At 67.2% G+C, this 110,739-nt stretch carries 107 protein-coding genes, 3 tRNA genes and 1 riboswitch (1 of these 111 only partly in view); of the genes, 39 read left to right on the forward strand and 71 right to left on the reverse strand.

Features of this window, described 5'->3' with window-relative positions:
• Positions 1 to 51: 51 nt before the first annotated feature.
• The 6 genes from istB to QZ709_RS01100 all read right to left on the reverse strand — a co-directional run bounded on the left by istB (position 52) and on the right by QZ709_RS01100 (position 9,529).
• Positions 52 to 894 carry an IS21-like element ISAav1 family helper ATPase IstB gene (gene istB / locus QZ709_RS01075; protein WP_016495557.1) on the reverse strand — a complete coding sequence of 281 codons (843 nt, stop codon included), beginning with the start codon at positions 892 to 894 and terminating at the stop codon, positions 52 to 54.
• A complete protein-coding gene (gene istA, locus QZ709_RS01080; RefSeq protein WP_016495558.1) occupies positions 884 to 2,416 on the reverse strand; it encodes an IS21-like element ISAav1 family transposase in 1,533 nt (510 codons plus the stop codon). Before istA ends, istB begins: the two co-directional genes overlap by 11 nt.
• 85 nt (positions 2,417 to 2,501) lie before the next feature.
• A complete protein-coding gene (locus QZ709_RS01085; protein ID WP_294635521.1) occupies positions 2,502 to 5,126 on the reverse strand; it encodes a hypothetical protein in 2,625 nt (874 codons plus the stop codon).
• A 2-nt stretch (positions 5,127 to 5,128) separates the two neighbouring features.
• A complete protein-coding gene (locus QZ709_RS01090) occupies positions 5,129 to 8,083 on the reverse strand; it encodes a DEAD/DEAH box helicase (RefSeq protein ID WP_294635522.1) in 2,955 nt (984 codons plus the stop codon).
• A 96-nt stretch (positions 8,084 to 8,179) separates the two neighbouring features.
• Positions 8,180 to 9,010, reverse strand: a complete 831-nt coding sequence (locus QZ709_RS01095) for a hypothetical protein (protein WP_294635523.1) — start codon at positions 9,008 to 9,010, stop codon at positions 8,180 to 8,182.
• Between the two features lie 443 nt (positions 9,011 to 9,453).
• Positions 9,454 to 9,529: transfer RNA gene (locus QZ709_RS01100), tRNA-Arg, on the reverse strand.
• Positions 9,530 to 9,672: 143 nt separating this feature from the next.
• Here QZ709_RS01100 and QZ709_RS01105 point away from each other — a divergent pair.
• The gene (locus tag QZ709_RS01105) at positions 9,673 to 10,206 is read left to right on the forward strand and encodes a c-type cytochrome (RefSeq protein WP_294635524.1); all 534 of its coding nucleotides are present in this window, start codon (positions 9,673 to 9,675) and stop codon (positions 10,204 to 10,206) included.
• Between the two features lie 68 nt (positions 10,207 to 10,274).
• On the opposite strand, the gene QZ709_RS01110 is transcribed toward QZ709_RS01105, so the two are convergent.
• Genes QZ709_RS01110 through purU form a run of 4 tightly spaced genes read right to left on the reverse strand, consistent with a single transcriptional unit; the run spans position 10,275 to position 13,260 of the window.
• Entirely contained in the window at positions 10,275 to 10,823 is a 549-nt protein-coding gene (locus tag QZ709_RS01110; protein ID WP_294635525.1) for a DUF2946 family protein, read from the reverse strand.
• A gap of 10 nt (positions 10,824 to 10,833) precedes the next feature.
• Complete coding sequence (locus QZ709_RS01115) at positions 10,834 to 11,892, reverse strand: alpha/beta fold hydrolase (protein WP_294635526.1); 1,059 nt, start codon at positions 11,890 to 11,892, stop codon at positions 10,834 to 10,836.
• Between the two features lie 12 nt (positions 11,893 to 11,904).
• Positions 11,905 to 12,363, reverse strand: a complete 459-nt coding sequence (locus tag QZ709_RS01120) for a nuclear transport factor 2 family protein (protein ID WP_294635527.1) — start codon at positions 12,361 to 12,363, stop codon at positions 11,905 to 11,907.
• Between the two features lie 12 nt (positions 12,364 to 12,375).
• Positions 12,376 to 13,260 carry a formyltetrahydrofolate deformylase gene (purU, locus tag QZ709_RS01125; protein ID WP_294635528.1) on the reverse strand — a complete coding sequence of 295 codons (885 nt, stop codon included), beginning with the start codon at positions 13,258 to 13,260 and terminating at the stop codon, positions 12,376 to 12,378.
• A gap of 86 nt (positions 13,261 to 13,346) precedes the next feature.
• On the opposite strand from purU, the gene QZ709_RS01130 reads away from it, so the two are divergent.
• The 3 genes from QZ709_RS01130 (at position 13,347) to QZ709_RS01140 (ending at position 15,314) form a co-directional block, all read left to right on the forward strand.
• Positions 13,347 to 13,967, forward strand: coding sequence for a sigma-70 family RNA polymerase sigma factor (locus tag QZ709_RS01130; protein WP_294635529.1), 621 nt, complete (start codon positions 13,347 to 13,349; stop codon positions 13,965 to 13,967).
• 1 nt (position 13,968) lies between these two features.
• A complete protein-coding gene (locus tag QZ709_RS01135) occupies positions 13,969 to 14,664 on the forward strand; it encodes an anti-sigma factor (protein ID WP_294635530.1) in 696 nt (231 codons plus the stop codon).
• Positions 14,665 to 14,771: 107 nt separating this feature from the next.
• Positions 14,772 to 15,314 (forward strand): DUF3455 domain-containing protein, encoded by a 543-nt coding sequence (locus QZ709_RS01140; protein ID WP_294635531.1) that lies wholly within the window; start codon positions 14,772 to 14,774, stop codon positions 15,312 to 15,314.
• A 137-nt stretch (positions 15,315 to 15,451) separates the two neighbouring features.
• On the opposite strand, the gene QZ709_RS01145 is transcribed toward QZ709_RS01140, so the two are convergent.
• The 5 genes from QZ709_RS01145 to QZ709_RS01165 form a co-directional block, all read right to left on the reverse strand.
• Positions 15,452 to 15,667, reverse strand: a complete 216-nt coding sequence (locus QZ709_RS01145) for a zinc-finger domain-containing protein (RefSeq protein ID WP_294635532.1) — start codon at positions 15,665 to 15,667, stop codon at positions 15,452 to 15,454.
• Between the two features lie 21 nt (positions 15,668 to 15,688).
• Positions 15,689 to 16,615, reverse strand: a complete 927-nt coding sequence (locus tag QZ709_RS01150; RefSeq protein WP_294635533.1) for a branched-chain amino acid transaminase — start codon at positions 16,613 to 16,615, stop codon at positions 15,689 to 15,691.
• Positions 16,616 to 16,804: 189 nt separating this feature from the next.
• Positions 16,805 to 18,067 carry an acetate/propionate family kinase gene (locus QZ709_RS01155; RefSeq protein ID WP_294635534.1) on the reverse strand — a complete coding sequence of 421 codons (1,263 nt, stop codon included), beginning with the start codon at positions 18,065 to 18,067 and terminating at the stop codon, positions 16,805 to 16,807.
• A 35-nt stretch (positions 18,068 to 18,102) separates the two neighbouring features.
• Positions 18,103 to 19,500, reverse strand: coding sequence for a bifunctional enoyl-CoA hydratase/phosphate acetyltransferase (locus tag QZ709_RS01160; protein WP_294635535.1), 1,398 nt, complete (start codon positions 19,498 to 19,500; stop codon positions 18,103 to 18,105).
• A gap of 114 nt (positions 19,501 to 19,614) precedes the next feature.
• The gene (locus QZ709_RS01165; RefSeq protein ID WP_294635536.1) at positions 19,615 to 20,094 is read right to left on the reverse strand and encodes a hypothetical protein; all 480 of its coding nucleotides are present in this window, start codon (positions 20,092 to 20,094) and stop codon (positions 19,615 to 19,617) included.
• Between the two features lie 316 nt (positions 20,095 to 20,410).
• On the opposite strand from QZ709_RS01165, the gene QZ709_RS01170 reads away from it, so the two are divergent.
• The gene (locus QZ709_RS01170; RefSeq protein ID WP_294635537.1) at positions 20,411 to 21,145 is read left to right on the forward strand and encodes a flagellar basal body L-ring protein FlgH; all 735 of its coding nucleotides are present in this window, start codon (positions 20,411 to 20,413) and stop codon (positions 21,143 to 21,145) included.
• Between the two features lie 7 nt (positions 21,146 to 21,152).
• Here QZ709_RS01170 and QZ709_RS01175 read toward each other — a convergent pair whose 3' ends face one another.
• A complete protein-coding gene (locus QZ709_RS01175) occupies positions 21,153 to 21,659 on the reverse strand; it encodes a cell division protein FtsI (RefSeq protein ID WP_294635538.1) in 507 nt (168 codons plus the stop codon).
• Positions 21,660 to 21,860: 201 nt separating this feature from the next.
• Positions 21,861 to 22,766, reverse strand: a complete 906-nt coding sequence (locus QZ709_RS01180; protein WP_294635539.1) for a LysR family transcriptional regulator — start codon at positions 22,764 to 22,766, stop codon at positions 21,861 to 21,863.
• A 119-nt stretch (positions 22,767 to 22,885) separates the two neighbouring features.
• Between QZ709_RS01180 and QZ709_RS01185 the strand changes: the two genes are divergently transcribed.
• The gene (locus QZ709_RS01185; RefSeq protein ID WP_294635540.1) at positions 22,886 to 24,061 is read left to right on the forward strand and encodes a benzoate/H(+) symporter BenE family transporter; all 1,176 of its coding nucleotides are present in this window, start codon (positions 22,886 to 22,888) and stop codon (positions 24,059 to 24,061) included.
• 23 nt (positions 24,062 to 24,084) lie between these two features.
• On the opposite strand, the gene QZ709_RS01190 is transcribed toward QZ709_RS01185, so the two are convergent.
• Positions 24,085 to 25,050 (reverse strand): LysR family transcriptional regulator, encoded by a 966-nt coding sequence (locus tag QZ709_RS01190; RefSeq protein ID WP_294635541.1) that lies wholly within the window; start codon positions 25,048 to 25,050, stop codon positions 24,085 to 24,087.
• A gap of 140 nt (positions 25,051 to 25,190) precedes the next feature.
• Here QZ709_RS01190 and catA point away from each other — a divergent pair, with 140 nt between their 5' ends.
• The 7 genes from catA to QZ709_RS01225 all read left to right on the forward strand — a co-directional run bounded on the left by catA (position 25,191) and on the right by QZ709_RS01225 (position 32,612).
• Entirely contained in the window at positions 25,191 to 26,105 is a 915-nt protein-coding gene (gene catA / locus QZ709_RS01195; protein ID WP_294635542.1) for a catechol 1,2-dioxygenase, read from the forward strand.
• Between the two features lie 69 nt (positions 26,106 to 26,174).
• Entirely contained in the window at positions 26,175 to 27,497 is a 1,323-nt protein-coding gene (gene benA, locus QZ709_RS01200) for a benzoate 1,2-dioxygenase large subunit (RefSeq protein ID WP_294635700.1), read from the forward strand.
• An 8-nt stretch (positions 27,498 to 27,505) separates the two neighbouring features.
• Positions 27,506 to 27,994, forward strand: coding sequence for a benzoate 1,2-dioxygenase small subunit (gene benB / locus QZ709_RS01205; protein ID WP_294635543.1), 489 nt, complete (start codon positions 27,506 to 27,508; stop codon positions 27,992 to 27,994).
• A gap of 61 nt (positions 27,995 to 28,055) precedes the next feature.
• Complete coding sequence (gene benC, locus QZ709_RS01210) at positions 28,056 to 29,063, forward strand: benzoate 1,2-dioxygenase electron transfer component BenC (protein ID WP_294635544.1); 1,008 nt, start codon at positions 28,056 to 28,058, stop codon at positions 29,061 to 29,063.
• A 13-nt stretch (positions 29,064 to 29,076) separates the two neighbouring features.
• Positions 29,077 to 29,853, forward strand: coding sequence for a 1,6-dihydroxycyclohexa-2,4-diene-1-carboxylate dehydrogenase (locus tag QZ709_RS01215; protein WP_294635545.1), 777 nt, complete (start codon positions 29,077 to 29,079; stop codon positions 29,851 to 29,853).
• Positions 29,854 to 29,986: 133 nt separating this feature from the next.
• Positions 29,987 to 31,327 carry an MFS transporter gene (locus QZ709_RS01220; protein ID WP_294635546.1) on the forward strand — a complete coding sequence of 447 codons (1,341 nt, stop codon included), beginning with the start codon at positions 29,987 to 29,989 and terminating at the stop codon, positions 31,325 to 31,327.
• 142 nt (positions 31,328 to 31,469) lie between these two features.
• The gene (locus QZ709_RS01225; protein WP_294635547.1) at positions 31,470 to 32,612 is read left to right on the forward strand and encodes a porin; all 1,143 of its coding nucleotides are present in this window, start codon (positions 31,470 to 31,472) and stop codon (positions 32,610 to 32,612) included.
• A gap of 72 nt (positions 32,613 to 32,684) precedes the next feature.
• Here QZ709_RS01225 and QZ709_RS01230 read toward each other — a convergent pair whose 3' ends face one another.
• Together QZ709_RS01230 and QZ709_RS01235 are read right to left on the reverse strand one after the other, a co-directional pair.
• Entirely contained in the window at positions 32,685 to 33,071 is a 387-nt protein-coding gene (locus QZ709_RS01230; protein ID WP_294635548.1) for an HU family DNA-binding protein, read from the reverse strand.
• Between the two features lie 175 nt (positions 33,072 to 33,246).
• Positions 33,247 to 34,230: an LLM class flavin-dependent oxidoreductase gene (locus QZ709_RS01235; RefSeq protein ID WP_294635549.1), complete on the reverse strand. Its 984-nt coding sequence runs from the start codon at positions 34,228 to 34,230 to the stop codon at positions 33,247 to 33,249.
• Positions 34,231 to 34,371: 141 nt separating this feature from the next.
• On the opposite strand from QZ709_RS01235, the gene QZ709_RS01240 reads away from it, so the two are divergent.
• The gene (locus QZ709_RS01240; RefSeq protein ID WP_294635550.1) at positions 34,372 to 35,631 is read left to right on the forward strand and encodes a sugar MFS transporter; all 1,260 of its coding nucleotides are present in this window, start codon (positions 34,372 to 34,374) and stop codon (positions 35,629 to 35,631) included.
• Positions 35,632 to 35,778: 147 nt separating this feature from the next.
• On the opposite strand, the gene QZ709_RS01245 is transcribed toward QZ709_RS01240, so the two are convergent.
• A tRNA-Met gene (locus QZ709_RS01245) sits at positions 35,779 to 35,855 on the reverse strand.
• A 170-nt stretch (positions 35,856 to 36,025) separates the two neighbouring features.
• On the opposite strand from QZ709_RS01245, the gene QZ709_RS01250 reads away from it, so the two are divergent.
• Complete coding sequence (locus tag QZ709_RS01250) at positions 36,026 to 36,832, forward strand: IclR family transcriptional regulator C-terminal domain-containing protein (protein WP_294635551.1); 807 nt, start codon at positions 36,026 to 36,028, stop codon at positions 36,830 to 36,832.
• A 119-nt stretch (positions 36,833 to 36,951) separates the two neighbouring features.
• Here the strand turns inward: QZ709_RS01250 and QZ709_RS01255 are convergent.
• From QZ709_RS01255 to QZ709_RS01345, 19 genes are all read right to left on the reverse strand, one after another.
• Positions 36,952 to 37,028: transfer RNA gene (locus QZ709_RS01255), tRNA-Met, on the reverse strand.
• 126 nt (positions 37,029 to 37,154) lie between these two features.
• Positions 37,155 to 37,550 (reverse strand): 50S ribosomal protein L17, encoded by a 396-nt coding sequence (rplQ, locus tag QZ709_RS01260; protein WP_294635552.1) that lies wholly within the window; start codon positions 37,548 to 37,550, stop codon positions 37,155 to 37,157.
• Positions 37,551 to 37,643: 93 nt separating this feature from the next.
• Entirely contained in the window at positions 37,644 to 38,633 is a 990-nt protein-coding gene (gene rpoA, locus QZ709_RS01265) for a DNA-directed RNA polymerase subunit alpha (RefSeq protein ID WP_294635553.1), read from the reverse strand.
• A 142-nt stretch (positions 38,634 to 38,775) separates the two neighbouring features.
• Positions 38,776 to 39,399: a 30S ribosomal protein S4 gene (gene rpsD / locus QZ709_RS01270; RefSeq protein WP_294635554.1), complete on the reverse strand. Its 624-nt coding sequence runs from the start codon at positions 39,397 to 39,399 to the stop codon at positions 38,776 to 38,778.
• Positions 39,400 to 39,695: 296 nt separating this feature from the next.
• Positions 39,696 to 40,100: a 30S ribosomal protein S11 gene (gene rpsK, locus QZ709_RS01275; protein ID WP_035036296.1), complete on the reverse strand. Its 405-nt coding sequence runs from the start codon at positions 40,098 to 40,100 to the stop codon at positions 39,696 to 39,698.
• 29 nt (positions 40,101 to 40,129) lie between these two features.
• Positions 40,130 to 40,492 carry a 30S ribosomal protein S13 gene (rpsM, locus tag QZ709_RS01280; RefSeq protein WP_294635555.1) on the reverse strand — a complete coding sequence of 121 codons (363 nt, stop codon included), beginning with the start codon at positions 40,490 to 40,492 and terminating at the stop codon, positions 40,130 to 40,132.
• A 38-nt stretch (positions 40,493 to 40,530) separates the two neighbouring features.
• A complete protein-coding gene (gene rpmJ, locus QZ709_RS01285) occupies positions 40,531 to 40,644 on the reverse strand; it encodes a 50S ribosomal protein L36 (RefSeq protein WP_035036301.1) in 114 nt (37 codons plus the stop codon).
• A gap of 213 nt (positions 40,645 to 40,857) precedes the next feature.
• A complete protein-coding gene (secY, locus tag QZ709_RS01290; RefSeq protein ID WP_294635556.1) occupies positions 40,858 to 42,168 on the reverse strand; it encodes a preprotein translocase subunit SecY in 1,311 nt (436 codons plus the stop codon).
• Positions 42,169 to 42,228: 60 nt separating this feature from the next.
• Complete coding sequence (gene rplO / locus QZ709_RS01295; RefSeq protein ID WP_294635557.1) at positions 42,229 to 42,663, reverse strand: 50S ribosomal protein L15; 435 nt, start codon at positions 42,661 to 42,663, stop codon at positions 42,229 to 42,231.
• Positions 42,664 to 42,685: 22 nt separating this feature from the next.
• Complete coding sequence (gene rpmD, locus QZ709_RS01300; protein ID WP_109037602.1) at positions 42,686 to 42,868, reverse strand: 50S ribosomal protein L30; 183 nt, start codon at positions 42,866 to 42,868, stop codon at positions 42,686 to 42,688.
• Positions 42,869 to 42,884: 16 nt separating this feature from the next.
• A complete protein-coding gene (gene rpsE / locus QZ709_RS01305) occupies positions 42,885 to 43,403 on the reverse strand; it encodes a 30S ribosomal protein S5 (RefSeq protein ID WP_294635558.1) in 519 nt (172 codons plus the stop codon).
• 29 nt (positions 43,404 to 43,432) lie between these two features.
• Positions 43,433 to 43,792 (reverse strand): 50S ribosomal protein L18, encoded by a 360-nt coding sequence (rplR, locus tag QZ709_RS01310; RefSeq protein WP_294635559.1) that lies wholly within the window; start codon positions 43,790 to 43,792, stop codon positions 43,433 to 43,435.
• Positions 43,793 to 43,806: 14 nt separating this feature from the next.
• Positions 43,807 to 44,340, reverse strand: coding sequence for a 50S ribosomal protein L6 (rplF, locus tag QZ709_RS01315; RefSeq protein ID WP_294635560.1), 534 nt, complete (start codon positions 44,338 to 44,340; stop codon positions 43,807 to 43,809).
• 15 nt (positions 44,341 to 44,355) lie between these two features.
• Positions 44,356 to 44,751, reverse strand: coding sequence for a 30S ribosomal protein S8 (gene rpsH, locus QZ709_RS01320; RefSeq protein ID WP_294635561.1), 396 nt, complete (start codon positions 44,749 to 44,751; stop codon positions 44,356 to 44,358).
• A 30-nt stretch (positions 44,752 to 44,781) separates the two neighbouring features.
• The gene (gene rpsN, locus QZ709_RS01325) at positions 44,782 to 45,087 is read right to left on the reverse strand and encodes a 30S ribosomal protein S14 (protein WP_294635562.1); all 306 of its coding nucleotides are present in this window, start codon (positions 45,085 to 45,087) and stop codon (positions 44,782 to 44,784) included.
• Positions 45,088 to 45,095: 8 nt separating this feature from the next.
• On the reverse strand, positions 45,096 to 45,647 hold the full coding sequence (rplE, locus tag QZ709_RS01330; RefSeq protein ID WP_294635563.1) for a 50S ribosomal protein L5: 552 nt from the start codon (positions 45,645 to 45,647) through the stop codon (positions 45,096 to 45,098).
• A gap of 11 nt (positions 45,648 to 45,658) precedes the next feature.
• Positions 45,659 to 45,976: a 50S ribosomal protein L24 gene (gene rplX / locus QZ709_RS01335; protein ID WP_109037609.1), complete on the reverse strand. Its 318-nt coding sequence runs from the start codon at positions 45,974 to 45,976 to the stop codon at positions 45,659 to 45,661.
• Between the two features lie 30 nt (positions 45,977 to 46,006).
• Entirely contained in the window at positions 46,007 to 46,375 is a 369-nt protein-coding gene (gene rplN / locus QZ709_RS01340; protein ID WP_088286487.1) for a 50S ribosomal protein L14, read from the reverse strand.
• Positions 46,376 to 46,635: 260 nt separating this feature from the next.
• Positions 46,636 to 47,538, reverse strand: coding sequence for a LysR family transcriptional regulator (locus QZ709_RS01345; protein WP_294635564.1), 903 nt, complete (start codon positions 47,536 to 47,538; stop codon positions 46,636 to 46,638).
• A gap of 117 nt (positions 47,539 to 47,655) precedes the next feature.
• On the opposite strand from QZ709_RS01345, the gene nfsB reads away from it, so the two are divergent.
• Positions 47,656 to 48,309, forward strand: coding sequence for an oxygen-insensitive NAD(P)H nitroreductase (gene nfsB, locus QZ709_RS01350; RefSeq protein ID WP_294635565.1), 654 nt, complete (start codon positions 47,656 to 47,658; stop codon positions 48,307 to 48,309).
• Between the two features lie 61 nt (positions 48,310 to 48,370).
• Here the strand turns inward: nfsB and tldD are convergent, their stop codons facing one another.
• From tldD to rsmI, 4 genes are all read right to left on the reverse strand, one after another.
• Positions 48,371 to 49,831: a metalloprotease TldD gene (gene tldD / locus QZ709_RS01355; RefSeq protein WP_294635566.1), complete on the reverse strand. Its 1,461-nt coding sequence runs from the start codon at positions 49,829 to 49,831 to the stop codon at positions 48,371 to 48,373.
• Between the two features lie 89 nt (positions 49,832 to 49,920).
• Entirely contained in the window at positions 49,921 to 50,847 is a 927-nt protein-coding gene (locus QZ709_RS01360) for a lipase secretion chaperone (RefSeq protein ID WP_294635567.1), read from the reverse strand.
• 40 nt (positions 50,848 to 50,887) lie between these two features.
• Entirely contained in the window at positions 50,888 to 51,865 is a 978-nt protein-coding gene (locus QZ709_RS01365; RefSeq protein ID WP_294635568.1) for a triacylglycerol lipase, read from the reverse strand.
• Between the two features lie 121 nt (positions 51,866 to 51,986).
• Positions 51,987 to 52,913, reverse strand: a complete 927-nt coding sequence (gene rsmI / locus QZ709_RS01370; RefSeq protein WP_366937131.1) for a 16S rRNA (cytidine(1402)-2'-O)-methyltransferase — start codon at positions 52,911 to 52,913, stop codon at positions 51,987 to 51,989.
• On the opposite strand from rsmI, the gene QZ709_RS01375 reads away from it, so the two are divergent.
• Genes QZ709_RS01375 through QZ709_RS01385 form a run of 3 tightly spaced genes read left to right on the forward strand, consistent with a single transcriptional unit; the run spans position 52,894 to position 54,572 of the window.
• Positions 52,894 to 53,274, forward strand: a complete 381-nt coding sequence (locus QZ709_RS01375) for a YraN family protein (protein ID WP_294635569.1) — start codon at positions 52,894 to 52,896, stop codon at positions 53,272 to 53,274. The two genes, rsmI and QZ709_RS01375, sit on opposite strands and share 20 nt — an antisense overlap.
• A 60-nt stretch (positions 53,275 to 53,334) precedes the next feature.
• On the forward strand, positions 53,335 to 53,916 hold the full coding sequence (locus QZ709_RS01380) for an SIS domain-containing protein (RefSeq protein WP_294635570.1): 582 nt from the start codon (positions 53,335 to 53,337) through the stop codon (positions 53,914 to 53,916).
• A complete protein-coding gene (locus QZ709_RS01385) occupies positions 53,913 to 54,572 on the forward strand; it encodes a BON domain-containing protein (RefSeq protein ID WP_294635571.1) in 660 nt (219 codons plus the stop codon). Before QZ709_RS01380 ends, QZ709_RS01385 begins: the two co-directional genes overlap by 4 nt.
• A gap of 1 nt (position 54,573) precedes the next feature.
• Here QZ709_RS01385 and QZ709_RS01390 read toward each other — a convergent pair whose 3' ends face one another.
• From QZ709_RS01390 to QZ709_RS01400, 3 genes are all read right to left on the reverse strand, one after another.
• Positions 54,574 to 55,476 carry an NAD(P)-dependent oxidoreductase gene (locus QZ709_RS01390; protein WP_294635572.1) on the reverse strand — a complete coding sequence of 301 codons (903 nt, stop codon included), beginning with the start codon at positions 55,474 to 55,476 and terminating at the stop codon, positions 54,574 to 54,576.
• Between the two features lie 85 nt (positions 55,477 to 55,561).
• Entirely contained in the window at positions 55,562 to 56,698 is a 1,137-nt protein-coding gene (locus tag QZ709_RS01395; RefSeq protein WP_294635573.1) for a PilT/PilU family type 4a pilus ATPase, read from the reverse strand.
• Between the two features lie 35 nt (positions 56,699 to 56,733).
• Complete coding sequence (locus QZ709_RS01400; RefSeq protein ID WP_294635574.1) at positions 56,734 to 57,777, reverse strand: type IV pilus twitching motility protein PilT; 1,044 nt, start codon at positions 57,775 to 57,777, stop codon at positions 56,734 to 56,736.
• Positions 57,778 to 57,814: 37 nt separating this feature from the next.
• Here QZ709_RS01400 and QZ709_RS01405 point away from each other — a divergent pair, with 37 nt between their 5' ends.
• The 5 genes from QZ709_RS01405 to proC all read left to right on the forward strand — a co-directional run bounded on the left by QZ709_RS01405 (position 57,815) and on the right by proC (position 61,933).
• The gene (locus QZ709_RS01405) at positions 57,815 to 58,501 is read left to right on the forward strand and encodes a YggS family pyridoxal phosphate-dependent enzyme (RefSeq protein ID WP_294635702.1); all 687 of its coding nucleotides are present in this window, start codon (positions 57,815 to 57,817) and stop codon (positions 58,499 to 58,501) included.
• A 37-nt stretch (positions 58,502 to 58,538) separates the two neighbouring features.
• Positions 58,539 to 59,279 carry a response regulator transcription factor gene (locus QZ709_RS01410; protein WP_294635575.1) on the forward strand — a complete coding sequence of 247 codons (741 nt, stop codon included), beginning with the start codon at positions 58,539 to 58,541 and terminating at the stop codon, positions 59,277 to 59,279.
• Positions 59,280 to 59,296: 17 nt separating this feature from the next.
• The gene (locus tag QZ709_RS01415) at positions 59,297 to 60,508 is read left to right on the forward strand and encodes a HAMP domain-containing sensor histidine kinase (RefSeq protein ID WP_294635576.1); all 1,212 of its coding nucleotides are present in this window, start codon (positions 59,297 to 59,299) and stop codon (positions 60,506 to 60,508) included.
• Between the two features lie 89 nt (positions 60,509 to 60,597).
• Positions 60,598 to 61,104: a response regulator gene (locus QZ709_RS01420; protein ID WP_294635577.1), complete on the forward strand. Its 507-nt coding sequence runs from the start codon at positions 60,598 to 60,600 to the stop codon at positions 61,102 to 61,104.
• Positions 61,105 to 61,111: 7 nt separating this feature from the next.
• Positions 61,112 to 61,933, forward strand: coding sequence for a pyrroline-5-carboxylate reductase (gene proC, locus QZ709_RS01425; RefSeq protein WP_294635578.1), 822 nt, complete (start codon positions 61,112 to 61,114; stop codon positions 61,931 to 61,933).
• Between the two features lie 37 nt (positions 61,934 to 61,970).
• Here proC and ubiA read toward each other — a convergent pair whose 3' ends face one another.
• From ubiA to QZ709_RS01445, 4 genes are all read right to left on the reverse strand, one after another.
• Positions 61,971 to 62,852, reverse strand: a complete 882-nt coding sequence (ubiA, locus tag QZ709_RS01430; protein ID WP_294635579.1) for a 4-hydroxybenzoate octaprenyltransferase — start codon at positions 62,850 to 62,852, stop codon at positions 61,971 to 61,973.
• Between the two features lie 91 nt (positions 62,853 to 62,943).
• Positions 62,944 to 64,470 (reverse strand): efflux transporter outer membrane subunit, encoded by a 1,527-nt coding sequence (locus QZ709_RS01435; RefSeq protein WP_294635580.1) that lies wholly within the window; start codon positions 64,468 to 64,470, stop codon positions 62,944 to 62,946.
• The gene (locus tag QZ709_RS01440; RefSeq protein WP_294635581.1) at positions 64,463 to 67,588 is read right to left on the reverse strand and encodes an efflux RND transporter permease subunit; all 3,126 of its coding nucleotides are present in this window, start codon (positions 67,586 to 67,588) and stop codon (positions 64,463 to 64,465) included. Before QZ709_RS01440 ends, QZ709_RS01435 begins: the two co-directional genes overlap by 8 nt.
• Positions 67,589 to 67,601: 13 nt before the next feature.
• The gene (locus QZ709_RS01445) at positions 67,602 to 68,858 is read right to left on the reverse strand and encodes an efflux RND transporter periplasmic adaptor subunit (RefSeq protein WP_294635582.1); all 1,257 of its coding nucleotides are present in this window, start codon (positions 68,856 to 68,858) and stop codon (positions 67,602 to 67,604) included.
• A gap of 126 nt (positions 68,859 to 68,984) precedes the next feature.
• Between QZ709_RS01445 and QZ709_RS01450 the strand changes: the two genes are divergently transcribed.
• Positions 68,985 to 69,623: a TetR family transcriptional regulator gene (locus QZ709_RS01450; protein ID WP_294635583.1), complete on the forward strand. Its 639-nt coding sequence runs from the start codon at positions 68,985 to 68,987 to the stop codon at positions 69,621 to 69,623.
• 4 nt (positions 69,624 to 69,627) lie between these two features.
• Here QZ709_RS01450 and QZ709_RS01455 read toward each other — a convergent pair whose 3' ends face one another.
• Positions 69,628 to 70,293, reverse strand: a complete 666-nt coding sequence (locus tag QZ709_RS01455; RefSeq protein ID WP_294635584.1) for a histidine phosphatase family protein — start codon at positions 70,291 to 70,293, stop codon at positions 69,628 to 69,630.
• Between the two features lie 69 nt (positions 70,294 to 70,362).
• Positions 70,363 to 70,686 carry a DUF1840 domain-containing protein gene (locus QZ709_RS01460; protein WP_294635585.1) on the reverse strand — a complete coding sequence of 108 codons (324 nt, stop codon included), beginning with the start codon at positions 70,684 to 70,686 and terminating at the stop codon, positions 70,363 to 70,365.
• Between the two features lie 70 nt (positions 70,687 to 70,756).
• Between QZ709_RS01460 and QZ709_RS01465 the strand changes: the two genes are divergently transcribed.
• Positions 70,757 to 71,371: a YqiA/YcfP family alpha/beta fold hydrolase gene (locus QZ709_RS01465; RefSeq protein WP_294635586.1), complete on the forward strand. Its 615-nt coding sequence runs from the start codon at positions 70,757 to 70,759 to the stop codon at positions 71,369 to 71,371.
• A gap of 9 nt (positions 71,372 to 71,380) precedes the next feature.
• On the opposite strand, the gene QZ709_RS01470 is transcribed toward QZ709_RS01465, so the two are convergent.
• Positions 71,381 to 71,956, reverse strand: coding sequence for a GNAT family N-acetyltransferase (locus QZ709_RS01470; RefSeq protein ID WP_294635587.1), 576 nt, complete (start codon positions 71,954 to 71,956; stop codon positions 71,381 to 71,383).
• A 101-nt stretch (positions 71,957 to 72,057) separates the two neighbouring features.
• On the opposite strand from QZ709_RS01470, the gene QZ709_RS01475 reads away from it, so the two are divergent.
• The 4 genes from QZ709_RS01475 to QZ709_RS01490 are packed head-to-tail and all read left to right on the forward strand — an operon-like array spanning position 72,058 to position 76,783.
• Positions 72,058 to 74,118, forward strand: a complete 2,061-nt coding sequence (locus QZ709_RS01475; protein WP_294635588.1) for a ribonuclease catalytic domain-containing protein — start codon at positions 72,058 to 72,060, stop codon at positions 74,116 to 74,118.
• 29 nt (positions 74,119 to 74,147) lie between these two features.
• Entirely contained in the window at positions 74,148 to 75,035 is an 888-nt protein-coding gene (locus tag QZ709_RS01480) for a TonB family protein (protein WP_294635589.1), read from the forward strand.
• A gap of 32 nt (positions 75,036 to 75,067) precedes the next feature.
• On the forward strand, positions 75,068 to 75,952 hold the full coding sequence (gene aroE / locus QZ709_RS01485; RefSeq protein ID WP_294635590.1) for a shikimate dehydrogenase: 885 nt from the start codon (positions 75,068 to 75,070) through the stop codon (positions 75,950 to 75,952).
• Between the two features lie 33 nt (positions 75,953 to 75,985).
• Positions 75,986 to 76,783 carry a transglycosylase domain-containing protein gene (locus tag QZ709_RS01490; protein ID WP_294635591.1) on the forward strand — a complete coding sequence of 266 codons (798 nt, stop codon included), beginning with the start codon at positions 75,986 to 75,988 and terminating at the stop codon, positions 76,781 to 76,783.
• A 25-nt stretch (positions 76,784 to 76,808) separates the two neighbouring features.
• Here QZ709_RS01490 and QZ709_RS01495 read toward each other — a convergent pair whose 3' ends face one another.
• Both QZ709_RS01495 and QZ709_RS01500 read right to left on the reverse strand, forming a co-directional pair.
• On the reverse strand, positions 76,809 to 78,362 hold the full coding sequence (locus QZ709_RS01495) for a DEAD/DEAH box helicase (RefSeq protein WP_294635592.1): 1,554 nt from the start codon (positions 78,360 to 78,362) through the stop codon (positions 76,809 to 76,811).
• A gap of 71 nt (positions 78,363 to 78,433) precedes the next feature.
• The gene (locus QZ709_RS01500) at positions 78,434 to 79,525 is read right to left on the reverse strand and encodes a phosphotransferase (RefSeq protein ID WP_294635593.1); all 1,092 of its coding nucleotides are present in this window, start codon (positions 79,523 to 79,525) and stop codon (positions 78,434 to 78,436) included.
• Between the two features lie 128 nt (positions 79,526 to 79,653).
• Here QZ709_RS01500 and QZ709_RS01505 point away from each other — a divergent pair, with 128 nt between their 5' ends.
• The 5 genes from QZ709_RS01505 (at position 79,654) to QZ709_RS01525 (ending at position 87,372) form a co-directional block, all read left to right on the forward strand.
• Positions 79,654 to 82,170, forward strand: a complete 2,517-nt coding sequence (locus tag QZ709_RS01505) for an LPS-assembly protein LptD (RefSeq protein WP_294635594.1) — start codon at positions 79,654 to 79,656, stop codon at positions 82,168 to 82,170.
• Positions 82,163 to 83,566: a peptidylprolyl isomerase gene (locus tag QZ709_RS01510; protein WP_294635595.1), complete on the forward strand. Its 1,404-nt coding sequence runs from the start codon at positions 82,163 to 82,165 to the stop codon at positions 83,564 to 83,566. The genes QZ709_RS01505 and QZ709_RS01510 overlap by 8 nt, the downstream gene beginning before the upstream one ends.
• Positions 83,556 to 84,404, forward strand: coding sequence for a 16S rRNA (adenine(1518)-N(6)/adenine(1519)-N(6))-dimethyltransferase RsmA (gene rsmA / locus QZ709_RS01515; protein ID WP_294635596.1), 849 nt, complete (start codon positions 83,556 to 83,558; stop codon positions 84,402 to 84,404). Before QZ709_RS01510 ends, rsmA begins: the two co-directional genes overlap by 11 nt.
• Before the next feature lie 57 nt (positions 84,405 to 84,461).
• Positions 84,462 to 85,703, forward strand: a complete 1,242-nt coding sequence (locus tag QZ709_RS01520; RefSeq protein ID WP_294635597.1) for a multifunctional CCA addition/repair protein — start codon at positions 84,462 to 84,464, stop codon at positions 85,701 to 85,703.
• A 115-nt stretch (positions 85,704 to 85,818) separates the two neighbouring features.
• Positions 85,819 to 87,372 carry a methyl-accepting chemotaxis protein gene (locus tag QZ709_RS01525; RefSeq protein ID WP_294635598.1) on the forward strand — a complete coding sequence of 518 codons (1,554 nt, stop codon included), beginning with the start codon at positions 85,819 to 85,821 and terminating at the stop codon, positions 87,370 to 87,372.
• A gap of 99 nt (positions 87,373 to 87,471) precedes the next feature.
• Here the strand turns inward: QZ709_RS01525 and ftsZ are convergent, their stop codons facing one another.
• The 15 genes from ftsZ to mraZ all read right to left on the reverse strand — a co-directional run bounded on the left by ftsZ (position 87,472) and on the right by mraZ (position 105,362).
• Positions 87,472 to 88,707: a cell division protein FtsZ gene (gene ftsZ / locus QZ709_RS01530; protein ID WP_294635599.1), complete on the reverse strand. Its 1,236-nt coding sequence runs from the start codon at positions 88,705 to 88,707 to the stop codon at positions 87,472 to 87,474.
• Positions 88,708 to 88,769: 62 nt separating this feature from the next.
• Positions 88,770 to 89,999, reverse strand: coding sequence for a cell division protein FtsA (gene ftsA, locus QZ709_RS01535; RefSeq protein ID WP_294635600.1), 1,230 nt, complete (start codon positions 89,997 to 89,999; stop codon positions 88,770 to 88,772).
• A 27-nt stretch (positions 90,000 to 90,026) separates the two neighbouring features.
• Positions 90,027 to 90,887, reverse strand: a complete 861-nt coding sequence (locus QZ709_RS01540; protein WP_294635601.1) for a cell division protein FtsQ/DivIB — start codon at positions 90,885 to 90,887, stop codon at positions 90,027 to 90,029.
• Between the two features lie 28 nt (positions 90,888 to 90,915).
• Positions 90,916 to 91,890 carry a D-alanine--D-alanine ligase gene (locus QZ709_RS01545; protein ID WP_294635602.1) on the reverse strand — a complete coding sequence of 325 codons (975 nt, stop codon included), beginning with the start codon at positions 91,888 to 91,890 and terminating at the stop codon, positions 90,916 to 90,918.
• Complete coding sequence (gene murC, locus QZ709_RS01550; protein ID WP_294635603.1) at positions 91,887 to 93,302, reverse strand: UDP-N-acetylmuramate--L-alanine ligase; 1,416 nt, start codon at positions 93,300 to 93,302, stop codon at positions 91,887 to 91,889. The genes QZ709_RS01545 and murC overlap by 4 nt, the downstream gene beginning before the upstream one ends.
• Positions 93,299 to 94,408: an undecaprenyldiphospho-muramoylpentapeptide beta-N-acetylglucosaminyltransferase gene (gene murG, locus QZ709_RS01555; protein ID WP_294635604.1), complete on the reverse strand. Its 1,110-nt coding sequence runs from the start codon at positions 94,406 to 94,408 to the stop codon at positions 93,299 to 93,301. Before murG ends, murC begins: the two co-directional genes overlap by 4 nt.
• The gene (ftsW, locus tag QZ709_RS01560; RefSeq protein ID WP_294635605.1) at positions 94,405 to 95,685 is read right to left on the reverse strand and encodes a putative lipid II flippase FtsW; all 1,281 of its coding nucleotides are present in this window, start codon (positions 95,683 to 95,685) and stop codon (positions 94,405 to 94,407) included. Before ftsW ends, murG begins: the two co-directional genes overlap by 4 nt.
• Positions 95,682 to 97,469, reverse strand: coding sequence for a UDP-N-acetylmuramoyl-L-alanine--D-glutamate ligase (murD, locus tag QZ709_RS01565; RefSeq protein WP_294635606.1), 1,788 nt, complete (start codon positions 97,467 to 97,469; stop codon positions 95,682 to 95,684). Before murD ends, ftsW begins: the two co-directional genes overlap by 4 nt.
• 14 nt (positions 97,470 to 97,483) lie before the next feature.
• On the reverse strand, positions 97,484 to 98,662 hold the full coding sequence (mraY, locus tag QZ709_RS01570) for a phospho-N-acetylmuramoyl-pentapeptide-transferase (RefSeq protein ID WP_294635607.1): 1,179 nt from the start codon (positions 98,660 to 98,662) through the stop codon (positions 97,484 to 97,486).
• Positions 98,652 to 100,073 carry a UDP-N-acetylmuramoyl-tripeptide--D-alanyl-D-alanine ligase gene (gene murF / locus QZ709_RS01575; RefSeq protein ID WP_294635608.1) on the reverse strand — a complete coding sequence of 474 codons (1,422 nt, stop codon included), beginning with the start codon at positions 100,071 to 100,073 and terminating at the stop codon, positions 98,652 to 98,654. The genes mraY and murF overlap by 11 nt, the downstream gene beginning before the upstream one ends.
• Positions 100,070 to 101,629 (reverse strand): UDP-N-acetylmuramoyl-L-alanyl-D-glutamate--2,6-diaminopimelate ligase, encoded by a 1,560-nt coding sequence (locus tag QZ709_RS01580; RefSeq protein WP_294635609.1) that lies wholly within the window; start codon positions 101,627 to 101,629, stop codon positions 100,070 to 100,072. The genes murF and QZ709_RS01580 overlap by 4 nt, the downstream gene beginning before the upstream one ends.
• Positions 101,629 to 103,497: a penicillin-binding protein 2 gene (locus QZ709_RS01585; protein WP_294635703.1), complete on the reverse strand. Its 1,869-nt coding sequence runs from the start codon at positions 103,495 to 103,497 to the stop codon at positions 101,629 to 101,631. Before QZ709_RS01585 ends, QZ709_RS01580 begins: the two co-directional genes overlap by 1 nt.
• Positions 103,498 to 103,559: 62 nt before the next feature.
• Positions 103,560 to 103,865 (reverse strand): cell division protein FtsL, encoded by a 306-nt coding sequence (gene ftsL, locus QZ709_RS01590; protein WP_294635610.1) that lies wholly within the window; start codon positions 103,863 to 103,865, stop codon positions 103,560 to 103,562.
• Entirely contained in the window at positions 103,865 to 104,911 is a 1,047-nt protein-coding gene (gene rsmH, locus QZ709_RS01595) for a 16S rRNA (cytosine(1402)-N(4))-methyltransferase RsmH (RefSeq protein WP_294635611.1), read from the reverse strand. Before rsmH ends, ftsL begins: the two co-directional genes overlap by 1 nt.
• A gap of 10 nt (positions 104,912 to 104,921) precedes the next feature.
• Positions 104,922 to 105,362, reverse strand: a complete 441-nt coding sequence (mraZ, locus tag QZ709_RS01600; protein WP_294635704.1) for a division/cell wall cluster transcriptional repressor MraZ — start codon at positions 105,360 to 105,362, stop codon at positions 104,922 to 104,924.
• A gap of 324 nt (positions 105,363 to 105,686) precedes the next feature.
• Here mraZ and QZ709_RS01605 point away from each other — a divergent pair, with 324 nt between their 5' ends.
• The 4 genes from QZ709_RS01605 to thiC all read left to right on the forward strand — a co-directional run.
• Positions 105,687 to 105,974: a FeoA family protein gene (locus tag QZ709_RS01605; protein ID WP_294635612.1), complete on the forward strand. Its 288-nt coding sequence runs from the start codon at positions 105,687 to 105,689 to the stop codon at positions 105,972 to 105,974.
• 58 nt (positions 105,975 to 106,032) lie between these two features.
• On the forward strand, positions 106,033 to 107,919 hold the full coding sequence (gene feoB, locus QZ709_RS01610) for a ferrous iron transport protein B (protein ID WP_294635613.1): 1,887 nt from the start codon (positions 106,033 to 106,035) through the stop codon (positions 107,917 to 107,919).
• A 362-nt stretch (positions 107,920 to 108,281) separates the two neighbouring features.
• Complete coding sequence (locus QZ709_RS01615; RefSeq protein ID WP_294635614.1) at positions 108,282 to 108,518, forward strand: hypothetical protein; 237 nt, start codon at positions 108,282 to 108,284, stop codon at positions 108,516 to 108,518.
• 42 nt (positions 108,519 to 108,560) lie between these two features.
• A riboswitch (TPP riboswitch) is annotated at positions 108,561 to 108,676 on the forward strand.
• A 147-nt stretch (positions 108,677 to 108,823) separates the two neighbouring features.
• Positions 108,824 to 110,739: the 5' portion of a phosphomethylpyrimidine synthase ThiC gene (gene thiC, locus QZ709_RS01620; protein ID WP_294635615.1), read on the forward strand. Its footprint extends 1 nt past the window's final position; the window shows 1,916 of its 1,917 coding nt (coding positions 1-1,916); the start codon lies at positions 108,824 to 108,826; the stop codon is cut by the window's right edge — 2 of its three bases fall inside, at positions 110,738 to 110,739.

A 110,739-nucleotide genomic window follows, 5' to 3' on the forward strand; every position in this document is an offset into this window, starting at 1 on the left:
TGTTGAATCACGAGCAAAACTGAGCCAGGCGTCACGTCCAAAACTGAGCCACTAAGTTGACGAAGAAATGGACTGTTCGGATGTGGATAAGTCTACTGCGTGATCTGTCTGGGGTGCTCCTTTGGCCGTTTTGGTTCGTGTGGCTCTGATGATCGAAGACGGTTGTGCAGTCGAGTGCCTGAAGCGCCAGCTCTGGTTGCCGGTTTCGACGATGTGGCAGTGATGGGTGAGTCGGTCGAGTAGCGCGGTGGTCATCTTGGCGTCGCCGAACACGCTGGCCCACTCCGAGAACGACAGGTTGGTGGTGACGACCACGCTGGTGCGCTCGTACAGCTTGGACAGCAGGTGGAACAGCAAGGCCCCACCGGCTTGACTGAAGGGCAAATAGCCCATCTCGTCGAGGATGACGAGATCCACGTACATGAGCCGATGTGCCAGTTGCCCGGCCTTACCTTGAGCTTTCTCGGCCTCCAGCAGATTGACCAGCTCGACGGTCGAGAAGAAGCGCACCCGCTTACCATGTGCACGGATGGCATGAACACCCAGGCTTGTGGCAAGGTGTGTTTTGCCCGTGCCAGGGCCGCCCACGAAGACCACGTTGTGGGCTGAGTCGATGAACTTGAACTCGTGCAGCTGACGCACCAGCGCCTCGTCCACCTGCGCCTGATCAAAGGCAAAGCCAGCCAGGTCGCGGTGGTGCGGGAATCGGGCCGCCCGCATCTGGTAGGCCATGGAGCGCACTTCCCGATGTGCACCCTCGGCCTTGATGAGCTGATGCAGCAGGGCTTCGTGGTCGAGCGATTTGAGCCGGGCGATGCCCAGCAGTTCCGGCCAGGCACTGGCCATGCCGTGCAGGCTCAAGCCCTTGAGGCTTGCTGCGATGTCATTGGACATGGTCATCCTCCTGGGACTGGCGCAGGCTGTCGTAGCGCGACACGTCGGCCTGAGGCGGCTCGTGCAGCGTCAGTGAAGGCAAGGCTGCTTCAGGCAGGCTTTGCACGGCTTGGGGCTCCTTGAGCCTGGCCAGCACGTTGAGCACATGGTCTGCGCTCACGCGGCCCGATTGCAGCGCCAACTCCACGGCCACCAGCACGTCATCGAGCCCGTGCAGGGTGATGGCCATGAGCACCTGGGCCATCACCCGGTCGCCGCCAGGGTGGCGAAGCAGGTGCGCTTGCAGATGCTGCAAGGGCTCGGGCATGGTCTTGAAGGGGGCGCCGTTGCGCAAAGCGCCGGGCTTGCGTTCGAGCAAGCTGACGTAGTGCCGCCAGTCGTACAAGGTCTGGCCACGCTCGAAGCTGCGCGGCAGGCTCACCGGCTGTTCTGGCGATTCCGAGTTGGCACCGACCACCACCAGGCGATCGGGATAAGCCCGCACGCTGACACTGGTGTGGGCCCACTCGCATGGCACGCTGTAGCGATTGCGCTGGTAGTGGATCAGCGAGGTGGCTGTGACCCTGGCCATCTGCTCGACATAGCCATCAAATGGCGCAGGGTTGGGCATCAGGTGCGTCTGCTCTTGCTGCCAGACGTCGGCGATCGTCAGCTCTGGCCACTCGGGGTGAGGCAGCTCATGCCAGGCGTCCAGGCAAGCCTGGTGCAGCCACGCATTGAGGCTCTCCAGGTCGGGCCAGCGGCGTTCCGCTGCCTCCATCCAGATGCCACGACGGCGATCCTGCACGTTCTTCTCGACGATACCCTTCTCCCAGCCAGCGGCGCGGTTGCAGAACTCTGGCTCGAACAGGTAGTGACCCGTCATGGCCTCGAAGCGCGCATTGACGGTGCGGCTCTTGCCCTGACCAACCTTGTCGACGGCGGTCTTCATGTTGTCGTAGATGCCCCGGCGCGGCACGCCACCAAAAGCCGCAAAGGCTCGGGCATGGGCGTCGAACAACATCTCGTGGGCCTGGCTGAAATAGGCGGTGAGCATGAAGGCCCGACTGGCCGCCAGCTTGGTGTGCGAAGCCTCCAGGCGTTTGCGCAGGCCGCCCACGAACAGGTACTCGCAGCTCCAGTCGAACTGGAAGGCCTCGCCCATCTCGAAACTCATGGGTACGAAGGCCATTCGGGTTGGCGCGTCGGACTGTGCCTGCTGCCAGCGCTTGGCGAACTCATAGACCGGGCCTCGGCTGCCAGGGTAGCCCACGGCCTGCAGTGCCCGGAACATGGCCTTGATGCCACGGCGCTCGCGCTTGTTGCGGTGGCTGTCGGCCTTTAGCCAGGTGGCCAGCTGTTCCTTGTAGGGATCGAGAACGCTGGGAAGAGAGGCCCGCTTGGGGTAGCGGGGCTCGACCATCTCGTCGGCCTCGAGCCACTTGGCGGCTGTATTGCGGGAGATGCCCAGCCTTCGGCTGGCTTCGCGCACGCTCAGGTGGTCACGGTGGACCATGCGGCGCAATTTGCTCAATGTGCTCACGTTGATCACTCCTGCACCCCACTGCTGCAAAAAACAGCAGGGTAGGTGGATAACGTGGCTCAAAATTGGGCGTGACGGATGCCCTTTAGTGGCTCAGTTTTGCTCGTGATTCAACATGCTGGGCGGCGGGGGTGTCGGCTGCCGCATCGGCAGGGTGCCTGCCTGCGGTGCGGGGCCACACGTCCAGCGTGTCTTCGGTGCGGGCGCGGTCGCGGGCCAGGGCGGCAGTGTGCTCGGCCCACAGGGCCTCGACCAGCTCACTGAGCTGTTGCAGGCGGGCCAGCTCATGATTCTGCAAGGGGGTGCAAAAGGCCTTGCGCCAGGCTTTGAGGCGCTCGAAGTCTTGGGGGTAGAGCTTCTTGGCGTCTTTGTCGGCGTAGTCGGCCATGCCGGGGTCTGGCAACAAAAAGTGCCAGATCTCGTCGGCCCGGCGCGGGGCGGCGGCGCTCACGCGGCGGGGGGCTTCTTCGTGCCAGGCGGGCTTGGCGCCTTTGAGCAGCGAGGCGGCGTTGAACACCTGGTGCCAGGCGCCGATCAGGCTGTTGCCGGCAAAGAGCTGGTAGCCAAACCAGGGCACTCGGGCGGGCAAGGGCTGGCCTTGTTCGTCTTGCTCGCCATAGATGGCGTTGAGCCAGATGGACACCTCAGCCAGCTCCACGGCCACGGGGTTCAAGTCCACGCCAAACACATTGCGGTCGGCAATGTACATGCGCACCTTTTGCAGCTCTTGCGGGTATATGTCGTGCGGGATGCGTTGCTTGAGCTCGGCCTGCTTGCGCTCCAGATAGGCCTCGGCCAGTTGGTTGACGGCTTCGTTCAAGAAGGCCGCGCTGCCCATGGCGGGCTCGCACACCGTGAGGGTGAGGATGTCATCGGCCCCGCGCACGCGCTCGCTGGCCAGCAGCTCTTTGAGGGCGTATTTCACCAGGCACTGGGTGAGCACCTGGGGGGTGTAGTAGCTGGCGCTTTTCTGGCGGTCGCGGCCGGCCAGGCGGTAGATGAAGCTGCCCTTGGGGTGCATGCGCAGCTTGCGCTTGCCGTCCACCACGTCATGCACTTTTTCGTCGTCTTTGTAGTGCTCGATGCGGCTGCGGGGCACGAACCAGGCGTTGTCCAGCTTGTCGGCGTCGCTGTCGGAGCTTCCGCCTCGTTTGGCGGGGGTGTCGGCGTCCTGGTCGTCGTCATCGTCACCCGCGTCGCCACCCTCGTCGTCACCCGCGCTGCGACCGCCCTTCTTGGGCGCGGGCTTGACTTCGTACAGGTCTTCTTCGGCAAAGAAGCCGCGGTAGCTCAGCAGGGCTTCGTACACGGCGCCCAACTGGTTGATGGACAGCAGTTGGTAGCTGACGCGGCCACTGCGTCGGCCCTTGCCCGAGCCTTTGCTGAGCGACAGCAGCTTGATCACCCGCTGCCACACCTCGTTGGGGAACTTCACCTTGCCCAGCAGGGGCATGGTGGTGTCGTCAAACAGGCGGCTGTCGAGCGGGGCCAGGGCAAAGGTGTCTTTGGCACCTTGGGGCGTGGTTTGGTCTGCGTCGCGCAGACTGTGTTGCTGGGGGTGCAGGCCGCAGCCTTGGGCCACCAGCTTGAAGAGGCGGCGCAGGGTCAGGTCAAAAAACAGGCCTTCGCGGGCCTGGGGCGTGGGCAGGGGTTGTAGTTCCAGATCACGCAAGCTCTCAAGGCTGTAGCCCTTGAGGTAGACCTCGCTTTTCTGGATGGGCACATAGCCCAGCTCGGGCCGCGCCTCGATGTAGAACATGAACAACAGCCGGTACACCATGCGCAGGCATTCCAGGCTGAGCTGGCTGGCATCCAACTTGTACTGGCCGGAGTAGATGCTCTTTTTGCTGCCGCTGGCTTGCTCGTCCAGCTGGCGGGCGGCTTCGTTGCCCAAGATCTCGATGGCCTCGCGCAGGGCGTATTTGAGGTCTTCGCTCACGCCAAAGGCGTGTTTGTGGGCGTTTTCGTCCAGGCTTTCGAGCAGGCTGCTGCCCTCGCCCGGGGCCAGGCTGTCGTGGTGCAGCAGGGCGGCGCAGGCTTTGAGGGTGTCGGCGTCTTTGCGGTCGAGGATGTCGGCCCAGTTGAAGCGCAGGGCACGGTTGTTGGGCCACTTGTAGCGGTCGAGCAGCAGCCATTCGTCCAGGCCCAGCAGCAGCACGTGGCGCGGGGGCTGGTCGCCACCGAACACGGCGTCAGACACGTTGTCGGCCCAGGTTTGCTGGCGCAGCTCGGCAGGCACAGGCTCGCTGCCGTAGTGGAAGGCGGTGAGCTGGTGGTCCAGCAGGTCTTCGTCTTCCTTGCTGGGTTGGTAGGCCGGGATGATGGCCAGGCGCTGGCCGTGCAGCTGCCACACGGGCAGGGGCAGGCCGGGGGCCAGTTCGTGCAGCACCAAGGTGCTGGGGGGCTGAGGGTAGCCCAGGGCTTGCAGCAGGCCAGACTGTATCTGCATGAAGGCTTGCCAGCGTTCGTGCTCGTCGCGGCCACGTTGCACCTGGCCGCGCAGTGAGAACCAGCGCTGGGCCCAGGCTTGCAGGCGTTTGTGCGGGGCGCGGTGGGCTTCATCGCCGGGGTGCTGGGCTTCTCCGCCCTCCCAGGCTTCGAGGCGGGCCTTGATGTCGCCCTTGAAGACTTCAGCCAGGTAGTGGTGGCTGTAGAACTCGTTTTCGTTGGTGATGCCAGCGAAGGTTTGAACGGCGTCGAGTACGGGCATGGTCAGGCTCCCACGGGGATGAGAGCGGCTTGCGGGTGGCAGACACCGGCCAGCACCTGGATCCAGGGTTGGGGCTCGGTGGTGAGGGTGTCTTGCACCCACTGGCGGTAGTCGTCAAACACGCGGTTGATTTGTTGGCTGCGCTGCTCGAAGCGGCCACGCTTGACGGTTTCGAGTTGCTTGTCCAGCTCCAGCGTGAGCTGCTGCATCTGTGCACCTTGCAGGCGTTGCAGCTCGGCCAGGGTGCCTTCCAAGCGTTGGCTGAGTTGGGCTGAGAAGGCTTGCTGTTGTTGCACCATGTGCTGTCGCATGGCCTCGACAGCTTGGGGCAAGGTTTGTTGCATGGTGGCTTGCAGTTGCGCCAGTTCAGGCGTGGCGCCCCGGTTGGGCAGGCCACCGGCCTTGATGCCAGCACGCTGCACAAAGGCATCAAAGGGCTGCAGGGTGAAGGGGCCGTTGCCAATGCAGCAGGCCACTTGCCATTCCACCAGCAAGGGCTGGCCTTTGCGGTTGGGCACCAGGCTCATCATGATGAAGGCCTGTTCATTGGCCGCCAGCTTGTGGCTTTGCAGCAGGGGGGCCTTGTGGCGGCCAAAGTGCGTAAGCACCCGGTCACCAATCCAGTCCATGATGGGGTGCTGGGGCCAGAGGTAGTGCAACTGCGGCCAGGATTCTTCTTCCGCGCGGGCTTGCCGGGCAGTTTCGATGGCGGCCATCATGCGCTGCGGGTTGGCACACAGCGAGTAGTGATCGTTGTCAGCCTGTACTTCGCGGGGCAGTTGCTTGAGTCGCTCTTGCAGGTCGCGCGGCGCAGTGATGGCGATGATCTGCTCGGCATCGTGCGGCACCCATTGGCACAGGGTCTGGCCCTGGTTGAGTTGGGTCAGCGCTGTTTTGGCGTAGTGGTAGTCGCTGTCAAACAGGGAGCTGGGGGCTTCGATCTGGCTCAAGCTGCTGGGCTTGGGCTCTGCTGCCTGCCCCGCTGAGGCGGAGGGCGCGCCGTTGCCAAACAGCTCCATCAACCAGTCACCGTCGTTGTCGGTGTCGTCCGCAGCGGCCTGGTCCATGTTGGCTTCGACCTGCTCCGGCGTCAGGCCGCTGGCCATGAAGTCGGCCACCTTGTCGGCCTCCTTGTCGGGGTCGAACACGTTGAGGAAGGCAGAAGGGTCGCCCAGGTTCAGGTAGGCCTGGTCGTCTTTGCGCTGCAGCACTTCGAGGGTGCGCAGGTCGCCCTTCACCTTGTCAGTGACTGACTCGGTGAACAAGTACACGATCTGGGGCTGGTGCTTCTGGCCATAACGGTCTACCCGGCCGTTGCGCTGCTGGAAGACCATCAGCGACCAGGGCAAATCAAAGTGAACCAGGCGGTGACAGAAGTAGTGCAGGTTCAAGCCTTCGCTGGCCACATCGGAGCACAGCAGCACACGGATCGGGTCTTCCAGGCGGCCGAAGCGATCGACCAGTTCTTGCTGCTCGGTGTCGGCCATCTGGCCGTGCAGCACTGCCACCTGGTTGGGCTTGAGCTTGAGGTCCTGGCTGAGTTGCTTTTCCAACCAGCACAGGGTTTCAATGCGCTCAGAGAAGATCACCAGGCGGTCGCCCGCGTTGTTCACCTGCCAGGCAAAGTCAGCCGAGCGCAGTTGCTCCAACAGGCGCTGGTACTTGCTGAACTGCTTGGCGGTGGGGTCATCCACCAGCGGTTGCAGGGTGGCGGCCAGTTCTTGCAAGGCCTGGGCCTCATTAACCTCTTCAGGCGTGGGGCTGGGTTTGCCTTCGAGCAGTTTGATGCGCTTGAGCGTGCTTTCCAACGCGGCGGCAGGGCTGCTGAACAGGGCCTTTTGCATGCCCACGCGTTGCAGCTCTTGCTGGCGACCGGGTCTGTGTTGACCGCTCTGGGTGAAGGGCACCTCAAGCAAGGCGCGGTAGGCGGCCTCTTCCTGGGCACTGGCGGCGTGGCGCAGGCACAGGGTGTGACGCTCTTGAAAGTCAAACTGAACCTGGTCCTTGATGTCCTTCTTGAAGCGGCGGATGACCAGGCCCTTGCTGCGGAAGTCTTCAGGCGTGTAGTGGTCGGGGTCGGAAATGGCGGTCGGGTCCAGCAGGCTCATGAGCGACGCGAAGCTGCGGGCGGAGCCATCGTGCGGCGTGGCCGACAGCAGCATCAGGGTGTCTGAGCGATTCGACAGCAGTCGGGCCAGGCGGGCACGGCGCGACAGGCCGGATTCACCCGCGCGTGCGGCCACGTTGTGGCATTCGTCGATGACGATGATGTCCCACCAGGCGTTCTCAAGGTAGTTCCGGTATTCCAGGTTGTTCTTGAGCGTGTCGATGGAAATGATGCTGCGATCGAAGTAGTTGAACGGGTTGTGGTTGGCGGGGATGCGGTTGCGCACGCGCGCCAAGCCAACCGAGTCCAGACGCACCAGGGGGATGGAGAAGCGGCTCCACCATTCTTTCTGAAACTGGGTGAGCATGGCCTTTTGCGTGACCACGAGGATGCGCTTGCCGCGTCCGCGCTGGATCAACTCGGTGGCCAGGATGCCGGCTTCCAGTGTTTTACCCAAACCCACGGCATCGGCGATCAAGATGCGAGAACGAGGTTGCTTGAGCGCCTGCAAGGCCGGGTCAAGCTGGTAGGGCACGACGTTCATGACCCCACGGTGGCCAAGGTGGATCTTCTCGTCATTGGCCACGCCGCGGCGGCGTAGGCTTTCAAGGTAGAGAACAGTGGCGTTGTAGGTGGGGCTGGTGTCGGGCACCAGTTCGGTCTCGGCCGGGTCCAGCACCTCGATGGCGTCTTCGAGCGAGGTCAGGAACAGGGCCGACTGGCCGCGAACCAGGTCAGAAATGCCGTCGCAGGTGAGCAGGTAGCCGCCATCTGTTGATGGGTCAACGCGGCGGATCAGCCATTCTTCGTCGCGGATGACGGCGCGTGCGCCGGGGGCAAGCGGGGGCATCAAACGTCCCATGGTTATTTGTGAATGCAAAATGTAACCAACGACAACGGCGCGCCGCCGCATCATGCATGGCGCACCTTCATGTACGGGGTGGCATCAGTCCAGGCCTCTGGCCATACGATACTTTTGGTGGATCCCTCGCAACTCCTCGATCGACAGCGTTTGCCCGCGCTTGCGGTGGAGCATCGCGTGGCAATTCGGGCAAACGGGGCGAAGATCTGCGACAGGGTCGACCTCATAGTCGACCCCGATCACGTGCAAGGGCTTGAGATGATGGACATGAATGAAGCCTTTACCCAGTTCTGAGCCGTAATGCAGCTCAAAATGCACGTCGCAAACGGCACAGGCGTACCCGTGGTGCTCAATGCAACGACGACGGGCCTCAGCGCTCCGCTCGTACGCGTTGACCAGAACCGTCTTGGTCGCGCCTTCTTTCAGTGGCGCCTGGTCCGGTTCGATCTCGTCTGCACCCACAAAATCCTTTGCGGGGGATCGCTGCTCAACCAGTTTCTGCAACGCTTGGGCCACTTGGGGCGGGAGCAACTTTCCAGTGCTGCGTGACTGCCACTCACCGCAAACCAGGTCGCCTTGGAGCAGCTCATGGCGAGGCACGAGGGGCGCCTGGGTAGAGCCGCAGATGTGATCGAACCGGAGTTGCACGAAATCGGCGACCGTTCCTTTAGCCTGCTCGGCAGGGTCGAAGTGAGGCGCCTGAAAAGGTGCACTGCCCACGCGCCCGAACCCCACAATGCCCGGGGATGCGGCCCCGCACCTCAAGAGGAAAAAAGCGTCTCCTGCGCCAATGCGCTTGAGGTTGGCTTTACACATCCACCGCACAGATTCACCAGAACGTGCTCGCGCAACGGAATCGTCAAACAAATGCGGGGGCCAGTCTTCGGGGCCCCAGCGAAACAGATAATGCGACATGAAAATTGTGATCCAGCTTTTTAAGGAGCAGTTTGCCTGCGGCAAAGCTCATTGGATGAGCCACAGCTGCCGGCGTTGCCTTAAAGCAGCGAAAACTGAATCGTTGGGGAGCCGGGCACGGGCACCGCTGTTTAAACGCGTGGGATGCCAGCCGGCAACCTCTTGAGCCGGGCGCTCTGACCTGGCGCTTCTCGGCGGCCTCCGCCACGCTGATGTGGCCGGCCTCACGCCGCAAGGCAACCATTTGCTCTTCGGCGAACCCGCTCTTTCTCGTGGGCTCCAGGCGGAGGTCGGAGCCATCTTCCCCGGAATCAGTGGCACAAAGAAACGGGGCAGGTCACAGAGATCCGCCGCAATTGCCAAATCACAAGGGTACGGTCCGTGTAGAAACCGTATCGCAAAGAAAAAAGCACCTGGCCGCGGAGCTAGGTGCCTGATCTGTGTGGCGCGCCCGGCTGGGATCGAACCAGCAACCCCTGCCTTCGGAGGGCAGTACTCTATCCATTGAGCTACGGGCGCAGCGTTTTTGCATTCTAGCAGGTCGCTCGAGGCGCTTCCGGCGAGACTTGCGCTCCAACTATAATCCAACGTTGCCGTGAGCACGGGTACGTTCCCTGCACACGTTGACGCCCCATCAACCCTGCGCCATCGCCTGCACCCCCATGAGCCAGAATCAAGAAAACGGCCACGAAGGCCCGATCCAGACGCCCCAGCAACTCATCGCGGCCGTGGTGGCAGCTTTCGTGGTGCCTGTGGCCATCATCGCCTTGCTGGTGAACTACGTGTCTTCGGGCCACAAGGGCTCTGCTGGCAGCGATGCGCTCACCGCCCAGGCCACGTCCGAGCGGATCATGCCCGTCGGCACGGTCGAGATCAAATTGGCTTCGGCCAACACCGGCCCGCGTTCGGGTGAAGAAGTGTTCAAGGCCCAGTGCGCCAGCTGCCACGGCTCGGGTGCCCTGGGCTCGCCGAAGTTCGGTGACGCGGGCGCCTGGGGCCCCCGCGTGGGCAAGGGCTATGACACCCTGCTGGGCCATGCCCTGAAGGGCTTCAACGCCATGCCGCCTCAGGGCGGCGGCGATTTCAGCGACTATGAAGTCGGCCGCGCCCTGGTCTACATGGTCAACGGCAGTGGCGGCAAGATGGCCGAGCCGGCTGCTCCGGCTGGCGCCGCCAGCGCCCCGGCCGCCCCCTGAGGCTGCTCAGGCGTCGCGTTCGCCCCACAGACAAACCGGCTCCCGCGAGCCGGTTTTTTTGTGCCTGATCAAGAAACCTGTGCGGGCGCCCGCGGCCTCAGGCAGTAGCCATGGCGTGCCGGCAACTCGGCAAAACAGACCTCGGTCAATTCAGGCCACACACCTGCTTCGATGGCGTCGGCTGCTGCATCCATGTCCAGCGAGCGCACAATGCCCAGCCCCATCGGGGTCGACAGGAACAGCCGACCGTGTTCGTCGGTCATCGCGGCCTCGACGGCGCCGGGCGCCACGCCTGTGTGAGTCAGGACGCTGAAGCTGCCGTCCAGCGCCCGCTGCACCCCCAGCACCAGGGGCGCGGCCTCCAGCGTGACGTACACCCGCTGTGGGCCGTTCTGGAAGTACCAGGCGCCCTGCTCGTCGTGCTCGTAGTTGCGGTGGATGAAGTCCTTGAGCTTGTCGTGCGTGATGCGGCTGCCCTTCACCTCGGGAAAGGGCCCGGCAGCCTGGATGCGGTCGTCACGCATGTACCAGTCGCCGCGCGCGTCCAGCGCCAGCCAGTCATAGCAGTGCGGCACGTTGGGCCACTTTTTCAGGGCGGCCTTGACGATGTCGTCCATGGGGTTCTCCTCAAAGATGGCTGCGCAGCCAGCGGCCCACGGCCTGGGGCAGATCGGCCACATGGCCGGGAAAACGCCCCGACGGAAAGCCGACGTGGCCGCCTTCATGGGGCTGCCACAGCGTCACGGCCGGCCCCACCTCACCCGAGGTGGGCAAACAGGATGCCGGCACGAAGGGATCGTTGCGGGCGTTCAGCACCAGTGCCGGCACATCGCGCATGGCCTTGAGGCCGGGCTTGGCCGAGCAGCGCGCCCAGTAGTCCTCGGTGCTGGCAAAGCCGTGCAGGGGAGCCGTGAAGACCTGATCGAAATCGTAGATGTCGCGGGCGCGGCGCATGGCCTCGGCGTCGAACAGACCGGGAAACAGCTTGAGCCGCTCCATGGCCTTGGGCCGCATCGTGCTCAGGAACATGCGCGTGTAGACCACGCGGTTGAAGCCGCGGCCGATGGCCTGCCCACAGGCGGCCAGGTCGATCGGAGACGAAATCGCCACCACGGCACGCACCCGGCGGGCGGCCTCGGCACCCTGCTCCTGGGCCCAGCGCAGCAGCACATTGCCGCCCAGCGACACGCCCACGGCCAGCACCGGTCCGGCGTGGCCGGCACACAGCCGCTGCAGGATCCAGTCCACTTCTTCGTGGTCGCCGGAATGGTAGGCCCGCGGGCGCCGGTTCACTTCACCCGAGCAGCCCCGGAAGTGCGGCACGGCGTAGTCCCAACCCTGTGCATGCGCCCAATGGGCAAAGGCGCGCGCGTAATGGCTTTGCGACGAGCCTTCCAGGCCGTGGAAGAGCACGAGCAGCGGCCTGGCCGCCTGGGCCGCCCCGAGCGACGCGCTCCCGCCCAAGGCCCCAGCCGGCGAGGCGGCGGACACGCGGGGCTCGGCCGGATGAAAGTCGACGTCGACAAAGTCGCCATCGGGCGCATCCCAGCGTTCGCGGCGGTAGTGCACCGGCAGGCGGCTGCCCTCGTGGTGCGTGGCGCTGTAGAGGGCCGGCCAGATGGTCTGCACGTTGCCGGCCACCGGACCATGGCCCGCCAGCCATCGGGGAGCGCGGTATTGCAGCATGGGTGCGCCCGGTCAGTGCAGCACGCCGCGAGGCTCGACGATGTCGGGCAGCTCCTGCGACAGGCCCGGGCTCGCGTGGTGGGCCACCATGCGCCAGCCCTGCTCGGTGCGCACGTACACGTTCGTGGCCATCACATAGGCGGTCTGGGGCCCTTCCGGGGTCACCGCCCGCACCAGCTCGGTCACGTGGTGCACGGCCATGTGGGCCTGCTCCAGGCGGCGCACGTGGTGCACGGAGATGTCGATCGGACCCTGCGTCAGCACGGCCTCGAACGCCGCGCGCACGGCGACCGGGCCGACCACGCGGGGGCCGCCCGGGTGCACGCAGGCGATCTCCTCGTCGTCGGCCCACACCGTCATCAGGCGCACCAGATCGCCCTGTTGCAGCGCCTCGTAGAAGGTCGCCTCGGTGTCATCGGCCGAAGCCATCAGGGCGGCCTGGCTGGCCTTGCGCGCGCGGGGGTCGTTCATGCGGTCAGGGGGTCACTTGAAGACGACGGTCTTGTGGCCATTCATCAGCACGCGGTGCTCGGTGTGCCATTTCACGGCACGGGCCAGCACCACGCACTCGACGTCGCGGCCGACGGCGGTGAAATCCTCGGGGCTCAGGGTGTGGTCCACCCGTTCCACATCCTGCTCGATGATCGGGCCTTCGTCCAGATCCGCGGTCACGTAGTGCGCCGTCGCGCCGATCAGCTTCACACCGCGGTCATGCGCCTGGTAGTAGGGCTTGGCGCCCTTGAAGCTCGGCAGGAAGCTGTGGTGGATGTTGATGGCGCGGCCCTGCAGGAACTGGCAGAACTCGGGGCTGAGGATCTGCATGTAGCGCGCGAGCACGACCAGGTCGATGCCCTCCTGCTCGACCAGGGACTCGACCTGACGCTCCTGCTCGCGCTTGACCTCGGCTGACGAGCCCGTGGGCAGCGGCAGGTGGTGGAAGGGGATGCCGTAGCTGGCGGCCAGTCCGGCGTAATCCGGGTGGTTGGAGACGATGGCCGGGATGTCGACGTTGAGCCAGCCCGAGCGCCAGCGGAACAACAGGTCGTTGAGGCAATGGCCGTGCTTGCTGACCATGACCAGCAGGCGAGGCTTGCGGTTGAGCGCATGGATGCGAGCCGTCATGCCGAACTGCTGGCGCACATTCGCGAAGAAGCGGTCGAGCGTGGCGGTGTCGGCCAGGTGGTCGGGCGCGGCAAAGTGCACGCGCATGAAGAACAGGCCGGTGCTGTCTTCGCTCTGCACATCGCCGAACTGCTGCGAGTCGATGATGTTGCAGCCGGCCTGGTAGAGCAGGCCCGACACGGCGTGGACGATGCCCTTGGTGTCCTGACAGGACAGGGTGAGAACGAATTCGTGCGGCGTCTTCATGATGGACCGGATTGTAGAAGCCCGTTCATGACGCGTTCTGTCACTTGTTCCTAGAATGCGCGCACCGCCCTGCCGTACGAGGAGCCATGCCGTCATCCGAGCCGTCCGCCCGCCAGCAGATGCTGGCCGCCCTGCTCTCGCGCGTCGCGCTGGGCGACCGTGTGGCATTCGACACGCTTTACCGCGAGACCAGCGCGCATCTGCTGGGCGCCATCCTGCGTATCCAACAGGACCGGGCCCAGGCCGAAGACGTGCTCCAGGAGGTGTACGTCAACGTGTGGCGCGCGGCACAGAGCTTCAACGCCTCGCTGAGCCAGCCCTCCACCTGGCTGGGCAGCATCGCCCGCAACCGCGCGATCGACAGCCTGCGCCGCCGCCAGACCGAGCCGCAGACCGTGAGCCGCTACCAGGCGGCCCAGGGCCCGGACGAGGACGACGTCGACATGCTGAACCACCTGCCTTCGGATGAGCCCGGCCCGCTGGACCTGCTGGAACAGGCCAGCGAGGCCCGCGCCTTGAAGGACTGCCTGCAGACTTTGAGCGGCGACCAGCAGCACGCCCTGGCGCTGGCCTACTACGAGGGGTTGACCCATGCTGAGGTGGCCCAGCAGATGGCGCAGCCGCTTGGCACCGTCAAGAGCTGGGTGCGCCGGGGCCTGCAAGGCCTGAAGAACTGCCTGGAGCGGGCCTCGCTGGCCCTGAGCTGAGATGGACTACAGCCGCGAACAACTGGCCGAACGCCTGGCCGCCGAGTACGTGCTGGGCACGCTGCACGGCGGCGCGCGACGCCGCTTCGAGACCCTGCTGCCCGCCCATCCCCGCCTGCGTCAGGCCCGGCTGGACTGGGAGCGCCGGCTGCTGCAACTGGACGACGCCATTCAGCCCGTGACGCCCTCGCCGCGCGTGTGGGCCGGCATCGAGCAGCGTCTGTTCGGTGAGACCCGCGCCATGGTGCGCTGGTGGCAGAAGCTCGTGCTGTGGCAGGGCGCGGCCGGCTTGGCGACCGCCGCTGCGCTCACCCTTGGCGTGCTGCTCAGCCAGCCCGCGCCGGTGCAGCCGCCGATTGTGGTCGTGATGGCAGCCCAACCCGCTGCAGCGGCGCCGGGCGTGCAGCCTGCCTCCTTCGTGGCGAGCGTCAGCGGCGATGGACGCAGCCTGGTGCTCAAGCCGCTGACCGAAGGCCAGCAGGTGGCGCTGAACAAGGCCCTGGAGTTGTGGGCGGTGCCCGCCCAGGGGACACCGCGGTCACTCGGGCTGGTGTCCGCAGAACGGGCCACCACCGTGCTGCGCACACAGTTGCTGAAGGACACGGCCGCCTTCGCCGTCAGCGTGGAGCCGCCTGGCGGTTCGCCCACGGGCGCCCCCACGGGGCCGATCGTCTCGGTGGGACAGCTGCAGCTCTGACCCGCGCAGGGAACAGGGCGCGTCGACTGCATCCGGATCGGCCCGTGGGCCGTAGTGAACACCAAGCGCCGCGAGCGCCGTGTTCAACCTCTTCCGGAGACCGATCCATGACCAAGCTGCCCCTGACCCTCGCCCTCATGTCCACCGCCGCCCTGGCGGCCTGCGGCAGCATGATGGCGCCCAAGGTCGACAACGCCGCGCTGCCTGAAGCGGTGCGCGTGCCGGCTGGCCACACCCAGAGCCTTTACGCCATGGCAAGCGGCGAGATCACCTACGAATGCCGTGAGAAGAAGGACATGGCCGGCAGCTTCGAATGGGCCTTCGTGGGGCCGGTGGCCACGATGGTGGATGCCGGCGGCAAGAACCTCGGCCGCTACCATGCGGGCCCGACCTGGGAGTCGACTGATGGCTCGAAGGTGACGGGCAAGCAGGTGGCCGTGGCGCCCGCTGCGGCCGGTGCCATCCCGCTGCAGCTGGTCAAGGCCAACCCGGCCACGGGCAACGGCGCCATGCAGGGCGTGGCCTACATCCAGCGCTTGAACACCCGCGGCGGCGTGGCGCCGGCCCTGCCCTGCGGCGATGCCCAGAAGGGGCAACGCCAGGTCGTTTCCTACAGCGCGGACTACGTGTTCTACAAGCCCGGCATGTGACGGCTTGAGCCACGCCGGGCTGGCTCCACGGCGCGCACCACACCCGCCACAGGCACAAAAGAAAAGCCCGAGCCGTTGCCGGTTCGGGCCTGGTTCATCTGCATCGGGCCATGCAAGGCCAGCCCGGTGCTGCGACCTCAATGGCCGTGGATGTGCTCGCCGTCCTTGAGCTTGTAGACGGTGCCGCAGTAGGGGCAGCGGCCTTCGCCGGCCTTCACCACGTCGATGAAGACGCGGGGGTGGTTGCTCCACAGCGCCATCTTCGGGTTCGGGCAGAAGACCACGCCAGGGCCCTGCACATCGGAGGCCGTCACTTCGACGACGGCTTTCGGGGTTTGCGGATTGGTGCTCATCACTCAGTTCCTGTCAGCGGATCAGGCCACCTTGGTCAGCCACTCGGCGTACTTGGCGTTGCGGCCGTTGACGATGTCGAAGAACGCGGTCTGGATCTGCTCGGTGATCGGGCCACGGTAGCCACGGCCGATTTCGATGCGGTCCAGTTCGCGGATCGGGGTGACTTCGGCGGCGGTGCCCGTGAAGAAGGCTTCGTCGGCGATGTAGATCTCGTCGCGGGTGATGCGCTTCTGCACGATCTCCAGGCCCAGGTCCTTGGCGATGTGGAAGATCGTGTTGCGGGTGATGCCGTTCAGGGCACCGGCCGACAGGTCGGGCGTGTAGATCACGCCGTTCTTGATCACGAAGATGTTCTCGCCAGCGCCTTCGGACACAAAGCCGGCGCTGTCGAGCAGCAGGGCTTCGTCGTAGCCGTCGTCCGTGGCTTCCATGTTGGCCAGGATCGAGTTGGTGTAGTTGCTCACCGCCTTGGCCTGCGTCATCGTGATGTTGACGTGGTGGCGGGTGTAGCTCGAGGTCTTGACGCGGATGCCGCGCTTCATGCCCTCTTCGCCCAGGTAGGCGCCCCAGGTCCAGGCGGCCACCATCAGGTGCACCTTGGCACCCTTGGGGCTCACGCCCAGCTTCTCGGAGCCCAGCCACACCAGCGGACGGATGTAGCCGCTTTCCAGGTTGTTGGCCTTGACCACATCGATCTGGGCCTGTTCGACCTGCTCGATGGTGAAGGGCATCGGCATGCGCAGGATCTTGGCGCTGTTGAACAGGCGCTCGGTGTGCTCGCGCAGGCGGAAGATGGCCGGACCGTTGACGGTGTTGTAGGCGCGTACGCCTTCGAAGGCGCCGCAACCGTAGTGCAGCGTGTGGGTCAGGACGTGGACCTTGGCATCGCGCCACTCCACCAACTGACCATCCATCCAGATCTTGCCGTCGCGGTCGTCCATCGACATGAAAATGTCCTTTCGGGAATGTCCCGGCGATCCGCGCCGATGCGGACCAGGCCGGACCACCGGCGGCGCGCCCGACCGTTCGGGCCGCAGGCGCTGGTGGAACCGAAGATTGTAGCGCCGCGCCCGCACAGCGTCTGCCCCTGACGCAGGCCGGACGGGCCACGCCGACAGGCTGGTGCGGCCGGTCGATCAGGCCGATGCGGCTGCCGCGGGCTCGAACTGCGGCAGCGCCAGGCGACGCGTGTGCCGCGCGATCATCCCCTCTTCGTCGGTGGGCACGACCCACACCGTGACCGGGCTGCCCGGCACGCTGATGCGGGCCGACTGGCCGTCGGGCAGGCCGCTGGCACGGGCGTTGGCCGCTTCGTCCAGCCGCACGCCCAGCCAGGTCAGCCCCTGGCAGACGGCCTCGCGCACGGGCGCGGCGTGCTCCCCGATGCCGGCGGTGAACACCAGGGCGTCCAGCCCGCCCAGCGCGGCCGCCAGCGAACCCACCTCGCGCTGGATGCGGTAGGTGTAGAGCGCCACGGCCTCGCGGGCCTCGGGGCGGTCGCTGGCCAGCAGGGTGCGCATGTCAGATGAGATGCCGGACACACCGAGCAGGCCCGATTCGCTGTACAGCAGGCGCTCGATCTGGCGCGCGCCCATGCCGCGCTCGTCCATCAGCCACAGCAGCACGCCGGCATCGAGGCTGCCCGTGCGCGTGCCCATCATCAGGCCGTCCAGCGCGGTGAAGCCCATGCTGGACGCCACGGAACGCCCGCCGTGCAGCGCACAGGCACTCGCCCCATTGCCCAGGTGCAGCACGATGGTGCGGCCCTGCGCCGCCCAGGCGTCGACCGCGGGCAGCTGGGTGGCGATGTACTCATAGGACAGGCCGTGGAAGCCATAGCGCCGTACCCCGGCGTCGTGCAGCGCACGGGGCAGCGCAAAGCGCTGGGCCACCGGCGGGTTCGTGGTGTGAAAGGCCGTGTCGAAGCACCCCACCTGGGGCAGGTCGGGCATCAGCCGGGCCAGCGCGGCCACCGGCGACAGGTTGTGGGGCTGGTGCAGCGGCGCCAGGGGCGTCAGCGCAGCCAGTTCGGCCACGACGTCCTCCGTCAGGCGCACCGGGGCCGTGAAGCGGGCCCCGCCATGCACGATGCGGTGGCCCACGGCCGTCAGGGTGTGGCCGTGCAGGTGGGTGGGCATCAGCGCCAGCAGCGCGGCCAGGGCCTCGTCGTGCTCGCGGTCGGCGTCATGGGCCGACTCGGCCGCGCCACCGCCCTGCGGCGCGGCGCCCCAGCGCTGCTCGGCCAGCACAGCCCCGTCCGGCGCCTTCAGCACCAGATGGGGGGCGCTGCCCAGCCCGTCGATCAGGCCGTGCAGCAGCGGCTGCAGGCCGCGGGCCGTGAACACCGAGAACTTCAGGCTGGACGAGCCGGCATTGAAGACGGCCAGGGCATCGGTCATCGCGGGGCTCCTTGTTCGGGGAAGGTCGGGACGGCTCAGGCAGCGGGCGCCTTGCCGCTCACGCTGCGGGCGCGAGCCTGGGCCTGGGCCAGCAGCTGCATCACCGCGGCCGAGGCCAGGCGGGTGCGCACCGAGTCGGCCCGGCTGGTCAGCACGATGGGCACGCGCGCGCCCAGCACGATGCCGGCGCTGTCGGCCCCGGCCAGGTACTGCAGCTGCTTGGCCACCATGTTGCCGGCTTCGAGGTTGGGCACGACCAGGATGTCGGCCTGCCCGGCCACCGGCGAGACGATGCCCTTGGTGCGCGCCGCCTCCAGGCTCACGGCGTTGTCGAACGCCAGCGGGCCATCGATGAGCCCGCCGGTGATCTGGCCGCGGTCGGCCATCTTGCACAGCATCGCGGCGTCCACCGTGGCCGGCATGACCGGGTTCACGGTTTCCACGGCCGCCAGAATGGCCACCTTGGGTGTGGGCACGCCCAGCACCTGCGCCAGGTCGATGGCGTTCTGCACGATGTGGACCTTGTCCTGGATGGTGGGGGCGATGTTGATGGCCGCGTCGGTCACCAGCAGCATGCGCGGGTAGGCCGGCACATCGAGCACGAAGACGTGGCTGATGCGCCGCTCGGTGCGCAACCCAGTGGCCCCGTTCACCACCGCGCCCATCAGCTCGTCGGTGTGCAGGCTGCCCTTCATCAATGACTGGACCTCGCCATCGCGGGCCAGCGCCACCGCCGCTTCGGCCGCCGCGTGGCTGTGCGGCGCATCCACCAGGCGGTAGGGTGTCAGGTCCAGCCCCTGCGCCTCGGCGACCGCCAGGATCTTCGCGCTGGGCCCCACCAGCACGGGCTCGATCAGGCCGAGCCGGGCCGATTCGATCGCCCCGCCCAGCGAGTCCGCATCGCACGGGTGCACCACGGCGCAGCGGGCGGGCGTCAGCCCTTCGCAGGCCTGCAGCAACCGGCCGAACACGTCGTTGCGGCGCAGGATGACCGAGGGGGTGTCACGCTGGTCGACGGTGATGGCCTGCGCCGGCGCCTGCACGGTCATGTGGCCTTCGAGGATCAGCGTGTCGCCGCGGTGCACGGTGCAGGCGATCAGAAGCTGATCGGGCGGGCGCTTGTCGGCCACGGTGAGCGTGGCAAGCAGCTCGTCGCCCACCTGCACGTGGCCGTTGAAACGCAGGTCGTGCGAGACGATCACGGTGCCGGGCCCGGGCAGGCGACGCTTGAGCAGCGCGTGCACCAGGGCTTCGGCGCTCACGCCCTCGCACACCGGAGCGGTCGCATTGGCTTCGTCGCGCTCGGGGCCGAAGGCGTTGACCTCGCCGGACACCAGCGCCAGCAGCGACACCTCGTCGCGCGTGACGGTGTGCCGCTGCGTGAGGCTGGCGCCCTGCTGGATCTGGTCGAAGGTCTGGCTGGTGAAGTTCATGCGGCTAGCATAGCCACTGCGCGTGACAGGTCCGCACCAGAGACCTTGTGCCACGTCAGGCAAGCGGGCTGCCCATGCGGAGTCTGTCGCGATGCCGACGCTCGCACGCCGCGCTCAGGCCGCGAGATCGATCAGCCTGCCAGCGACCTTCAGGGCATTCATGGCGTAGCCGGCCACGGCGCCGACCGCATCGTCCACGCCATGGGCCACCGACGACAGCCCGTCTTCCACCGCGTCCACGGCATCGCCGACCGCGTGGCTCACCGTGTCGCAGGCCTGCTCGACGGTCTCCACAGCGGCATGCGCCGCCTGCCGTGCCCCACCGACCACGCTGTCATAGGTGTCCCCCACGGTGTGGACGGCGGTCGTGACCGCTTCCCCGACGGCCCGCACGTCGCGCGTGGCCTCGAGGTAGGCCGCGCGGGCGGCATCGCTCACGCCATCCACCACAGACGTCGCCACGCCGAGCAGAGGCCCCAGAGAGCCGCTGTCTTCGATGGCGGCGTTCGCAGAGCCGCCGTGGCGACCTGCCCGGTTGGCGAGGCAGGTGGAACTGCTCGGCGTCAGCCCGCCGAGGGTGGAAAACGTGTTCATCGCGAAGTCCTCAGAAAGGTCAAAGGGGGATCGGTGATTTCAGCTTATCGCCCCGCCCGAATATCGATCCAGGGTGATGAAGGCCGATTGGGCCGCCTTTTACCCACGAGAAACCCGACCGACACAAAGCGACATGGAATGACACACCTCGATATTGCGCCCAGTCTGTTCCGCTTATTCCTTGATCGCCTTTTTTCGATCATCGACATGTCACCCAGGACACCAGAAATTCACTGCGCTTCACCATATATCAGCCTCGACACAAATGGGTTTCCTATACTTTTTTCAATCTCGCTCGCCCCTGAAAGGAAAACCCATGCGCCCCGCCCTGCCCTCGCCCCCGTTCGGCCCGAACAAAACCAGGCACCCGCTGCGCCGTGCCATGCAGGGCGTTCTGGTGGCGCTCGGCCTCACCGTGATGGGGGGCTGCACCGGCCCCCTGGTCCAGAGCCCCACGGTCGTGCGCCCGATGACGCCGCCGCCCTACGTCGAGCGGGTCGCAACCGGGTCGCTCTATCAGGCCGGGGCCAGCAGCTGGCTGTTCCAGGACGAAAAGCGACCCTCCAACATCGGCGACACGGTCAAGATCGACATTGCCGAGCAGCAAAGTGCGCGCAACAAGGTCAACTCGGAGGCCCGGCGCGCCAACAGCGTGGCGGTCAAGGGCCCGGGAGGGGGCGGGCAGAGCGGCTTCGTCAGGAGCCTGCTCAATGCCGACGCCTCGGCCTCCGGCAGCGACACCTTCAAGGGGGATGGCACGACCGAGCAGAGCAGCGCCTTCACCGGCCGGCTGGCCGCGCAGGTGATCAACGTGCTGCCCAACGGACATCTTGTGGTCGCGGGCGAGAAGAACATCGTCTTCAACGGCAACGCCAGCACCTTGCGCTTCTCGGGCATCGTGAACCCGAAGGACATTCAGCTCGGCGGCGTGGTGTCCTCGCGCGACATCGTGGACGCCCGCATGGAGCAGGTGGGTCAGGGCGATGTGACGGCCGCCTCGTCCCGCACCTGGATCCAGCGCGTGCTGACCAACGCCCTGACGATCTGGTGAGGCCGGGTCAGTCCCGGCGGGCCGTGAGCGCGTCGGGCCGCAAGGCTGGCGGGCCCTGCACGATGGCGCGCACCAGGGGGGCCAGCTTGCGCCGTGTGCTGGCCCACTTGCCAAAGCCCATGGCGTCGAGCGCGAAGCCGGCGCTGGCGAGCACACGCCCCTCCTCACGCACCGTCAGCGAGGCCGTCGCCAGATAGGGTTCGGCCACGGTGCCGAATGTCGGCACCTCCCATTGGATGAAGGCCGTGTAGTTCAGCGTGGTCCGACAAGCAAAGGGCACGAGCCCGCTCTCGTAGACGCGGCTCTGCACCCCCAGCGCGGCCAGCTCGGCCTGGATGGCAGGCACCACGTCGTGCGGGTGGGCCACCCGGTTGAGCTCGATGCACACGCTGTCATAGGGGACATGGGGATGCCACACCACGTCGCGGGCTTCGAACGGTGCGGCATGCAGCGCATTGCTGGCCGCCAGCCCGGCTGCTTTGACGACCTCGACTGTCGGGCTGATGGACAGCACGGAGCATCCGCTCAAACCCACGGCGCAGCCCATTCCGACCAGGGTCGACATCCACCCGGATATTCGAACCCGGGCCACGAAAAATGAAATGGCGGGAAAGTGGTGCATGCCCCCATTTCAGCAATCCCGCGCGAAAAAAACAAGCGTCGCCATCCCCGAATAAACCACCCGACGCGACATTCACCGGACCGGAAAAACCATTTATTTCACCCCGGACACAAATTGAATCCGGGCGAGCCAGTCGATGAAGGCCCGCACGCGCAAAGGCAAATGCCGCTGCGCCGGATACACCACCGACAGCGGCAGGCCGGGCGGTCGATGCCGGGTCAGGCACTCCACGAGCGAGCCGGCCTCGATCTGGCGCTGCACGTGGTAATGCGGCACCTGGATCAGACCAAAGCCCGCCTCGCCAGCCGCCACATAGGCATCCCCGTTGTGTGCCGACACGGTGGCCGGCAGACTCACTTCACGCACCTGACCGTCGGGTGACTGGAACGCCAGGGGCACGGTCTTGCCCGAACCGGCGGCCACATAGCCCACCATGCGGTGCGACGCGAGTTCCTCCAGTTCCTGCGGTCGCCCGTGTCGGGCCACATAGCCCGCACTGGCACACGTCAACTGCGGCAAGGTGGCCAGGCGGCGCGCCACCAGGGTGGAGTCGCTGAGCTCGCCGATGCGCAGCACGCAGTCGACGCCCTCTTTCACCAGGTCGATGCGCCGATCGTGTGTGCTGACCTCGACCGTGATGCGAGGGTGGCGCTCGCAGAAATCCGGCATCAGCGGGGCCAGCACATGCCGCCACAAGGTGCCGGACAGGTCGATGCGCAAACGGCCCTGGGGCTTCAGCGCCGAATCCGAAAACGCCTGCTCCGCCCGCTCCAAGTCGGCGAGGATGGCCACGCACCGCTGCTGAAAGGCCAGCCCCTCTTCGGTGGGCGACACATGCCGCGTGGTGCGTGCCAGCAGCCGCACGCCCAGGCGGGACTCGAGTTGCTTGATGGCCTGGGTGGCGGTGGCCCGTGGCATGCCCAGTTCGGCGGCGGCCTTGGTGAAACTGCCCAGGTGCACGATGCGCACGAAGAGCCGCAACGTCTCGAAACGGTCCATACCTCGGAGGATTGTTCACGTGGAGCAAACAGTGTGCTCGCGTCACGCGGCTTGATCAAGCCGCCCAGACCCGGAGAATCGGGCGCTTCCGCCTTCACGCTCACGCCATGAGCCTGCGCATGCTTCGCCAAGACTGGTCTGTTTCCGCCGTGACCGCCGGCTTCATCGCGGTGCTCGTGTCGTATGCCGGCCCGCTGCTCATCCTGTTTCAGGCCGCGCAGGTCGGCATGGTGCCCCCCGACATCGTGGCTTCATGGGTGTGGGCCATCTCGATCGGGGCGGCGGTCTCGGGCATCGCGCTGAGCGCGTGGTTCAAGGTACCGGTCATCACGGCGTGGTCCGCACCGGGCTCGGCCCTGCTCGTCACCCTCCTGCCGGACATGCCCCTCAGCGAGGTCGTCGGGGCCTACCTCACCGCGGCCGTGCTGATCGGGGTGATCGGGCTGTCCGGCCTGTTCGACCGGCTGATGCAGCTCATCCCCAGAGGCGTCGCCTACGGCATGATGGCCGGCATCCTGTTCCAGTTCGGGCTGCGGGCATTCAAATCCATGGAGGCCCTGCCGCTGCTGACCGGGTGCATGCTGGTGGGTTACCTGGTGTTCAAGCGCCGGTGGCCGCGCTACCACATGGTGTGGGTGCTGGGGCTGGCACTCCTGCTGGCCGTGCTGCAGCCCCATCCGAGCTGGCCGGCCCTGAGCCTGCGGCCCACCGTGCCCACCCTGACCTGGCCGGTCTGGACCTGGTCGGCCACCTTCAGCTTGGCGCTGCCACTCGTGCTCGTCAGCCTGTCCGGCCAGTTCATGCCCGGCATGGCCATTCTGCAGGCAGCCGGGTACCGCGTCGCGGCCCGCCCCCTCATCGCCGTCACCAGTGCGGTGTCCATCGTGACCGCGCTCTTCGGCGGCATCACCACCGTGCTGGCGGCCATCACCGCCGCGCTGTGCACCGGGCGCGATGCGCACGAAGACCCGGGCAGACGCTATGTGGCCGGCCTGTCCAACGGCCTGTTCTACCTGATCGGCGGCACCTTCGGTGGCCTCATTGTCTGGTTGTTCGCGGTGCTGCCCGGCCCCTTCGTGGCCGTGCTGGCAGGTCTGGCGCTGACGGGCGCCATCACCAGCAACGTGCTGGGTGCCGTCACCGACGAAGCCCACCGCGAGCCCGCCATCCTCACCTTCCTGGCCACGGCCTCGGGGGTGAGTTTTCTGGGGCTGGGCTCGGCCTTCTGGGGGGTGCTGGTGGGTGCGCTGGCCTGTGCGATCCAGGCGCGGCGCCCACGGGCCTCGGTCGCTTGAGCTGCGCCCGGCCAGCACCGCCCTCAGATCAGGGCGGCCGGATCGCCGATGATGCCCGCGGCGCGGAGCTGCGCCCGCTCCTCCTGCTGACGCCGCTCTTCGGCCTGCATGCGGTAGATGTCGTCGATCAGCCGGCGCAGCAGCAACAGGTCCTCGGACTGGTCGTGCAAGCGGGTGCTCATGATGATGGGCGAGACCATGCCCGGATCGACAAAGGGCCGGTACACCACCTCGTCAGGACGCAGGCGCTGCACGCCCGTCGGCACCACGCACAGGCCCATGCCCGACGCCACCAGGCCGAGCGCCGTCTGGATTTCCTGCACCTCGTGCACGGCCACCGGCTCGACACCGCGGTCTCGAAACATGGACAAGACCTGGTCAGCGAAGCTCGGACGGGGTTTCCTAGGGTAAATCAGATGGGGAAAGCGGGCCGCCTGTGCGAGACTGACCGGCTGGGCGCCATGTGCCAGCTCATGCTCGCAAGGTATGGCCAGAACCAGCTGTTCCTCGCGGAGCACCTCCCGCTTGATGGCCGGGTCCTCCAGCCGGATGCGGCCATACCCGACGTCGATCCGCCCGGCCTTCAGGGCCTCGAACTGGTCCACCGTCGACATTTCCACCAGCGAGATTTCGGTGCCCGGACGCTCAGCCCGAAACAGCCGCACCAGGCGCGGCAACGCGCCGTACATGGTGGACGACACGAACCCGATCACCAGGCGCTTGTCCGCGGCAGCCACGCGCCGTGTGGTCTGAATGGCTTCGCGCGCCTGCTCGAGCATGCGGGTCGCGTGCGTGTAGAAAAAGCGCCCCGCCTCGGTCAGTTTCAACGGCCGTGAGCCCCGTTCGAACAGGGGCAATCCCAGTTCATCTTCCAGATCCTGAATCTGCCGGCTCAGCGGGGGCTGCGAAATGTGCAGCCTTTCCGCAGCGCGCGTGAAATTCTGCTCGTCCGCGACGGCCACGAAGTACTTCAGGTGGCGCAACTCCATTTTCCATACCTTTCAGATATGAAACGAGTCTAAAACCGTCTTGGACACCACACAAGGTCTCTTCCTAAGATCGCGCCACATCCAGTCGCTTTCCACCCGGAAATTCGGACTGCCCCCCCCCGCCGTATCAGGAGACCCTCATGGACAAGAAGACCATCGACGCCCTTGTCGAGCGCATCAACCACACCGGCGTGACCGGTCCTGGCAACCCCCGCATCAAGACCATCGTCACCCGCATGGTGCGCGATCTGATGATCCAGATCGACGAACTGGACATCCAGCCGGAGGAATTCTGGGCCGGCCTGAACTTCCTGAGCGAAGCCGGCCGCAACGGCGAACTCGGCCTGATCGCGCCGGGCATCGGCATCGAACACTTCCTGGACCTGCGCATGGACGAGGCCGAGGCCAAAGCCGGCCTGACCGGCGGCACGCCCCGCACCATCGAGGGCCCGCTGTACGTTGCCGGCGCCCCCGTTGCGCAGGGCTTCGCGCGCCTGGACGATGGCACCAGCCCCGGTGAGACCGTGATCATGAAGGGCGTGGTGCGCACCACCGACGGCAAGCCGGTGGCCGGCGCCAAGGTCGAGGTCTGGCACGCCAACCACCTGGGCAACTACTCCTACTTCGACACGACGCAGAGCGCCTTCAACCTGCGCCGCACCATCATCACCGATGCCGAAGGCCGCTATGCCTTCCGCAGCATCCTGCCCGTGGGCTACAGCTGCCCGCCCGGCGGCTCGACCGACCGCCTGCTGCAGGCCCTCGGCCGCCACGGCCACCGCCCGGCCCACATCCACTTCTTCGTGACGGCCCCGGGCTGCCGCAAGCTGACCACGCAGATCAACATCGAGAACGACCCGCACCTGTGGGACGACTTCGCCTTCGGCACGCGTGAAGGCCTGGTGCCCGCCGTCAAGAAGATCGACGACCCGGCCGCCGCCGCGCAGTTCGACCTCAGCGGCCCCTTCCTGCAAATCGACTTCGACTTCACGGTGCACGCCGAAGCCCCGGCCGCCCCGGCAACCGACTTCGCCCGCCCCCGCGCCGCCGCCTGATCCCTGCACACGGAGCACACCATGAGCAACGCGACTTCTCTGGACGCGGTCCGCCAGCGTCTCGACGGCATGCTGGTCGAGGACAAGAACCAGCACATCTACAAGCTGCACCGCAGTGCCTTCACCGACGAGGACCTGTTCGAGCTCGAGATGAAGCACATCTTCGAGGGCAACTGGATCTACCTGGCCCACGAAAGCCAGATTCCGAACCCGAACGACTACCTCACGACCTACATCGGCCGTCAGCCCATCATCATCACGCGCAACAAGGCCGGTGAGCTCAACGCCATCATCAACGCCTGTTCGCACCGCGGTGCCACGCTGTGCCGCCACAAGAAGGGCAACAAGGCCAACTTCACCTGCACCTTCCACGGCTGGACGTTCAACAACAGCGGCAAACTGCTGAAGGTCAAGGACGCCAGCGAAGCGGGCTACCCCGAGTCGTTCAACAAGGACTGCAGCCACGACCTGAAGAAGGTGGCTCGCTTTGAGAGCTACCGCGGCTTCCTGTTCGGCAGCCTGAACCCGGACGTGGTCCCGCTGACCGAGTTCCTCGGTGAATCGACCAAGATCATCGACATGATCGTGGACCAGTCGCCCGAAGGCCTGGAAGTGCTGCGCGGCTCGTCGACCTACACCTTCGATGCCAACTGGAAGATCCAGGCAGAGAACGGCGCCGACGGCTACCACGTCACCTCGGTGCACTGGAACTATGCGGCCACCACCAACCACCGCAAGCAGTCCGAAGCCGGCGACACCATCAAGGCGATGGACGCAGGCAGCTGGGCCAAGAACGGCGGTGGCTTCTACTCGTTCGAAAACGGCCACATGCTGCTGTGGACGAAGTGGGCCAACCCCGAAGACCGCCCCAACTTCAAGGCGCGTGACGAGCTGGTGCAGCGCTGCGGCGAAGCCCGCGCCGACTGGATGATCAACCACTCGCGCAACCTGTGCCTGTATCCCAACGTCTACCTGATGGACCAGTTCAGCTCGCAGATCCGCGTGCTGCGCCCCATCTCGGTCGACAAGACGGAAGTCACCATCTACTGCATTGCGCCCAAGGGCGAAGCTCCCGAGGCCCGCGCCCGCCGCATCCGCCAGTACGAGGACTTCGTCACCGCCACCGGCATGGCCACGCCGGACGCCCTGGAAGAGTTCCGCGCGTGCCAGCAAGGCTACGCCGGCATCGCGCTGGAGTGGAACGACATGTGCCGCGGCGCCACGCACTGGGTTCACGGCCCCGATGCCGCAGCCCAGCAGATCGACCTGAAGCCGCTGCTCAGCGGCGTGAAGACCGAAGACGAAGGCCTCTACACCGAGCAGCACCGCCACTGGATGGAGACCATGCAGCGTGCCATCGCGGCGGAAGCCGAACAAGCCAAGAAAGCGTGAGGCCCACCATGAGCATGACCATCGAACAAGTTCAGGCCTTTCTGTACCGCGAAGCCCGTCTGCTGGACGACAAGCAGTGGGACGAGTGGCTGACCTGCTACCACCCCGCCGCCGAGTTCTGGATGCCCTCGTGGGACGACGACGGCGAGCTGACGCGCGACCCGCAGTCCGAGATCTCGCTGATCTACTACGCCAACCGCGGCGGCCTGGAAGACCGTGTCTTCCGCATCAAGACCGAGCGCTCCGCGGCCAGCACGCCCGAGCCCCGCACCGGCCACAACATCCACAACGTGGAGATCGTGTCCCAGCAGGGCGAGCAGCTCGAGGTGCGCTTCAACTGGCACACCCTGAGCTACCGCTACCACACCACGGACAGCTACTTCGGCACCTCGCACTACACGATCGACCTGACCAGCGGCCAGCCGCTGATCAAGCGCAAGGTGGTCGTGCTGAAGAACGACTACATCCGCCACGTCGTCGACGTCTACCACATCTGAGTCTGCTGCCCCTGCCGTGCACCGCGCGCCAGGGGCCTCACTCATCACGGAGGTCCCCCTCATGCCTCACCAGATTGCCCTCCAGTTCGAAGACGGTCTCACCCGTTTCATCGAAGCCAACGCCACCGAGACGGTCGCCGATGCGGCCTACCGCCAGGGCGTGAACATCCCCCTCGATTGCCGTGACGGCGCCTGCGGCACCTGCAAGTGCTTTGCCGAATCGGGCCAGTACACGATGGGCGAGTACATCGACGACGCCCTCAGCGACGACGAAGCCAAACAGGGCTACGTGCTGACCTGCCAGATGCGCGCGCAGAGCGACTGCGTGGTGCGCGTGCCCGCCTCGTCGGCCGTGTGCCGCACCCAGCAGGCCGAGTTCAACGCCGCCATCAAGGAAGTGCGCCAGCTCTCGCCCAGCACCATCTCGCTGAGCCTGCAGGGTGATGCGCTCAACAAGCTCGCCTTCCTGCCTGGTCAGTACGTCAACCTGAAGGTGCCCGGCAGCAACCAGACGCGCGCCTACTCCTTCAGCTCGCTGCCCCGCAACGGCGAGGTCTCCTTCCTGATCCGCAACGTGCCGGGCGGGCTGATGAGCTCCTTCCTCACCAGCCTGGCCAAGCAGGGCGACGCCATGTCCCTGGCCGGCCCGCTGGGCAGCTTCTACCTTCGCGAGATCAAGCGCCCGCTGCTGCTGCTGGCCGGCGGCACCGGCCTGGCGCCTTTCACCGCCATGCTCGAGAAGATCGCCGAAGAAGGCAGCGCCCACCCGCTGCACCTGATCTACGGCGTCACCAACGACGCCGACCTGGTCGAGATGGACAAGCTCCAAGCGTTTGCTGCCCGCATCCCCAACTTCACGTTCACCGCGTGCGTGGCGAACGCCGACAGCCCGTATCCCCACAAGGGCTACGTGACCCAGCACATCGAGCCCAAGCACCTCAACGAAGGCGAGGTCGACATCTACCTGTGCGGCCCGCCTCCGATGGTCGAAGCCGTGAGCCACTTCATCCGCGAACGCGGCATCCAGCCGGCCAACTTCTATTACGAGAAGTTCGCAGCCAGCGCCTGAACGGGAGCCCACCATGACACCCCGTTTCCAAGGCAAGGTGGCCGTCGTCACCGGCTCTGCGCAGGGCATCGGCCGCGGCGTGGTCGAGCGCATGCTGGCCGAAGGTGGCCGCATCGTGGCCGTCGACCGTGCCGAGATCGTGCACGAGCTGCGCGAGCTGCCCGGCGCGGCCGACCGCATCCTCACCCTCACGGCCGACCTCGAACGCAACGCCGATTGCGAGCGCGTGATGGCCGAGGCCGTGCGCCACTTCGGCCGCATCGACATCCTCGTCAACAACGTCGGCGGCACGATCTGGGCCAAGCCCTTCGAGCACTACGCCGAGCACGAGATCGAGGCCGAAGTGCGCCGCTCGTTGTTCCCGACGCTGTGGTGCTGCCACGCGGCCCTGCCGATCATGCTCGAGCAGGGCCAGGGCGCCATCGTCAACGTCTCGTCGATCGCCACGCGCGGCGTCAACCGTGTGCCCTATGGCGCAGCCAAGGGCGGCGTCAACGCACTCACGGCCTGCCTGGCCTTCGAGACCGCCGAACGCGGCGTGCGTGTGAACGCCACAGCCCCGGGTGGCACCGAAGCCCCGCCGCGTCGCATCCCGCGCAACACGGCCGAACAGACCGAACAGGAGAAGGTCTGGTATCAGCAGATCGTCGACCAGACCAAGTCGTCGAGCCTGATGAAGCGCTACGGCACGATCGACGAACAGGTCGGCGCCATCCTCTTCCTCGCCTCGGATGAGGCCTCGTACATCACCGGCGTCGTGCTGCCGATCGGTGGTGGCGACATGGGCTGAACCCAGCCCCACATCTCTCACAAGAACCACAGGCTCGGTCCACGAGCCACCCGCTCTTTCCCCTCCGTCAGGCGTGGCCCTCCCCGCGCCTGACGCTCTCGAGCAACCCCTACCCCTCATGGTGGAGACAACAATGAACAACATCGATGTATCCAAGGTCATCGACCAGGCGCGGTTCAACCGCTTTCACTGGACGGTGCTCTTCTGGTGCGCCCTCATCATCATCTTCGACGGCTATGACCTCGTCATCTACGGCGTAGCCCTGCCCGTGCTGATGAAGGAATGGAACCTCACCCCGCTGCAGGCGGGAGCTCTGGGCAGCTATGCCCTGTTCGGCATGATGGCCGGCGCCCTCGTCTTCGGCCCCCTGTCGGACCGCATCGGCCGCAAGAAGGCGATCACGATCTGCGTGATCCTGTTCAGTGGCTTCACCGTCTTGAACGGCTTCACGACCAACCCCACCGAGTTCGGCATCTGTCGCTTCATCGCCGGACTCGGCATCGGCGGCGTGATGCCCAACGTCGTCGCGCTGATGAGCGAGTACGCTCCCCAGAAAATCCGCAGCACGCTGGTGGCCATCATGTTCAGCGGCTACTCGGTCGGCGGCATGCTGTCGGCTGGCCTCGGCATGGTGCTGCTGCCGAGCTACGGCTGGCAGTCGGTGTTCTACATCGCCGGCATCCCCCTGCTGCTGCTGCCCCTCATCATGAAGTTCCTGCCCGAGTCGGTCGGCTTCATGGTCAAGGAAGGTCGCACGGAGGAAGCTGCCGCGGTGCTGTCCCGCGTCGAGCCCACCTTCAAGATGAAGGCCGGCGACCAGCTGGCCGCTCCGGCCGGCAAGGCCAAGGGCGGCAACGTGCTGCAACTCTTTCGCGAAGGCCGCGCCCTGCAAACCGTGATGCTGTGGGTCGCCTTCTTCTGCTGCCTGTTGATGGTCTACGCCCTGGCCTCCTGGCTGCCCAAGCTGATGACCAAGGCCGGCTATGGCCTGGGCTCTTCGCTGAGCTTCCTGCTGGTGCTCAACCTCGGCGCGATCTTCGGCGCCGTCGGCGGCGGCTGGCTGAGCGACAAGATGAACATGCCGCGCGTGCTGGCGGTGTTCTTCGCCATCGCCGCCACCTCCATCAGCCTGCTGGGCTACAAGAGCTCCACCGAAGTGCTGTACATCCTGATCGCCATCGCCGGCGCCACGACCATCGGCACGCAGATCCTGCTGTACGCACTGGGCGCGCAGTTCTACGAGATGAGCATCCGCTCCACAGGCCTCGGCTGGGCCTCCGGCATCGGCCGCAACGGCGCCATCGTGGGCCCGATCCTGGGTGGTGCCCTGCTGGCCGCCGAACTGCCGCTGCAGGCCAACTTCCTGGCCTTCGCCATCCCCGGCGCCGTGGCCACCGTGGCGATGATCGTGTTCGCCCTGCGCCAGCAGACACGCCGCACCCACGAGCCCAAGCTCGCCACCTCGGCCGCCTGACCGGCCTTCGCCGTGCGGGGGCCTTGCCCCCCGGCGCCCGGGCGGCCAGATCGCTGCCGCCCTCCCCCTCACATCACCACACGACCGGGTCACACGCTGAACCCGGCAGGGCGCGCCTGCGCCCGACACCAGGAGACACCCCATGAACAAGCCCTTCTCTCGCACCGTCTTGACCGCGGCCCTGGCCCTGAGCGCCGCAGCCACCCATGCGCAGACCAGCAACGTGACGCTGTACGGCACGCTGGACCAGTATCTGAATTACATGAAGAGCAGCTCGGGCAAAAGCCTGACCTCGCTGAACGACGGCGCCCTGATGCGCAGCCGCCTGGGCTTTCGTGGCACCGAAGATCTTGGCGGTGGCTTGGCCGTGAAGTTCAACCTCGAACACGGTCTGTATGCCGACTCCGGCAAGCAGAACGACAGCACGCGCTTCTTCGACCGCCAGGCCTGGGTTGGCCTGGCCACGCCGTATGGCGAGTTCCGCGCCGGTCGGCAGAACTCGGTTGCCTTCGTCCGCAGCGCCGACGTCGATTACAGCGGCCGCACGCTGGGCTCCCTGGCCAACTGGTACGCCCTCACCGCGCGTTACGACAACGACCTGACGTACATCTCGCCACGCGTGAGCGGGTTCGTGTTCGAGGCCCACTTCGCGCCTGGCGAACAAAGCACCGGCAGCCCCTCCAGCAAGGCGGTCTGGCAGTTCGCCGTCGACTACGCCAACGGCCCGGTGCGGGCAGGCTTCACCGGCGTGCGGGCCCGACCGGCGGCCAACTCGGCTGTGGGCCGCACCATCGTGTTCGACAACCTGTATGCCAACTACGACTACGGGCAGGGCAAGGTGTACGCATCGGTGATCCGCAGCAATGCCACCACCGACTCGGCCAGCGGCCCGCTGCAAGGCAACAACGCCGGCCTGCTGCTGGGCGCCACCGGCACGCTGGTGTCCGGTGCCGCCGGCACCGCGGCCGACGCCAACCGATTCCACAACGTGGTGCAGTTGTCGGCCGATTACCGCGTGTCGAGCGCGCTGCGCGTGGGCGGCATGGTCGGTCGCATTTACGACACATCGAACGCCAAGCAAGGAGCCACCGGCGCCTCGCTGGGGGCGTTCTATGACCTGTCGAAACGGACCACGCTGTACGCAATGGGCGAGGTGCTGAGCAACGACCGCAACGGAGGCTTCGTGCTGTCCGGCTCGGCCGCCGTGCTGCCCAACTTCGAAGCCGCCGACGTCAACGGACAACGTCTGAAGGCCATGCAGCTGGGCGTCCTCCACCGCTTCTGACCTGCAGCGGCGGTCCCTCAAGCAAAACGGCTCCCCGCGGGGAGCCGTTTTGCCATTCGGACGCGGGGCGTCTTACTTCTTGGCCGCCTTCTTGGCAGCGGGCTTGGCTGCAGCCTTCTTGGCCGCGGCCTTCTTGGCGGCCGGCTTGGCTTCGGCCTTGGCGCCAGCCTTGCGGGCTGCGGCCTTCGGATCGACAGCGGCCTTGAAGCCGGCGCCCGGCGTGAACTTGGGCAGCTTGGCTGCGGCGATCTTGATCTTCGCGCCGGTGCTCGGGTTCACGCCGTTGCGGGCAGGGCGGGCGTGCAGCTTGAACGAACCGAAACCGGGGATGGTCACGGCTTCGCCCTTCTTGACGGCACCGACGACGGTGTCCAGCAGGGTCTCCAGAATGCGACCGGCTTCAGCCTTCGACAGCTCGTGCTGGTCGGCCAGACGTTGGATCAGATCGGACTTGTTCATTGTGGCGTTGAATGAATGGCACCCGCACAAACCGGGCGGCCTATTGTGCCGTATCCAGCAGGGTCTTTTGCAGGGGCCATGCGCGGGAATGCCCCATCCCTTGGGGGTGCAGGCCTCGTCCCCTGCCGACAACCCCGATGCCATCGGACTTCTGAGGTGACGCGCTCCGCCGAATTCAATAAGGCCAGGCTTCCTTGAGCAAGGCGAACGAACGTCGACGCGCGTCGTGATCGAAAATCTGGGCCGTGACCATGAACTCGTCGGCCCCCGTCTGCTCGGTCAGCGCCCGCAGTTGGGCCACGGCTTCCGCCTGGTTCCCGACCACCGTGCAGGCCAGGACACTGTCCAGCATGGCCCGCACGTTGGGGGGCAGCGTGGCGTCGAAGTCGTCGCGGGGTGGGGGCAAGGGCACGGGTCGCCCTGACCGCAGGGCCACGAAGGCTTGCTGCAACGAGGTCATCAGCCGGCGGGCCTCCTCGCTGGTGTCTGCCACAAAGGCATTCACGCCCAGCATCACATAAGGCTTGCTCAAGGCCGCCGAAGGCTGGAACCGCTGCCGGTACAACGTGATTGCATCGGCCATCTGGGCCGGCGCGAAGTGCGATGCAAAGGCATAAGGCAGGCCCAGGTGGGCGGCGAGCTGTGCACCGTAAAGGCTGGACCCGAGGATCCACAGCGGCACATCGGCGCCTTCGCCAGGCACCGCCCGCACCCCAGACGGAGCTCGACCCGCAAAGTAGGCCTGCAGCGTCAGCACGTCGCGGTCGAAGTCTTCCGGGGCCCCCTGAAGCGGCCGTCGCAAGGCGCGCGCCGTGGCCGGATCCGAGCCTGGTGCCCGCCCGAGACCCAGATCGATCCGCCCCGGGTAGAGCGCCGCCAGTGTCCCGAACTGCTCGGCCACCTGCAGCGGCGAATGGTTGGGCAACATGATCCCGCCCGCCCCGACGCGAATGCGTTGCGTGCCCCCGGCCACGTGCGCGATCAGCACCGCAGTGGCAGCGCTGGCAATGCCCGGCATACCGTGGTGCTCGGCCAGCCAGTAGCGACGGTAGCCCAGCGCTTCGGTGTGTCGGGCCAGGTCAAGGGTGCGCGCGAACGAGGTCGCAGCGTCACTGCCTTCCGTGATGGGAGAGAGATCGAGAACGGAGAGGATGCTCATGTCGTCATCATGCCGAGAGCCAGTCAGACGCGGCGCCGACAGGGATTAAGGCCCGGATGACTCGCTATCCAGTGATGATTTAATAATTCATTAAACTTATCGGTTTCTATCTCGGCGCCCTCGTGTGCCGCGCCCTCGACCATGAACACCCGACACACCCGGCCGCTGGCGGTCCTGACCTCGTTGTTCTTCATGTGGGGTCTCATCACCTCCTTGAACGACATCCTGATCCCGCACCTCAAGGCGATGTTCTCGCTGAGCTACGTGCAGGCCATGCTGATCCAGTTCTGCTTCTTCACGGCCTATTTCGTGGTGTCCCTGCCTGCCGGCCGATTGCTGCAGCGCATTGGCTACCAGCGCGGCCTCATCGTGGGCCTGTGTACGGTGGGCGTCGGCTGTCTGCTGTTCTATCCGGCCGCCGCGCTGCAGACCTACCCGCTGTTCCTAGGCGCCCTGTTCGTGCTCGCCAGCGGCATCACGCTGTTGCAGGTGGCGGCCAACCCCTACGTCACCCTGCTGGGTGCCCCCGAGACGGCGTCATCGAGACTCAACCTCACACAGGCCTTCAACTCGCTCGGGGCCACGCTTGGGCCGCTGGTTGGTGCCGCCACCATCCTCGCCTCGGCAGACCACGCGGCGGCCGCAACGCAGTCCGATGCAGTGCAGGGGCCGTACCTGGTGCTCGCCGCTGTGCTTTTCCTGCTGGCCGCCGTCGTGGCGTCCTTCAAGCTGCCTGACGCCCGGGTCATCGAGCGCAGTGGCCATCGTCGCGGCGCCTTGCCCGACACGCAGGGTCAAAGCCTGTGGGCTTACCGTCATCTCGTCCTGGGCGCGGTCGGCATCTTCACCTATGTGGGCGCCGAAGTCAGCATCGGCAGCTTTCTGGTCAACCTGATGAACGATCCGCTGATCGCCAACCTCAGCCACGAAGAAGCGGGGCGCCACCTCGCCCTCTACTGGGGTGCCGCCATGGTGGGTCGTTTGCTCGGCAGCGCCCTGATGCAGCGCGTGCGGGCCAACCGGGTGCTCATGGTCGCGGCCCTGGTCAACGCCCTGTTGATTGCTGGGGCCATGCTCGCGGGCGGTCACGCAGCCATGTGGTTGCTGATCAGCGTGGGAATCTTCAACTCCATCATGTTCCCGACGATTTTTTCACTGGCCCTGGAAGGCCTGGGTGAACTCACCAGCCGGGGCTCGGGGCTGTTGTGCATGGCCATCGTCGGGGGCGCGATCGTCCCCCTCGCGCAGGCGCTGCTGGCTGACCACCTCAGCCTCCTGATGTCCTTCGTGGTGCCCCTGACCTGCTACGTGTTCATCGCCTGGTACGGCGGCGCGGGCTTCCGCCCTCGGGTCGGGACCTCCGATCTGCACGCCCTGCCTGGGCGCCCACGGCCCCACTGAGAGCGCCAGGCCCGGCGGCTGCAATGGGCGCCGCCCGCTGGAACCCACGGCGGGCCGCCGTCCCCGACTCGGCATGCGCAACAGACGCGCGGGGCCAGGAAAGCAAAAAGGTCTTCACGGTTGCCGTGAAGACCTTTTTCTTTGATTTGGTTGCGGGGGCTGGATTTGAACCAACGACCTTTGGGTTATGAGCCCAACGAGCTACCAGACTGCTCCACCCCGCGACAGAGACATAGATGATAGCACGATTTCAATGCGCATCGCAAATGTGCACGCATCTGAACAGGACTCGGGGCCAACCCGGATGCATGCCGACAAAACAGTCAGGACAATACGACACTTGTTCTTACAACGCACTTATGTTCTATAAACGAACACGCATGCGTCCTCTGCCATGTCCTCGCACCCATCCCTCCCGTTCGCGCCACAGGCCGCTCAGCCACTGACCTTCAATCCACGAGACCTGATTGGTGGACTCGAGAAGGGCTTGGCCGTCATTGAGGCCTTTGACCTGGACAAGCCTCGGCTGAGCATCACGGAAGTCGCCAACCGGGCCGGCTTGAGTCGCGCTGCCGCGAGACGCTACCTGCTCACCCTGACGCAGATCGGGTACGCCCATTTCGACGGCCGCCGCTTTTCCCTCACCCCCCGGGTGCTCCGGCTCGGGCAGAGTTACATGCATTCCGCACGACTGCCGCGGCTCATCCACCCCAAGCTCACCCACCTCGTTCAGCAGACGGGGGACGCAAGTTCGGCGGGGGTTCTGGACACCGACGATGTCATCTCGATTGCCGCCTGCAGCAGCAGCCCGCACTTGTCACCTCGCCTCCAGGCCGGCACGCGGGCACCCGCGTACTGCACTGCGAACGGTCGGGTACTCATGGCGTTCGAACCCGAAGCACGATGGGAGTCGTGGCTCGCACGCCAGCGCCTGCTGCCCCTCACGGCAAGGACGGTCACCAACGCCGCCGCCTTGCGCCAGGAGCTGCTGCGCACGCGGGACCGCGGCTTCGCCATCGTGGACCAGGAGCTCGAACCCGACCTGCGCACTCTCGCGGTGCCCCTCTACAACAGCAGCGGACGCGTGGTGGCCGCTCTGAACCTCGGCGTCAGCGCCAGCCGCTATTCGGTCGATGAACTGGCGACACGCGGCCTGCCCCTGCTGCGCCAAGCTCAGGCAGAGCTGCGTGCCCTCATCTGAACGTCAGGTCCGAGCGCCGTGCGGCGCGTCGAATCGGAAAACAAAAAAGCCATCCGACAACGCAATGTGTGGATGGCTTCTTGATGCTCGGTGGATCTGGTCGATCCACCAAGATGATGTGGTTGCGGGGGCTGGATTTGAACCAACGACCTTTGGGTTATGAGCCCAACGAGCTACCAGACTGCTCCACCCCGCGGCAGAGACATAGATTATGGCATGAAAACGGCGCCCCAGGTGTCGGGCCTGCAATAAAAAACCCGCCGGCTTGCGCAGGCGGGTTCTTGCGGTGAGCGCTTGCTGTCAACCAGCCCGCTTGCTCCCCTTACTCGGCGGCGGCTTCCGGTGCAGCAGCGGCTTCTTCCGTACGTTCCACCAGTTCCATGTAGGCCATCGGAGCGTTGTCGCCCACGCGGAAACCCATCTTCAGAATGCGCGTGTAGCCACCGGGGCGCTTGGCGAAGCGCGGGCCCAGCACGTTGAACAGCTTGACCACGTTGTCGCGGTTGCGCAGACGGTCAAAGGCCAGACGCTTGTTGGCCAGCGTGGGTTCCTTGGCCAGGGTGATCAGCGGCTCGACGATGCGACGCAGTTCCTTGGCCTTGGGCACGGTGGTCTTGATGGCTTCGTGCTCGATCAGCGAGTTGGCCATGTTGCGGAACATGGCAGCGCGGTGAGACGAAGTACGGTTCAGTTTACGGAGTCCATTTCCGTGACGCATGGTGCTGTCCTTTCTTTATCAAAAACCGACGGCCGGATGAAGGTACCGCCGGGTGCACCGGGTGGCCCTTGAGAACCACCCACTTTCAAAAAATCAACGCTTGTCCAGACCTTGGGGCGGCCAGGCTTCCAGGCGCGAGCCCAGAGCCAGACCACGGGAAGCCAGCACTTCCTTGATCTCGTTGAGCGACTTGCGACCCAGGTTCGGGGTCTTGAGCAGCTCGGTCTCGGTGCGCTGGATCAGGTCGCCGATGTAATAGATGTTCTCGGCCTTCAGGCAGTTGGCCGAACGCACCGTCAGTTCCAGCTCGTCCACCGGACGCAGCAGGATCGGATCGAACGTCGCGCCCGGCTTGCCCGGCGCTTCGAAGATGCCGGCGGCATCCGGACCTTCCAGCTGGGCGAACACCGCCAGCTGTTCAACGAGGATCTTGGCCGAGGCACGGATCGCGTCTTCCGGCGAGATGGCGCCGTTGGCCTCGATCTCCATGACCAGCTTGTCCAGGTCGGTGCGCTGCTCCACACGGGCGCTTTCGACCGTGTAGCTCACGCGGCGGACCGGCGAGAACGAGGCATCCAGCACGATGCGGCCGATGACCTTGCTCGACTCTTCGCCATAGCGACGGACGTTGCCAGGCACATAACCACGGCCCTTCTCGACCTTGATCTGCATGTCCAGCTTGCCGCCTTGCGACAGGTGGGCGATGACATGACCAGGGTTGACGATTTCCACGTCGTGCGGGGTCTGGATGTCTGCGGCCGTGACGGGACCTTCGCCGTCCTTGCGCAGCACCAGGGTGACTTCGTCGCGGTTGTGCAGACGGAACACCACGCCCTTGAGGTTCAGCATGATGTGGACCACGTCTTCCTGCACGCCATCGATGGCCGAGTACTCGTGGAGCACGCCAGCGATCGTGACTTCCGTGGGCGCGAAACCGACCATCGACGACAGCAGCACGCGACGCAGCGCGTTGCCGAGGGTGTGGCCATAGCCGCGCTCGAACGGTTCGAGCGTGACCTTGGCGCGGTGACCGCCCAGCGGTTCCACCTGGATGGCTTTGGGTTTCAGCAAATTGGTTTGCATGAGGTCTTCCTGTCAATACCCTCGGCTCGTTACACCGATAAGGCTGCTGGACCAACCGGAGCACATGCCCCGGCCCTGAAATACAAAATGCACAAGGCCACGCGACACGACCACCGGTCGTGCGGCGCAGCCCTGAGTCGCATCAACGCGAATACAGTTCGACGATCAGCGATTCGTTGATGTCCGAACCGAACTCGTCACGGTCCGGGGTCTTCTTGAAGACGCCTTCCAGCTTGGCGCCGTCAACCTGAACCCAGCCCGGCAGGCCGATGGACTCGGCCAGCTTGTAGGCTTCCTGAACGCGGACCTGCTTTTTGGCCTTTTCGCGCACGGCGACCACGTCGCCGGACTTGACCATGTACGACGGGATGTTGACGACCTGGCCGTTCACGACCACGCCCTTGTGGCCCACCAGCTGACGGGCTTCAGCGCGCGTCGAGGCGAAACCCATGCGGTAGACGACGTTGTCCAGGCGCGATTCCAGCAGGCTCAGCAGGTTGCCACCGGTGTTGCCCTTGCGGCGCTCGGCCTCGGCGAAATAGCGGCGGAATTGCTTTTCCAGCACGCCGTACATGCGCTTGACCTTCTGCTTTTCACGCAGTTGCAGACCGAAGTCCGAGGTGCGCGAGCCCGAAGTGCGGCCGTGCTGACCGGGCTTGGTGTCGAACTTGGCCTTGTCGCTGATCGGGCGACGGGCGCTCTTGAGGAACAGATCGGTGCCTTCGCGGCGGGCCAGCTTGGCCTTGGGTCCGAGGTAACGTGCCACTTGTCGTGTCCTTGTGATGTGTCTGACGTCAGCCAGCCCCCTCGACGGAGAACATGGACCGACGCGAGTCTGCCGATGATGATGGGCAGACGGTGGGCTTCAGATCTGCTGCGGCGAACGCACGCGCTGCCGCAACAACAGAAAACTTGCCATTATAGCAAGCTGGTCTTTGCGAGCCCCTCGGCACACAGGCGCCTGTAGGGATCACGCAACGACAAAACTCGCGCGACCTGACATCAGGTCGTGCGAGGTGGGCGAATCGACCCGGCGGAGAACCCGGGCCTACTCAAACCGGATCAGATGCGGCGACGCTTCTGGGGGCGGCAACCGTTGTGCGGCACCGGCGTCACATCAGAGATCGAGTTGATGCGGATGCCCAGCGAAGCCAGGGCGCGCACCGACGACTCGCGACCGGGGCCCGGGCCCTTGATCTCGACGTCGAGGTTCTTGATGCCTTGCTCTTGAGCCGCACGGCCAGCCACTTCCGCAGCCACCTGGGCAGCGAACGGGGTGGACTTACGCGAGCCCTTGAAGCCTTGACCACCCGACGAAGCCCAGGACAGTGCATTGCCCTGGCGATCGGTGATGGTGATGATGGTGTTGTTGAACGAAGCGTGCACGTGGGCGATGCCGTCCGCAATGTTCTTGCGGACCTTCTTGCTCACACGACGGGCAGCGCTGTTCGCAGGTGCTTTAGCCATAGATACTTTCTTTCGAAAACGAAGCCCGATTACTTCTTACCGGCAATCGCCTTACGCGGACCCTTGCGGGTGCGGGCGTTGGTGCGGGTGCGCTGACCACGGCAGGGCAGACCACGACGGTGGCGGAAGCCACGGTAGCAGCCCAGGTCCATCAGGCGCTTGATGTTCATCGAGAGTTCGCGACGCAGGTCACCTTCGATGGTGAGCTTACCCACTTCCTCACGGATCTTTTCCAGATCGCCGTCAGTCAGTTCCTTGATCTTCTTGTCGAAGGGAATGCCTGCAGCCGCGCAGATCTTCTGCGCGGTGGTGCGACCAATGCCGTAGATCGAAGTCAGACCGATTTCGGTGTGCTTGTGCGGCGGAATGTTGATGCCAGCAATACGTGCCATAACTGTCCTCTGAACGCTTGTGTCGCCCGGCCAGGCGATCAGCCTTGACGCTGCTTGTGACGCGGGTCGGTGCAGATCACACGAACCACGCCCTTGCGGCGGATGATTTTGCAATTACGGCACATCTTCTTGACGGATGCCGAGACTTTCATGGTCTTCTCCTGAACCGCTGAGTGCTCAGCGGAAATTCGCCCACGTTTCCGGGGTCACCAAACCCAGCTCACTTCGCCCGGAACACGAGGCGAGCACCACGCTTGTTGAAGCCCAGGCTGCCAACCCGGCCGCGGCAATGCGAAACCTAGCATTGTGCCGCAAAACCAGGCCGCTTGGGAAGGGCCTCTGGCTGATCGAGGGGCGAAGCCGCCTCAATTCGCCTTGAAATTTGCCTTCTTCAGCAGCGAGTCGTACTGCTGAGACATGACGTAAGACTGCACCTGCGCCCAGAAGTCCATCGTGACGACCACGATGATCAGCAGCGAGGTACCGCCGAAATAGAAAGGCACGTTGTACTTCAGCACGAGGAACTCGGGCAGCAGGCACACGGCCGTGATGTAGACCGCGCCGACCAGGGTCAGACGGGCCAGGATCTTGTCGATGTAACGGGCCGTCTGGTCGCCAGGACGGATACCCGGAATGAACGCGCCGCTCTTCTTGAGGTTGTCTGCGGTCTCACGGCTGTTGAACACCAGTGCCGTGTAGAAGAAGCAGAAGAACACAATGGCGACCGAGTACAGGATCACGTAGATCGGTTGACCCGGCGACAGGGCCGACGCCAGATCCTTGAGCCAGCGCATGCTGTCACCGGTCGCGAACCAGCCCACGGCGGTCGTCGGCAACAGGATGATCGACGAGGCGAAGATCGGCGGAATGACACCAGCCATGTTGATCTTGAGCGGCAGGTGCGAGGACTGGCCGCCGTACACGCGGTTGCCGACCTGGCGCTTCGCGTAGTTGACCAGGATCTTGCGCTGACCCCGCTCGACGAACACGACGAGGTAGGTCACGGCGACGACGAGGGCCACAATGAAGATGGCAGCCGGAATGCTCATCGAGCCCGTGCGGATCAGCTCGAACAAGCCACCCAGCGCACCGGGCAAGCCGGCTGCAATGCCGCCGAAGATCAGAATCGAGATGCCATTGCCCAGACCGCGCTCGGTGATCTGCTCACCCAGCCACATCAAAAACATGGTGCCGGCCGTCAGGCTGACCATCGTGGTCATGCGGAAGCCGAAACCAGGGTTGACCACCAGGCCCGCCGTGCCTTCGAGGGCCACTGCGATACCGAAGGACTGGAACAGCGCCAGACCGAGGGTCGCATAACGGGTGTACTGCGTGATCTTGCGACGCCCCGCCTCGCCTTCCTTCTTCAAGGATTCGAGGGTGGGCACCACATAGCCCATCATCTGCATGATGATGGACGCGGAGATGTAGGGCATGATGCCCAGCGCAAACACGGTGAAGCGCGACAGCGCCCCGCCCGAGAACATGTTGAACAGGCTCAGGATGCCGCCCTGCTGCCCCTTGAACAACTGTTGCAGCTGGGCCGGGTCGATACCGGGCACGGGAATGTGCGCGCCAATGCGGTAGACGACCAGCGCCAGCAGCAGGAAGACCAGACGACGCTGGAGGTCGCCGAACTTGCCGCTTTGTGCCAGTTGAGAGGGAGAGGTTGCCACGCTGAGTCCTGTTCAGGCTTTGACGTTCAATGCTTGCGCGATTGCCGACGGTTGTCCGGCTTATTCAGCCAGCGAGCCGCCAGCGGCTTCGATCGCGGCCTTGGCGCCAACGGTGGCGCCGATGCCCTTGAGCACGACCTTGCTGGTCAGTTCGCCCGACTTGATCACCTTGACCACCTTGGCCAGTTGGGGGATCAGGCCGGCTTGCTTCAGCACCAGGACGTCGACTTCGGCGGCGCCCAGAGCCTGCAGTTCACCCAGGGTGACTTCGGCGTTGTACTTCAGCAGGTGCGACTTGAAACCGCGCTTCGGCAGACGGCGCTGCAGCGGCATCTGACCGCCTTCGAAACCGACCTTGTGGTAGCCACCCGAACGCGACTTCTGACCCTTGTGACCGCGACCAGCGGTCTTGCCCAGGCCGGAGCCGATGCCGCGGCCGACACGGCGCTTGGCATGCTTGGCACCCGAGGCGGGCTTGATGCTATTGAGTTCCATGGTATTCCCCAGAGTCAGGTGCTTACAGCACCACGACCATGTAGCGGACCTTGTTGATCATGCCGCGCACGGCGGGCGTGTCTTCCAGAACAGCGGTGCTGTTCATGCGACGCAGGCCCAGGCCCTTCACGGTGGCGCGGTGGTCGGCCTTGGTGCCGATCACGCTGCGGACCAGCTTGACGGTAACGGTTTTCTTTTCGCTCATGTCAGCTCTCCCGCGATCAGTTGAAGATCTCTTCAACAGTCAGACCGCGCTTGGCAGCGACTTCGGACGGCGTCGTGGCCTTGGCCAGGGCGTCGAACGTGGCGCGAACCATGTTGTACGGGTTCGACGAACCGAGGCTCTTGGCCACGATGTCGGTGATGCCCATCACTTCGAAGACAGCGCGCATCGGGCCGCCCGCGATGATGCCGGTACCGGCGGGAGCCGGGGCCAGCAGCACCTTGGCTGCGCCGTGTTCGCCGGTCACGTTGTGGTGAACGGTACCGTTCTTCAGCGAGACCTTCAGCATGTTGCGACGTGCCTGGTCCATGGCCTTTTGCACGGCCAGGGGCACTTCACGCGCCTTGCCCTTGCCCATGCCGATGCGGCCATCGCCATCACCGACCACGGTCAGGGCTGCGAAACCCATGATCCGACCGCCCTTGACCACCTTGGTCACGCGGTTCACCTGGATCATCTTTTCGCGCAGACCGTCGTCGCGACCTTCGTCTGCTACCTTGGGTTGAAACTTAGCCATTTGAAATTCCTTCCGGTTGCCGACGCGGCTTAGAACTGCAGGCCGGCTTCACGCGCGGCTTCAGCCAAGGCCTTGATGCGACCGTGGTACTGGTAGCCAGCGCGGTCGAAAGCGACCTTCTCGACACCAGCGGCCTTCGCCTTCTCGGCGATGCGCTTGCCGATCAGGGCGGCTGCAGCAGCGTTGCTGCCGCTCTTGACCTGCTCGCGGACTTCCTTCTCGGCGGTCGACGCGGTGGCGATAACCTTGCTGCCGTCGCCAGAAATGACGGAGGCGTAGATGTGCAGGTTCGAACGGGTGACCGTCAGACGCACGGCGCCTTGCAGAGCGATACGGGCACGGGTTTGACGTGCACGACGCAGGCGCTGTTCCTTCTTGCTCAATGCCATGATGAATCAGCTCCTTACTTCTTCTTGGTCTCTTTCAGGACCACGCGCTCGTCCGCATAGCGGATGCCCTTGCCCTTGTAGGGCTCAGGCGGACGGAACGCACGCACTTCGGCAGCGATCTGGCCGACGACCTGGCGGTCGGCGCCCTTGATCAGGATCTCGGTCTGAGACGGGGTCTCGACCTTGATGCCGGCCGGCATGTCCTTCACCACGGGGTGGGAGAAACCGATAGACAGGTTCAGCTTCTGACCTTGGGCCTGGGCACGGAAGCCCACGCCCACCAGGGTCAGCTTCTTCTCGAAGCCCTTGGACACACCGTTGACGGTGTTGGCCAGCAGGGCGCGGAAGGTGCCGGACATGGCATTGGCTTCAGCGGTTTCGTTGGCCGGCGCGACCTTCAGCGTGGTGCCGTCTTGCGTGACGGTGACCAGGCTGCTGATCGGCAGGCTCAGGGTGCCGTTGCCGCCCTTGACGGTGACGGCTTCAGCGGAAATCTTGACGTCCACACCTTGAGGGACGGCAATCGGCATTTTTCCAACGCGGGACATTGCGATGCTCCTCTATCAGGCGACGTAGCACAGCACTTCGCCACCGATACCGGCAGCGCGGGCCTTGCGGTCGGTCATCACACCCTGCGGGGTGGTCACGATGGCAACACCCAGGCCGTTCATGACCTGAGGAATGCTGTGACGACCCTTGTAGATGCGCAGACCGGGACGGGACACACGCTCGATGCGCTCGATGACCGGGCGACCAGCGTAGTACTTCAGTGCAATTTCCAGCACAGGCTTGGCAGCCTCACCGGTGACGGCAAACCCGTCAATGTAGCCTTCGTCCTTCAGGACCTGGGCGATCGCGACTTTCAGCTTAGACGACGGCACCGACACGCTGGCCTTGTCGACCATTTGCGCGTTACGGATGCGGGTCAGCATGTCGGCGATGGGATCACTCATGCTCATGGGATAACTCCTGTTCGTGCCCTGCTGGGATTACCAGCTCGCCTTGGTGACACCGGGGATGTCGCCAGCAAAAGCCAGTTCACGGATCTTGGTACGACCCAGACCGAACTGACGGAAGGTGCCACGGGGGCGACCAGTCAGGTTGCAGCGTGCGCGCAGACGGGTCGGGTTGGCATTGCGGGGCAGCTTTTGCAGTTCAAGACGGGCGGCGTAACGCTCTTCTTCCGACTTCTTGGCGTCATCGATGATGGCCTTCAGTTCGGCGTACTTCTTGGCGTACTTGGCAACCAGCTTTTCGCGCTTTTCTTCGCGTTGCTTCAGGGAAACTTTTGCCACGGTGGACCTCAGTTCTTGAACGGGAACTTGAAAGCCTGCAGCAGAGCCTTGGCTTCATCGTCAGACTTCGCCGTCGTCGTGATGCTGATGTTCAGACCACGGATGGCATCGATCTTGTCGTACTCGATTTCCGGGAAGATGATCTGTTCCTTGACGCCGACGTTGTAGTTGCCGCGACCGTCAAACGAACGACCCGAGATACCGCGGAAGTCACGCACGCGGGGCAGCGAGATCGTGACGAAACGGTCCAGGAATTCGTACATGGTGACGCCACGCAGGGTGACCATGCAGCCGATGGGCATGTTTTCGCGGATCTTGAAACCGGCGATGGCCTTGCGCGACATGGTGACCACGGGCTTCTGGCCGGCGATCTTGGTCAGGTCGCCCACGGCGTGTTCCATGACCTTCTTGTCCGACACGGCTTCCGAGACACCCATGTTCAGGGTGATCTTGGTCAGGCGCGGCACTTCCATGATCGACTTGTAGCCGAACTTGGTCATCAGTTCGGGGACGATCTTTTCGCGATACAGCTTCTGCAGGCGAGCTTGTTGTTGAGCCATGTGGAACCTCGTCAAGCCTTGATTTCTTCGCCGCTGGACTTGTAGACGCGCACTTTCTTGCCGTCTTCCAGGAGCTTGATGCCGACGCGGTCAGCCTTGCCGGAGGCAGGGTTGAAGATCGCCACGTTGGACTGGTGGATGGGCATGGTCTTGTCGACGATGCCGCCGGTGGTCCCCTTCAGGGGGTTCGGCTTGACGTGCTTCTTGGCGACGTTCACGCCGTCGACCAGCAGGTGGTCGGCATCGACGCGAGCGGCCACGGTGCCACGCTTGCCTTTGTCACGGCCGGTCAGAACGATGACCTGGTCGCCTTTGCGAATCTTGTTCATGTGAGCGGTCCTTTGCGTTGCACCGAGGGATTACAGAACCTCGGGGGCGAGCGACACGATCTTCATGAAGCGCTCGGTACGCAGTTCACGCGTGACCGGGCCGAAGATGCGGGTGCCGATCGGCTCCAGCTTGGCGTTGAGCAGCACAGCGGCGTTGCCATCAAACTTCACCAGGGAGCCGTCTTGACGACGGACGCCCTTGGCGGTGCGCACGACCACAGCGCTGTAAACCTCGCCCTTCTTGACGCGGCCACGCGGTGCGGCTTCCTTGATGCTCACCTTGATGATGTCGCCGATGCCGGCGTAACGACGCTTAGAGCCACCGAGCACCTTGATGCACATGACGCTCTTAGCACCCGTGTTGTCAGCGACGTCCAGTCGCGATTGCATTTGGATCATGGTGTACCCCAACTTGGCCCGGCCGGCTGCGCAAACCACTTGCGCAACAACGGACGGTCAGTCTTGGGCCCGTAGAACGGGCGGATCTGAATAGACGACAGACTCTGAGAGTACCTGCCGCAGCGCCAATGCTTCGAATTCGTTCCGGGAATTCGAAGCATCCACGAGGGATACCAGGCCAAAGCCAATGCCGTTTATTCAGCGAAGCTTTGCATTATCACTCACTCTGCGCAAGCGGTCAAGTGCTTCGTGCAAGAAGATCAGGGCGAGGGCTGTGGCAGGGCCTGCAGCAGGTGCGCATGGAGCAGCCGCACCGCCGGGCTCAGCTGGCGGCGGTCGGCGCACAGCAGGTTGAGGGGCGTGGGCTCACCCTGCCAGAGGGGGCACACGGCGACCAGCCGGCCAGCCTGGAGGTCCTGCTCGACATCCAGTCGCGACTTGTAGGCGACACCCAGCCCCGCCAGGGCCCAGGCACGCACCACTTCACCGTCATCGGCAACCCGGTCCCCCCGGACCTCGACCCGCTCGATCTCGCCCTGTGGCGAGGTGAAGATCCAGGTGTCGTACACAGCATCGCCGCGCGTGTAGCACAAGGCGTTGCAATGAGCGAGGTCGCGCGGGTGCTCGATCGGGCCCTGGCGGCGGAGGTAGTCCGGCGCGGCCACCAGCACGCGCCGGTTGTGGGGGGCCAGGGGCAGGCACACGAGGCTGGAGTCCGTTGGGGCGCCATAGCGGATGAGGACGTCCACCGGTTGCCCGAACACGTCGGCGAGGCGATCGGAGAGGTGCAGGCGCAACCGGATCTGCGGGTGTCGCGCCAGGAAGTCGTCAAGGGCCGGGCGCAGCACGTGGCGGCCCAAGTCGGATGGCACCGACACCTGGAGATGCCCGAGCACCTCGACCTGGCCGGACTGCAGGCAGGCGCGCGCCTCGGCCAGCGCGTCGAGGGCCTGCCTGGCGGAGACCAAGAACCGTTCACCCTGGGGTGTCAGCCGCTGGCGACGGGTGGTGCGCAGCAGCAAGGGCACGCCCAGCTCGGCTTCCAGCCGCTTGATGGCCAGACTGGCCGCCGCCGGGGTGAGCCCCAGGCGTCTGGCCGCGGCAGTCAGGCTGCCGGCCTCGACCGTCATGGCGAAAAGCTGAAGGTCGAGCAGGGCTTTCATGGCGCCATTATCAACAGCAGGTTGAAAGATATTCAACAGTAAGGCTGTTTTTCAACACAGAAGAATCAATCATGATGAGCTCCCCGCGCCTGTCGCGCTTCTTTTCTGTCCTGCACCATGAACATCGCCGACCTTGTCCAGACCCGCCGCACCACGAAGGCCTTCGACCCCGCCCGCAAGCTGACGGCAGACCAGGTGGCGCAGATCGAGACCTTGTTGCGCTTCGCCCCGTCGTCGACCAATGCCCAGCCGTGGCACTTCGTCATCGCGAGCACCGAAGAGGGCAAGGCCCGCCTGGCCGACACCTTTGCTGGCGCCCATGGCTACAACGAGCCCAAGATCCGGAATGCCTCGCATGTGGTGGTGCTGTGTGCCCGCCAGGCACTGACGGACGACCATCTCGCCCAGGTGCTGGCGCAGGAGCAGGCCGATGGCCGCTTCGCAGACGACGCCGCCCGCGCCGGTCAGCACGCGGGCCGCGCCCATTTCGTGAACCTGCACCGGTTCGAGCGGCGCGACGCGCAGCATTGGGCCGACAAGCAGGTGTACATCGCGCTGGGCTTTCTGCTGCTGGGGGCCGCCGCGCTGGGGGTGGACGCCTGCCCGATCGAGGGCTTCGATCAGGGCGCGGTCGACGCGGCGCTGGGCTTGCGCGAGAAGGGGCTTTCCAGCGCCGTGGTGGTGGCGCTGGGTTTCAGCGCGGCATCGGACTTCAACGCCCGACTGCCGAAGTCACGCCTGCCGCTGAACGAGGTCATCACGCGCATCTGAGCTGCGCCACAACGACAAGGGGCGCCCGATGCGCCCCTTTTTGAATGTTGCCCGTCCGCGGTCAGGCCGTGCCGCCGACCGTCAGGCCGTCGATGCGCAGGGTGGGCTGGCCGACGCCCACCGGCACGGACTGGCCTTCCTTGCCGCAGGTGCCGACACCGGAGTCCAGCGCCAGGTCATTGCCGATCATGCTGACGCGGGTCATGGCGTCGGGGCCGTTGCCGATCAGGGTCGCGCCCTTGACGGGGTACTGGATCTGGCCCTTCTCGACCCAGTAGGCCTCGGACGCGGAGAACACGAACTTGCCGGACGTGATGTCGACCTGGCCGCCGCCGAAGTTGACGGCATACAGGCCGCGGTCGATGGAGGCAACGATTTCCTTCGGGTCCCGGTCGCCAGCCAGCATGTAGGTGTTGGTCATGCGCGGCATCGGCAGGTGGGCATAGCTTTCGCGGCGGCCGTTGCCGGTGGGCGCGGTCTTCATCAGCCGGGCGTTGGTGGCGTCTTGCATGTAGCCGCGCAGGATGCCGTCTTCGATCAGCACGGTGCGCTGGGTGGGCTGGCCTTCGTCGTCGATGTTGAGCGAGCCACGGCGGTCGGGCAGCGTGCCGTCGTCGAGCACGGTCACGCCCTTGGCGGCCACACGCTGACCGATGCGGCCGGAGAAGACGCTCGAGCCCTTGCGGTTGAAGTCGCCTTCGAGGCCGTGGCCGACGGCCTCGTGCAGCAGGATGCCGGGCCAGCCGTTGCCGAGCACGACGGTCATTTCGCCCGCGGGTGCCGGGCGCGCCTCAAGGTTGACCAGCGCGGCATGCACCGCCTGATCGACGTAGCCCTGGGTGATGGCGGGGGTGAAGTAGCTCAGGTCATGGCGGCCACCACCGCCGGAGGAGCCGACCTCGCGGCGACCGGCCTGCTCGGCGATCACGGTGAGGGACAGGCGGATCAGCGGGCGGACGTCGGCGGCCAATGTGCCGTCGGCGCGTGCGATCAGGACGACGTCGTATTCGCAGCCCAGACCGGCCATGACCTGCACGATGCGGGGGTCCTTGGCGCGGGCGCGCTTCTCGACGTCCTCGAGCAGGGCCACCTTGGCGGCGCTGTCGAGCGAGGCAATGGGGTCGAAGCCGCCGTAGAGCGTGCGGCTGGGCGCGATGGTGTGGCCGCCGACCTTGACCCGGCGGCTCTGGCCAGCCGAGGCGATGGTGCGCACGGTGCGGGCGGCGTCAAGCAGCGCGGCTTCGGAGATGTCGTCGGAATAGGCGAAGGCGGTCTTCTCGCCGGCGATGGCGCGCACGCCCACGCCTTGGTCGATGCCGAAGCTGCCGGACTTGACGATGCCCTCTTCCAGGCTCCAGCCTTCGCTGCGGGTGTACTGGAAGTAGAGGTCGGCGTCGTCGACGCGGTGCTCGGTGATGACCTTGAGGGCCTTGAGCAACGAGGATTCATCGAGACCGAAGGGCGCGAGCAGGAGCTCACGGGCGGTCTGCAGGCGGGCGATGGTGGCTTCGACGGCGATCATGGGGGCCATTGTAGGCATGCCGGATGGCCCTCGCACGAGGGGTCGCGTATGTCCGGAGGCCACAGGGGGCGGCGCACCGGACACCGCGCTCACAGCTTCAGCAGGGCCTGCACGCGCAGGTGCTCGTCGGCCTTGAAATGCTGGTCGACGTACTGAGCCATGTCCTGGCGCCGCTGGGCGTCTGACAGGTTGGCGGCGGCCTGAAGGCGCTGCCACTCCTGACGGGCAGCAGCCAGCCGACGCTGCCAGTCGGCCCATTCGTCGTCGGCTTTGGCCAGACGCTGGGCCGCAGCCTCGCCGTAGCGGGCCACGCGTTCGGCATGCACGGCGGCCGGGTCCTTGCCGGGCGCCATCTGGGGCACCGGCTCGCCGGGATCGGGTGGCGGGGGCTGGCCGGACTCCAGTTGTGCGTGATGGGCCTGGAAGCGGGCCTCCTCGTCGGCGTAGAACGCGGCAGCCCAATCGGTGCCCAGGATCTGTCGGCGCACCAGCCGGCGTTCTTCGAACACGGGCAGCCAGGTGCTGCGGTCGTTCTGGTCGAACCGGTTGCGCCAGCTGTGGCCGCGCAGTTGCCAGTACTTGTCCCAGATCGCGATGATCTGGCCGGCCAGCACCGGCCCATGGGCTCGCTGGGCATCGTCCTGGACCAGCATGCGCAACGCGTCGACGGTGACCTCGCCAAGACCCAGGATGTAGTACTCGAAGCGGTGGCGCAGCCCCACACAGGGCTGAAGCTGCGACTGGCTCACGCACCAATCGCCCGCGGCCTCGGTGCCGGCTAGCGAGCCGCTCCGGAACAGGCGCTGGCGCACCTCCTCCACACTCAAGGGTGCTGTGCGACCCGGGGCGCCGGCCTCGCCGTCCGCCGCGATACCGGGCGTGACCATTGCCCACCCGTCTGCGCTGCCTGGGCGCCGGTCACCCGGAGGCTCCGGTGCGGCGCGCCAGAGCGAGGCCATCCCGAGGAGCACGGCCAGGGCTGCGCCCCCTGCAATCAGCGGGACGCGCTTGTCCATCGGCGCGCTCCTGCGGGCTCGGGTGGCGACACGGTCGCGCTCACAGTCCAGCCAGCTTCAGGCGGTTGGCCTGAGCCTTGTAGAACGCCACCGGGTCGGGCGCGGTGCGGCCGACGATGCCCAGTACCTGGTTGATCTCGTCGAGGTGGTTCCAGGCGTAGTTGTCCTTGAGCACCTTGCCCCAGTGACTGGAGCACTGGCTGACCAGGCCGTCGTTGGGCTCGCTGCCGAAGTACTGGGCGGTGTAGCCCAGGATGGCATCGGAGATGTCCCAACCGTTGGTCTTTACCGCGGTTCCGGAGACCGAGTACCAGCGGATGCTGTGGCCGTTGACGCTCGCGACCTCCGGACCGTTGCCGCACGGGGTGGCGGGTGCGCCGACCGGGAACTTGGCGTTGAAGGCGGCCGCACCTTCGCTGCTCAGCGCGTTGAGGGCGGTCAGCAGGTCCGCCTGCTTGGCGGTGCTGTTGCCGCTCAGCCAGGCGATCAGCTGCAGCCCGGCCGTGGCCAGTTTGTCGAAACCACCATCCGGCGTGGTGTTGGCCAGGATGTCGTCAGCGACCTTGCTGCCGAAGTGGGTGCCGGCCACGGTGGTGACGCTGGCGACCATCGAGGGCACCGTGCCGGCTGCGTAGCGCACGGTCGGGCCGCCATGGCTGTGGCCGATGAGGTTGAATTTGGTCACCCCATCCTTGGCCGCCCACTGCTTCATCTGCTGGATCAGCTCTTCACCGCGGAACTCGGTGGTCTGCGAGGGGTTGACCGAGGCGATGTAAACGGTCGCGCCATCGGCGCGCAGTTGTTTGGGAATGTCGTAGAAGTACTGGATCCCCAGGATGTTGTCGAAACCGATGAATCCATGGACCAGCACGATGGGGTGCCGCGTCTTGGATCCGGTGGTGGTGGCGTGCGCCGCCGGGGCCACAGCCATGACCGCCGCAGCCACCGCGCAGGCGGTCAGCAGCGGACGGCGGAACAATGCCTTGATCATCTCGAGCTCCTTGGTGTGTGGCAGCATGGGCCTGCTGCTGGAGCCGGATGTTCGGCCGAACATCAAACGATCGTTTGAGGGTAAGCCCGGGATTGCCGGGTTTGCCCGCCCCCTCGGATGCGCGATGAGCCGTCAAACGGGCTTCGTTCTAACCCGGTTGGGTGGGCTCGTCCTCGTCGCGGAGCGCCTGGGCCGTGTCGTACAACGCCTTGCGCGGCAAGCCGGTCAGGTCGGCCACCAGTCCCGCCGCCTTCTTGACCGGCACGTGCTGCACCAGTTCGGCCAGCACGGCGCGGGCGGCCGGCGCGAGCACCGCCGGGTCCTGGGAGGGCCGGAGGGCGTGCAGCACGAGCACGAACTCGCCCCGCTGGCGGTGGGGGCCTTCGTCCAGCCAGGTGGACAAGGCGGCCACCGGCAGCGTGGCAATTTCCTCGAACTGTTTGGACAGCTCGCGGCACAGGGTCACCGTGTCGTCCGGACAGACGGCGGCCAGGTCTGCCGCAAGCTCGGTGATGCGATGCGGCGCCTCGAACAGCACCAGGCTGACCCCGGGCGTGAGCGCCTCACGCAACGCGGCCTGGCGCGCCGCGCCTTTGGCCGGCAGAAATCCCAGAAAGCGGAACCCATCGGCATGCACGTCGCCCGCGGCGCTGAGGGCCGTCGTCACGGCGCTCGGGCCGGCCAGGGGCACGACCGGCAGACCGGCGGCGGCCACGGCAGCCACCAGGTGTGCACCCGGGTCGGAAACGGCCGGTGTGCCGGCATCGCTGACATAGGCCACCCGCTGACCAGCCTGCAGCAGCGTCACAACCTTGGGCGCCGCCCCGACCTCGTTGTGCTGGTGGATGGCCAGCAGCGTCTTGTCCAGCCCCAGGTGGCGCAGCAACTGCCCTGAGACGCGGGTGTCCTCGCAGGCCACAGCGTCGACCAGATCCAGCACATGCACGGCCCGCAGGCTCAGATCAGCCAGGTTGCCGATGGGCGTGGGCACCAGATAGAGCGCGCCTTTGGGATACTGCTGGCCGGCGGCCACGTGGCGGGCTGCCTGGAGCAGCATGTTGGCATCGAAGGTCACGACAAAATCCCGGGGAGACGAGGCGGAGGAGCGCGCGCTGCAGCACCTGCTGGCGCAGGGGCTGACGCTGGTAGAGCGCAATTATCGGGTCGCCCGAGGCCCGAGCGCGCCGGGCGCCGAGGTCGACCTGATCCTGCAGGACCAGGACGGCACGCTGGTGTTCGTGGAGGTGCGGCAGCGCACGGCACGCGACCATGGTGGCGCAGCCGCGTCCATCGGGCGGGGCAAGCAGCGGCGCTGCATCCGGGGCGCGCAGACCTATCTGATGGGGCTGAAGACATGGCCGCCGTGTCGCTTCGATGTCGTGGCGATCGACGGAGAGGCGCTGACGTGGATCCCCGCCGCCTTCGACGCGTCCTGACCGACAGGAGCACACACGCCCTGACACAAGGGGGTTGGCCCCTGACTTATCATCCGCGGCATGCCGGATTCCCACTTTCAGCTTGCCTATCTGCAGCAACCGCTGCTGGAGACCGCCGACTGGCTTTATCAGTCCTCGGAGCGGCTGGCTCAACAACTGAACTTCGCTGCCCAGGCCCTGATGCACACACTGACATCGGGCGGCACCGTGCTGTGCGCCGGTGAGGACGAAGGCGCCTTGCTGGCGCGGCGCGCAGCCACCCTGCTGGTGCAGGGCCAGGGCAGGGTGAGGCCGCCGCTGGCAGCGGTGGCCCTGACACCTTCGGGCTCGCCTCAGCAACCGACCCTGGCGCAGCAGGTTCGCGCGCTGGGCCATCCGGGCGATGTGTGGCTCGCGTTCTCACTGGAGCGCGACGACCCGGACCTGCTGGCGGCCACCGATGCAGCCCGCGAACTGGACCTGACCCTGATCGCCTTTACGGGCGAACAGGCCCGCACGCTGGGCCCGATGCTGCGCGACACCGACGTGTGGGTGCCTCTGCCCGGCACGCGACCCGAGACCATGTTCGCCACGGCGTGGCTGGCCCTGGGGGGCCTGTGCGCCGCCGTTGACAACCACCTGCTTGGAGAGGAACACGCATGAGCCGCAACCTGAACACCCGCCCGCTGCGCTGGACGGCCGCCCTGCTGCTGGCCGCTGGCTCGCTGAGCGCCTGTGCCCCGCTGCTGGTGGGCTCGGCGGTCGGGGGGGCCTTGGTCGCCACCGACCGCCGCACCTCCGGCACGCAACTGGAAGACCAGACGATCGAGCTCAAGGCCGCCAACCGCATCCGCGATGCGATCGGCAACCAGGCCCACGTGAACGTCACGTCCTACAACCGTCATGTGCTGTTGAGCGGTGAAGTGCCGGACGACCGGACCCGCGACACCGCCGCCGCCGCCGCCCGGCAGGTGGAAAACGTCGTGAACGTGATGAACGAGCTGATCGTGGCGCCGAACAGCAGCCTGTCGACCCGCTCGAGTGACGTCGTGCTGGCCGGCAAGGTCAAGGCCACGTTGATCGACGCGCGCGACCTGATGGCCAACGCCTTCAAGGTGGTGGTCGAGCGGGGCGAGGTCTACCTGATGGGGGTGGTTACCGAACGCGAGGCCAACCGCGCCGCCGAGCTGACGGCCACGATCAGCGGCGTGCGCCGGGTGGTCAAGGCCTTCCAGATCATCAGCGAGGACGAGCTCGCACGGCGTCTGCCCCCGCCGGCGAGCAACACCGGCAGCACCGCCCCCGCGCCGGCGCAGTGAGTCAGCGCAGGCGGCGGATCAGGCTGGAGGTGTCCAGCCGGCCCCCGCCTTGTGCCTGCAGGTCGGCATAGAACTGGTCGACCAGGGCCGTGACCGGCAAGCGGGCGCCCAGGCGGCGGGCTTCGTCCAGCACCAGCCCGAAATCCTTGCGCATCCAGTCGACGGCAAAGCCGAAATCGAACTGGTCCTGCACCATGGTCGGGCCCCGGTTGGCCAGCTGCCAGCTGCCGGCCGCTCCCTGGGAAATGACCGAGATCACCTGAGCCATGTCCAGCCCGGCCTTCTGCCCGAAGGCCAGCGCCTCGGACAGGCCCTGCAGCAGCCCGCCGATGCAGATCTGATTGACCATCTTGGTGAGCTGGCCGGCCCCGCTGTCGCCCATCAGGGTGACCGCCCTGGCAAACGCGCGCATCACCGGCTCGGCCTGCGCAAAGGCCTCGGGACGGCCGCCGCACATCACCGTGAGGACCCCGTTGATGGCGCCCAGGTTGCCGCCCGAGACCGGGGCGTCGATGAAGGCCAGGCCCAGCGCAGCGGCAGCGGCCGCGAGTTCGCGGGCCACCTCGGCCGACGTGGTGGTGTGATCGACGAACAGCGCCCCGGGCGGCATGCCGTGGAAGGCGCCGTCCGGGCCGGTGGTCACCTGCCGCAGGTCGTCGTCGTTGCCAACACAGCTGAAGACGATGGCCGCCCCCTCGGCGGCCTGCCTGGGCGTGTCCGCCGCGCGCCCGCCATGCTCGGCCACCCAGGCCGCAGCCTTGGAGGCCGTGCGGTTGTAGACCGTCACCGCATGGCCCGCGGCGGCCAGGTGGGCTGCCATCGGCGCGCCCATGGTGCCCAGCCCCAGGAAGGCGACGCGGCGAGAGGGCGTGGGGTCGTAGGTCTTGGGGGCGGCGGCGCTCATGGGGTCCTTTGCTGCGAAAAAAACGGCATCGAAATCGATGCCGTTGCATTCTGGCAGAGGGGGCGCCGGCCTGCAGCGCCCCGGATCACACGATGTGCAGGTGCTCGGTGCCGGCCGCCAGGTCGCTGGTGCGGGCCCGCGAGCTGTTGAGCTTGATCTGCAGGCGCAGGTCGTTGACCGAGTCGGCGTTGCGCAGGGCGTCCTCGTAGGTGATGTAGTTGCTCTCGTAGAGGTCGTAAAGCGCCTGATCGAAAGTCTGCATGCCCTGCTCGCGCGACTTCTTCATGATCTCCTTGATCTCGCCGACCTCGCCCTTGAAGATGAGATCGCCGATCAGCGGGGTGTTGAGCAGGATCTCGACGGCGGCCACGCGCCCCTTGCCCTCCTGACGCGGCAGCAGGCGCTGCGACACCAGGCCCTTGAGGTTGAGCGACAGGTCCATCAACAGCTGTGCGCGACGCTCTTCGGGGAAGAAGTTGATGATGCGGTCGAGCGCCTGGTTGGCACTGTTGGCGTGCAGCGTGGCCATGCACAGGTGGCCGGTTTCGGAGAACTGGACGGCGTACTCCATGGTCTCGCGGTCGCGGATTTCACCCATCAGGATCACGTCTGGAGCCTGCCGCAAGGTGTTCTTCAGCGCCATGCCCCACCCGTCGGTGTCGATGCCGATCTCGCGCTGGGTGACGATGCAGTTCTTGTGCGGGTGCACGAACTCGACCGGGTCTTCCAGCGTGATGATGTGACCGTAGGTGTTCTCGTTGCGGTGGTCGACCATGGCGGCCAGCGTGGTCGACTTGCCGGAGCCCGTGCCGCCCACGAGGATCACGAGCCCGCGCTTGGTCAGGGCCACCTCCTTGAGCACCTGCGGCAGCCCCATGCCATCGACGGTGGGGAGCTCCTGAGGAATCGTCCGCAGCACCAGGCCCACGTGCCCCTGCTGGATGAAGGCGTTGACGCGGAAGCGGCCGATGCCACCGGGCGAGATCGCGAAGTTGCACTCCTTGGTGCGCTCGAACTCGGCGGCCTGCTTGTCGTTCATGATCGAGCGGGCCAGCGACACCGTGTGCTGCGAGGTCAGGGCCTGCGGCGACACCTTGGTGACACGCCCGTCCACCTTGATGGCCGGCGGGAAATCGGCGGTGAGAAAGAGGTCCGAGCCGCCGCGGGCCACCATGAGCCTCAGCAGGTCGTTGATGAATTTCGAGGCCTGATCGCGTTCCATGCGGCAATCCTTGTCAGAGCGGGGCGAACCTGGCCTCAGCCGGGGAAGTTTTCGGGAATCTTGGCCTTGGCCCGCGCCTCGGCCGGCGAGATGACGTTGCGGCGCACCAGCTCGGTCAGGTTCTGGTCCAGCGTCTGCATGCCCAGGCTGTTGCCCGTCTGGATCGACGAGTACATCTGCGCGATCTTGTTCTCGCGGATCAGGTTGCGGATGGCCGGTGTGCCGATCATGATCTCGTGTGCCGCGACCCGGCCGGAGCCGTCCTTCGTCTTGCACAGCGTCTGGGAGATCACGGCCTGCAGCGACTCGGACAGCATGGCGCGCACCATCTCCTTTTCGGCCGCCGGGAAGACGTCGACGACGCGGTCGATGGTCTTGGCGGCGCTGGAGGTGTGCAGCGTGCCGAACACGAGGTGGCCCGTTTCGGCCGCGGTCAGCGCCAGGCGGATGGTTTCCAGGTCGCGCATTTCACCCACGAGGATGGCGTCCGGGTCTTCACGCAGGGCCGAACGCAGGGCGTTCGAGAAGCTCATGGTGTGCGGCCCGACCTCGCGCTGGTTGATCAGGCACTTCTTGGAGTCGTGCACGAATTCGATCGGGTCTTCGACCGTGAGGATGTGGCCGTACTCGGTCTCGTTGAGGTGGTTGATCATGGCCGCCAGCGTGGTCGACTTGCCCGAGCCGGTCGGGCCCGTCACCAGCACAAGGCCGCGGGGCTTGAGCGCCAGATCGGCAAACACCTTGGGGGCGTTGAGCTGCTCGAGCGTCAGGATCTTGGACGGAATCGTCCGGAAGACAGCGCCGGCGCCCCGGTTCTGGTTGAACGCGTTGACCCGGAAGCGCGCCAGGCCCTGGATCTCGAAGGAGAAGTCGCACTCGAGCGTTTCTTCGTAGGCCTTGCGCTGCGCGTCGTTCATGATGTCGTACACCATGTCGTGGACCTGCTTGTGGTCCAGCGCATCGACGTTGATGCGGCGCACATCGCCATGGACCCGGATCATGGGGGGCAGCCCCGCCGACAGGTGAAGGTCAGATGCCTTGTTCTTGACGGAAAACGCAAGGAGCTGGGTGATATCCATGGATGATGTGGACCTGGCTTTTCGTTACAGATCCATTATGTCGACGATCGCAAACAACCTGCAAAGCGTGAGAAACCGGATACAACAGGCCTGTTCCCACGCTGGGCGCCCACCCGAGAGTGTCACCTTGCTCGCCGTGAGCAAGACGTTTCCAGCTGTAACGGTGCGAGAAGCATTTGACGCCGGGCAGCGACGATTTGGCGAAAACTACGTTCAGGAAGCCGTGGCCAAGATCACCGAACTGGCCGAGCTGCGCAGCCAGATCGAGTGGCACATGATCGGTCCGCTGCAGAGCAACAAGACCCGCGTGGTGGCAGAGCACTTCGACTGGGTGCACACGGTCGACCGGCTCAAGATCGCGCAACGCCTGTCCGAACAGCGCCCCGACCACCTGGCGCCGCTGCAGGTGTGCATTCAGGTCAACACCAGCGGCGAAGACAGCAAGAGCGGCACGACACCCGCCGAGGCCACGGCCCTGGCCGAGGCGGTGGCTGCCCTGCCCCGCCTGCAACTGCGCGGTGTGATGGCGCTGCCCGCCCCAAGCCCCGACCCGGCCGTTCAACATGCGGAACTGGCACGGGTGAGGAGCGTCTTCGAGGCGCTGCGGAATCAGGGTCTACCCGTGGACACGCTCTCCATGGGAATGAGCGGCGACCTGGAGGCGGCAATCGGCGAGGGATCCACCCTGGTCAGGGTGGGCACAGCCCTATTCGGCCACCGCTGAGCGGCCGTTACCATGGTCTATCCCTGAAGTTGACGGTATGGACGTTCCGCGCTCGCCCCACTATCTGCTGGTCGATGACCACAGCCTGATCCGCGAAGGCATGATGCAGGCCATCCGTGCTCTCGAACCGAGGGCACGTTTTTCGCAGACCAACTCCTTGCAGACCACGCTGGAGCGCCTGGCCCGCAACCCGGACACCGACCCCATCGACGTCGTGCTGCTGGACCTGGGCCTGCCCGACAGCCGCGGCACGGCCACGCTGCAGGCCGTGCGCCAGGCTGCGCCCACGCAACGCATCGGCATCATCACCGGACAGAACGACGTGCAGGTCGCCCTCGAGTGCATCCACCACGGGGCGTCGTGCTTCATTCCGAAACTGGCCGAGATCGACGGCTTCACCGCAGCGCTGCGCGCCCTGGTGGAGGGACGGCTGCATTTCCCGTCCGAGCTGTTGTCGCCATCCGACACGGCCTGGCCCGAGCAGGACGAACCCGCGGCCGAGGGCGTGCGCCTGACCCCGCGGCAAAAGGACGTGCTGACCTGGCTGCTCAAAGGCTGCACCAACCAGGCCATCGCCGATGCGCTGGGCATCAGCGCCGAAACGGTGAAACTGCACGTGAGCGCCATCTTTCGCGCCTACGGCGTGCACAGCCGCACGCAGCTCGTGCTGATGTGCTCGCGACAAGGGCAGCCCCCCGCGCCGCCCAGGCCCCGCGAGGAGGCCGCAGCGACGCCGGCCGGCACCGGCATCGAGGGGCGGCCAGAAAGCCTCGCGTGAGCCCGACGGACAGCGCCATGCGGGGAATCAGCCCCATGCAGGCGCGCATCGACCTGCAGATGCTGCAGGACACCTGGCGCACTTCGCCCAACGCCATCTTCGGACAGGCACTGTCGCTGATGGTGTTGCTGTGGTTGATCCGGGACTGGCCGCTGTCCGCCTGGCAATGGCTGGCACCGACCATCGGCCTCACGGCGCTGTGGATCGCGGTGACCGCGATGGCGCGGCACTTCCGTCGTTTCGGCATCACCACCTCAGGCCGCCAACGCTGGCGGCGCGCGCTGCTCGGCTGGCATCTGATGCAGGGGACCTTGTGGGGCGCCCTGGCGGTCGCCTTGCTCGGCGTGGCCGATGCCGACTGGAAGCTGGCACTGGTGGCCGCGTCGCTGGTGTATGCCTACACCGTGATGCTGGTGAGCGTGCACGACTGGGGCGTGGCACTGGCAGGCAGCGCCCCGCTGCTGCTGCTCGCGATGGCAAGGCTGATGATGGACGGCCAGCCCGCCTCGTCCTATCTGGCGCTGGTAATGGGCGCGTCGATGGTGACCAGCATGGTGGTGACGCGCCACATCAGCCGGCGCCTGCGCGAAGGGCTGCTGCTGCGCAACGAGAACGCTGACCTCGTGCTGCAGCTGCGCGAAGAAGTCAACAACGTCACCCGTGCCAAGGCCCGCGCCGAGATCGCGGACCGCCAGAAGGGCGAATTCTTTGCCTCCGTGAGCCACGATCTGCGCCAGCCGCTGCACGTGCTGATGCTGTTGAGCAGCGCCTTGCGACCCCACCTGGCGGCGGCCGAAGGCCACGGACTGCTCGACAAGATGCAGACAGCGCTGGGCTCGCTCAGCATGATGTTCGAGCGGATGTTCGATGTGGCGCGCATCGACGCGCAACGCATCGACTACCACCCACAGGCCTGCGCCCTGAGCGAGCTGTGGCGCCGGTTGGACAGCGAGTTCGCCGTGCTGTGCGCCCACAAGGGCCTGCGCTGGCAGTTGGACCCCACCGAAGCCTGGATGCAGGCCGACCCGCATGTGTTGGAGCGCATCCTGCGCAACCTGCTGAACAACGCTGTGCGCTACACCGATACCGGCGGGGTGCGGCTGCGCGCCCGTGCCCGCGGGCCGTGGATCGTCTGCCAGGTGTGGGACAGCGGCATGGGCGTGGCGAGGGCCTGGGCCTGGGACTGGCCGTGGTGCGGCGGCTCAGCCTGCTGGGGCCTACGCCGGTGAGTCTGCGCTCCCGTCCGGGAAGGGGCTCCTGCTTCAGTGTGCGGCTGCCCCGCTTGGTGCCTGCCGCGGGCCCATCGAAGCCGACACCGGTGGCCCCGCCCCTCGCCAGCCCCCAACCGGGCTTGAGCGCCCCGGCCCCGCGCACGCAGACCACCTCGCACGCGCCGCATCCCGGCGTGGTGCTGCTGATCGAGGACGACCCCGACGTGCGCGATGGCACGGCGGTACTGCTGCACCAGCACGGGTGGCTGACGGCCGAGGCCTCCACGCCGGAGGGGGCCATCGCCGCCCTCGTGGCCTTGCAGCAGACGGGGCAGATGCCCGAGGGGGCCATGCCGGCCGCCGTGGTCAGCGACCACCGCCTGGGCCTGTCGATCAACGGGCTGCAGGCGATCCGGCAACTGCGCTATGAGTTCGGCGAAGACCTGCCAGCCTTTCTGTTGACGGGCGAGGCATCCCCCGGACTGGCCGACGAGGCGCGCTGCGCCAAGGTCCACCTGTTGCACAAGCCCCTGCAGGCCGACCGGCTGTTGCGCCTGCTGGACGGCGCCACCAGCAGGGAGCCAGCCCGCGCCGCCCGGCAGGATGCGGCATGATGACGGCATGAGCACACCCTCCATCGACATCGCTTTCATCGGCGGCGGCAACATGGCCACCGCCATCATCGGCGGCCTGCTGCGCCAGGGCCGTCCCGCCCACAGCATCCTCGTGATCGACCCGGTGGCCGAACAGCGCCAGCGCCTGCAGGACACGCTGGGCGTGCAGACGGCCGCCGGTGCCGGCGAGGCCCTGCGCACGGCCACCACGGTGGTCTGGGCGGTCAAGCCCCAGCAGTTCAAGGAAGCGGCGGCGACCTACGCCCCGCTGACCAGCCAGGCCCTGCACTACAGCGTGATGGCCGGCCTGCGCACCGACGACATGGCGCGCCTGCTGGGCACCCCGCGCATCGTGCGGGCCATGCCGAACACGCCAGCCCTGGTGGGCCAGGGCATGACCGGCCTGTATGCACGCCCCGAGGTGAGCGCCGACGAGCGGGCAGCGGTGCAGGCCATGGTCGAGCCCACCGGCCCGTGGCTGTGGGTGGACCGAGAAGCCGACCTGGACGCCGTGACCGCGCTGTCGGGCTCGGGCCCCGCCTACGTGTTCTATTTCATCGAGGCGATGATGCAGGCCGCTCAGGACATGGGCCTGAGCGCCGAGCAGGGCCGCCAGCTGGCCCAGGCCACGTTTGCCGGCGCCACCGCACTGGCCAGCCAGTCCCCGGACAGCCCGGCCACGCTGCGCGAGCGCGTGACCTCCAAGGGCGGCACCACGTATGCCGCCCTGAGCCACCTGGAACAGGCGGGCGTGAAGGCGGCCTTCATCGAGGCCATGCGCGCGGCCCAGCGCCGGGCCGGCGAACTGGGCGACGAGTTCGGGCGCTGAACCCAGCGCGGTCGGCGGGGCGCTGCGCCCTGCCCGGTCAGGCCAGAGCGAAATCCAGCACCGTGCCGACCCACACGGTCATGCCGAGCCAGTGGTTGGCTCGGAAGGCGCGGAAGCAGTCCTCGCGCTGGCGATGCCGGATCAGGCCGACGTGCCAGACGGCCTGGGCGGCAGCCACCAGCAACCCCACCTGGTAGACCACGCCGCGGCCGGCGTCCTGCCCGACCCACCACCAGCAGCCGATGCACAGGGCGTAGAACAGCGCGATGCCGATCACATCGAACCGGCCGAGGGTGATGGCCGAGGTCCGCATGCCGATGCGCAGGTCGTCATCGCGGTCGACCATGGCGTACTCGGTGTCGTAGGCCAGCACCCAGGCGATGTTGCCCGCCACCAGCCACCACGCTTGCGCGGGCACCTGCCCCTGGACGGCCGCATACGCCATCGGGATGCCGAAGCTGAACGCGATGCCGAGCACGGCTTGCGGCATCGCGAAGAACCGCTTGGTGAACGGGTACAGGATGGCCACGCCGAGGGCGCCAAAAGACAAGGCGATCGTCAGCCGGTTGGTGAACAGCACCAGCACGAAGGACACCAGCGCGAGCACCACGCCCACCGCGGTCGCCTCGCGAACCGACAGCCGACCGCTGGTGATCGGCCGCTGCGCGGTGCGCTTGACGTGGCGATCGAACTCGCGGTCGGCGATGTCGTTGACGGCACAGCCCGCGCTGCGCATGAGCACCGTGCCCAGCGTGAAGATCAACAGCAGGTGAACGGGCGGGAGCCCCGCCGCAGCCAGCCACAGCGCGGCCAGCACGGGCCACAGGCACAGCAACCAGCCTTGGGGCCGGTTCCAGCGAATCAGGTCCAGGTAGAGCGACCAGCGGTCGCGCAGGGTCAGGGCGGGGCTCGGGCTCATCACGGCGCAGATGATAAAGGGCCGCCCCACTGCGCGCGAGGCGGCCCGGAGGGCGAAACCGTGCGGCCGCGGACGGCCGCGCTGTGCCGGCTCAGCGCGCCGGCACAGCCGGTGCGGACCGCGCCTGGGCGGTGTCCACGGCGGTGGTGGCCCAGCCGCCACCTAGCGCGCGGTAGACCGCGATGTGGGCCTGCTGACGCGCCAGTTGCGCTGCTATCAGCCCCTGCTGGGCCGAAAACAGCGCGCGCTGGGCGTCCAGCAGGTCGAGCTGGTTGGCCACACCGCTCTCATAGCGCAGCGTGGACAGGCGCAGGCGGGCCGCCTCGGCCTCGGTCTGTGCGCGCTGCGCCTGGGCCTGCTCGCTCCAGGTCTGGCGGGCCACCAGGGCATCGGCCACGTCCTTGAACGCCGACTGCACGGTCCGGTCGTACTGCGCCAGTGCAATGTCGCGGCGGGCCACGGCGCTGTCGACGCCGGCGGCGGTGCGCCCCCAGTCCAGCAGCGGCACCGTCAGCGACGGGGCCACCGACGCGCCGACCAGCCCGTCGTTGACCAGCCCCGCCAGCGAGGTGCTTGCCAGCCCCAGCGTGGCCGTGAGGCTGATGCGCGGGAAGCGGGCGGCTCGGGCTGCGCCGATGTTGGCGTTGGCGGCCACCAGGTTCTGCTCGGCCTGCATGATGTCCGGGCGCCGCAGCAGCACGTCGGAAGACAGGCCCACCGGCAGCTCGGTCAGCTCGGGCCACAGCGGGCGGCTCACGACCTGAGCCAGGGCTTCCGCCTGTGCCATGCCTTGGGGCGCCAGCGCGGCGGCATCCACCGGACCGGGCAGCAGATCGGCCGGCACGCTGCGGCCCAGCAGCACTTCCAGCGCGCTCAGGTCCTGGGCCCACTGGCGCTGCGCCTGGGCACGCGTCACGCGGGCCGCTTCGACCAGCGACTGCGCTGTGCGCAGGTCCAGCTCGTTGAGCACGCCGGCGTCGAACTTCAGCTGCTGCAGCTTCAGCGAAGCCTCGCGCGTGGACAGGGTCTGCTCGGCCAGGGCGAGTTGCCAGCGATCGGCCCACAGCGTGTACCAGGTGCTGGCCACCGACGCGACCAGGCTGATGTGAGTGGCCTGACGGGCCGATTCCGACGCCATCAGCTGGGCGCCGGCCGCTTCGCTGAGGGCCTTCACGCGGCCGAACAGGTCGAGCTCGAACGCCGACAGACTCACGCCCGCCTGCACCGAGTTGCCGTAGGCAAACGGCCGGGAGGTGGCCCGCTGACGGGCTGCATTCGCCACGCCATTGAGCGACGGGAAGCGGTCGGCATCGGCGATCGCGTAGGCCGCGCGCAGGGCCTCGATGTTGAGTGCGGCCACGCGCAGGTCGCGGTTGTTCTCCAGCGACAGCCCGATGAGCTGCTGCAGCCGGGCATCCGGGAAGTAACGCTGCCACGGCACATCGGCCACGGGCGTGGCAGGGGCAGACGACACCGGCGCTGCACCGGCCACCGAAGGCAGGGCCGACGGCACAGCCAGCGCGGGGCGTTGGTAGGTCGGGGTCAGCGAGCAGCCGGCCAGGGCGAGCGCGGCAGCCAGCGCGGCGGCCGGGCGCAGGAACAGTGCCGGGTCAGTCATGGTCGGTCTCCACTTCAGGCTGGGTGGCACGCGCGGGGAAGAAGCGGCGCACCACCACGAAGAACACGGGCACGAAGAACACCGCCAGCACCGTGGCCGCGATCATGCCGCTCATCACGCCGGTGCCGATGGCACGCTGGGCGGCCGCACCGGCGCCGTTGGCCAGCACCAGTGGCATCACCCCGAGGATGAAGGCCAGCGAGGTCATGATGATCGGACGGAAGCGCAGGTGGCAGGCCTGCAGCGTGGCCTCGAGCAGGCCCATGCCCTTTTCCTGCAGTTCCTTGGCGAACTCGATGATCAGGATGGCGTTCTTCGCGGACAGGCCGATGATGGTGATCAGGCCGACCTTGAAGTAGACGTCGTTGGGCAGGGCGCGCACGTTGGCGCCCAGGAGCGAGCCCAGGATGCCGAGCGGCACCACCAGCATCACGGCCACCGGGATCGACCAGCTTTCGTACAGCGCCGCCAGGCACAGGAACACCGCCAGCAGCGAGAACGCGAGCAGCAGCGTGGCCTGCGAGCCGGACAGCTTCTCTTCACGCGACAGGCCCGTCCATTCGATGCCGATGCCCGGCGGCAACTTGGCCGCCATGCGCTCGATCTCCTCCATGGCCTGACCGGTGCTGTAGCCCGCGGCCGCGTCACCCGAAATGCGCATGGCGGGGTAGCCGTTGTAACGCACGGCCTGCATCTGGCCGGTGATCCAGCGCGTCGTCGCGAACGCCGACATCGGCACGTTCTGCCCCTGATTGTTGACCACGTTGAGCTGCAGGATCTGGTCCGGCTGCATGCGGTCCTTCGCATCGGCCTGCACGATCACCCGCTGCATGCGGCTGCGGTTGGGGAAGTCGTTGACGTAGCTCGAGCCGAGCGCAGTCGAGAGCGTGGCGCTGATCGCATCGACGCCCACACCCAGTGCCTGCGCCTTCTCGCGGTCGATGTCCACCTGCAACTGCGGCGCATCTTCCAGACCATCGGGGCGCACGCCCGTCAGGATCGGGTTCTGCATCGCCATGCCCAGCATCTGGTTGCGCGCACCAAGCAGCGCCTCATGCCCCAGGCCGCCCCGGTCCTGCAGGCGCAGCGAGAAGCCGGTGCCGTTGCCCAGCTCGCGGATGGCGGGCGGGTTCAGCGGGAAGATGAAAGCGTCGCGGATGCCCGCAAGCCCCCCGAAGGCGCGACCGGCCAGGGCCTGGGCCGACTGCCCCTCTCCCTTGCGCTGATCCCAGTCCTTGAGGGTGACGAAGCCCAGTGCCGCGTTCTGGCCCGAGCCCGAGAAGCTGAAGCCCACCACGCCCACGATGGACTCGACCTCGGGCTGCTTCAGGAAGAACTGCTCGACCTGCGAGATCACGGCCTCGGTCCGGTTCGAGGTGGCACCCGGCGGCAGCTGCACGTTGACGATCAGGTTGCCCTGGTCTTCGTTGGGCAGGAAGGACGACGGCATGCGCACATACAGCCAGCCCACCACGCCCACGATCACCGCGTAGACGATGAGCACGCGGCCGCCCCGGCGCACCAGCTTGGCCACCCAGCTCTCGTAGCCATGGGTGGTCGAAGTGAAGGCCCGGTTGAACCAGCCGAACACGCCTTTCTTCTCATGGTGGTCCGCCGGAACCGGCTTGAGCAGCGTGGCGCACAGCGCCGGCGTGAGCGACAGCGCCAGGAAGGCCGAGAACAGCATCGACGTGGCCATCGACAGCGAGAACTGGCGGTAGATGTTGCCCACCGAGCCGGCGAAGAAGGCCATCGGGATGAACACCGACACCAGCACCACGGTGATGCCAACGATGGCGCCACTGATCTGGCTCATGGCCTTGCGCGTGGCCTGCAGCGGGCTCAGCCCTTCCTGAACCATCAGGCGCTCGACGTTTTCGACCACCACGATGGCGTCGTCCACCAGGATGCCGATGGCCAGCACCATGCCGAACATCGTCAGCACGTTGATGGAGAAGCCCAGCGTCAGCATCACCCCGAAGGTGCCCAGCAGCGCGACCGGCACCACCAGCGTCGGGATCAGTGTGTAGCGGATGTTCTGCAGGAACAGGTACATCACGATGAACACCAGCACGACCGCTTCGATCAGGGTCTCGACAACCTGGCCAATCGACAGCTCCACGAAGCCCGAAGTGTCGTACGGCACGCTGAAATCCATGCCTTCGGGGAAGTACTGCTTGAGCTCGCCCAGGCGCACCTTGACGGCCTTGGCCGCCGCCAGCGCATTGCCGGTGGGCGAGAGCTGGATGCCCATGCCGGTGGCAGGCTGGCCGTTCAGGCGTGCATAGGTACCGTAGGTCTGCGCACCCAGTTCGATGCGGGCCACGTCCTTCAGGCGCACGGTCGAGCCGTCGGTCTTGGCACGCAGCACGATCTCGCCGAATTGCTTCTCGTTGGCCAGCTGGCCCGTCACCACGACGGTGGCCGAGATGGTCTGCTCGCCGATGTTCGGACGGTCGCCGATGCCGCCGGCCGGCACCAGGGCGTTCTGCGCACGGATGGCGTTGTTGACGTCGGCCATCGACAGGCCGTAGGACACCAGCTTGGCCGGGTCCACCCAGATGCGCATGGCGCGCTCGGTGCCGAACAGCTGCACCTGACCGATGCCGGGCACGCGCTGCAGTTCGGGCACGATGTTGCGGGCAGCGTAGTCGCCCAGCGCGATCGGGTCATAGGCCGGGTTGCTGGACGACAGCATCACGAACATCAGGAAGTTGTTGCGTGACTTGTCGACCCGCACGCCCTGCTGCGTCACCGCAGACGGCAGACGCGGCGTGGCGCGCGACAGGCGGTTCTGCACCTCGACCTGAGCCAGGTCGATGTTGGTGCCCGTCTCGAAGGTGACGGTGATCTGGCCGGTGCCGTTGGCCTGACTCACGGACTCCATGTAGGCCAGACCGGGCGCGCCATTGAGCTCCTGCTCGATGACGCTGATGACGCTTTCATCCAGCGTCTTGGCCGAGGCACCCGGGTAGGTGGCGTTGATGACGATGGCGGGCGGCGCCACCGTCGGGTACTGGGCGATCGGCAGCTGCGTGATGGCCACCCCGCCGAAGACGAGGATGAACAGCGCGATCACCCACGCGAAGATGGGTCGATCAATGAAGAAGCGTGGCATGCGCAACCGCCTTTCACTGTGCCGCAGAAGCGGACGAGGCAGCCGAGGTCGGCGCCGAGGCGGATGCCGGGGCCGAAGCCGCCAGCGGGGTCCACGGCACGGGCTTCACCGGGGCGTTGGGCGCCATCATCATCTTCTGGAAGCCGTCGACGATGACCTGATCCCCCTCCTTCAGCCCATCCGGCACCACCCAGTTCGTGCCCGTGGCGCCGCCCAGCTTGACAGGCCGGCGACCGACCTTGCCTTCCGGCTCCACCACGGACACGACATCACCCTGTGCGGTGCGGGTGACCGCCTGCTGGGGCAGCAGCACGCCACCGCCCACCTCGGCCTGGGCCAGCCGCACGCGCACGTACATGCCGGGCAGCAGCTCGTTCTTGGGGTTGGGCAGCTCGGCGCGCAGCAGCACCTGACCGGAAGTGCTGTCCACCGTCAGGTCGGTGAACAGCAGGCGGCCGGCCACGGGGTACTCGCGTCCGTCTTCCAGCACGACCTTGATGCGCGCCGCATTCTCGCCGGCACGTTGAAGCTGCCCCGCAGCCAGCGCCTGGCGCAGGCGCATCACCTCGCCGGCCGACTGCGTGAAGTTCACATACAGCGGGTTGACCTGCTGCACCACCGCCAGCTGCGTGGCCTCGCCCTGCCCCACCAGCGCCCCTTCGGTCACCAGAGCACGGCCGATGCGGCCGGAGATGGGCGAGGTCACCGAGGCATAGCCCAGGTTGAGGCGCGCCGTGGCGATGGCGGCCTTGGCGGCGGCCACGTCGGCCTGCGCCTGACGCTGCGCCACCTGGGCATTCAGGAACTCCTGCGGGCTGATGGCCTTGGCGGCCTGCAGCGGCTGGTAGCGCTCCACCAGGGCGCTGGCCTGGGCCAGGTTGGCCTCGGCCTTGGCCAGCGTGGCCAGTGCGCTGTCGAGCGCGGCCTTGTACGGCGCGGGATCGATCTGGAACAGCGGCTGGCCGGCCTTCACGTCCGAGCCCTCGGCAAACAGGCGCTGCTGCAGGATGCCGGCGGCGCGGGCACGCACCTGCGCCACGCGGGAAGCCTCCAGGCGGCCTGGCAGTTCGGCCATCACAGGCACCGCCCCCATCTTCACCGTCACGACGCCGACCGGGATGGCCGGCACGCCACCCGCGCCGGCAGCCGGCGCAGCCGCGCCCGACTTGGCCTTGTCGTCACCGCCACAGGCGGCCAGAAACAGGGCGGCGGCCGCACACACGGCCAACAAACGGGCGGAAGACCGCACCGAAGGAGAGGGGGAGACCATAAGGGACACCTCGTTTGAATTCTTGCCTGGTCAATTAACCACGTGACTATACATACATTCGCGAACGTATGTGCTCGTTTGAGGGACAATATCCCTGTCCGGCAACGGCCCTTTGTCCCAATTCCCATGCGCCGCACCAAGGAAGACGCCCTCCAGACCCGCGAGACCCTGCTCGATGCCGCCGAAACCCTGTTCGCGCGGCAGGGCGTGTCGCGCACCTCGCTGCAGGACATTGCGCGCGAAGCCGGGGTCACGCGAGGGGCGATCTACTGGCACTTCGAGGACAAGGCCGACCTGTTCAACGCCATGATGGCGCGCACGACGCTGCCCCTCGAAAACGGCCTGAATGCGCTGGACGCCCCGGACCGCCCGGACCCGCTGGACGACCTGGTGCACTCTGCGCTGAATGTGTTGCAGCAGGTTGAACATGACCCTCGCACCCGCCGGGTCTTCGACATCGCCACGATGAAGGTCGAACTCGTGCCCGACATGGAGGGCGTCCGCCGTCGCCACATCGAGGTGCAGGACAACTGCCGGTGCCACATCAAGGGATGTCTGACGCGGGCCCGCGAGCTGGGCCATGTGCGCGCCGAACTCGACCCGGAAAGCCTCACCATCACGTGGCTCGCCCTGGTCAACGGCCTGATCCACAACTGGATGCTGGACCCGGGCCGCTTCAACTTGCGCGAGGAAGGCCTGCGCAGCCTGACCCTGTTTCTGGATGGCTTGCGGCCGACCGCCACGCCGCCGGCCCGTCGTCCCTGAGACCTCAGGCGGGACGCAGCACCAGACCGTCGCTCGTTTCGTCGAGCCCGCCTTCGTCGAGATGGCGGTCATCGGCCCAGCCGACCAGGCTGAAGCCTTCAGGCGAGTACAGCAGGCGGTTGATGCTTGCATTCGTCACCTTCCAGCTGCGGGGGGCTTCGATGGCCACCCGGTTGGCCGCACGGTAGAAACAGTCCAGCACGCCGCCATGCGCGACCAGCGCCACCGTCTGCCCCGGGTGGCGGGCGGCCAGCCGCGCGGCAGCGCCCACGGCGCGGTCATAGAACGCCTGCAGGGTTTCGCCACCCGCCGGGCCATAGGCCGGTTCGCGGGCGCGCCAGCGACGCATGTCCTCGGGATGGTGCTCGGCCACCTCGGCCTGCGTCCGCCCCTCGAGACACCCGAAATGCCGCTCTCGCAACGCTTCGTCGATCTGCAAGGTCAGCCCCGCGTGGCGCGCGATGGCCGCGGCCGTGTCACGGGCCCGCTGCAGGTCGCTGCTGTAGATGGCGTGAATGCCCTCGTCCGCCAGGGCCTGGCCCACCCGTTCAGCCTGCCACCGCCCACGGGCGTTCAGCGGGATGTCGGTGTGACCCTGGATGCGGGTCTCGGTGTTCCAGTCGGTTTCGCCGTGGCGAATGACCACCAGTCGGGTGATGTTGTCAGGCATGGCGTGATCATGCCTCAGCATGTGGCGGTGCACCATGCCGCATCCGGATGGCCCTGCGGGGCACCCTGCTCAGAATTCGACACCCCACACCACGGGCTTGCCACCAGCCTGGGCCTGCTCCAGCAGGCGTACCAGGGGTGCCGCGCGCTGGTGCAGCGACACCGGCTGGTCGGCAAAGGGCAACTCGATCGGCTCATTGGTTTCCGGATTCACGGGGGCCGTGGGCAGGTCGGTCGGCGCGCTGCGCAGGGCCGCCAGCACGCGCGGCATGTCATCCACCTCGATGATGCCGGGCTCGGCCGCGTTCTTGCCCACCAGCTTGAGCAGGGCTTCGGCGGTGGACTGCAGCATCACCAGGTTGCCGGTGGCCTGAGACTTGAACGTGATCGGCATGGGCGTGCTCCCTTTTGTGTCAGACGCCATTCGATTATGGCGCCGGGCCCGTGGCGCATACTCGGAGCCCATGGTCGCGTCCCCCGTTTCCCCGCCCACCCACCTGCTCTACCTGCACGGGTTCCGCTCGTCGCCACGCTCCTTCAAAGCGCAGAAGCTGGCGCAGGTGGTGGCCACGCGTCGCGCCCGCGGCCAGGCGGCGCCGGAGTGGGCCTGCCCGCAACTGCCCCCCTCGCCGGCCCAGGCGTGGCAGGACATCGCAGCCCTCACGGCCGACTGGCCACGCGACACCATGGTCGTCGTCGGTTCGTCGCTCGGGGGGTTTTACGCCGCCGTGGCCGCCCAGCGGCTGGGTTGCCGCGTGGCCATGGTCAACCCGGCCGTGGCCCCGGATCGCGACCTGGCCCGCTACATCGGCGAGCAGACCGCCTTCCACAACCCTGAGGACCGGTTCTTCTTCCGGCCCGAGTTCATCGGGGAGCTGCAGGCCCTGCGCCCGTGGCCCCTGCACGAGCCGGCCCGCCACTGGGGCCTGGTCGCCCAGGGCGACGAGGTGCTGGACTGGCGTGAGATGGCCCATCACCTGGCCGGCACGCAGCTGACCGTGCTGCCCGGCAGTGACCATGCCGTCAGCGATTTCGACGACCACCTGCCCGCGCTGCTGGCCTGGCTGGGCCTGGACTGAACTGGTGCCTCAGCGCGTCAGCGCGTACACCCACACGTCCCGCGGTGTGGGTGACACATTGGGGTGGATCACCGCCCGCCGGTGGCAGCCCTCACACGCCCAGCCCAGCCGCGCGAGCAGCCGGGCCGAGGCCAGGTTGTCCAGGTCGCACAGGGCGTCCAGCCGCCAGACCGAGGGCTGCGCCAGGGCGATCTCGCCCAGCGCTGCCAGCGCCTCGCGCATCAGCCCCTGCCCCCAGGCGGCCTGCCCCATCAGGTAGCCCAGCCGCAGGTGGTGGGCCGCCATGCCCGGCTGGCTCATGGGCTGCAGCTCCACCAAGCCGAAGGCCTCGTCGGGCGCCAGCCCCGGCACACCGGCCGACGCCCGCAGCGTCATGGCCCAGACCCAGCCGCTGCCCTTGAGCCAGCGGTGCAGGTCATGGCCGATCTGCCGGCGCGTGTCGTCGGGCGACTCGTGCGGCAGGATGCCCAGGTAGCGCAGCACGGCAGGGTCGCTGCCCCAGTGGCGGAAGGCCGATTCGGCGTCGGCCGGACGTGGGTCGCGCAACCGGACCCGGGGGGTTTCGATGCAGCGAGGCAGGTTCATGCCCGCACCTTGCCGCAAGCCCTGCTCGCCGACCATCCCCCGCTCGCAAGCCCCACCGCCAAAATGGGACAATCGCGTTTTGCCCAGAAAAGCCTTGCCGCATGTTTGCCCTGTTTGACGACGCCGGAAAATTCCTTGCCGGCCGCGTGATGTCCGAAGCCGACAGCTCGATGCAGATCGAGCTGGACAGCGGCAAGCGCGTGAAGGTGAAAGCCGCCAACGTCCTGATCAAGTTCGCCAAGCCGGCCCCGGCCGAGCTGCTGGCACAGGCCGCGGCCCAGTCTGCCGACATCGACGTGGACCTGGTGTGGGAAGTGGCTCCGGACGAAGACTTCGGCTTCGAGGACCTGGCGCGCGAGTACTTCAGCGCCAGCGCCGACGCCGTGCAGCAGGCCGCCATGCTCATGCGCCTGTTCGAGACCCCGCACTACTTCCATCGCCGCGGCAAGGGCCGCTTCAAGAAGGCCCCGGAAGACATCCTCAAGCAGGCGCTGGCCGCCATCGAGCGCAAGAAGCAGCAGGCCCTGCAGATCGCCGAATGGGCCCAGGAACTGGCCGCCGGCCGCTGCCCGCAGCCCATCAAGGAACAGCTCTACAAAATCCTGTTCAAGCCGGACAAGAACGGCCCGGAGTACAAGGCCGTGGTCGACGCCGCCAAGGCCACGCAGCGCGCCCCGCTCGACCTGCTGAAGGGCGCCGGCGCGATCGACAGCCCCTACCAGTTCCACTTCAAGCGCTTCCTGTTCGAGCACTTCCCGAAGGGCACGGGCTTCCCGGCGCTGGCCGCCCCGCCGATCACCGACGAGCTGCCGCTGGCGCCGGTGCAGGCCTTTTCGATCGACGACTCGATGACGACCGAGATCGACGATGCGCTGTCGGTGCAGGGGCTGGGCTCGGGCACGGTCACCTACGGCATCCACATTGCCGCGCCGGGCCTGGCCATCGCGCCGGGCACGCCGGTCGATGCGCTGGCGCGCGGGCGCATGTCCACGGTCTACATGCCCGGCCACAAGATCACCATGCTGCCCGACGACGTGGTGCAGGCCTACACGCTCATCGAGGGCCGCGACTGCCCCGCCGTGTCGCTGTACGTCACGTTCGACGAAGCCACGCTGGCCGTGAAAGGCAGTGAGACGAAGCTGGAGCGCGTGCCCATTGCCGCCAACCTGCGCCACGACAAGCTGGATGGCGTGATCACCGAGGCCAGCCTGACGGGCGAGGCGCCGGCCGACTATGCCTTTGCGCCGGAACTGACCTTTGCCTTCCGCCTGGCGCGGCACCTGAAAGCGCAGCGCGAGGTGGTGCGCGGCAAGCCGGAAACCTTCAACCGGCCCGACTACACCTTCAAGCTGCTGGGCGCCAACGGCGAGAACACCATGAGCGACGGCATCGAGCCCACGGGCACGGAACAGGTCGTCATCGGCACGCGCCAGCGCGGCTCGGCACTCGACCTGATCGTGGCCGAGGCCATGATCCTGGCCAACAGCACCTGGGGCGGCTGGCTGGCCGAACTGGGCGTGCCCGGCATCTACCGCAGCCAGGCCAGCCTGGCGCCCGGCATCAAGGTGCGCATGGGCACCAAGGCCCTGCCGCACGCCGGCATGGGCGTGGCGCAGTACACCTGGGCCACCTCGCCGCTGCGCCGCTATGTCGACCTGGTCAACCAGTGGCAGATCGTCGCGTGCGCCCGGCACGGCCGCACCGCCGCGCTGGCCGCCCCGTTCAAGCCCAAGGATGCCGCCCTGTTCGCCATCATCTCGGGCTTCGACGGCGCCTACAGCGCCTACAACGGCTTCCAGTCCAGCATGGAGCGCTACTGGACACTGAAGCACCTGCAGCAGCAGCAGATCGCCGAACTGGATGCCGCCGTCATGGTCAACGGCCTGGTGCGCGCCGACACGCTGCCGCTGGTCTTCAAGGCCATCGGCGCCGATGGCCTGCCCCGCCATGCCAAGGTGCGCGTGCGCATCACCGGGCTGGACGAGCTGACGCTGGACGTGCATGCCAGCGTCGTGGCGCGACTGGACGACAGCGCGCCCTCGGATGCGGGTGATGCCGAAGGCGAGGCCGAGGACGACCTGCCTGACAATGCCGGAGCCCTGACGCTGGCCATCGACGTGAACGACGCCGATACGCCGGCCGCGGACACCCCGGCTGCCTGACCCCACTGCCCCTGTCGACCGCCCCGCGCATGCTGACCCGCCTCAAAGCCCTGTGGAATGAGATGAGCCTGCTGCAGGTGTGCCTGGGCGTGTCCATCATGGTGCATGGGGTGCTGCTGAGCTTCCGCTTTGTCGACCCGGAAGGCTTCAACCGTGTCTTCAAGGACACCCCACTGGAGGTGGTGCTGGTCAATGCCGCGAGCCAGGAGGCGCCCACCAAGGCGCAGGCCCTGGCCCAGGCCAACCTGGCCGGTGGCGGCGAAGCCGACCGGGGGCGTGTCACCTCCCCGCTGCCACCGTCGCCCGAGGCCGCGCAGGGGGATGCGATGGACGACACCCTGCGCATGATCGAACAGATGCAGCGCGAACAGCAGCAACTGCTCTCGCAGGTCAAGAACGAGCTGTCGGCCCTGCCCCCCCCACAGCCGGACGCCCGCACCGACACCCCGCAGCAGCGCGCCGAGGAAGAGCGGCGCCGGCAGCTGACCCGGCTGCTCGCCGAGATCGAGAAACGCATCCAGGAAGAGAATGCCCGGCCCAAGAAGCGCTACCTGAGTCCGGCAACGCTGCGCTCGGCCGACGCGATGTACTACGCTGCCTTCCGCACCCGCGTCGAGCGGGCCGGCACCGAGTACTTCCCCACGGGCCGCAACGGCGAGAAGCTGTATGGCGAGCTGGTGATGTTCGTGTCACTGGACCGCCAGGGGCGCGTGGTCGACACCGAGGTGCGCACCAGCTCCGGCAACCGGCTGCTCGACAAGCGCGCCGGTGCCATCGTGCGGCAGGCCGGCCCCTTCGGCCAGGTGCCGGCCGAGGTTGCCTCGGGCCATGACCTGCTCGTGATCTCGTCGCGCTTCCGCTTCACCCGCGACGCCGGCATGCAGGCCACCACCATGGCCCCGCCCGGCGCCCCGTGATCGGCCTGGACCGCTTTGCCCTTTTTTCCCCGATGACCATCCCGACCGCCCCCTCCGCCCCGGCTCCCGATCGCTACGCCGTTGCCGGCAACCCGGTGGCCCACAGCCGTTCACCGGCCATCCACGCCCGCTTTGCCGAGCAGACCGGGCAAGCCGTGCACTACGAGCGGCTGCTGTGTCCGCTGGATGCCTTCGTGCCCACCGTGCAGGCCTTCGCGGCCGAGGGCGCGCGGGGCTGCAATGTCACCGTGCCCTTCAAGTTCGAGGCCTTCCAGCTGGCCGCGCGCCGCACCCCGCGTGCCGAGCTGGCCCAGGCCGCCAACACCCTGCGCTTCGATGCCGACGCCGATGGCGGCTGGCTGGCCGACAACACCGACGGCGTGGGGCTGGTGCGTGACATCACGGTCAACGCGGGCGTGGCGCTGGCCGGCGCGCGCGTGCTGCTGCTGGGTGCCGGGGGTGCCAGCGCGGGCGTGCTCGGGCCCCTGATCGAAGCCCGCCCTGCCGAGATCGTGCTGGCCAACCGCACACGCGACAAGGCCGAGGCCATCGTGTCGCGCCACCTTGGGTGGGCGGCACAGCACGGCGTGCGCCTGTCGGCACGGGGCCTGCAGGATGCCGGCACCGGCTTCGACGTGTTCATCAACGGCACGGCAGCCAGCCTGTCCGGTGGCGGTGTGCCGGTGGGCCCCGAGGTGCTCCGACCGGGCGCTCTGGCACTCGACATGATGTACGGCCCGGCGGCAGCCCCCTTTCTGGCGTGGGCGCGCGGACACGGTGCCGTGCCCCGCGACGGCCTGGGCATGCTGGTCGAACAGGCCGCAGAGAGCTTCACCCTGTGGCGTGGTGTGCGTCCGGACACGGCCCCCGTGCTCGCCGCCCTGCGCGCCGAGGTGGACGCCGCCCCGGCCCGCTGAACACCGGCATTTCCGACGGAAGGAGAGGCATCGATGCGCGCAGTCTGGCGGATCGCCGTGCTGGTGGGGCTCAGCGCCCTGAGTCTGCAGTTGTTCTTCATGGCCCGCATCGCGCTGATGGCGGTTGTGGACCCGCAGTCCACCAGCTTTCAGCGCAGCGAGTTCGCGCGCATCCTGAGGACGGAGGGCCGCGTGGGATGGCGCCAGGAGTGGGTTCCCGGTGAGCGCATTTCAGACCACCTGCGCCGCGCCGTGATCGCGTCGGAAGACGCGAATTTCGCCGACCACCATGGTGTCGAATGGGATGCCCTGCAGAACGCCTGGAAGAAGAACACCGCAGCGCAGGCCCGCGCCGAGCGCCAACGCGCGGAGGCCATGGCGCGCTACCAGCGGGCCGTGGAGCGCGCACGCCGCCGGGGGCGCCCCGACCCCGCCCCGCCCGATGCCGCCCAGGCCACGCCCAAGGTGATCGGTGGCTCGACCATCACCCAGCAACTCGCAAAGAACCTGTTTCTCAGCGGCGAACGCAACTTCCTGCGCAAGGGCCAGGAGTTCGCCATCACCTTCATGCTCGAAGGCCTGCTCAGCAAGCAGCGCATCCTCGACATCTACCTGAACAACGTCGAATGGGGCGAGGGGGTGTTTGGCGCCCAGGCTGCCTCCCGACAGTACTTCGGCGTGGACGCTGCCCGGCTGGCGCCGATGCAGGCCGCCCGGCTGGCGGTCATGCTGCCGGCGCCCAAGCGCTTCGAGCGACAGCCCGGGTCGGGCTACCTGGTGGGACGCGCCGGCACGATCGTGGCCCGCATGGGGGCCGTCGAACTCCCCTGAGCCCAAGGGCTCCCGGGCTCCGGCGTCAGCGGCGGGCGGTGCCCGAGCCGCCCAGCAACATGGCGACCTTGCGCTTGGGCTTGATGAAGCGCGACAGGCCACCGCCCCCTGCCGCCGGGGCCGGGGTCGGGTCCTTCTTGTCCCAGGCCGGATCGGCGTCCGCCGAGGGCTCGTACGGCGTGTCGAAGAACGGGTCGGCCGGGGCACGGCGCGGCGCCGGCGGCATCGGGCGCGACGCACGGGCTTCACGCGGTCCGCCGCGGCCAAAGCCTTCGTCCGGGCGGCTGTCGCCCTCGTCACGGCGCTCGCGACGGTAGCCACCCCGGTCACCGTAGCCGCGGCGCTCGAGCTCGAACGGCTCGACATCGGGCTTCTTCTTGATCAGCTTTTCGATGTCGGCCATCAGGCGCGCATCCGCCCCCGTCACCAGCGACACCGCCAGCCCCGACGCGCCGGCACGGCCCGTGCGGCCGATGCGGTGCACGTAGTCTTCGGCGTTGAACGGGATGTCGTAGTTGAACACCGCTGGCAGCGCCGCGATGTCGATGCCGCGCGCAGCCACGTCGGTGGCCACGAGCAGGTCCATCTCACCGGCCTTGAACGCGGCCAGGGCCTTCAGGCGTTCGTCCTGCGACTTGTCACCGTGCAGTGCCGCGGTCTTCAGCCCATCGCGCTCGAAGGCGCGGGCCAGGCGCCCCGCGCCGATCTTCGAGTTCACGAAGACGATGGACTGGCTGATGTTGCGGTCGCGCAGGATCTGGCGAATCACCGCGCGCTTGTCGTCTTCGTCGACCTTGTAGAAGCGCTGCTCGACGGTGGAGGCCGTCGCGTTCGGGCGGGCCACTTCCACCAGCACCGGGTCCTGCAGGTAGCTGGACGCGAGCTTCTTGATCTCGGGCGAGAAGGTGGCCGAGAACAGCAGGGTCTGGCGCTGCTTGGGCAGGTAGCTCAGGATGCGCTGCAGGTCGGGCAGGAAGCCGATGTCGAGCATGCGGTCGGCTTCGTCCAGCACGACGTACTCGACCTGGCCGAGGTTGCAGTTCTTGGCCTCGATGTGGTCCAGCAGGCGGCCCGGCGTGGCAATCAGCACCTCGACACCGGCCTTCAGCTCGGCTGTCTGGGGCTTCATGTCCATGCCGCCGAACACCACGGCCACGCGCAGGTTCGTCTGCTTGGCGTAGGCCTTGACATTGTTCGCGACCTGGTCGGCCAACTCCCGCGTGGGCGCCAGCACCACGGCGCGCACCGGGTGGCGGGCCGGGGACATGCTGGCGTTCTCGTGCTTGAGCATCTTCTGCAGCAGCGGGATCGAGAACGCAGCCGTCTTGCCGGTGCCGGTCTGGGCGGCGCCCATGACATCACGGCCGGACAGCACCACCGGGATGGCCTTGGCCTGGATCGGCGTCATCGTCGCGTAGCCCTGCGTCTCGATGGCGCGCAGCAGTTTCGCGTCGAGCGGCAGGGTGTTGAAGAGCGCGGGAGCCTCGGCCACGGTGGCAGAGGGGGCGGCTTCAGGTGCCGCAGCAGCTGCCGGTGCAGCCGGGGCCAGATCGGCCACTTCAGAGGTGTTCAAGGTCATCAGGGAGCACATTATCCCCCTGTTGCTTCATTTTTGCGCAAACATCCATCACCGGATCAGGCGGCGCCCCCTCAGAAGGTGTAACCGACCTGGGTCTGCGCCCCCCCGTTGGCCGCCTCGGCCTGCTCCAGCAGGCGCAGCAAGGGGCCCAGGCCGCTGTAGCGGGCGGCGACGCGGTGGGCATAGGTCCACACGCGGGGAATGTCGTCCAGGTACTGGCGTTTGCCGTCGCGGATGGCCAGACGGGCGAAGATGCCCAGCACCTTCAGGTGGCGCTGCAGGCCCATCCACTCGAAATCGCGCCAGAAATCGCCGAAATCGGCCGGCACGGGCAAGCCGGCCTTGCGGGCGGCCTCCCAGTAGCGCACGGCATAGTCGATCTGGACGTCCTCGTCCCACATCACGTAGGCATCGCGCAGCAGGCTCACCAGGTCATACGTGATGGGGCCATGCACCGCGTCCTGGAAATCGATCACGCCCAGGCGGGCAGCGGGGTCGGCCGGGTCGGCCATCAGGTTGCGGCTGTGGTAGTCCCGGTGCACCAGCACCCGGGCCTGCCCCAACACCTGGGTCTTGATCGTGGTGAAGATGCGGGTCAGGTGGCCGCGCTGCGTGTCGTCCAGCGTCAGGCCGCGCAACTGGGTCAGGTACCAGTCGGGAAACAGGTCCATCTCGCGCTGCAGCAGGGCATCGTCGTAGTCGGGCAGCACGCCGGCGGCCGGCACGGCCTGCAGGCGCACCAGTTCTTCGGTGGCCGAGCGGTAGCGGGCCCGGTTGCCGGCATCCCAGGGCTGGTCGGTCACCAGGGTGGACAGCAGGGTGTGCTGCCCCAGGTCGCTCAGCAGCATGAAGCCCTGCGCCTCGTCCCACTCGAGGATGGCCGGCACGCCGACGAAGCCCCCCGCGAGCAGGCGGTCGACGGCCACGAAGGGGCGGCAGTCCTCCTTCTCGGGCGGCGCGTCCATGATGATGCGTGAGCCTTCGGCGGCCGCCACGCGGAAGTACCGCCGGAAACTCGCATCGGCACTGGCCGGCTGCACCGAGCCGGCGTCGAGCCCGTGGCGGGGGCCGACTTCGGCCAGCCAGGCGGCGAAGGCCTGCGCACGGGCAGGATCGACCCAGGTCAGGGCAGGCGCGGGGGCGGAGGCGTGAGTTTCAGGCATGAGGCGACAGACTGGGGAGGCGTCCCGCAAGCAGGCGGGGCAACATGAAATAATGGGTGATTTTAGGCAAGGCCGGATCGCAGACGCGACACGCCCAAGCCGCAGCAGCCCTGCGACCTGACTACACCGTGTCTCGCACCCACCGACCCACCGCCCTCCTCCGCTGCACACCGATCGCCCTGGCCGTGGCCTTGCTGAGCCTCAGCGGCCTGGCCGGCATCGGGCTCGACGCGGCCCACGCCCAGCCCAGCAGCCCAGAGCAGCCCACGTCGACGCCCCCCGCGACGACCGGTGCCTCCCGCCTGAGCTTTTCGCTGCCGACCCAGGCCGGGCCGCACAACGGCAAGCTGCCGCTGTTCTTCGAAGCCGACACGCTGGAAGGCGAGGCCAACCAGCGCACCCGTGCGACCGGCTCGGTGCGCCTGCGCCAGGGCGACCTGACGGTGCGTGCCGATGAGCTGACCCACACCCAGCCGGACAACACCGCGCGGGCCTTCGGGAACGTGCGCATCACCCGCAACGGCAACATCTTCAGCGGGCCCGAACTCACGCTCAAGCTCGACACGCTCGAGGGCGAATTCATCCGGCCGCAGTACTGGTTCCTGCGCACCCAGGCCGGCGGACAGGCCGATCTGATCGAGTTCCTCGGCAACAACCGCATGCGGGCTCACCAGGCCGACTACAGCAGCTGCACCCCGGCCAACACGGCCGACGGAAAGCCGGGCGAACCGGACTGGTGGCTGCGCACCTCGCGCGTCGACATGGACTTCGACGCCAACGAGGGCCGCGCCGAGAACGCCGTCATCTGGTTCAAGGGTCTGCCCATCCTGGCCGCGCCCGTGCTGACCTTCCCGCTGACCGAGGCGCGCAAGTCGGGCTGGCTGCCGCCCAGCATCGACTACGACACCCGCAACGGACTCGGGATTGCGGAGCCGTACTACTGGAACATCGCACCCAACATGGACGCCACGCTCACGCCCACGCTCTCGAGCCGGCGCGGCATGGGGCTGGGCGGCGAGTTCCGTTTCCTGACCGAGCATGACCGCGGCACGGTGAACGCGTTCGTGCTGCCGGACGACCGCGTCAAGGAACGCGACCGCGGCATGATCCACTTCCGCCAGGCGGGCACACATGCCTCCAGCGACGGGCTCTCGTTCACGACGTACAACCTGCGCTGGCGCCGGGTGTCGGACGACGACTACTGGAAGGACTTCTCGCGCACGCTGCCCACGCTCACCCCGCGGCTGTACGACAGCAACGCCTCGGTGGAGCGGCAGCTGAATGCTCGCGACTGGGGCCTGGGCGACAGCCAGACGGCGCTGTTTGCCAGCACGCAGTCGTGGCAGGTGCTGCGCGACACCTCGCTCAAGTCCGATCCGGTGCTGAGCGCCATCGAGGCGCCCTACCGGCGCAACCGGGCGGGGCTGCGCAGCCGCTCGGTGGCCGAAAGCGGGCTGACCTGGCGGGTGCAGGGACGGGTCGACCAGTTCACGCACCAGGACGGCAGCCTGCAGTCGGGCCTGCGCAGCAACCTGACCGGCACGGTCGAGCAGACCTTCGCCGTCGGGGGCGTGCAGGTCACCCCTCGCCTGAGCCTGGACGACACCCGCTACGACGTCGAGCAGGCACTGGCCAACGGAAGCCGCAGCGCGGCCCGCACCCTGCCGACCTTCTCGGTGGACGCGGGCTTCACGCTCGAGCGCCCGGTGACGCTGTTCGACCGCGCCCTGACCCAGACGCTGGAGCCGCGCATCCAGTACGTGCGCACGCCGTACAAGGACCAGAGCATGCTGCCGCTGTTCGACACGGCCGCGCGCGACTTCAATCAGTATGCGATCTACAGCGAAAACGCCTACACCGGCGTGGACCGGATCTCGGACGCCAACCAGGTCACCCTGGGCCTGACCTCGCGCCTGTTCGACCAGCGCACCGGTGCCGAGGCGCTGCGCCTGGGCGTCGTGCAGAAGGTGCTGCTGGCCGACCAGCGCATCAACCCGACCGGCGACGGCCCCATCACCCAGCGCCTGTCGGACCTGCTGCTGCTGGGCTCGACCTCGGTCATCCCGAACTGGTACTTCGACAACGTGCTGCAGCTCAACGCGCAGACCAACGAACCCGAACGGGCCACGATGGGCATGCGCTACTCGCCCGGCGGCTACCGCACCATCAGCGCCATCTACCGCTATGCCCGCGAGCGCACCAACCAGTTCGACCTGGGCTGGCAGTGGCCGATCGCTGGCCGCAAGCCCTCGGTGACCCAGTTGCGCGCTCAGGCCTCGTCGCCGGACCAGATCAGCCTCAACACCCAGCCCGCCACCAGCAGCGCGAGCTGCGGCGAGGGCGGCACCTGGTACAGCGTGGGCCGATTCAACTACAACATCCGCGACGGCCGCATGGCCAACAGCCTGCTCGGCATGGAATACGACGCCGGCTGCTGGATCACCCGCGTGGTGGCCGAGCGCACGACCGTGGGCACCACCTCCAGCCGCCGGATCATGATCCAGCTCGAGCTGGTGGGCCTGTCGCGCATCGGCTCGAACCCCTTGAGTACCCTGAGGGACAATATCCCTGGTTACCGCCTGCTGCGTGAAGACGACAGCGTCCTGTCGGCCCCGGCCTCCCAGCAAATCCCTTCCGATGACTGACCTCCGCCCCTCGTTGTTTCGCCCGACCGCATTGCGTGCGGTGGCCCGTGGCGTCTGCCTCTGTCTGACGCTGGGCGCGCTGTCGCCCGCCATGGCCCAGTTCCGCCGTGACCCGCCGGCCGTGAGTCCCCGCATTCCCGGCAATGCGGGCCTGAGCACCGAGCTCAAGATCGCCGGCCAGCCGACGACGGCCGACTACATCATCGCCATCGTCAACAACGAGGTGGTGACCCACACCGACGTGGACAAGCGCGTGGCCCGATTGCAGGCCACGGCCCAGCGCGGCAGCCTGCCCCCGGCCGACGAACTGCGCCGCCAGGTGCTGGACGCCCTCATCGACGAAAAGGCGCAGCTGGCCTTTGCAAAAATGCAGGGCGTCGAGGTGTCAGAGGGTGAGATCGACGCCACGATCGAGAACATCGCGCAGCAGAACCAGTTGTCCCTGGCCGAACTCAAGCGGCGCATGGAGGCCGACGGCCTCGACTTCCAGCGCTACCGAACCAGCCTGCGCGAGCAGATCCTGCTGCAGCGTGTGCGCGAGCGCGAGGTCGGCCAACGTATCCGCATCACGGACGCCGAGATCGACACCTTCCTGCAGAGCGACCCGGCTGGACAGGAAGAGGCCGCGCTGAACGTGGCCCACATCCTGATCGGCGTGCCGGAAGGCGCTTCGGCCGACCAGGTTCGGGCCCTGCAGGCCAAGGCCGAATCGCTGCGCGCCCGGGTGGCCGAAGGCGCCAACTTCAGCCAGCTGGCCAAGGAGCAGTCGGACGATCGGACCACGCGGGATCAGGGCGGCACCCTCGGCCTGCGCGAGGCCAGTCGCCTGCCCGAACTCTTCGTGCGCGCCGTGGACGGCCTGCAGGTCGGCCAGGTGGCGCCCGTCGTGCGCTCCAACGCCGGCTTCCACGTGATCAAGCTCGTGGCCCGCGAGAACGTCGCCCAGGCCAGCTACACCGAACAGCGCGCCCGCCACATCCTGCTGCGCACCACGCCGCAGCAGCCGGCCGGCGAGCTGGTGAGAAAGCTTGCCGACATCCGCAAGCAGATCGCCAACGGGCAGGCGAGCTTCCCGCAGATGGCGCGCCAGTATTCGGAAGACGGCAGCGCCTCGCGCGGCGGCGACCTCGGCTGGGCCCCGCCCGGCATGTTCGTGCCCGAGTTCGAGAAGGCGCTGAATGCCCTGCAGCCGGGACAGATCTCGGAGCCGGTGGTCAGCCGTTTCGGCGTGCACCTGATCCAGCTGATCGAACGCCGCGAGGTCAAGCTCACCGACGCACAGAAACGCGAGGCCGCCCGCAACGTGCTGCGCGAGCGCAAGTTCGAGTCGACCTACGAAGAATGGGCCCGCGAGATCCGCGCCGCCGCCTGGATCGAGATGCGTGATGCGCCCTGATCGTCCCGCGCAGCGCCGTCCGGGCGCCCCGAAACGGGCTGTCGCCGGCGGCGGCGGCCACGTCGCGCGCAAGCGCTTCGGCCAGCACTTCCTCAGCGACAGCGGCGTGATCGACGAGATCGTGCGCGCCATTGCGCCCCGGCCCGGGCAGGCCCTCGTCGAGATCGGCCCCGGCCTGGCCGCCCTGACCGACCCGGTCGTGGCCCGCAGCGAACGGCTCACGGTGATCGAACTGGACCGCGACCTTGCCGCCCGGCTGCGCAAGCGCCCCGAGCTGAACGTCGTCGAGTCCGACGTGCTGAAGGTCGACTTCGGGGCCCTGCAGACGCAGGTGGCCCAGCCCGGCCAGAAGCTGCGCGTTATCGGCAACCTGCCCTACAACATCTCCAGCCCCATCCTGTTCCACCTGCTGCCGGTGGCCCATCTGGTGGAAGACCAGCACTTCATGCTGCAGAAAGAGGTGGTCGACCGCATGGTGGCGTCACCGGGCAGCAAGGACTATGGACGGCTGAGCGTGATGCTGCAGTGGCGCTACGACATGGAAAACGTCGTCCACGTGCCCCCGGAAGCCTTCGATCCGCCGCCCAAGGTGGACTCGGCCGTGGTGCGCATGACGCCGTTCGCCGAGCCCCCCGAGGTGGACGCCGAGCTGCTCGAGAAGCTGGTCGCGGTCGCGTTCTCGCAGCGCCGCAAGCTGCTGCGCCACACGCTGGGCGCCTGGCTGGCCGAGCGCGGCATCGCGTCGGACTTCAACCTGCAGCGCCGCGCTGAAGAGGTGCCGGTGGCGGACTACCTGGCGCTGGTGCAGCAGGTGAAGGCGGCGCAGGCGTCGGCCTGACGCCTGCAGCAGGGGCGTCGTCAGCGCGCCGCCCCGCACTTCACTACACTGGATCGCATGCGAACCTATCTCGTCGGCGGCGCCGTGCGCGACCGCCTGCTTGGCCGTGCCGGCGGTGACCGCGACTGGGTGGTCGTCGGCGCCACGCCGCAACAGATGGTCGACCTCGGCTTTCGCCCGGTCGGCAAGGACTTCCCGGTCTTTCTGCACCCCGAGACCGGCGAAGAACACGCGCTCGCCCGCACCGAACGCAAGAGCGGCCACGGCTACCACGGCTTCACGGTCTACACCGCGCCGGACGTCACGCTGGAAGACGACCTGGTCCGCCGTGACCTGACCGTCAACGCCATGGCCGAAGACGAACACGGTCAGGTCATCGACCCGCACGGCGGCCAGCGCGACCTGGCGGCACGCGTGCTGCGCCATGTGTCGCCCGCCTTTGCCGAAGACCCGGTGCGCATCCTGCGGCTGGCGCGCTTTGCCGCGCGCTTCCATGACTTCACGGTGGCCGAGGAAACCCTGGCCCTGATGCGGCAGATGGTGGACGACGGCGAGGTGGACCACCTGGTGGCCGAGCGGGTCTGGCAGGAGTTGGCGCGCGGGCTGATGGAGGCGCGGCCCTCGCGGATGTTCGAGGTGCTGCGTGCGTGCGGCGCCCTGGTGCGCCTGCTGCCCGAACTGGACCGTCTTTGGGGCGTGCCCCAGCGCGCCGACTACCACCCCGAGGTCGACACCGGTGTGCACGTGATGATGGTGCTGGACATGGCCGCCCGCCTGGGCGCCAGCCTGCCCGTGCGCTACGCCTGCCTGGGGCACGACCTGGGCAAAGGCACCACCCCCGCCGACATCCTGCCCCGCCATCTGGGCCACGAAGGGCGCAGCGCCCGGCTGCTGCATGACGTGAACCAGCGCCTGCGCGTGCCCAACGACTGCCGCGAGCTGGCCGACGTCGTGGCCCGCGAGCACGGCAACGTCCACCGCAGCCTGGACTTCGGGCCGGAAGCGGTGCTGCGCCTGCTGGAACGCTGTGATGCCTTCCGCAAGCCGGCGCGTTTTCACGAACTGCTGCTGGCCTGTGAGTGCGACGCGCGCGGGCGGCTGGGGCTGGAGGACAGCGCCTACCCCCAGCGTGCGCGCCTGGCGGCAGCGCTGTCGACAGCACAGGCCGTCGACACCGCAGCGGTTTCGGCGGCGGCCCTGGCGGCCGGGCATACGGGGCCGGCTGTGGGGCAGGCGATCACCCGCGCGCGACTGGACGCGCTCACCGCAGTGGCGACGGCGAAACAGCTCGGACCGTGAAATCGGCACGCCCGCGAATCTGGAAAATCTGAAATTTCGCCACTTCGCTCAAGTCGCAGATCGATCAACCGATACCCCTCACAGACCGATACCCCTGTAGTGAGGAGCAACCGCGATGTTGAGCAGGATGAAACTGGGCGCCCGCCTTGGGCTGGCATTTGGCAGCACGGCCCTGCTGCTGCTGCTGACAGGGGCGTTCGGGTTGTTCCAGATGTCTCGCCTGCACGCGAACACGACCGATCTCGCCACCAACTGGTTGCCCAGCGTCCGGACGCTGGAGGAACTGCGCACAGAGCTGAATGAGGCGCGCCGGGCAGGGTTGCGTCATGTGCTGGAAACCAGCGATTCGGCCAAATCCCAACAGGCCCGTCTGGTAAACCAGCATTTCGAGCAAAACCTGCCCGAGATCCTGTCCCGATACGAAAAGCTCATCACCTCGGATGAGGAGCGGGCGCTCTTCGAACAAATCAAAGCGGGCATCGCCGCCTACAAGCAGCAGAACGATCGAATGATCGGGCTTTCCAGTCAGGGTGATGCGTCGTTCGCAGACACCCGCGAACTGGCGAATGGTGAGTCAGCCAAGACCTTTGTGGATCTGTCAGAAGTGGTGGCAAAGGACGTGGCGCTGAATGTCAAGGGGGCAGATCAGTCATGGAGTGAGGCTCAGCGCACCTATGTGCTGGCGATGCGATCCGTCATTGGCGGCATTGCGCTCATCGTGACCATCTGTGCCTTGCTGGCTTGGCGCATCTCGCGCTCCATCACCCAGCCGCTGGCCGAAGCCGTCGAACTGAGTCAGGCAGTTGCTCAAGGCGACCTCACCCGTCAGGCCCGGGCTCAGGGCGAAGACGAAGTGGCACAGCTGGTTCAGTCCATGAACGAAATGAGCCGCAACCTTTCGCGCCTGGTGGCCGATGTGCGCCAGGGCACCGACGCGATCGCAACGGCCTCCACCCAGATCGCTCAGGGCAACGCCGACCTGTCTGCCCGCACCGAGCAGCAGGCGGCCAGCCTGCAGGAAACGGCCGCGTCCATGCATCAGATGAACCAGACGGTTCGCGCCAATTCCGACAACGCCAGCCAGGCCAACCAGCTGGCCGCTCAGGCCACCGAAGTGGCTGCACGCGGTGGAGACGACGTGGCCCAGGTCGTCGCGACCATGGCCGCCATCCAGGAGTCCAGCCGCCGCATTGCCGACATCATTTCGGTGATCGACGGCATCGCGTTCCAGACCAACATCCTCGCGCTGAATGCTGCGGTGGAAGCCGCGCGGGCCGGCGAACAGGGGCGCGGGTTTGCCGTGGTGGCCAGCGAGGTGCGCTCGCTCGCGCAGCGGTCGGCCAATGCGGCCAAGGAAATCAAGAGCCTGATCACCGACAGCGTGGAAAAGGTCGAGATCGGCAACCAGCAGGTCAACAGCGCTGGCCAGACGATTCAGGAGGTGGTGCTGCAGGTGCGCAAGGTCAACGACCTGATCGCCGAGATCACTTCGTCGAGCACGGAGCAAAGCACCGGCATCGGCCAGATCAACCAGGCCGTGGGGCAGCTGGACCAGGCCACGCAACAGAATGCGGCGCTGGTGGAAGAAACATCGGCTGCAGCAGAAAGCCTGCGCAACCAGGCCAATGGCTTGTCGCGCGCGGTGTCGGTGTTCCGCGTGCAGGCCTGACAAGGCCAAAAGCCCCCCGCTTCCTTCACAGGACGCGGGGGGATGAACAACTTAACTTGGCAACGGTACGATCAATGGGGCGGCCGAAGCCGCCGCAGTTCAGTCAGCCTGCTTGCGCAGGAAGGCCGGGATCTCGATCTCGTCCATGCCATTGCTGGCCAGGGCATCGACCTTGGCAGCGGCCTGCGTACGGCCCGAGCGCCAGACGCTGGGCGTGTTCAGACCGCTGAAGTCGTTGCCACCGTGGGCGCCGCCCAGACCGTGCGCCTGCGCATGGCCCACCGGCTGCGTCAGCACAGGGATGTTGTCGGTGCCGGTGCGGGCGAAGGCCTGCGTGGTCGACACGCTGTGCACCACGGTCATCGGGGCCTGGGCACGCTTGCCCGAGCTCAGGCCGGTGGCGATCACGGTCACGCGCAGCTGGTCACCCAGGCTCTCGTCGTAGGCCGTGCCGTAGATGACGTGGGCGTCTTCCGCAGCGTAGCGGCGGATGGTGTTCATGGCGTTGCGCGACTCGCTCAGCTTGAAGCTGGCCTTGGACGCGGCAATCAGCACCAGCACGCCACGCGCGCCGGACAGGTCGATGCCTTCCAGCAGCGGGCAGGCCACGGCGGCTTCGGCAGCCTTGGTGGCGCGGTCCGGGCCGCCGGCGGTCGCGGTGCCCATCATGGCCTTGCCCGGCTCGCTCATCACGGTCTTGACGTCTTCGAAGTCGACGTTCACCAGGCCCGGGATGTGGATGATGTCCGAGATGCCGCCCACGGCGTTCTTCAGCACGTCGTTGGCCTTGCCGAAGGCTTCTTCCTGGGTGATGTCATCGCCCAGCACTTCCAGCAGCTTCTCGTTGAGCACGACGATCAGCGAGTCGACATTGGCTTCCAGTTCGGCCAGGCCGGCATCGGCCTGCTTGGTGCGGCGGTTGCCTTCGAACTCGAACGGCTTGGTCACGACACCCACGGTCAGGATGCCCATTTCCTTGGCCACGCGGGCGATCACAGGGGCTGCGCCCGTGCCCGTGCCACCGCCCATGCCGGCGGTGATGAAGACCATGTGGGCGCCGTCCAGCGCATTGCGGATCTGGTCGACGGCCTCTTCGGCAGCGGCCTTGCCGGCCTCGGGCTTGGCGCCGGCGCCCAGGCCCGACGAGCCCAGCTGCAGCTGCATCTCGGCGCTGGAGCGGCTCAGGGCCTGCGAGTCGGTGTTCGCGCAGATGAACTGCACGCCCTGCACGCCCTGGTTGATCATGTGCTCGACGGCATTGCCGCCGCCGCCGCCCACGCCGATCACCTTGATCTGGGTGCCAGCATCGAAGTTGTCGATCATCTCGATTGCCATGTCGTACCTCTCTTTTAGTTCAAGCAGTTGCCAATGAAAAGGATGGGGCCCCTTGGGGGGCTTCAGAAGTTGCCAACAAACCAGTCGCGTACACGGCCGAACAGGGTCTGCACCGACCCCGCCTGCTGTGCCGCTTTCATCCCGCGCGAACGCGCGAGTCTTGCCTCTTCGAGCAAGCCCATGACGGTGGCCGAGCGCGGGCTGGCCACCATGTCGTGCAGTGCACCCGAGTACAGGGGCAGGCCCTTGCGCACGGGTTTCAGGAAGATGTCCTCGGCGAGTTCGACCATGCCGGGCATGACGGCCGAGCCGCCCGTCAGCACGATGCCGGAGGACAGCAGCTCCTCGTAACCGGACTCGCGGATCACCTGGTGAACCAGCGAGAAGATCTCTTCGACGCGCGGCTCGATCACGCCGGCCAGCGCCTGGCGCGAGAGCATGCGCGGGGCGCGGTCGCCCAGCCCCGGCACCTCGACCTGGTCGTTCGGGTCGGCCAGCAGCTGCTTGGCCACACCGTGCTCGACCTTGATGTCCTCGGCGTCCTTCGTGGGGGTGCGCAGGGCCATCGCGATGTCGCTGGTGATCAGGTCACCGGCGATGGGGATGACGGCCGTGTGGCGCACCGAGCCATCGGTGAAGATGGACACGTCGGTGGTGCCGGCACCGATGTCGACCAGGGCCACACCGAGCGACTTCTCGTCGTCGGTCAGCACGGCGGCGCTCGATGCGCTGGGATTGAGCACCAGCTGCTCGGCCTCCAGGCCGCAGCGGCGCACGCACTTGACGATGTTCTCGGCGGCGCTCTGCGCGCCCGTCACGATGTGGACCTTGACCTCGAGGCGGCCGCCGCTCATGCCGATCGGCTCCTTCACCTCGTGGCCATCGATGATGAACTCCTGCGGCTCGACCAGCAGCAGACGCTGGTCGTTCGGGATGTTGATGGCCTTGGCGGTCTCGACCACGCGCTGCACGTCGATCGGCGCGACCTCCTTGTCCCGCACGATGACCATGCCCGTGCTGTTCTGGCCCCGGATGTGGCTGCCGGTGATGCCGGTCCACACGCGGCTGATCTTGCAATCGGCCATCAGCTCGGCTTCTTTCAGCGCCTGCTGGATGGACTGCACGGTCGCGTCGATGTTGACGACCACGCCGCGCTTGAGGCCGTGGCTCGGGGCCACGCCGAGACCCGCGAGGCGCAGGTCGCCACCGGGCAGGACCTCGGCCACGACCGCCATCACCTTGGCGGTGCCGATGTCCAGTCCGACGACCAGATCCTTGTATTCCTTGGGCATGGTGTGTGTGAAAGGCTCGTGGGTTGATCAGGGTTGAGGCTTGCGCGGCGCCGGCTTGGGCGGCGGCTTCAGCTTCGGTTTGTTGGCGGCATCGGCCCAGGTGCTGGTGCCACGCAGCTTGACGGCGTAGCCCTGCGGGTAACGGAGGTCGGCCTGCTCCAGCGGGGCCGGGTACTGGCGCTGCAGCGCAGGCAAGGTCCGCACAAAGCGTTCGGCGCGGGCGCGCACTTCGTCGTCGCTGCCACGGCCCAGTTCGATACGGGCCTCGTTGTCGAGCTGCAGGCTCCACGACCCGCGGGCCGTCAGGCGCAGGGTGTGGATCTCCCCCAGCGGCTCGAACAGCGGCTGGAGCGCGCGCAGCATGCTCAGCATGCGGGCCGACTCAATGCCGGTGCTGTGGGCCGGGCCGCGCAGCATCGGCAGGCGCTCGTCTTCGACGTCGCCCAGGTTGGCATCGAAGACCTCGCCCAGCGTGTTGACCAGCTGGTCTTCCTCGTCCTCGCGGTACCAGTAGGCCGCCGGCTGGTGCTCCTCCAGCGTCACGCGCAGTTCGTTGGGCCACACGCGGTGCACCACGGCTTTGCGCACCCAGGGTACGGCCTCGAAGGCCTCGCGGGTCTTCTGAAGGTCGATGCCGAAGAAGCTGCCCTGCAGGCGGTGCACGACGTTGGCCCGCACATTGGTGACGTTGTTGCGATGCAGGTCGCCGCCCACCTCGATGCGCTCGATGGTGAAGTACGGCAGCCGCGACAGGCGCACCAGCCCCGAGGCCAGCAACAGCCCCACGAGCCCGATCGCGAGCACGATCGTGGCCGTGTTCATCCAGCGGACGTCCATCGGCGTCTCGTCTCGGATGGGGGCAGCGTGCAAGGCTGCGGCGGCAAGCATGGTCGGGTCCTGTGCGCCTTTCGTCGCGTCAGCGGGGTGTGCCGTCCAGGCTGGCCGAAGCCAGCAGGTGCACACACAGTTGTTCGTAGCTCAGGCCGGCCACGCGGGCCGACATGGGCACCAGCGAATGGCCGGTCATGCCGGGCGAGGTGTTGATCTCCAGCAGGAAGGGCTGGCGGTCACTCTGGCGGATCATGACGTCGGCACGGGCCCAGCCGCGGCAGCCCAGCGTGCGGAAGGCCCGCACCACCTGGCGCTGGATCTCGGCTTCCTCGTCGGCGTCCAGTCCGCTCGGGCACAGGTACTGCACCTCGTCGGTGAAGTACTTGTTCTGGTAGTCGTAGTTGCCACCCGGCGCGACGATGCGGATCACGGGCAGCGCCTGCGCGTGGCCCTCCACGATGAGCACCGGGCAGGTCGTTTCCTCACCTTCGATGAACTGCTCACACAGCACCTCGGGGTCGTGCTGCGCGGCGGCCGCGTACGCGGCGGCGCACTGGGCGGGGTCGGTCACCTTGGTCAGGCCGATGGACGAGCCTTCGCGCGCCGGCTTGACGATCATCGGCGCGCCCAGCACGGCCAGCGCGTGCACGCACTCGTCGGCGCTGCTGACCATGCGCCAGTCCGGCGTGGGCAGGCCCTCGAAACGCCAGATGCGCTTGGTCATGATCTTGTCCATCGCGATGGACGAGGCCATGACGCCCGAGCCCGTGTACGGGATCTTCAGCAGCTCGAGCGCGCCCTGCACGGTGCCGTCTTCGCCACCGCGGCCATGCAGCGCGATGAAGCAGCGGTCCACGCCTTCGGCGCGCAGGTCTTCCAGCGGGCGCTCGGCCGGGTCGAAGGCGAACGCGTTGACGCCAGCCGACTGCAGCGCCTGCAGCACGCCGGTGCCCGACATGATCGAGACCTCGCGCTCGGCCGAGGTGCCGCCGAACAGGACGGCAACCTTGCCCAGCGAGGCCGGGTCGATGCGGGGGGGCTGAAGGTGAACCTGGCTCATGCCGATGCCTCTTGCTTCAACAGTTCCGCCACCTTGGCGGGCACGCCGCCGATCGAACCGGCGCCCATGCAGATGACGATGTCGCCGTCGCGCGTGCTCTCGGCGATGGCCTGCGGCAGCGCTGCCACGTCGTCGACGAAGACCGGCTCGACCTTACCGGCCACGCGCACCGCGCGGGTCAGCGCCCGGCCGTCGGCGGCCACGATGGGCGCCTCGCCCGCCGCATAGACCTCGGTCAGCAGCACCGCATCGGCCGTGCCCAGCACCTTCACGAAGTCTTCAAAGCAATCACGCGTGCGGGTGTAGCGGTGCGGCTGGAAGGCCAGCACCAGGCGCTGGCCGGGGAAGGCGCCGCGCGCCGCGTTGATCACGGCGGCCATCTCGACCGGGTGGTGGCCGTAGTCGTCGATCAGCGTGAACTGGCCACCGTCGCCGGCACGGCACTGGCCGTGGCGCTGGAAGCGGCGGCCCACGCCGGTGAACTCGCCCAGCGCCTTCACCATCGGGGCGTCGGGCAGCTCGATCTCGGTGGCCACGGCAATGGCCGCCAGCGCATTGAGCACGTTGTGCACGCCAGGCAGGTTCAGCGTCACGTCCAGATCGGGCATGACCTGGCCGTTGCGGCGCTGCACCGTGAAACGCATCTGCCCGCCGGGCAGCGCCACCACATTGACAGCACGCACCTGGGCGTCTTCACCAAAGCCATAGGTGATCACCGGACGCGAGATCAGCGGGATGATGCTGCGCACGCCGGGATCGTCGGCGCACAGGATGGCCGAGCCGTAGAACGGCATGCGGTGCAGGAAGTCGACGAAGGCCTGCTTGAGCTTCGCGAAATCGTGCCCGTAGGTGTCCATGTGGTCGGCGTCGATGTTGGTGACGACCGACAGCACGGGCAGCAGGTTCAGGAAGGAGGCGTCCGATTCGTCGGCCTCGACCACGATGTACTCGCCCTTGCCCAGCGCCGAGTTGGCACCGGCGCTGTTGAGCTTGCCACCGATCACGAAGGTCGGGTCGACGCCGGCTTCGGCCAGAATGCAGGTCACCAGCGAGGTGGTGGTGGTCTTGCCGTGCGTGCCCGCAATGGCGATGCCGCGGCGCAGGCGCATCAGCTCGGCCAGCATCACGGCGCGGGGCACGACGGGGATGCGCCTCGCGCGCGCGGCGATCACCTCGGGGTTGTCGCCCTTCACCGCGGTGGAGGTGACCACGGCTTCGGCGCCTTCGATGTGCACGGCCTCGTGGCCGATGAACACACGGATGCCGAGCGAGGCCAGACGGCGCGACGTGGCGCTGTCCGACTGGTCGGAGCCCGAGACGGTGTAGCCCAGGTTGTGCAGGATCTCGGCGATGCCGCTCATGCCGGCGCCCCCGATGCCCACGAAGTGGATGTGCTTGACGGCGTGCTTCATGCAGACGCCTTTCCGGAAGTAGGTTTCACGTGCTGTTCGATGGCATCGGCCACGGCGGCGGCCGAGCGGGTGCGCGCCAGTTGCCGCGCCCGTTCGGCCATGGTCAGCAGCTGCGTGCGGTCGAGCGCCATCAGGCGCTGCGCCAGCGCGTCGGCCGACAGCTCGGCTTGCGGCAGGTGCACGGCCGCGCCATGCCCGGCCATGTACTCTGCGTTGTCGCGCTGGTGCGCCGTGGTCGACACGATCAGCGGGATCAGGATGCTCGGCACACCGGCCGCGCACAGTTCGCTGACGGTGATGGCGCCGGCGCGGCACACGATCAGGTCGCAGGCGGCCAGGCGCTCGGCCATGTTGTTGATGAAGGGCAGGACCTCGGCATCGCGGCTGGCGTCGAGGCCCGCGGCGGCGTAGGCCTTGCGCACGTCTTCGAGGTTGGCCATGCCGGTCTGGTGCGTGATCAGCGGGCGCTGGTCGGCCGGGATCTTCGCCAGCGCCTGGGGCACGGTGTCGTTCAGCACGCGCGCGCCCAGGCTGCCGCCCACCACCAGCACGCGCAGCGGGCCGGTGCGACCGGCAAAGCGCTCGGCGGGCGGGGCGATGGCTTCGATTTCGGCGCGCACCGGGTTGCCGGTCACGCGGGCCACCTTGTGCTGCGAGGCGGGGCCGTCAAAGCCGCAGGCCAGCACGTCGGTGATCGGCAGCAACGCGCGGTTGCTCAGCAGCATGGCGGCATCGGCATTGACCATCACCAGCGGCAGACCACGGGCCGTGCCCATCACCCCACCAGGGAAGCAGACGTAGCCACCCATGCCCAGCACGGCCGTGGCCTTGCGGGCTGCCAGAATCTTCCAGCACTCGGCAAAGGCCTTGAGCAGGCGCACGCCGCCGAACAGCGTGTCGACCGGACTCTTGCCGCGCAGGCCATTGAAGGCGATGGTGTCGAGCGGAATGCCGGTGGGCGGCACGAGGCGGTTTTCCATGCCGCCGGTGGTACCCAGCCACGACACGGTCCAGCCGCGGCGCTTCATCTCGTCGGCCACGGCCAGGCCGGGCATGATGTGCCCGCCGGTGCCGGCCGCCATGATCACGAGGTGACGTGCGCTCATGCCCGGCCTCCGCGCATGAGTTGGCGGTTTTCAATGTCAACGCGCAGGCAGATCGCCAGCGCCACGCAGTTGAGCAGGATGGCCGAGCCGCCGAAGCTCATCAGCGGCAGCGTCAGGCCCTTGGTGGGCAGCACGCCCAGGTTCACACCCATGTTGATGAATCCCTGGCCGCCCATCCACACGGCCACGCCCTGGGCCACCAGCCCCGAGAACACGCGGTCGAGCGCGATGGCCTGGCGGCCGATGTTGAACAGGCGCACCACCAACCAGAAGAATGCCAGGATGACGATGCCGACGCCGACAAAGCCGAGTTCCTCGCCGATGACGGCGAGCAGGAAGTCGGTGTGCGCCTCGGGGAGGTAGTGCAGCTTTTCCAGGCTGGAGCCCAGCCCTTCGCCGAACACCTCGCCACGCCCGAAGGCGATCAGCGAGTGCGTGAGCTGATAGGCCTTGCCCAGCGCGTTCTTCTCGCTCCACGGGTCGAGGTAGGCGAAGATGCGCTCGCGGCGCCACGGGCTGAGCGTCACCATCAGGGCAAACGCCCCCAGGAGCACGGCCGTGATCAGGAAGAACATGCGGCCGTTGACGCCGCCCAGAAACAGGATGGCCATGGCAATGGTCGCGATCACCATGAAGGCGCCCATGTCGGGCTCTGCCAGCAGCAGCAACCCGACGACACCCACCGCCACGGCCATGGGCATCACGGCGCGGAAAAAGCGCTCCTTGACCTCCATCTTGCGGACCATGTAGTCGCTGGCGTACAGCACGATGGCCAGCTTGGCCAGCTCGGACGGCTGGAAGTTCATGATGCCCAGCGGCAGCCAGCGGCGTGCGCCATAGACCACCTTGCCTACGTGCGGGATCAACACGAGGATCAACAGCACCAGCGATGCGATGAACAGCCACGGGGCCCAGCGCTCCCAGGTGGCCATCGGGATCTGGGTCACGACGGCCGCCACACTGATGGCCATGATGATCGAGACCAGGTGGCGCACGAAGAAATGGTGCGGCGCGTAGTTCGCGAACCGCGGGCTGTCTGGCAGGGCGATCGTGGCGGAGTAGACCATGACCAGTCCACCCAGCAGCAGTGCGATCGTGACCCAGACGAGCGGCTGGTCGAAGCCCATCACACGCGACGGGTTGGCGGCGCTGACGTTCACATAGTCCCGAACGGGCAGCGAGCCCGAGCCGCTCGCATCGCCCCCGCCCAGGCGGGCGCGCAGCCCCCCCAGCAGGCCGCCGAAGCGTCCGGTCAGACCCGCGCGTGACACGCTCATGCGATGTCTCCCCGGTCGGCCGCCAGCGCCTGCACGGTGTCGATGAACACCTCGGCGCGGTGGGCGTAATTGCGGAACATGTCCAGGCTGGCGCAGGCCGGGCTCAGCAGCACGGCGTCGCCCTCACGCGCCTGTGCGAAGGCCCAGCGGGTCGCGTCTTCCAGGGTGGCGTGGCGGACCATGGGCAGCGCGTCGCCCTGCGACGTTTCAGCGCCCTGCAGCACGGCCTCGATGGCCTCGGCGTCGCGGCCGATCAAGGCCACCGCACGCGCGTGGCGGCCCACGGGCTCGCGCAGCGGCCCGAAGTCCTGGCCCTTGCCGTCGCCCCCCAGGATGACGACCAGCTTGCCTGGCGACAGATCGGCCCCCAGGCCGACCAGTGCCGCGACCGTGGCGCCAACGTTCGTGCCCTTGCTGTCGTCGATGGCGTCGATGCCCCCCACCGTGGCCACGTGCTCGACGCGGTGCGGCTCACCGCGGTACTCGCGCAGGCCGTGCAGCATCGGTGCCAAGGGGCAGCCGATGGCGGTGGTCAGGGCCAGCGCCGCCAGCGCGTTCGAGGCATTGTGGCGGCCGCGGATGCGCAGCGCGTCGGCTGGCATCAGCCGCTGCAGCACGATCTCTTCTTCCTCGCCCTTCTTGCGCTTGACCGTCAGGTCGGCTTCGCGGGCGCGCACCAGCCAGGCCATGCCGGACTCGGTCACCAGACCGAAATCGCCCGGGCGGCGTGGGGCATCCAGACCGAAGTGGACCGACGCACGCTCGACGAGCTTCGACGGCCGGCCACGCACACCCGACTTCACGACCTCGGGCGGCGGCAGCATGCCCATCACCACCTCGTCGTCGCGGTTGAGCACCATCAGGCCTTGCTTGCCGAAAATGCGGGCCTTGGCGGCGGCATAGGCGGCCATGGAGCCGTGCCAGTCCAGGTGGTCCTGCGTGATGTTGAGCACCACGGCGGCACTTGGCTCGAAGTGGTTGACGCCATCGAGCTGGAAGCTCGACAGCTCCAGCACCCACACGTCGGGCAGCACCTCGAACGTGGGCGCGGGCGGCGGTGGCGGCACCAGGTCGATCAGCGGCGCGTCGGCATCGTCAGACAGCACGGCGGCGCCTTCGGACTCGTCGGCGGGCGCTGCCAATGCGTCGGCCTCGCTCGGTACGGTCTCGTTCTGCGCGGTCTCGTTCGGTGCGGCGTCGGGCTGCTCGCCCTGCTCCGGCGCCGCAGCTGCCTCATCGGCACCCTCCGCTTCAGCCGAGGTGCCGCGTGGCGGCTCGGCGTCCAGCGCCTGGCTCAGCGTGTCGAGCAGGGTCGGCCCGATGTTGCCCGCCAGGCCCACGCGCAGGCCGGCGCGCTCGCACAGCTGCGCCGTCAGCGACGTGGTGGTGGTCTTGCCGTTCGTGCCGGTGATGGCCAGCACCTTGGGGGCATAGCCCAGGTCGGTCTTGAGGTCGGCCAACGCCGAAGCAAACAGCGACAGCTCACCCCGGACCGGAATGCCCTGCTCATCGGCGCGCGCGCACAGGGCGGCCACATCGGGCGCGTTGGGGGCCAGGCCGGGGCTCTTGAGCACCAGCTGCACGCCATCCAGCAGCGCCGCATCCAGTCCCTGATGCAGCGTGGCCGCAGGCACATCGCGGGCCAGCGTCGCAGCCTGGGGCGGGTTGGCACGCGTGTCGGCCACGCGCACGGTCGAGCCGCACCGGGCGCACCAGCGCGCCATCGCCAATCCGGAGTCACCCAGACCCAGGATCAGCACGGTGAGGTCCTTGAGGTAGTGCATGGTCTCGTGTTCGTTCAGCGCAGCTTCAGCGACGACAGGCCCAGCAGGCACAGCAGCATCGTGATGATCCAGAAGCGGACCACGACCTGCGTCTCCTTCCAGCCCGACTTTTCAAAGTGGTGGTGCAGCGGCGCCATCAGCAGAATGCGCCGGCCTTCGCCGTACTTCTTCTTCGTGTATTTGAAGTAGCTCACCTGCACCATGACGGACAGGGCCTCGAGCACGAACACCCCGCCCATGAAGGCCAGCACGATTTCCTGGCGCACGATGACGGCGATGGTGCCCAGCGCGCCACCGAGGGCCAACGCGCCGACATCACCCATGAAGACCTGGGCCGGATAGGCGTTGAACCACAGAAACGCCAGGCCCGCCCCCGACATGGCGGCGCAGAAGATCAGCAGCTCGCCCGCGCCGGGAATGTGCGGCAGCAGCAGGTACTTGGCGAACACGGCGTTGCCGGTCACGTAGGCAAAGATACCGAGCGCCGCCGACACCATCACCACCGGCATGATGGCCAGGCCGTCCAGGCCGTCGGTCAGGTTCACCGCGTTGCTGGTGCCCACGATGACGATGTAGGTCAGCACGATGAAGCCCCAGACGCCCAGCGGGTAGCTGACCGTCTTGAAGAAGGGCACGATCAGGTCGGCCTTGGGCGGCAGGTCGGCCGAGAAGCCGGAGGCCACCCAGTCGATGAAGAGCTGGATCACCCGCAGCGTGTTGACCTCGGAGACGTTGAACGCGAGGTACAGCGCCGCGATCAGCCCGATGATGGACTGCCAGAAGTACTTCTGGCCCGAAGGCATGCCTTCTGGGTCTTTCAAGACCACCTTGCGCCAGTCATCAACCCAGCCGATGGCGCCGAAGCCCAGCGTCACGATCATCACGATCCAGACGAAGCGGTTGGCCCAGTCGAACCACAGCATGGTCGAGATGCCCAGCGACAGCAGGATGAGCGCGCCGCCCATTGTGGGCGTGCCCCGCTTGGCGAGATGGGCCTGCACGCCGTACTCGCGGATGGGCTGGCCGATCTTGAGCTCGGTGAGCTTGCGGATGACGAGCGGACCCAGCACCAGACCGATGAGCAGTGCCGTCATGGCGGCCATCACGGCGCGGAAAGTGAGGTACTGGAAGACACGCAGGAAGCCCCAATCCGGGTTGAGACCCTGCAGCCACATGGCCAGACTAAGCAGCATGCGCACCTCCGGACAGGCAGGTGACGACTTGTTCCATCTTCATGAAGCGAGAACCTTTGACGAGCACGGAAGCCGCATCGGGCGCGGCCTGCGGACTGGCCAGCGCGGCGACGATGTCGGCGGCGCTGGCGAAATGACGGGCAGACGCACCGACCGCCTGCGCCGCATGGGCGCACAGCGTGCCGGCTGTCCAGACATGGTCGATGCCGCGTTCGCGGGCATAGGCCCCCACTTCCGCATGGAAGGCGGGCCCCTGGTCGCCGACCTCGCCCATGTCGCCCAGCACCAGCCAGTGCGGGCCGGGCAGGCCGGCGAGCATGTCGATGGCCGCGCGCACGGAGTCGGGGTTGGCGTTGTAGCTGTCGTCCACCAGCGTGAGCGTGCGCCCGGCAAAGGCCACGCGCTTGAGCTGGGAGCGGCCCTTGACGGGCTCGAACGCGGTGAGGCCGGCCACGATGGCGGCCAGCGGCACGCCCGCACCCAGCGCCGCGGCGGTGGCCGCCAGCGCGTTGCGGACGTTGTGGGCGCCGGCCATGTGCAGGGCCAGCGCGGCCTCGCCCTGCGGGGTGCGCAGGGTCAGGGCCCAATGGGGATGGTCGTCGCTGACCCACTGTGCCTGGCCCGTGACGGCCGCCGCATCGTGTGTGGCGAACTCGAGCTTGTGGCACCCGTTGGCCAGTTCGCGCCAGATGGGGGTGTGCGCATCGTCCGCCGGGAAGACGGCCACCCCGCTACGTGACAGCGACTGCAGCACGGCACCGTTCTCGCGCGCCACGGCCTCGACCGTGTGCATGAACTCCTGGTGCTCGCGCTGGGCATTGTTGACCAGCCCGACCGTGGGCGCGGCCATGGCACTCAGCTGCGCGATCTCGCCCGGATGGTTCATGCCCAGTTCGACCACGGCACAGCGGTGCACGCCTTCGCGCAGGCGCAACAGCGTCAGCGGCACGCCGATGTCGTTGTTGAAGTTGCCCTGTGTGGCGAGCGCGGCGTCGGGCGTGCCGGCCACGTCCTGCATCCAGGCGCGCAGGATGGCGGCCACCATCTGCGTGACGGTGGTCTTGCCATTGCTGCCCGTCACGCCGATCAGCGGGATATCGAAGCGCGCGCGCCAGCCGGCAGCGAGCCAGCCCAGCGCGGCCCGGGTGTCGGGCACGATCAGGCCCGGCAGGCCGCAGGGCTCCACGCCACGCTGCGCCAGTACGGCTGCGGCCCCCGATGCGGCCACCTGCGGCAGAAAATCATGGGCATCGAAGCGTTCGCCGCGCAGGGCCACGAAGAGGTCGCCGGCCTGCAGCGTGCGGGTGTCGGTGTGCACGCGGCCCAGCGGCGTGGCCGGATCGCCATGCAGGACCGAGCCAGGCAGCAACGCGTGCGCCAGGCCGAGGGTCATCATCGGGGTGAAGGTCATGCGGCGCCTCCCATGGCTACCAGATCGGCCCGTTGCGCGAGGGCGGCGCGGGCCTCTTCCACGTCGGAGAACGGCGAACGCAGGCCTGCGACCTCCTGATAGTCTTCATGGCCCTTCCCGGCGATCAGGACGACGTCGTGCGGCTCGGCATCGGCCAGCGCCTCGGCGATCGCTTCTCGGCGGTCGGCCACCACGGCGATCCGCGCACGCCCTTGCACGCCAGCCCGCACCTGGCCGAGGATGGCGTGCGGGTCTTCATGACGCGGGTTGTCGCTCGTGAGCACCACATGATCGGCCAGGGCATCGGCGATGCCTCCCATCAACGGGCGCTTGATCGGGTCGCGGTTGCCGCCGCAGCCGAACACACACCACAAACGCCCGCCCCGGGCGTCGGCCACCGGACGCAGCGCCTCCAGCGCCTTTTGCAGCGCATCCGGCGTGTGGGCGTAGTCGACCACGGCCAGCGGCAGGCGGGCGGCCAGCGCTGGCGGCACGGCCACCAGTTCCATCCGGCCCGGAACGGCCTGTAGACCGCGGCAGGCCGCCGCCGCCTCGGCCAGGGGCACGCCGAGCGCGCGCAGCGCCCCCACCACGGCGAGCAGGTTGGACACATTGAAGCGGCCGATCACCGGCGCATGCAGATCGATGCGGCTGAGCTCGGTCAGGCCGCTGTCGGTGTGCTCCACCAGCGTGAATGCGATGCCGGCTGCCTCATGGCGGACGTGCTGGGCCTGCAGACGCGCCGGGGTGTCCACGCCATACGACCACACCGCCAGGCCGCGCGAGCGCGCATGGGTGCACAGCCCGGCGCCCATCGGGTCGTCGAGGTTGACGACCGCGGCCTGCAGCCCGGGCCAGTCGAACAGGGCGCGCTTGGCCTGCCAGTACGCGGCCATGCTGCCGTGGTAATCGAGGTGGTCCTGCGTAAAGTTGGTGAACTGCGCCACGGCGATGTGGGTGGCATGGAGTCGCAGCTCTTCGATGCCGATGGACGAGGCCTCGATGGCCGCGGCCTGCAGCCCCCCATCGGCGAAGGCCCGGAAGGTCGCGTGCAAGGTGACGGGATCGGGCGTGGTCAACCCGGTGGGCGTGAACCCGGCGCCGCCCGGCTGCCCGACACCCAGCGTGCCGATCACGCCGCAGCCGCGCCCGAGCGCAGCCAGCGCCTGGGCTGTCCACCACGAGGTCGACGTCTTGCCGTTGGTGCCCGTGACGGCCACGACCTGCAGGCGTGCGCTGGGCTCGCCATAGAAGCCGTGGGCGATCTCGGCGCTGCGGGCCTTGAGTCCGGGCACCGCCGCCACCCGTGCATCGTCGAAGCCGAAGGGCTCGGCACCCTCGGCTTCGACCAGGCAGGCACGTGCACCGTCGGCCAGCGCCTGGGCCACGAAGCTGCGACCATCCCGTGCGGCCCCGGGCCAGGCGATGAAAGCCACGCCCTGTCCGGCCAACGCCCCCACCTGGCGACTGTCGACGGTGAGCGCGCCCACCCCCTGCTCGCGCAGCCAGGCCAGCGCGTCTGCGGTGCTGTGAAGGGCATGCACGTGGGCGGCCATCAGAAGCTCTCCTGTTCGGCCGGCTGCGCCGAAATGATCTGGGGCTCGACGTGCTGGTCGGGCATCACGCCCAGACGGTGCAGCGTCTGCTGGACGACCTGGCTGAACACGGGCGCCGCCACCTCGCCGCCGTAGTACACGCCGTTGCCAGGCTCGTCGACCATCACCGCCACGACGATGCGCGGCTTGCTGATGGGTGCGATGCCGACAAACCAGGAACGGTACTTGTTGCCCGCATAGCCCTTGCCCTCCTGCTTGCGCGCAGTACCGGTCTTGCCCCCCACGCTGTAGCCCATGGTCTGGGCCTTGGGCGCCGTGCCGCCCGGGCCGGTGGCCAGTTGTAGCATCTCGCGAACGGCCCGGGCCGTTGCCGGCGAAATCACCGGCTTGCCCTTCACAGGAACAGGATCGACCCCGGCGGTACGGGGGGCTTGCTCTTCCGTGGCGTCGTCCTCGCCAGGCCGGAACGCCGTCTTGAAAGCCAGTGTCGGCCGCGCCCCCCCCTGCTCGGCCAGCTTGCGCGCCGGTGCGGGTTCGGTGTCGCGCTTGAGCAGGCTCATCGGAACAAGCTGGCCATCGGTGGCAAAGATCGTGTACGACTGCGCCAGCTGGAACAGGCTGGCCGACAGACCGTAGCCGTAGCTCATGGTGACCTGCTCGATGCGACGCCAGCTCTTGTAAGGACGCAGCCGCCCCGTGACCACACCCGGGAAGCCGATCTGCGGCTTCTGGCCCAGACCCACGGCGGTGTACATCTCCCACATCTCGCGGGGCTGCATCTGCAGGGCCATCTTGGCCGTGCCCACGTTGCTCGATTTCTGGATCACCTGGGCCACCGTCAGATCTCCGTGCGCGTGCGAGTCGGAGATGGTTGAGCCGTCGATGGTCAACCGGCCCGGCGCCGTCTGGATGACCGTATCCGGGCGGACCCGCCGCGACTCGATGGCCAGCGCGGCGATCAAGGGCTTCATGGTCGAGCCCGGCTCGAAGGTGTCGGTGAGCGCTCGGTTGCGCAGCTGTGCGCCGGTCAGGTTGCGACGGTCTTCGGGGGTGTAGCTGGGCACGTTGGCCAGCGCCAGGATCTCGCCCGTCAGGGCGTCGAGCACCACCACGCTGCCGGCCTTGGCCTTGTGCTGGACGACCGCATCCCGGATACGCTGATAGGCATAGAACTGGATCTTGGCGTCGATCGACAGCTGGACGGGCTGGCCGTCCTCTGCGGGAACGAGGTCGCCCACGGCCTCGACCACCCGGCCCAGTCGGTCCTTGATCACATGGCGCGCGCCATCGCGACCGGCCAGCTGGGACTGGTAGGCCAGCTCGATGCCTTCCTGCCCCTTGTCCTCGATGTTGGTGAAGCCGATGATGTGCGCAGCGGCCTCGCCTTCAGGGTACTGACGTCGCGATTCGCGCAGCTCGTACACACCCTTGATCTTGAGGGCGGCCACCTTCTGCGCCACCTCATCCGGCACCTGCCGGCGCAACCAGACGAAGTTCTGGCTCGACCCGAGCCGTTTCTTCAGATCGGCCGGACTCATGTCGATCAGCTTGCCCAGCTTGCGCAGGTCCTCGGGCGAGGCGCTCATGTCCTTGGGGATCGCCCACAGCGAGGGCGCCGGCACGCTGGACGCCAGCAGCTCGCCATTGCGGTCCAGGATGCGCCCGCGGTTGGCGGGCAGCGCGATGCGGCGCTCGTAACGGCTCGCGCCTTGCTGCAGGTAAAAATCGTTGTGGATGATCTGGATCCACGCGGCCCGCCCGATGAGCACGGCAAAGCCCAGCCCGATCGCCCCGATGAGGAACTTGACCCGCCAGGGCGGCGTGCGCGAGGCCAGCAAAGGGCTGGTCGCGTAACGCACCGTCGGCATGCCGGCCGCCCCTTGGCGGCGCGGGCGCCCCGCCAGGCGACGCAGCAGCGATCCCACGCGGCTCATGGCGTGCCCTCCGCAGCCGAGGCGGACGCCGAAGCCGCCCCCGACGCGGTCACATAGTGCGTCAGGGCGGGCGTGTTGTTGAACATGCGCAGCTTCTCGCGCGCCAGCTTTTCCACCCGCAGCGGGGTGGCCTGGGCCCGCTTGTCCAGCTGCAGGCGCTCGTAATCGATCTGCAGTTCGTGCGCCTGCGCCTTGGCTTTCTCCAGGTCAGCAAACAGGCGACGGGCCTCGTTGCTGGAGCGGATCAGCCAAACGCAACTGGCCATCAGCAGGATGGCCAGAACGACATTGAGGCGCACCATCACCGACGCCCCCCTTTCGACGCGCCCCGGCCGGTACGGCCCGGCGCCTTCTGGGCGTCGGCCGCGGCGACCAGCTGCGGGGACCACGGCACATCGGTGCGACGGGCCACCCGCAACACCGCCGAGCGGGAACGCGGGTTGTCGGCCACCTCGGACTCGGACGGCTTGATGCGCCCCAGCGACTCGAGCAGCAGCGGGCGCGGCTGGGCAAAGGGCACGCGGCGGTCCACTTCCTCGCGGCTGTGGCGGGCGATGAAGGTCTTGACGATGCGGTCTTCGAGCGAGTGGAAGCTGATGACCGACAGGTGACCGCCCGGCGCGAGCATCTTCAGGCTCGACTCCAGAGCGTCTTCCAGTTCGCCCAGCTCTCGGTTGACGTGAATCCGAAGAGCCTGGAAGGTGCGTGTGGCGGGGTCCTGCCCAGGCTCACGGGTCTTGACCGCACGAGCCACGACCGCCTGCAGCTCGCCGGTGGTGCGCACAGGCTGTCCCGCTTCGCGGCGCGCGACAAGCGCCTTTGCAATGGGCCCAGCAAACCGTTCTTCTCCATAGGTGCGGATGACATCGGCCAGCTCCTCAAACGAGGCGCGCGCCAGGTAATCGGCGGCGCTCTCGCCCTGGGTCGTGTCCATGCGCATGTCCAGCGGCGCATCGAAGCGGAAGCTGAACCCGCGCGCGGGGTTGTCGATCTGGGGCGACGACACCCCGATGTCCATCAGCAGGCCCGCGACGGGCCCGAAGCCCTGCTGCGCCACCACCTCGGCCCACGACGAAAACGGCGCGTGCACGATGGTGAAACGGGGGTCGGTGATGGCGTCGGGGCCCTGGGTGGCATGCGCGATCGCATCCGGGTCGCGGTCGAGCGCCAGCAGGCGCGCCTGCGGCCCCAACCGGGACAGGATCAGCCGCGAGTGCCCGCCGCGACCGAAGGTGGCGTCCACGTACACGCCATTCGGGTCCGGGCCCGTGGCGGTGTCCCACAACGCCTCCACCGCTTCGTGCAGCAGAACGGTGCGGTGCGTCCATGTCGCGCTCCCCGTGGTCATCGTGCGGCGGTCAGAAGGTGAAGTCCTGCAGCGCATCGGGCATGGGCTGCGCCATGACCTCGGCTTCGTGCGCGGCGTAACGGGCCGCATCCCACAGCTCGAAGTGACTGCCCATGCCCAGCAGCATCACATCCTTGGTGATGCCCGCAGCGGCGCGCAGTTCGGGCGAGATCAGCACGCGCGCGGCGCTGTCGACCTCGACGTCCATGGCGTTGCCCAGAAAGATCCGCTTCCAGCCCGCCGCCGACATGGGCAGGGCCGCGACCTTGTCACGGAAGGCCTCCCAGGCGGGGCGCGGGAAGACCATCAGACAGCCATCGGGGTTCTTGGTGATGGTGAGCTGGCCGCTGCACAGGGCGGACAGGGCGTCGCGATGGCGCGCAGGGACGGCCATCCGCCCCTTCGCGTCCAGCGCCAACGCTGAAGCCCCCTGAAAGACCACGTTCACCACAAAACCCCACAAAAGTGCACTTCATCCCACTTTACCCGATCCACACCCCCGGAACAAGGGAGGAAACAAAAAAAACGCCAATGAAATCAAAGACTTACGCGCGTTTTTCAGCCCACAAACGCAAAAAAAAGTCCTTCAAAATCAAGGACCTGCAAATTGGTCTGCAAGCGCTGGATGAGCAATTTCCCTCCACCGGGTGGGTGGAAACACGGCGCAACGACGCCCCCCCCCCCCCCGATCTGCGCGTGCGGGATGGCCGAGCGGCGTGATCCGGATCAAGGCCCGTGAATTGCGAATGGTTCGCATTTGAACCTAGAATGCATCATGAGCGCCGCAGACCTTCTCCATCCCGGCCGCCACGCGCGGCCGGCCGTCACCCTGGACCAGTTGCCCGTGCGCACGCTGGCCACCATCCGCGAGATTCACTGTGCTCGCCATGACGGTGGCGCGCTCAAGCGCCGACTGATGGAACTGGGATTCGTGCCGGGCGAGCGCGTCCAGGTGCTGCGCCGGGTCTTTGCCGGCCGCGGTCCGCTGGCTGTGCGGGTCGGCACCAGCACCTTCGCGATGCGCAGGCTGGAGTCGTCGCTGATCGAAGTCGTGCCCGCCTGAGCCTTCCCGGGCTCACCCATCCAACGCCTCACACGCGCAGTACGCAGGAGTCCCCCTCATGGCGGCAGCGGCCCCTACCGCGACCTCGACCCCGCTCATCGCCCTGGTCGGCAACCCGAATTGCGGCAAGACCGCCCTCTTCAACCGCCTCACCGGCGCCCGCCAGAAGGTCGGCAACTATGCCGGCGTGACCGTCGAGCGCAAGGAGGGCCAGTTCATCTCGCCCAAGGGCCAGCCTTGGCGCTTGCTGGATTTGCCTGGCGCCTACAGTCTGCTGGCTGCCACGCCGGACGAAGTCATCACCCGGGACGTGATCGCCGGCACACGCCGCGACGAATCCGCCCCCGTGGGCCTGGTGTGCGTCGTGGACGCGACCAACCTGCGACTGAACCTGCGCATGGTGCTGGAGTTGCAGACGCTGGGCGTGCCCATGGTGCTCGTCATCAACATGATGGACGAGGCCACTCGACGGGGCATCCGGATCGACACGGCCCGGCTTCAGGCCGAACTGGGCATGCCGGTGGTCGAAGCCGTTGCGGTGCGTGCAGGAGGTGAACAAGCCCTGCTGGCCCAGCTCGATGCGCTGGACTGGGCCGATCTGCCGGCGCCCGACGGGCCTCGCCCCGTGGCGCGCCTGGCCGAAATCCCGGTCGAACAGACGCACCAGCGGGTCGGCCAGCTTCTGGCGGCCTGCGTGCACGCCCCCGAGCACGCCTCTCACTTCACGACCACGCTCGACCGCTACGTCCTCCACCCCATTCTGGGGCCGATGATCCTGGCCGCGCTGATGTTCCTGGTGTTCCAGGCGGTGTTCACCTGGGCGGCAGCCCCGATGGACCTGATCGACGCGGGCGTCGGCTGGGTCGGCGAACAGGTTCAGGCCCGCATGGCCGACGGCATGCTGCGCAGCCTGCTGGTCGATGGCGTCATCGCCGGCGCAGGCAGCGTGCTGGTTTTCCTCCCCCAGATCATCATCCTGTTTGCCTTCATCCTGGCGCTGGAGGATTCAGGCTACCTGCCTCGCGCGGCCTTTCTGCTGGACCGCATCATGGGCAGCGTCGGGCTGTCGGGCCGGGCTTTCATTCCGCTGCTGTCGAGCTTCGCCTGCGCCATCCCTGGCATCATGGCCACCCGCACCATCGGGCAGCCGCGCGACCGGCTGGTCACGATCCTGATCGCGCCCCTGATGACCTGCTCGGCGCGGTTGCCGGTGTACGCGCTGCTGATCGCGGCCTTCGTGCCCTCGCGCACGGTGGGCGGCCTGTTCAATCTGCAAGGGCTGGTGCTCTTCGGCCTGTACATGGCGGGCATTGTGTCGGCCATGGTGGTGGCCCTGGTGCTCAAGCGCGTCCTCAAGCAAGGCAACAGCCAGCCTTTGCTGATGGAGTTGCCCGACTACCACTGGCCGCATTGGCGCGATCTGCTGCTCGGCCTGTGGGAACGGGGCAGCACCTTCGTGCGCCGCGTGGGCACAACCATTCTTTCGCTGATGGTGATGCTGTGGTTCCTGTCGAACTTCCCGGCGCCCCCGGACGGCGCCACGGGACCGGCCATTCAGTACAGCATCGCCGGCATGATGGGTCGCGCGCTCGAGGTGGTGTTCGCCCCCATCGGCTTCACCTGGCAGATCTGCATCGCACTGGTGCCCGGCCTGGCCGCGCGCGAGGTGGCCGTGGCAGCCCTGGGCACGGTTTACAGCCTGTCGCAGAGTGGCGATGAGTTGTCGGGCGCGCTGGCGCAACTGCTGAGCCAGACGTGGAGCCTGCCCACGGCCCTGTCGCTGTTGACTTGGTACGTATACGCGCCGCAATGCCTGCCGACGCTGATGGTGGTTCGCCGCGAAACCAACGGCTGGAAGGTGCCGCTGATGCTGGCGGGCTACCTGTTCACGCTGGCTTACCTGGCATGCTTCATCGTGTACCACGTCGCATCGTGGTGGCTGTGATCAGAAGAGCAACCAAAGGTCGAACATGCTGCAAGACGTCATCGCCTGCCTGATCGGTCTGGTGGCGGCAGCATGGCTGTTGCGCCGTTGGTGGCCCGCACGCTGGCGCCCCGGGCGTGGCCTGCAAAGCACCGACTGCGAGGCGACAGGCGCGTCGGGTGCCTCGTGTGGCAGCGGCTGCGGGCAATGCGGGGGAAGCGCCCCGCTGCCCGCACGGGATCACCGAGGCGCCGGCGCACCGGTGCATTGGCACAAGCCCCCTGCACGCTAGGGGTTCCCCCTGTGCCGGGGGGTGCGGCCTCGCCCCCCACTGCCTAAACTTGATGTCAATAAACAAACTCAGGTTCAGCAGTACCCCTGTCATGAAAACCCTTTTCGCCATTGCACCCCTTGCAATCGCGTTGAGCTTCGTCGGACAAGAAGGCGAGCCCCGCTCTGCCCAGGGCGCCGCTCAAGCCGCCGCCCGCACCGACCTGGCCCACGCGGTCCGTACGCCGGCCCACCGCACGCCCCCGCAACTGCTGGGTACCGTGGCACATGGTGATCGCCTGCCTGCCATGCCCCTGTCCACCGTGCTGGACACCCCCCATCGCCGCTGACCGGCAGGGCCCTGGTCTCCACCGCCGGATCGCAGTACACTGCGCCTTGCTCCGGGGTGTGCTGTGCGTGAAATCCGCGCGCAGTGCTGAGATGGATAACCGAACCCGTTGAACTTGATCCGGTTCATACCGGCGAAAGAAGAGCTGTCCTGCCTGGGCCGCATGGCGACCTGCGCGGGTGCGGCTTCAGATTGAGGCCGCATGCCGCCTGACTGAAGTTTCGCCCCCCGCTGCGTCCCCCTCCGTGCGATCCCGTTCGGGCGCCCTCGGAGCACGTGTCACCACACTGCTTTGGAGAGCCGCCCATGAACGCCCCCGATCCCGTTGTTGCCCTCGACGCCCTGAACGACCTCACGCGGCTGACGCGCGAGCCCCTGCCTGCGTCCCGCAAGGTGTACGTGGAAGGCAGCCACCCTGGCGTGCGCGTGCCGATGCGCGAGGTCACGCTGACCAACGGTGAAACCGTCACGCTGTACGACTGCTCGGGCCCCTACACCGACCCGAACGTGCAGATCGACGTGACCCGGGGGCTGCCGCCCGTGCGCGAGGCCGCCGTCGTGGCCCGGGGCGACACCGAAGCCTATGAGGGCCGCGCCATCCAGGCGGTGGACGACGGCCTGAAGGACGGCGAACGTCATGACGACCGCATGGCCGCCCTGCGTCAGGCGGCCGCCGGCCTGCAGCGCCAGCCGCGCCGTGCCAAGGCGGGCGCCAACGTCTCGCAGATGCACTATGCGCGCAAAGGCATCATCACGCCCGAGATGGAATTCGTGGCGCTGCGCGAGAACCAGCGTCGCCTCGACCAGGCCGAAGACTGGCGCAGCAAGTACGGCCAGGACGCCGAGCGGGAAGCCCGCCTGCGCGGCAACCCGATGGGCGCGATGATCCCTCGCGAAATCACGCCCGAGTTCGTGCGCGACGAAGTGGCGCGCGGCCGCGCGGTGATCCCCGCCAACATCAACCACACCGAGCTGGAGCCGATGGCCATCGGCCGCAACTTCCTGGTCAAGATCAACGCGAACATCGGCAACTCGGCCGTGACTTCGTCGATCGAGGAGGAGGTCGAGAAGATGGTGTGGTCCATCCGCTGGGGTGGCGACACCGTGATGGACCTGTCCACCGGCAAGCACATCCACACCACGCGCGACTGGATTGTGCGCAACAGCCCCGTGCCCATCGGTACCGTGCCGATCTACCAGGCGCTGGAGAAAGTGGGCGGCGTGGCCGAAGACCTGACCTGGGCCATCTTCCGCGACACGCTGATCGAGCAGGCCGAGCAGGGGGTGGACTACTTCACCATCCACGCCGGCGTGCGCCTGCCCTTCATCCCGATGACGGCCAAGCGGCGCACGGGCATCGTGTCGCGCGGCGGCTCGATCCTGGCCAAGTGGTGCATCGCGCACCACAAGGAGAACTTCCTGTTCACGCACTTCGAAGAGATCTGCGAGATCATGAAGGCCTACGACGTGACCTTCTCGCTGGGCGACGGCCTGCGCCCTGGCTCACTGAGTGATGCGAACGACGAAGCCCAGTTTGCCGAGCTGAAGACGCTGGGCGAGTTGACGCAGATCGCCTGGAAGCACGATGTGCAGACCATGATCGAGGGCCCGGGGCACGTGCCGATGCACATGATCCAGGCCAACATGGACGAGCAGCTGAAGCACTGCCACGAGGCGCCCTTCTACACCCTGGGCCCGCTGACCATCGACATCGCGCCGGGCTACGACCACATCGCCTCGGCAATTGGCGCGGCCATGATCGGCTGGATGGGCACGGCCATGCTTTGCTACGTGACGCCGAAGGAGCACCTGGGGCTGCCGAACCGCGACGACGTCAAGCAAGGCCTGATCGCCTACAAGATCGCGGCGCATGCGGCCGACATCGCCAAGGGCCACCCCGGCGCACGCGCCCGCGACGACGCGCTCTCGCAAGCCCGCTTCGACTTCCGCTGGCAGGACCAGTTCAACCTCGGCCTGGACCCGGAAACGGCGCGCGACTTCCACGACGAGACGCTGCCCAAGGACGCCGCCAAGGTGGCGCACTTCTGCTCGATGTGCGGCCCGAAGTTCTGCTCGATGAAGATCACGCAGGAGGTGCGCGATTTCGCCGCCGCGCAGGGCGTGGGTGAAAGCGACGCGCTGGCCCAGGGCATGGCCGCCAAGTCGGAAGAGTTCAAGCAGGTAGGCGGCGAACTCTACATCCCGATCAAGCCACAGGCCTG

The organism is uncultured Aquabacterium sp. (assembly GCF_913773725.1).
GTDB lineage: Bacteria > Pseudomonadota > Gammaproteobacteria > Burkholderiales > Burkholderiaceae_C > Aquabacterium.

Excerpts from the sequence above, each read along its gene's own strand:
- QZ709_RS01140 (WP_294635531.1), top strand. The coding sequence starts at position 14,772 with ATGACCAAGCTGCCCCTGACCCTCGCCCTCATGTCCACCGCCGCCCTG.
- QZ709_RS01120 (WP_294635527.1), bottom strand. The coding sequence starts at position 12,363 with ATGAACGACCCCCGCGCGCGCAAGGCCAGCCAGGCCGCCCTGATGGCT.
- rplF (WP_294635560.1), bottom strand. The coding sequence starts at position 44,340 with ATGTCCCGCGTTGGAAAAATGCCGATTGCCGTCCCTCAAGGTGTGGAC.
- rpmD (WP_109037602.1), bottom strand. The coding sequence starts at position 42,868 with ATGAGCGAAAAGAAAACCGTTACCGTCAAGCTGGTCCGCAGCGTGATC.
- QZ709_RS01475 (WP_294635588.1), top strand. The coding sequence starts at position 72,058 with ATGTTTGCCCTGTTTGACGACGCCGGAAAATTCCTTGCCGGCCGCGTG.
- rplQ (WP_294635552.1), bottom strand. The coding sequence starts at position 37,550 with ATGCGTCACGGAAATGGACTCCGTAAACTGAACCGTACTTCGTCTCAC.
- QZ709_RS01390 (WP_294635572.1), bottom strand. The coding sequence starts at position 55,476 with ATGAGCGCCGCCGCCCCCAAGACCTACGACCCCACGCCCTCTCGCCGC.
- ftsW (WP_294635605.1), bottom strand. The coding sequence starts at position 95,685 with ATGAGCGTGTCACGCGCGGGTCTGACCGGACGCTTCGGCGGCCTGCTG.
- murD (WP_294635606.1), bottom strand. The coding sequence starts at position 97,469 with ATGCACTACCTCAAGGACCTCACCGTGCTGATCCTGGGTCTGGGTGAC.
- murG (WP_294635604.1), bottom strand. The coding sequence starts at position 94,408 with ATGAGCGCACGTCACCTCGTGATCATGGCGGCCGGCACCGGCGGGCAC.
- QZ709_RS01525 (WP_294635598.1), top strand. The coding sequence starts at position 85,819 with ATGTTGAGCAGGATGAAACTGGGCGCCCGCCTTGGGCTGGCATTTGGC.
- QZ709_RS01400 (WP_294635574.1), bottom strand. The coding sequence starts at position 57,777 with ATGGATATCACCCAGCTCCTTGCGTTTTCCGTCAAGAACAAGGCATCT.
- QZ709_RS01110 (WP_294635525.1), bottom strand. The coding sequence starts at position 10,823 with ATGGACGACATCGTCAAGGCCGCCCTGAAAAAGTGGCCCAACGTGCCG.
- QZ709_RS01455 (WP_294635584.1), bottom strand. The coding sequence starts at position 70,293 with ATGCCTGACAACATCACCCGACTGGTGGTCATTCGCCACGGCGAAACC.
- QZ709_RS01165 (WP_294635536.1), bottom strand. The coding sequence starts at position 20,094 with ATGAACACGTTTTCCACCCTCGGCGGGCTGACGCCGAGCAGTTCCACC.
- QZ709_RS01225 (WP_294635547.1), top strand. The coding sequence starts at position 31,470 with ATGAACAAGCCCTTCTCTCGCACCGTCTTGACCGCGGCCCTGGCCCTG.
- QZ709_RS01490 (WP_294635591.1), top strand. The coding sequence starts at position 75,986 with ATGCGCGCAGTCTGGCGGATCGCCGTGCTGGTGGGGCTCAGCGCCCTG.
- QZ709_RS01395 (WP_294635573.1), bottom strand. The coding sequence starts at position 56,698 with ATGGAACGCGATCAGGCCTCGAAATTCATCAACGACCTGCTGAGGCTC.
- rplO (WP_294635557.1), bottom strand. The coding sequence starts at position 42,663 with ATGGAACTCAATAGCATCAAGCCCGCCTCGGGTGCCAAGCATGCCAAG.
- ftsZ (WP_294635599.1), bottom strand. The coding sequence starts at position 88,707 with ATGGCAATCGAGATGATCGACAACTTCGATGCTGGCACCCAGATCAAG.
- rplR (WP_294635559.1), bottom strand. The coding sequence starts at position 43,792 with ATGGCATTGAGCAAGAAGGAACAGCGCCTGCGTCGTGCACGTCAAACC.
- istB (WP_016495557.1), bottom strand. The coding sequence starts at position 894 with ATGTCCAATGACATCGCAGCAAGCCTCAAGGGCTTGAGCCTGCACGGC.
- QZ709_RS01445 (WP_294635582.1), bottom strand. The coding sequence starts at position 68,858 with ATGGTCTCCCCCTCTCCTTCGGTGCGGTCTTCCGCCCGTTTGTTGGCC.
- QZ709_RS01520 (WP_294635597.1), top strand. The coding sequence starts at position 84,462 with ATGCGAACCTATCTCGTCGGCGGCGCCGTGCGCGACCGCCTGCTTGGC.
- benC (WP_294635544.1), top strand. The coding sequence starts at position 28,056 with ATGCCTCACCAGATTGCCCTCCAGTTCGAAGACGGTCTCACCCGTTTC.
- rpsE (WP_294635558.1), bottom strand. The coding sequence starts at position 43,403 with ATGGCTAAGTTTCAACCCAAGGTAGCAGACGAAGGTCGCGACGACGGT.
- QZ709_RS01215 (WP_294635545.1), top strand. The coding sequence starts at position 29,077 with ATGACACCCCGTTTCCAAGGCAAGGTGGCCGTCGTCACCGGCTCTGCG.
- proC (WP_294635578.1), top strand. The coding sequence starts at position 61,112 with ATGAGCACACCCTCCATCGACATCGCTTTCATCGGCGGCGGCAACATG.
- rpsM (WP_294635555.1), bottom strand. The coding sequence starts at position 40,492 with ATGGCACGTATTGCTGGCATCAACATTCCGCCGCACAAGCACACCGAA.
- QZ709_RS01155 (WP_294635534.1), bottom strand. The coding sequence starts at position 18,067 with ATGACCGATGCCCTGGCCGTCTTCAATGCCGGCTCGTCCAGCCTGAAG.
- QZ709_RS01470 (WP_294635587.1), bottom strand. The coding sequence starts at position 71,956 with ATGAACCTGCCTCGCTGCATCGAAACCCCCCGGGTCCGGTTGCGCGAC.
- QZ709_RS01580 (WP_294635609.1), bottom strand. The coding sequence starts at position 101,629 with ATGGCCGCCCACGTGCATGCCCTTCACAGCACCGCAGACGCGCTGGCC.
- mraY (WP_294635607.1), bottom strand. The coding sequence starts at position 98,662 with ATGCTGCTTAGTCTGGCCATGTGGCTGCAGGGTCTCAACCCGGATTGG.
- rsmA (WP_294635596.1), top strand. The coding sequence starts at position 83,556 with ATGCGCCCTGATCGTCCCGCGCAGCGCCGTCCGGGCGCCCCGAAACGG.
- QZ709_RS01220 (WP_294635546.1), top strand. The coding sequence starts at position 29,987 with ATGAACAACATCGATGTATCCAAGGTCATCGACCAGGCGCGGTTCAAC.
- QZ709_RS01150 (WP_294635533.1), bottom strand. The coding sequence starts at position 16,615 with ATGTCGATGGACGACCGCGACGGCAAGATCTGGATGGATGGTCAGTTG.
- QZ709_RS01375 (WP_294635569.1), top strand. The coding sequence starts at position 52,894 with ATGTTGGCATCGAAGGTCACGACAAAATCCCGGGGAGACGAGGCGGAG.
- QZ709_RS01585 (WP_294635703.1), bottom strand. The coding sequence starts at position 103,497 with ATGCCGACGGTGCGTTACGCGACCAGCCCTTTGCTGGCCTCGCGCACG.
- QZ709_RS01415 (WP_294635576.1), top strand. The coding sequence starts at position 59,297 with ATGCGGGGAATCAGCCCCATGCAGGCGCGCATCGACCTGCAGATGCTG.
- nfsB (WP_294635565.1), top strand. The coding sequence starts at position 47,656 with ATGAACATCGCCGACCTTGTCCAGACCCGCCGCACCACGAAGGCCTTC.
- QZ709_RS01160 (WP_294635535.1), bottom strand. The coding sequence starts at position 19,500 with ATGAACTTCACCAGCCAGACCTTCGACCAGATCCAGCAGGGCGCCAGC.
- QZ709_RS01615 (WP_294635614.1), top strand. The coding sequence starts at position 108,282 with ATGAAAACCCTTTTCGCCATTGCACCCCTTGCAATCGCGTTGAGCTTC.
- QZ709_RS01090 (WP_294635522.1), bottom strand. The coding sequence starts at position 8,083 with ATGCCCCCGCTTGCCCCCGGCGCACGCGCCGTCATCCGCGACGAAGAA.
- aroE (WP_294635590.1), top strand. The coding sequence starts at position 75,068 with ATGACCATCCCGACCGCCCCCTCCGCCCCGGCTCCCGATCGCTACGCC.
- QZ709_RS01235 (WP_294635549.1), bottom strand. The coding sequence starts at position 34,230 with ATGAGCATCCTCTCCGTTCTCGATCTCTCTCCCATCACGGAAGGCAGT.
- QZ709_RS01495 (WP_294635592.1), bottom strand. The coding sequence starts at position 78,362 with ATGACCTTGAACACCTCTGAAGTGGCCGATCTGGCCCCGGCTGCACCG.
- QZ709_RS01115 (WP_294635526.1), bottom strand. The coding sequence starts at position 11,892 with ATGCTGCAATACCGCGCTCCCCGATGGCTGGCGGGCCATGGTCCGGTG.
- ubiA (WP_294635579.1), bottom strand. The coding sequence starts at position 62,852 with ATGAGCCCGAGCCCCGCCCTGACCCTGCGCGACCGCTGGTCGCTCTAC.
- QZ709_RS01345 (WP_294635564.1), bottom strand. The coding sequence starts at position 47,538 with ATGAAAGCCCTGCTCGACCTTCAGCTTTTCGCCATGACGGTCGAGGCC.
- rplE (WP_294635563.1), bottom strand. The coding sequence starts at position 45,647 with ATGGCTCAACAACAAGCTCGCCTGCAGAAGCTGTATCGCGAAAAGATC.
- QZ709_RS01450 (WP_294635583.1), top strand. The coding sequence starts at position 68,985 with ATGCGCCGCACCAAGGAAGACGCCCTCCAGACCCGCGAGACCCTGCTC.
- QZ709_RS01190 (WP_294635541.1), bottom strand. The coding sequence starts at position 25,050 with ATGGAGTTGCGCCACCTGAAGTACTTCGTGGCCGTCGCGGACGAGCAG.
- QZ709_RS01605 (WP_294635612.1), top strand. The coding sequence starts at position 105,687 with ATGAGCGCCGCAGACCTTCTCCATCCCGGCCGCCACGCGCGGCCGGCC.
- QZ709_RS01380 (WP_294635570.1), top strand. The coding sequence starts at position 53,335 with ATGCCGGATTCCCACTTTCAGCTTGCCTATCTGCAGCAACCGCTGCTG.
- tldD (WP_294635566.1), bottom strand. The coding sequence starts at position 49,831 with ATGATCGCCGTCGAAGCCACCATCGCCCGCCTGCAGACCGCCCGTGAG.
- QZ709_RS01230 (WP_294635548.1), bottom strand. The coding sequence starts at position 33,071 with ATGAACAAGTCCGATCTGATCCAACGTCTGGCCGACCAGCACGAGCTG.
- QZ709_RS01540 (WP_294635601.1), bottom strand. The coding sequence starts at position 90,887 with ATGCTTGCCGCCGCAGCCTTGCACGCTGCCCCCATCCGAGACGAGACG.
- feoB (WP_294635613.1), top strand. The coding sequence starts at position 106,033 with ATGGCGGCAGCGGCCCCTACCGCGACCTCGACCCCGCTCATCGCCCTG.
- rpsK (WP_035036296.1), bottom strand. The coding sequence starts at position 40,100 with ATGGCTAAAGCACCTGCGAACAGCGCTGCCCGTCGTGTGAGCAAGAAG.
- QZ709_RS01465 (WP_294635586.1), top strand. The coding sequence starts at position 70,757 with ATGGTCGCGTCCCCCGTTTCCCCGCCCACCCACCTGCTCTACCTGCAC.
- QZ709_RS01410 (WP_294635575.1), top strand. The coding sequence starts at position 58,539 with ATGGACGTTCCGCGCTCGCCCCACTATCTGCTGGTCGATGACCACAGC.
- QZ709_RS01170 (WP_294635537.1), top strand. The coding sequence starts at position 20,411 with ATGCGCCCCGCCCTGCCCTCGCCCCCGTTCGGCCCGAACAAAACCAGG.
- QZ709_RS01240 (WP_294635550.1), top strand. The coding sequence starts at position 34,372 with ATGAACACCCGACACACCCGGCCGCTGGCGGTCCTGACCTCGTTGTTC.
- ftsA (WP_294635600.1), bottom strand. The coding sequence starts at position 89,999 with ATGCCCAAGGAATACAAGGATCTGGTCGTCGGACTGGACATCGGCACC.
- QZ709_RS01460 (WP_294635585.1), bottom strand. The coding sequence starts at position 70,686 with ATGCCGATCACGTTCAAGTCTCAGGCCACCGGCAACCTGGTGATGCTG.
- QZ709_RS01545 (WP_294635602.1), bottom strand. The coding sequence starts at position 91,890 with ATGAGCCAGGTTCACCTTCAGCCCCCCCGCATCGACCCGGCCTCGCTG.
- QZ709_RS01440 (WP_294635581.1), bottom strand. The coding sequence starts at position 67,588 with ATGCCACGCTTCTTCATTGATCGACCCATCTTCGCGTGGGTGATCGCG.
- QZ709_RS01435 (WP_294635580.1), bottom strand. The coding sequence starts at position 64,470 with ATGACTGACCCGGCACTGTTCCTGCGCCCGGCCGCCGCGCTGGCTGCC.
- QZ709_RS01365 (WP_294635568.1), bottom strand. The coding sequence starts at position 51,865 with ATGCTGCCACACACCAAGGAGCTCGAGATGATCAAGGCATTGTTCCGC.
- QZ709_RS01135 (WP_294635530.1), top strand. The coding sequence starts at position 13,969 with ATGGACTACAGCCGCGAACAACTGGCCGAACGCCTGGCCGCCGAGTAC.
- benA (WP_294635700.1), top strand. The coding sequence starts at position 26,175 with ATGCTGGTCGAGGACAAGAACCAGCACATCTACAAGCTGCACCGCAGT.
- rplN (WP_088286487.1), bottom strand. The coding sequence starts at position 46,375 with ATGATCCAAATGCAATCGCGACTGGACGTCGCTGACAACACGGGTGCT.
- purU (WP_294635528.1), bottom strand. The coding sequence starts at position 13,260 with ATGAAGACGCCGCACGAATTCGTTCTCACCCTGTCCTGTCAGGACACC.
- QZ709_RS01385 (WP_294635571.1), top strand. The coding sequence starts at position 53,913 with ATGAGCCGCAACCTGAACACCCGCCCGCTGCGCTGGACGGCCGCCCTG.
- rpoA (WP_294635553.1), bottom strand. The coding sequence starts at position 38,633 with ATGCAAACCAATTTGCTGAAACCCAAAGCCATCCAGGTGGAACCGCTG.
- QZ709_RS01085 (WP_294635521.1), bottom strand. The coding sequence starts at position 5,126 with ATGCCCGTACTCGACGCCGTTCAAACCTTCGCTGGCATCACCAACGAA.
- QZ709_RS01130 (WP_294635529.1), top strand. The coding sequence starts at position 13,347 with ATGCCGTCATCCGAGCCGTCCGCCCGCCAGCAGATGCTGGCCGCCCTG.
- QZ709_RS01105 (WP_294635524.1), top strand. The coding sequence starts at position 9,673 with ATGAGCCAGAATCAAGAAAACGGCCACGAAGGCCCGATCCAGACGCCC.
- QZ709_RS01145 (WP_294635532.1), bottom strand. The coding sequence starts at position 15,667 with ATGAGCACCAATCCGCAAACCCCGAAAGCCGTCGTCGAAGTGACGGCC.
- murF (WP_294635608.1), bottom strand. The coding sequence starts at position 100,073 with ATGACCTTCACCCCGATGATGACCCTCGGCCTGGCGCACGCGTTGCTG.
- QZ709_RS01250 (WP_294635551.1), top strand. The coding sequence starts at position 36,026 with ATGTCCTCGCACCCATCCCTCCCGTTCGCGCCACAGGCCGCTCAGCCA.
- benB (WP_294635543.1), top strand. The coding sequence starts at position 27,506 with ATGAGCATGACCATCGAACAAGTTCAGGCCTTTCTGTACCGCGAAGCC.
- rplX (WP_109037609.1), bottom strand. The coding sequence starts at position 45,976 with ATGAACAAGATTCGCAAAGGCGACCAGGTCATCGTTCTGACCGGCCGT.
- QZ709_RS01185 (WP_294635540.1), top strand. The coding sequence starts at position 22,886 with ATGCTTCGCCAAGACTGGTCTGTTTCCGCCGTGACCGCCGGCTTCATC.
- QZ709_RS01360 (WP_294635567.1), bottom strand. The coding sequence starts at position 50,847 with ATGGACAAGCGCGTCCCGCTGATTGCAGGGGGCGCAGCCCTGGCCGTG.
- catA (WP_294635542.1), top strand. The coding sequence starts at position 25,191 with ATGGACAAGAAGACCATCGACGCCCTTGTCGAGCGCATCAACCACACC.
- QZ709_RS01180 (WP_294635539.1), bottom strand. The coding sequence starts at position 22,766 with ATGGACCGTTTCGAGACGTTGCGGCTCTTCGTGCGCATCGTGCACCTG.
- rpmJ (WP_035036301.1), bottom strand. The coding sequence starts at position 40,644 with ATGAAAGTCTCGGCATCCGTCAAGAAGATGTGCCGTAATTGCAAAATC.
- QZ709_RS01510 (WP_294635595.1), top strand. The coding sequence starts at position 82,163 with ATGACTGACCTCCGCCCCTCGTTGTTTCGCCCGACCGCATTGCGTGCG.
- QZ709_RS01480 (WP_294635589.1), top strand. The coding sequence starts at position 74,148 with ATGCTGACCCGCCTCAAAGCCCTGTGGAATGAGATGAGCCTGCTGCAG.
- rpsH (WP_294635561.1), bottom strand. The coding sequence starts at position 44,751 with ATGAGCATGAGTGATCCCATCGCCGACATGCTGACCCGCATCCGTAAC.
- QZ709_RS01095 (WP_294635523.1), bottom strand. The coding sequence starts at position 9,010 with ATGTCGCATTATCTGTTTCGCTGGGGCCCCGAAGACTGGCCCCCGCAT.
- QZ709_RS01405 (WP_294635702.1), top strand. The coding sequence starts at position 57,815 with ATGTCGACGATCGCAAACAACCTGCAAAGCGTGAGAAACCGGATACAA.
- murC (WP_294635603.1), bottom strand. The coding sequence starts at position 93,302 with ATGAAGCACGCCGTCAAGCACATCCACTTCGTGGGCATCGGGGGCGCC.
- ftsL (WP_294635610.1), bottom strand. The coding sequence starts at position 103,865 with ATGGTGCGCCTCAATGTCGTTCTGGCCATCCTGCTGATGGCCAGTTGC.
- rsmH (WP_294635611.1), bottom strand. The coding sequence starts at position 104,911 with ATGACCACGGGGAGCGCGACATGGACGCACCGCACCGTTCTGCTGCAC.
- QZ709_RS01500 (WP_294635593.1), bottom strand. The coding sequence starts at position 79,525 with ATGCCTGAAACTCACGCCTCCGCCCCCGCGCCTGCCCTGACCTGGGTC.